Source organism: Rathayibacter festucae DSM 15932, from assembly GCF_004011135.1.
Taxonomy (GTDB): Bacteria; Actinomycetota; Actinomycetes; order Actinomycetales; family Microbacteriaceae; genus Rathayibacter; species Rathayibacter festucae.
In genome coordinates this window covers 3171354-3286696 of record NZ_CP028137.1, presented here as the reverse complement: position 1 = coordinate 3286696, position 115343 = coordinate 3171354, and the positions used below count along the sequence as shown (strand labels likewise).

The following is a 115343-nucleotide window of genomic DNA, read 5'->3' as shown; positions in this document are numbered from 1 at the left end:
TCGAGGACCCGGCCGTCACCTGGAGCGACCCCGACGCGGTCTGCATCGGCGAGGTCGCGGTCGGGCGGCTGGTCGCCGAGCAGCCGGAGACCGCGGCGGTGATCGCGCTGCCGGTGATCGCCGCGCTGCTCTCGCGGGCCCTGCAGCGCGAGTCGCAGGTGCGCTTCGGGCCGGCGCGCTCCCGGGCCGACCTCGTGGTCGAGCTGCTGCTGGCGGAGTCCTCGCGCATCGACGCCCTCGCGGTGGACGCCGCGCGGGCCGGGCTGCCGGTCGCCTCCGCGCACGCCGCCGCCTGGATCACCCCGCGCCACCGCGAGGACGCCGAGCGCCGGCTCCCCGCCGCGCTGGTCGCGGCGATCGAGCTGAACGCCTTCCAGCTGACCGACGGCCGCGACGAGGTCTGGCACCTGGCGGTGTTCCACGACGACCTGGTGGTGGTGGCCTCGGAGGAGTCGGGGGCGCCGGACCACCAGCGGCGGGTGCGGGACGTGGCCGAGCGGCTGATCGCGTACGGCGGCGCGGTCGCGGGGGAGGGCTGGACGTTCACGGTCGGGCTCGGCACGCCGCAGTCCGGAGCCTCGGGGCTCCGGCAGTCGGCGACGGAGGCGCGGATCACCGCCGGCTCGGCCGTCGCCGCCGGCCGCCTCGGCGCGGTGGAGGTCACCGACGTCACGGGTCTGCGCCGGGTGCTGCTCGACTTCTACGCGTCGCCGCTCAGCCGCGCGCTGCTCGACGACGTGCTCGCGCCGCTCGACGCCCTCGGCGCCGAGCGCTCCGCCATCTCGGTCCGCACGCTGCTGGCGTACCTCAGCAACCGCAACTCCCTGGCGCGGGCCGGCGAGGTGCTGCTGCTGCACCCGAACGCCGTGAACTACCGCGTGCGCCGCATCGAGCAGGCGCTGGCCCTGGACCTCGAGGACCCGGACACCCGCTTCGCCCTGGAGCTGGCCTGCCGCCTGCGCGTGATGGCGACGACGCGCTGACGCGCCGGTGAGGGAAAGGCCGCGGCTGCGCCGCGTCATGCTGGTCGAGCAGCCCCGCAGGGGCGTATCGAGACCCGCCTTCGCCGGCTCGGCGAGTCTGCAGACTCGACTTCTGACGCTGATGGATCTCGATACGCCCGCTCCGTGGGCTACTCGATCAGCATTGGCTTCGCCATACTGATAAGGTGATCTTTCGGAGGAGCGGCGGCCCCCCGTCATGCCTCCAGCGAATTCCCCCAGTGCGCCTCTCCGGGCGCGAACCGTGACGCGCCGGGGGTCCTTCTCTTCTCGCAGGATCATCTCGGCGAGCGCTGCTGCGTGCTGCGCCGCGTCGACTGGACGCGGAGCGGGGGCTGAGTGGGCGCCGGAGCCCGGTACGGGTCCGTTCGCGCGGCAGGTGCACTGCGACTGGACGCGGAACGGGGTGCGGCCGTGCGTCGGAGCCCGATCCGGGTCCACTCGTGCGGATCCGGGGTCCTGTCAACACCTCGAAGTCTGAAGGGTTGTTCAGATAGCGTCGTCGACGAGCGGATCCGGAGTCGGCCGTCGTCGCATCCCCCCGCGGCCCCACGAGAGGGCGCCCGCCCGCGGACGCCGACCCAGGGCCGTGGCGACGAGGGCACCGTTCGCCCGCCGCAGGAGAGCCCCCACTCCCTCGCGACCGGTCGGACGCACGTCGCCGGGCCCCGCCGCTCCCCGCCCCCGACTGCGCGCCGAAGGATCTCGATGACGACTCTGCTGGACCCCCGACCCCCCGAAGGCCGACGCATCGCCGGCGAACGGCCGTGACCGTGACCGGCCTCGACGACACCCGCACCCCGCCACTCGAGAACGCGCGCGAGCTGGTCCTGCACGCCTGCCGCGTCGGGGACGCCGAACTGCAGTCCCACATCGACGACCTCTGGGCGGCCAAGGCCGACCCCGAGAGGACGCGCGGACTGCTCACCCGCTACCGGCGCGAGGTCGAGGACGCCCGCACCCTCCTCGCCGCAGCCGCGGACCCGCAGTGGTGGCGGTCCGCGACCGCCGAGCGGATCGAGGAGAGCTGCCGGGCCGCGAGGATCTGGGCCGAGGGCGACCCGGTCTGCGCCGACCTCGAGCGGGCGTTCGCGGCGCAGCTCCGGAGCGTCCTCGGGATCGACCTGGCGCAGATCCCGCGCCAGGAGCGGAACCGCTGACCGGCGGAGCGACGTGCGCTCCCTCGCGTCGGGAGCCGCTCCCACTCGCCCGGCGACGACGCGCTCCTGCGTGCGAGCCCACGCCGAGTCGGCCTCCCTTCGTGCAGGTCGAGCAGCCCCGCGGGGGCGCCTCGGGATGGTGAAGCCGCTTCGCGTCTCAGTGGTGAGGGAAAGGGCGCGGCTGCGCCGCGTCATGGTGGTCGAGTAGCCCCGCAGGGGCGTATCGAGACCCGCCGTCGTCAGCGGGGCGGGTCTGCAGACGTGTCCTTCTGGCGCGAGTGGATCTCGAGACGCCCGCTGCGCGGGCCACTCGATCAGCAGGGACATCGCCCTCTGAACAGGATGGTCCGCGCTCCCTCAGAGGACCGGTGCGTGCACAACCAAGGCTGGAAGGCGCGATCGGTCGAGAATTCGCGGTTCTCGGGGCTTCCAGCCTCAGTTGTGCACGCCCGCACGCGGACACCCTCAGCGCAGGACGCCCGAGACCGCCTCCGCCAGCCGGATCGCCGCCCGCTCCAGCTCCCGGGAGCGCGCGGTGACGTCGTCGGTCATGCCGACCAGGCAGGCCGCCGCGACGACGGCGCCGCTCGCGTCGCGGATCGGGGCCGAGATCGAGACCATGCCGGCGTCGTCGTAGGCCTGCATCGAGAGGACGCCGTCGCGGCGGACGGTCTGCATCCGGCGGAGGAACCGGGCCAGCTCGCGCGGGGTGTGCCGGGCCGGGAACAGCTGCGTCAGCTCGACCGGCTCGAGGTCCATCAGCATCGTCGGGCCACCGTCCGAGCCGACGATCGGGTGGGCGCGGCCGAGCCAGGGGATCATCGCGAGTCCGTCGCCGGCCAGCTCGAGTTCTTCCACGAGCGTGAGACTGCGCATCCCCGCGAGCACGGTCACGAACGCGCACGCGCGCAGACTCCGCGCCGCCTCGGCGACCAGCGGCCCGCCGCGCGACACGATCAGCGGAGCGGCCGCCGCCCGGAACCAGCCGTGCACGACCCAGGCGATCCGGAGCTCCCCGTCACCGCCGCGCTCGACCACGCCCGCCGCGACGCACGCGTCGAGCAGCCGGCCGGTGCGGTCGCGGCGCAGTCCGGTCGCGCGCGCGGCACCGGCCGCGGTGTCCGGTCCGTCGGCCAGGTGCTGGAGGAGTGGCAGCACGGCGTGGAGGGCGGAACCCCCGGCGGGAGGGGCGGCTGAGATCGTCGGATCGTCGCCGTCCGCCGTGTCGCGTCCCGCGCCGGCCTCCCGCGACCCGTCCAGCCCCGCCTCGATGCTCCGCCGCGCGACCGCCAGAGCCCGCCGGATCCGCGGCCCGTTCTCGCGCAGCCGCACCGTCGGCAGTCGCACCGCCAGCACCGCGGCGCACTCGCCCGCGGGCGTCAGCAGCGGCGTCGCGATCTCGACCCGCAGCCCCTCGGTCGTCTCCGCGACCGTCTCGTCCCCCAGCCCCATCGGATCCGCGGCCCGCGCGATCGCACTCCCCGGGTCGTCGATCCGCTCGCCGACCGCGGCGGGGGAGTGCAGGGTCCACGACGAGAGCACGCTGCCGATCACCCGCATCGACCCGGGCGCTCCGGCCGCCAGCACGACGGTCTCGCCGGTCTGCTGCGCCGCGAGCGTCAGGGCGAAGCGGAGCGACCGCGCGACCGGCGCCGCGGCCCGCCCCGAGAGCCGCACGGCCACCGCGCCCAGGCGGTAGCTGCCGTAGTCCGCGCCGCGCTCGATCAGCCCGGTCCGCTCCAGCTCCGCGCACAGCCGCGAGACCGAGCTGAGCGGCGCGCCGAGCTCGGCGGCGAGAGCGCCGACACCGAGCGGCGCCGTCGGATCCGGCCGCTCGCCGAGCAGCCGCACCACCCGCAGACCCGTCGTCACGCGTCCGCTCACGAGCCGCCCCTTCTGCAGAACCGTCAATCTCGAGGCGCTGGAATTGTCGCCAGCACGCACTGTAACAGCGCCGGAACCCGCCGTTCCTACAGTCGTCTCACTCGCCCGGCGGCGATCACGACGGCCCGCCGAGCGCGACGACGGCGCGCCGTCACCCGCTCCACGAACGCTTCCCACAGCCCTAGGAGTCCCATGAACCCGACCGTCCCCCGCCCCGCGAGCCGCACGGCGCTCCGCTCCACGCCGCACCCCGCCCGCCGGGCCGCCGTCGTCACGGCGGTGCTCGCCTCCGCGGCCCTCCTCGCCGGCTGCTCGGCCGACGCCGCCGCCACGACCGACGCGGAGCCGAGCGCCCTCTTCGAGCAGAGCATCGCCGACCTGGTGCCCGAGGACATCGCGGCCGCCGGCGAGATCCGCATCGCGAGCGGCCCCGGCTATCCGCCGCTGCTCGACCTCGCGGAGGACGGTACGACGCTCTCGGGCTCGCAGCCCGAGGAGATGCGCCTGATCGGCGAGGTGCTCGGCCTCGACGTCGTCTTCGAGGACATCAAGTTCGACGCGCTCTTCCCCTCGCTGGCCTCGAACAAGATCGACGCCGCAGCGGCCGCCTTAGGCGTCACCGCCGAGCGGCTCGAGACCGTCGACTTCGTCAGCGACTTCCTCGGCGGCACCACGCTGCTGGTCGAGGGCGGCAACCCGCTCGACCTCACGATCGACACGCTCTGCGGCCAGTCCGTCGGCGTGCTCAAGGGCTCGACCGAGAACGACATCACGCTGCCGAAATGGGACGCCGTCTGCACCGAGGCGGGCGAGCCGGCGATCGAGATCTCGACCTTTCCGACCGCGGCCGACGCCGTGCTCGCCCTGAGCTCCGGCCGCGTCGACGCGACGGTCAGCGCCGTCCCGCCGGCCGTCTTCCAGGCCGAGCAGTCCGACGGCGCGCTCGAGGCGCTCGACGTCAACTTCGAGCCGAGCCCCTGGGGCATCGCCTTCCCGGACGGCTCCGAGCTGGCCCCCGCCTTCCAGGCCGCCCTCGAGCACCTGATGACGACGGGCGACTACGAGGAGAACCTCGAGCGCTTCGGCGTCGAGGTCGGAGCGGTCGAGCAGGCCGAGCTCTACACCGACCCGGCCCAGATCAGCGGATGACCGCCGTGGAGCAGCGCGCGACGACCACCGCGCCGCCCGAGACCGTGGTCCCCGTCCGGCACTGGGGCCGGCGGGCCGCGACCGTCGTGATCCTCGTGCTCGCGGCGCTGCTCGCCCACTCGGTCGCGACCAATCCCAACTTCGAGTGGGGCAGCGTCTTCGGCTACTTCCTCGACGGGCGGATCCTCCGCGGACTCGGCACCACGCTCCTGCTCACCGTGATCGCGATGGTCGTCGGCATCCTCATCGGCGTCCTGATGGCCGTCGGCCGGCAGTCGCAGACGCTCGTGGTCGCCACGGCCGCGGGCGCGTTCGTCGCCTTCTTCCGCGGCACGCCGCTCCTGGTGCAGCTGATCTTCTGGTTCAACCTCGCCGCGCTCTACCCCGAGCTCAGCCTGGGCGTCCCGTTCGGCCCCACCTTCGCCAGCGCCGACACCAACGTGCTGATCAGCCCGTTCCTCGCCGCGATCCTGGGCCTCGGGCTCAACGAGGGCGCCTACATGTCCGAGATCGTCCGCGCGGGCCTGCTCTCGGTCGACCCCGGCCAGGTCGACGCCGCCGAGGCGCTCGGGCTGCGCAAGGCCCAGGTCTTCCGCCGGATCGTCCTGCCGCAGGCGATGCGGGTGATCATCCCGCCGACCGGCAACCAGACGATCTCGATGCTGAAGACGACGTCTCTGGTGAGCGTGATCGCGATCCCGGACATCCTCTTCGCCGCCCAGACCATCTACTCCCGCAACTTCGAGGTGATCCCGCTGCTCATCACCGTCAGCCTCTGGTATCTGCTCGTCACCACGGTCCTCAGCGCGGGTCAGCGGATGATCGAGCGGCGCTTCTCCCGTGGCGACCGGATCGTCCAGGGCCCGACCCCGCTCGGGGCGTTGCTCGCGAGCGCGAGGCCGCGGCCCGCCGCCCGAGGGGAGGGAGCGCTGTGACCGCGCCCATGGTCCAGGCGACCGGCGTGCACAAGCAGTACGGCGGCAACCTCGTCATCCGCGGCATCGACCTGACCGTCGCGCCGGGCGAGGTGACCTGCCTGCTCGGCCCGTCCGGCTCGGGCAAGAGCACCTTCCTCCGCTGCATCAACCACCTCGAGAAGATCGACGCGGGCACGATCAGTGTCGCCGGCGAGCTGGTCGGCTACCGCCGCCACAACGGCCGTCTGCACGAGCTGCGCGACGCCGAGATCGCGACGCGGCGCAGTGAGATCGGCATGGTCTTCCAGCAGTTCAACCTCTTCCCGCACCTCACCGTGCTGGAGAACCTGATCGAGGCGCCCGTCCTGGTCCGCCGCGAGAAGGTGTCGGACGCCACGGCCCGCGCCCGCGTGCTGCTCGACCGGGTCGGCCTCGGCGCCAAGGCGGACGCGTACCCGCGCTCGCTCTCCGGCGGTCAGCAGCAGCGGGTCGCCATCGCTCGCGCCCTCGCGATGCGACCCCGCCTGATGCTCTTCGACGAGCCGACCTCCGCGCTCGACCCCGAGCTGGTCGGCGAGGTGCTCGACGTGATGCGCGACCTCGCCGCCGAGGGCATGACGATGATCGTCGTCACCCACGAGATCGGCTTCGCCCGCGAGGTCGCCGACACGGTGACCTTCATGGACGGCGGCGTCGTCGTCGAGTCGGGGCCGCCCGAGCGGATACTCGCCCACCCGCAGCACGAGCGCACCCGCGCGTTCCTGTCCAAGGTCCTCTGACCCTGTCACCCGGGCCGTCGATCCCGGCGGCCCTCACCGATCCACGGAAGCGAAGCATCAGCATGGAGAAGTTCGACGTCGCCGTCGTCGGAATGGGCGCTCTCGGCAGCGCCGCCGCCTACCACCTGGCCCGCCGCGGCGCCCGGGTCGTCGCGTTCGAGCAGTTCGAGCTCGGCCACGTCCGCGGCGCCTCGCACGACACCTCGCGCATCCTGCGCACCTCCTACGGCGCCCCCGAGTACGTCCGGCTCGCGCAGTCGGCGTACCTCGACTGGGCCGACCTCGAGGCGGAGTCGGGCGAGTCGCTCGTCACGATCACGGGCGGGCTGGTGTTCTTCCCGGCCGGCAGCCCCTACTCCGCCGAGGCGTTCCGGTCGAGCCTCACCGAGAGCGGAGTCCCGTTCGAGCTGCTCACGCCGGCCGAGGTCACTTCGCGCTGGCCGCAGTTCTCGCTGCCGGAGGGCACGCAGACGGTGTACACCGCCGACTCCGGCATCGTGCACGCCGCCCGCACGGTCGCCGTGCTGCAGCTGCGCGCCCGGCAGCACGGCGCCGTGATCCGCGACCGCACGCCGGTCGAGGCGCTGCTCCCCGGCGAGGACGGGGTCGTCCTGCGCACCGCGGGCGGCGACGTGCTCGCGGGCAAGGTGATCCTCGCCGCGGACGCCTGGACGAACGAGCTGCTCGCGCCGCTCGGCGCCGAGATCCCGCTCGTCACGATGCAGGAGCAGGTCAGCTACTTCGCGCCGGCCGAGCCGAGCGCCTTCGATCGCGAGCGCTTCCCGGTCTGGATCTGGGAGGACGAGCACTGCTTCTACGGCTTCCCGACCTACGGCGAGCCGACGATCAAGGCCGCGCGCGACGTCTCCGACAACCTGATGGCGCCGCGCGAGCGCACCTTCGTGCCGTCGCCCGAGCTGCTGGAGGAGCTGACGGGCTTCGTCGGCGCCGTGCTCCCCACCGCCGGCGAGGTGCTGCGGACCGTCACCTGCCAGTACGCGCTGACGCCCGACCGCCGCTTCGTCCTCGGGCCGCTCGACGAGCACCCCGACATCCTGGTCGGGCTCGGCGCCGGGCACGCCTTCAAGTTCACGCCGACCATCGGCCGCGTGCTCGCCGAGCTCGCCCTCGACGGCGCGACCAGCGAGGACGTGTCGGCCTTCGGAGTGACCCCGCCGGTCGCGGCGCCCCTTCTGGGCTGAGGGCGCGGGAGGAGGAGCGTCCCCCTCCCGCGCGCCGTCACGCGACCTCGCGCTCCTCCTCCACCGCCGGCTCGAGCTCGACGACCTCGTGCGACTGCCGCACGACGGGCGCCGCCGCGGTCACGGCGGGTGCGCCGAGCCGCGTGGGGGCGGCGGCCGGCCAGCCGATCGCCTCGGAGGCGCCCCGCAGGTTGCGGAGCCACCACGCCCAGTCCTCGGGGACGAGGCTGAACGGGTCCTCGTAGCCCAGGGCGCGGGCCGCGTAGACCGGCCAGTGCGCGTTGGCCAGCGCGGGGCGGCCGAGGTAGACCAGATCGAGCAGGTCCTCCTCGATCACCCGGTTGGCGATCTCGGGCTGTCCGAGGTTCCAGCTGGCGGCGACCGGGATGCCCACCTCCTCGCGGATCCGGGTGGCCGTGCCGACCATGCCGCCCAGCTTGCCGATCGGGATGTCGCCCTGCATGGCGTCGGTGTTGAAGCCGATGCTCACGTCGGCCAGGTCGAGTCCGTGCTCCTTCATCCAGCCGATCGCCGTGATCGACTCGTCGACGGTCGCGCCGCCCGGGTGCAGGTCGTCGACGCCGAGCCGCATCGTCAGGGGGATGCGCTCGGGGAGCACCGCGCGCACCGCGTCGAGGGCCTCGAGGTGGAACCGGGTGCGGTTCTCGAGGCTGCCGCCGTAGGCGTCCGTGCGCTGGTTGGCGAGCGGCGAGAAGAACTCGCTGCCGAGGTAGCCGTGCGCGAAGTGCATCTCGACCCACTCGTAGCCGGCCTCGACGGCGCGCGCGGCGGTGTCGGCGTAGTCCTGCATCAGCTGCGCGATCTCGTCGACGGTCAGCGCGCGCGGCACGTAGGGCATGTCGCCGCCGTAGGCGATCGCGGAGGGCGCGCGGGTCTGCCAGCCGGCCTCGTGCTCGGGCGGGAGCATGGAGCCGCCCTCCCACGGGGTGACGAGGCTGCCCTTACGGCCGGTGTGGCCGAGCTGGATCGCGGCGACGCCGCCCATCGACGTGATCATGTCGACCACGCGCTTGTGGCCCTCGATCTGGTCGTCGTCGTAGAGGCCGGCGCAGTGCACTGTGGTGCGTCCGTCGGGCGTGATCGCGATCTGCTCGGGGAAGACGAGGCCGAACCCGCCGGCCGCACGGGCACCGAGATACATCAGGTGGAAGTCGTCCAGCTTGCCGTCGGTCGAGCGGTACATCGTCATCGGCGACATCGCGATGCGGTTGCGGAGGGTCACGCCCTTGAGCGTGTACGGGGAGAAGAGGTCGGGCATCGTGATCCATTCCGGGGGGAGGGGGTGAAGTGGAGCGAGTGGCCTCAGTGCATCACCGGCGCAGACTCCGGCCGATTTCGCGGCCGTTGCCGGTCCGTAACGTTCTGCTCACGGGGCGGCAGGGGGAGTGAGAGGTCGCGCTGCGGCGCCCGCGCCCGCCATCCTGGAAGCACGTGCGCGGTCCGCCGCCGCGACCGAGGAGGGGGACCCGTGCAGATCCAGAGATCCGGCGAGGATGCGCGCCGCCGCCCGCTCTACGGCGGCTCGGGCGTGCTCGATCTGGAGTACTACTTCCGCGCCACGACCGCACTGCCGAGCTCGGTGATGCGCTTCCACCTCGAGCCGGGCACCTCCGAGGGCGAGCACGTGCACCTCGCGGGCGACGCCGGCAGCTGCTCGCCCGAGAGCTCCGACGAGCTCTACGTGGTCGTGCTCGGCGAGGTCGTGATGACCGTCGACGGCGAGAGCGCCGTGCTGCGCGCGGGCGACGCCCTCTACGCCCCGGCCGGCAGCCACCACGGAGTCGCCAACGAGTCGGACGCCCCCGCCGAGCTGATCCTCGTCTTCGGCCCACCGACCCCGCGCTGACCCACGCGAGGAGCAGACGCGCTGGAGTCGGTTCCTCCCTGCTGGTCGAGCAGCCGTGCCAGCGGCGTATCGAGACCCCGCCGCCCAGGCGCAGAGGCGCCCGACCTCTCCTCCCAGCCCCATCACCACCCGCCCCCACCCCCCTTCCGTGCTTCCGCACCCCGCCTCCCGCCGGCGCCTGCCATCCTGGCCGGGCACGCGCCCGACCCCGTGCATGGAGGCGCCGATGTCCGACGACGGCATGGCCGAGTCCGGCTACCGGCAGACCCTCACCCGCGGCATCGGCCGCTTCGGCAGCTTCGCCGCGGGAGTCAGCTACATCTCGATCCTGACCGGCACGTTCCAGCTCTTCTCCTTCGGCTACGCGAACGGCGGCCCCGCCTACTGGTGGTCCTGGCCGATGGTCTTCGCCGGCCAGCTCGCCGTGGCGCTCTGCTTCGCCGAACTCGCCGCGCGCTACCCGGTCGCCGGCTCCGTCTACAACTGGAGCAAGCGCCTGGCCGGCCCCACCGTGAGCTGGCTCGCCGGCTGGATCATGGCGCTCGCCTCCGTCGTCTCGCTCGCCGCCGTCGTGCTCGCCTACCAGAGCACGCTCCCGCAGATCTGGCGCGGCTTCCAGCTCGTCGGCGACGGCACCGGCACGAGCGCCGGCGTCAGCGCCGTGCTCTGGGGCGCGATCCTGGTGGCGTTCACGACCGGCGTCAACGCGATCGGCGTGCGGCTGATGGCCCGCATCAACAGCGTCGGCGTGCTGATCGAGCTGGTCGCCGCGGTGCTGCTCGTCGTCGTCCTCGCGGCCAACGCGGTCAACCCGCCGAGCGTCGTCCTCGAGACGGCCGGCCGCGGCGAGGGCGTCCCCGGCGGCTACCTCGGCGCGTTCCTCATCGCCGCGATCGCCTCCGCCTACGTGATGTACGGCTTCGACACCGCGGGCTCGCTCGGCGAGGAGACCGTCGATCCGCGGCGCACCGCCCCCGCCGCGATCGTCCGCGCGATCACCGCCTCGTTCGTTCTCGGCGGCCTGATCATCCTCTTCGGCCTCCTCGCCGCCCCCGATCTCGCCGACCCGGCGCTCGGCTCCCCGTCCGGCGGCCTGCAGCTGGTGGTCCTGCAGGTGCTCGGCGGCCCGCTCGGCTCGGTGTTCCTCGGCTGCATCGTCGTCGCGATCACCGTCTGCGCGCTCGCCGTGCACACCGCGGGCATCCGCCTGGTCTTCGCGATGGCCCGCGACAACGCCCTGCCCGGCAGCGCCCTGCTCGCCCGCGTCGACCCGCGCCGCCGCACCCCGGTCGCCCCGGCCGTGCTGATCGGCGTGCTGGCCGTCCTGATCCTCGTCGTCAACATCGGCACCCCCGAGATCTTCACCGCCGTGACGAGCGTCGCCGTCATCCTGATCTACCTCGCCTACCTGCTGGTCACCGTCCCCCTGCTGCTGCGCCGCCTCCGTGGCCGCTGGCCCACCGCCGACGCGCCCGCCGGCTGCTTCTCGCTCGGCCGCCTGGGCCTGCCGGTCAACGTCGTCGCCGTGCTCTGGGGAGCCGCGATGGCCGTGAACCTCGCCTGGCCCCGCACCGAGGTCTACGGCGACGGCCCCCTCCGCTGGATCGCCCTCATCGTCGTCGGCGCGGTCGTCACCGTCGGCCTGGCGTGGTTCCGCCTGCGCGGTCGCCACCACCTCGGCGTCCTGCCGGAGCACGCCCAGCCGCTCCCGGAGCCGCTCGACCGCTGACCCGCCGACGCCCGCGCTCCTGCCCGTCCTCCGGGTCGCCCGATCCGTCACCAACGGCTGCTTCCCCCGCCGCCGAAGGAGCCGTTCGCGCCGGATCGCCGCCACTCTCCGCCCGCGGGAGCCCCGCACCGACTGAGTCGCCCGAGAAGGTGCGTTCCCTGGCCCGAGAACGAGCCTTCTCGGGCGACTGAGTGCAACGGGTTGGGCGCTGCCGCCGGAGCCGCGCCGCTTATCCCGCTTCTCGCGCACTGAGTCGCCCGAGAAGGTCTGTTCTCGCGCCCAAGAACGAGCCTTCTCGGGCGACTGGCCGCCGAGGGCTCCTCGCTCACCGCATCGGGGCCGTCGATCGTGTGCGCGGGCTCCCGTGCGGCGGTGCGCCAGGATGGACGGCGGGCGATCGCCCGTCGAGGGGAGGGAGCGCCGTGCCGGACCGCCAGGCTCTCTCGACCGGCGCGCTGCTGACGCACGCGGTGCTCATCCAGGCCGTCGCCTTCCTGCTGCGGCCGGCCGCCGTCTACCAGGCGATCCAGCTCGACGTGCCGGCCTGGGCGCTCGGGGCGCTCGGCGCCTCCTTCGCGGTGGTGCCGCTGCTGATCGCGCTGCCCGTCGGCGGCCTCGTCGACCGGGTCGGCGCCCGCTTCGTGATGGCCTGCGGCTCTCTGCTGACGATCGCCGCCGCCGGCCTGCTGCTCCTCGCGGGCGGCGGCCTCGTCGGCCTGCTCTGCGGCACCGCCCTGCTCGGCGCCGGCCATCTCGGCTGCGTCGTCGGCCAGCAGGCGGTGGTCGCCGGGGGAGCGGCCGGCACCCGCCTCGACAGCCGCTTCGGCTACTACACCTTCGCCGCGTCGCTCGGCCAGGCGATCGGCCCCGCCTTCATCCCCGTCTTCGCCGGCAGCGCCGTCCGCCCCGACCCGGCCCCGCTGTTCCTCGTCGGAGGCGCGCTCGCCGTCCTCCTCCTCGCCGTCACCACCGCGATCGCCCGGCCCGCACCCCGCGCCACCGTCGAGGCCCCGTCCGAGGGCTCGACGCTCGGCCTGCTGCGGATCCCCGGCCTCGCCCGCGCCCTGCTCACCAGCGCGACCGTCGTCGCCGCCGTCGACCTGACCGTCGTCTACCTGCCCGCCCTCGGCGCCGAACGCGGCCTCCCCGCGGGCGTGGTCGGCGCCCTGCTGACCGTCCGCGCGCTCGCCTCGATGGCCTCCCGCCTCCTGCTCGGCGCCACGACCTTCCGCTTCGGCCGCACCCGCGTGATGGTCGCCGGCATCGTCGTCTCCGCCGTCTGCCTGGTCCTCACCGCCCTGCCCGCTCCGACCGCGCTGCTCTTCGTCGCCGTCGCCCTGCTGGGCCTCGGCCTCGGCATCGGTCAGCCGATCACCATGTCCTGGCTGATCGAGCGCACCCCCGCCGACCGCCACGGCCGCGCCCTCTCCCTCCGCCTCGCCGGCAACCGCATGGGCCTGATCGCCCTCCCGACCCTCCTCGGCACGATTGCCGCCGCGGCCGGCGCCGGCGGCGTCCTCATCGGCACCGGCGTCGCCGTCGGCTCCACCCTCGTCCTCCTCCGCGGCGTCCGCCTCGACTGACCGGGCCGTAAGGGCCGCCTCGTGACGGACATCAAGCTGAGTACTGGTTCGCACGTTCCCTCATGTTGAGGCGGTCACCGCTGACGAGGTTTTGCCAGAGCCTAGTCGGACGCGTGGCTCAGTTGATAATGCATCACGCTACCTAGATAGACATTGAGTATCATCTTGTTTCGATGGTGTCGATATTAGTGGATCTTCAGGGTGATTATTGTTATGTTCGCGGGTAGGGGGCTCGACGCCTGTTGGCCAGTTGGTGTCGGAGTCCCACGCGTACAAGACGTCAAGTTGATCTCGCGTGAAATTCGAATCTGTGAGGTCGGCCCCGGTGAGATCAGCTCCGGAGAAATTAGCATTATCTACGCGAGAGTTAGCAAGATTTGCCTCGTGCAAGTCCGCACCGATGAAGTTAGCGTTCAGGAAGTAGCCTCTTCGAAGGTCGGAATTTGTAAGTTTTGAGTGAGAAAAGTCGGCGTCGGTTGCGCGAACTGCCCGCAAGCTGGCTTGACGTAGAGTTGAATAAGACAAATCAGCGTCTTGCAGTGTGGCGCAGTCCATAGCCGCCCTTGAAAGATCCGAGTTCTTCAAATTTGCGAAGCTGAAATCTGCCTCGAGCACAGATAGGCCGGCCAAATTTACACCCTGTAGGTCGATAGAGCTAAATGGCCTAACTTGAGCCGAATCGGCGTTCGATCGGTCGCGGACGAAACGTAGGTTCTCGGCTCGTTCTGCTGCAGAGGCCTGCTCTGACGCGATTTCTCGGTCCCGGCTGGCACGATCGTCGTCAACTCCCGATTGAGCGAAAAATACTAAGCCAGCGATGATCACCGCGACCAAGACGTCTCGAATGATCCAAGGAGGCTCGCGAGTGCAGAATTTTTTAATATGGACCCACGACCAGCCAATGGCTGATTCAATCTTGGCACGACGCTTCCCTTTAGCCAATATGTACCCATTCTTGTATCGATGCGAGTGTTTCTTCAATCAGTACGGACTAGGAGTTTCTCACTCCAGGCGCACCTCCGCCGCGGACTTGTCGGCGCGCCAGCCGCGCCAGACGGGCTGGCGGAGGGTGCCGCCGGCGGTGCGCTCGCGGTAGCGGACCTCGCCGACCAGGACCGGCTCGACCCAGTGCACGCCGCGGGACTCGGCGGGCGGGACGGACACTGCGGGCTCGTCGGTGGCGTGCTCGGCGAGGCGGTCGACGAGGCCGCGGCGCTCTCGGTCGCTGAAGCCGCTGCCCACCCGGCCGGAGTAGACCAGGCCGTCGTCGCCGGGGAGTGCGGTCAGCAGCGAGCCGACCGAGCCCACCAGGCCGCCCTCGCCCTCGCGCCAGCCGACGATCACCACCTCCTGCACGCGGTGGTGGGTGAGCTTCACCCAGTCGCCGGAGCGGACGCCCGGCCGGTACGCCGCGTCCCGGCGCTTGGCGACCACGCCCTCCAGGCCGAGCGCGAGGCTCGTCGACATCGCCTCCTCCAGGTCGCCGTCGAAGACCGACGGCACGTGCACCCGCTCGTTCTCGGTCGCCAGCTGCTCCAGAGCCGCGCGGCGCTCGTCGTAGGGGCGGCCGACGGCCTCCGTTCCGTCGATCGCCAGCAGGTCGAAGAGCATCAGATGCACCGGAGTCGCGCGCGCCGCCGCCTCGATCTCGCGCGGCTTGGTCAGCCCGCCGCGGGTCTGCAGCCGGCCGAAGTCGGGCCGGCCGCGGTCGTCGAGCGCGACGATCTCGCCGTCGAGCACGCAGTCGACCGCCGCCGCCTCGGCGATCGGACCGAGCAGATCGGGGAACGCGGCCGTCAGGTCGTTGCCGTTCCGGCTGGTCAGGGTCACTGCTCCGCCCGCCACCCGCACCAGGGCGCGGTAGCCGTCCCACTTCATCTCGATCGCGGAATCCCCGGGGATGTCCGCCGCGCGGCCGGCGGTGGCGAGCATCGGCCGGAAGGCGGCGGCCGCCGTGATCGGCGCGGCCGCGGAGGACCCCGACACTCCGGAACCGGTCGATGCGGCGGCGGACGGCGCCGGCGCTCCGGACCCCGACGCCCCGCCGGACCCCCCGCCCTTCCGCACCCCGACACCGCGCCCGTGCGCCGTCCCCCCGTGTGACTGTCCCCCGTGCGCCGCGGCCCCGGGCGCCATCAGGTGCAGCAGCCAGTTCTTCTCGTCCCCCTTGCCGCCCTTCGCCCCGGTGTGCAGCAGCGCATACCGGCGCGGCTCGCCGCCGAGCCCGCCGTCCGGCCGGCCGGTCAGCACCGCGATCACCTCCTCGCCCTCGCGCCACTTCTCCAGCGCGTAGGTGCCCTCGTCCCAGATCCGCACCTCGCCACCGCCGTACTCGCCCGCGGGGATCGTGCCCTCGAAGGTCGCGTACTCGAGCGGGTGGTCCTCCGTCTGCACCGCCAGCCGGTTCGGGTCGCCGTCCAGCGGCGGCCCCTTCGGCACGGCCCAGCTGACCAGGACGCCGTCGTGCTCCAGCCGGAAGTCGTAGTGCAGGCGTCGCGCATGGTGCTCCTGCACGACGAAGGTGTCGCCCGACGTCGCGATCCCCGCCCCCGGCGACGGCACCGGCTCCGGCGTCTTCGAGGCGTCGCGCATGCTCCGGTAGGCGGCCAGCCGGTCGGCGGAGGCGTCGGTCGCCGCGAAGCCGGCCATCCGCTCCGGCGACGGCTCGAGCTCCGCGCCGCGCGCGGCCAGCACCGGGCGCAGCAGGTCGCCGTCGCTCCGCAGCCGCTCGACCACCTCGTCCGGGGCGAGGTGCCGCAGGTCCGCCGCCCCGATCTCCTCCCACGTGCGCGGCGCGGCGACCCGCGGCAGCAGCCGTCCCCGCAGCGAGTACGGCGCGATCGTCGTCTTCGCAGCGCTGTTCTGGCTCCAGTCGACGAGCACCTTGCCCTCGCGCAGGGTCTTCTTCATGTCGGAGACGACCAGATCGCGGTGGTCGGACTCCAGCACCTTCGCCAGCTCGTGAGCGACCGAGGAGATCTGATCGCTCGAGGCGGAGGCGTCCAGCGGGCAGTACAGGTGGATGCCCTTGCTGCCGCTGGTCACCGGGAACGGCTCGAGCCCCATCCCCTCCAGCAGGTCCCGCGCCAGGAACGCCACCTCGGCGCACTCCGCCAGCCCCGCCCCCTCACCGGGGTCGAGGTCGAGCACGAGCCGGTCCGGCGGGCGCCGCTCGCCGTCGGAGCCGACCCGCCACTGCGGCACGTGCAGCTCGAGCGCGGCCTGCTGGGCCAGCCAGGTCAGCCCGGCGACGTCGTCGACGAGCGGGTACTCGACGTCGCGCGAGGAGTGCGCGAGCTTCGTCCGGCTGAGCCAGTAGGGCGCGGAGGAGGGCAGGTTCTTCTCGAAGAAGACCTCGCCGGGCTCCTCCGCCGTGCCGACGCCGTCGACCCAGCGCTTGCGCGTCACCGGCCGCCGGGCGAGGTGCGGCAGCATCGCGGAGGCGACCGACGCGTAGTAGGAGAGGACGTCGGCCTTGGTGAACTCCGCCTCCGGATAGACCACCTTGTCGAGGTTGGTCAGCCGCAGGCGCCGCCCACCCACCGACACGAGCTGCTGCGAGGAGGGGGTCATGCCTCCATGGTGGCGTCGCCCGTCCGCCGCCGGGGAGGGAGTTGCGCCGACGGGGGAGGATCACGGCGAGGGCGGCGGTGTGGAGGAGCGTCTCGCGGCCCGCGCACGGCTGCACTGGATAGCCTGACGATCACCCCACTTCCTCGACAAGGAGCCCCCGTGCCCGAGACGATCACCGACATCCCGCTCACCACGATCGACGGATCCTCGTCGACGCTCGCCGACTACGCGCCGGTGAAGCTCATCGTCAACGTCGCATCCCGCTGCGGCCTCGCCCCGCAGTACGAGAAGCTCGAGGCGCTGCAGAAGCAGTACGGCGACCGCGGCTTCACGGTGCTCGGCTTCCCGAGCAACCAGTTCCTGCAGGAGCTCAGCGACTCCGACAAGATCAAGGAGTACTGCTCCACCACCTGGGGCGTCACCTTCCCGATGTTCGAGAAGGTCAAGGTCAACGGCCGCTCGGCGCACCCGCTCTACGCGGAGCTGACCAAGACCGAGGACGAGGCGGGCAAGGCCGGCAAGGTGAAGTGGAACTTCGAGAAGTTCCTGATCACCGCTGACGGCACCGTGCACCGCTTCCGCCCGACGGTCGAGCCCGACGACCCGCGGATCGTCCAGCTGATCGAGGCGTCGCTCCCCGCCTGATCGCGGCGGCTGCGCGGATCCGATCGAACGGCGGCGCGGGATCGACCCCGCGCCGCGGCGGTCCTATCGGGCGCGCAGTCCCTCGGCGATCCGCGCCTCCGCGGGCTCGACGCCCTCGGGGCAGACGATGTCGGACACCTCGAACGGCGTCGCGCGGGTGAAGGGGATCATCTCGATCCCGTCGACGTGGCGCAGAAGGACGAGCGCGCTGTCGCCGTCGCGGAGGGTGCGGCGGACCTGCCGCAGGAAGACGCCGGCCATCTCGAGCTCGACCGTGAAGATCCGGCCGCTCACATCGATCCGGCAGCCGAGCACCGGCTGCGAGTCGGTCGACGCGGAATCGGGAGCGTGGCGGACGGCGATCGGCTCGTCCTTGCGCAGGGAGCCTCCCGTCCCGGTCAGGGTGGGTGCAGCGACTGCTCGCGCGGTATCGGTCATCGTCGTCTCCGTCCGTGGTCGCGACCGACGGAGAACCGCCCGGTCACTGTCCTCAGACGCTACGTCGTGACCCTGTGATGGGGGGTGGGGTTGACGGATCCGGTCCCGGGGGAGAAGGCGGCGGGCTCAGGAGCCCTGGCGCGTCTCCTCGGGCTCCGGGAGGACGGACAGCTCGCCGTGCATGCTCGCGACGCTCAGCATCTGCTCGATCCACGCGCGGTTGAGCTTGGGCTGGTGCGTCTCGGCGAAGCGGAAGTGCAGCGGCACCGACGGGTGCAGCCAGACCGAGCTGCGGCCGTGGCCGGTGGAGGCGTCCTCGGTCCAGGAGAGCGAGAAGGCCTCGTTGCGCCGCAGCTTCGACAGCACGGCGACCTTGAGGTGGGCGAGGACCCGCTCCTCGAACTCGATCTCGAGATTCTGCGGTCCATAGGTCAGCGTGGCCACGGGCGCCCTTCGTCAGTGCGAGCCGCCCACGGCGGACAGCTCCTCGGGGACGGTAACCGGTGGAGCCCCTCCACGCGGAATCGGCGGACAGACACGCCGATGCCCCATTGACAGCCCGGGCGGCGCCCCCTAGTCGAGGGCCGCTTCACCCGCATGCTGGTCGAGTAGCCCCGAAGGGGCGTATCGAGACCCAGCGTCGTCAGCATGGCGGGTCTGCAGACTCGTCCTCTCGACCCGGGTGGATCTCGATACGCCCGCTGCGCGGGCTACTCGATCAGCAGGGGGTTCCCCCCTGACGAGGTGACCTTTCCCGCATCCCGTACGCACTCCGCTCGGACGTTCGGCTCGCGCTTTCGCTCTGGGCTCGCGATCTCGGCGCATTTCAGCGTGCCGGAGGTGTTTCCGCGTGCCGGAGCTCGCGTGTCGAAACGTTCGGCTCGTGCTTCCGCCCCGGGCTCGTGGTTCCGGCGCATTCCAGCGTGCCGGGGCCGATTCCGCGTGCCGGAGGTCCAGCACAGCCTGGACCCGCGCCGGGCCTCCGTCCGGCGCGACCGGGTAGCATCGCAGGGCCTGTTCCTGCGGACGAAAGCGACTAGGCCATGAAAACGCGAGTCATCTTCTACCTCATCGGCGGCGTCCTGCTCCTCGGCGCCGGCATCAGCTCGCTCGGCGACGGGGTCTCCGTGCCGGACATCATCACCGTCCTCTGCGGCGTGCTGATCCTCGCCCTCGCCGGCTGGCAGTACCGCCGCTCGCACGGCCCCGACGAGCGCACGCCCGGCGACGACGTCGAGCGCCCCCACCGCTAGCCCGCGCTCCACCGACCGGCGGGCACGACCCGCTCCCGCTCCGCCGCCGGCCCCGGGTCAGCGATCCGCCCACGCGTGAGCCCGGCCGCGCGCAGCCCGCAGCCCGCGCGTGACCACGGCCGCGCGCAGCCTGCAGCGCGCCCTACCCGCGCGCCAGCAGCAGCCGGTACGGCGCCGCCCGCTCCACGCGCCAGCCCTCGGGCGCCAGCACGCGCAGCTCCGGCGCCGTGTAGCTCCGCCGCACCGACAGCGACCCGTCGTAGTGCAGGAACGACCCCGCGGCGATCGGCCGGGTCGCCGCCGCGTACGCGGTGTAGGCCAGCCGCGAGCGCTCGATGTCGTTGTGCAGGGCGCGCGGAGCGAGTCGTTCGCTGTCCTCGAGCAGCGCACGCAGGGCCTCCGCCGGCAGGTGGTGCAGCAGGTGGTTCGACGTCACGATGTCGTACTGCGCGCCCTCGGCCACCAGCTCGGCGCTGCTCGCCCGCCGGAACTCGAGCCCGGCCGGCGCAGGCGTCGACGTCGCGAACGCGAACGCCCGCTCGTCCGGATCGATCGCGGTGATCGCGAGCCGCAGCCCGTCCGCGTGCGCCCAGTCGGCGAGCGAGCGCGCGATGTCGCCGCCGCCCGAGCCGATGTCGAGCAGCCGCAGGGGCTCCTCGCTCCGGAACAGCGGGCGCAGCCGGGTCCGGTAGAGCCGCCGCCAGCCTGAGACGAGCCGGTTCACCGTGCCGAACCGTGCGTAGGTCGCGTCGAGCAGCGCCCGGTCGCAGGACGGGTCGTCCATCAGCTCCTGCGCGTCGGTCTCCCGGTGCCGGAGGTCGGGGACGAGCGGCGCGTGGGCGCTCACGCCCCGCCGCGCTTGGTGAGCAGCGCCATCTCGACGGTCAGCCCCGGCCCGAACGCCATCGCACCGATCCGCTCGCCGTCGGCCGCCTCGCCGTGCAGCAGGCGTCGCAGGATGAAGAGGACGGTCGCGCTCGACATGTTCCCGACCGTCCGCAGCACCTCGCGCGAGGGCCGCATCTGCTCGTCCGAGAGGCCGATCGCCGACTGCACGCGGTCGAGGATGCTCCGGCCGCCCGGGTGCACGGCCCAGCGCTGGACGTCCGCGGCGCCGACCCCGCCGAGGCCGAGCATCGGCTCGAGCGCGGCGGTGATGTTCGTGCCGATGATCGATGGCACGTAGGTGCTCAGCCGCATGGTGAAGCCGTGGTCGCCGATCGTCCAGGCCATCTCGTCCTCGCCCTCGGGGGTGAGGGTCGTGTCGAGCTCGTCGATGTCGAGCACCGCGGTGCCCGGCTCCGGCGCGCGGGCGGTGACGACCGCGGCGGCGGCCCCGTCGGCGAAGACGGAGGTGGCGACGATCTGCTCCGCGTCGCTCGAGCTGGTCAGGTGGATGCTGCAGAGCTCCGCCGCGACGACCAGCACGACGGCTGACGGGTCCGCCTCGCAGAACGCGCGGGCGGCGCGGAGCCCGGGGAAGGCGCCGTAGCAGCCCATGAAGCCGAGGTGGAAGCGCTGCGTCGAGACCCGCAGCCCGAGCGCGCGGACCAGCTGGTAGTCGGGCCCGGGCGCGTAGAAGCCGGTGCAGGAGACGGTGACCACGTGCGTGACCTCGTCCGGCGCGAAGCCGGCCGCCTCGAGCGCGCGCCGGGCCGCCTGCGCGAACAGCTCCGGAGCGCGGGCCGTGTAGACGGCGTTGCGCGCGGCCGTGCCCGGGTCGAGCAGGAGGCCGGAGCGGGCGTCGTAGAAGGTGCTCTCGCCGTCGCGCTCCTCGCCGTCCAGCTCGTCGACGACCGTGTGCCGGGTGTCGATCCCCGAGGCGTTGAAGGCCGCGCCGATCAGCCGCGACCCGAGGCGGGTGACGGCGGGCTGCGCGGCGAAGAGGTTGCGGAGCGCCGGCTGGTGCAGGACCGTGGGCGGGACGGCCGTCTCGATGCTGCGGATGTGGACGCTCACCCGCGGGAACCTACCGCACGTTCCTGCGGGTGAGCGGCGCTCCGGAGGCTCCGCGCGGCGGTGCTCAGAGGATCGGCTTCCCGCCGGTGACGGCGATCGTCGAGCCGCTCATGTAGCTGGCGTCGTCCGAGGCGAGCAGCACGTAGGCGTGCGCGACCTCGGCGGGCTGGCCCGGGCGGCCGAGCGGGACCTGCTCGCCGAACGAGGCGACGGCCTCCGGCGGCATCGTCGCCGGGATCAGCGGGGTCCAGATCGGGCCCGGGGCGACCGCGTTCGCGCGGATCCCCTTCTCGCCGAGGGCCTGCGCGAGCGAGGCCGTCATGCTGAGCATCGCGGCCTTCGTCGCCGCGTAGGGCAGCAGCTGGTACGACGGCTGATCCGACTGCACCGAGCTCGTCGCGATGATCGAGGCGCCGCTCTTCAGGTGCGGCAGCGCGGACTTGACCAGGTGGAAGTAGGCGCTGATGTTCGTCGCGATGGTGCGGTCCCACTCCTCGTCGGGGATGTCGGTGACCTCCTCGCGGCTCATCTGGAACGCCGCGTTGCTGACGAGCACCTCGAGGTGGCCGAGCTTCTCGACGGTCTCGGCGACGACGGAGCGGCAGTGCGCCGGGTCCTGCAGGTCGCCGGGGAGGAGCAGCGCCTCGCGGCCGGCCTCGCGCACCCACTTCGCGGTGTCCTCGGCGTCCTCGTGCTCGTTCAGGTAGGAGATCGCGACGTCGGCGCCCTCGCGGGCGAACGCGATCGCGACGGCCTTGCCGATGCCGCTGTCGGCGCCGGTGACCAGCGCGACCTTGCCGCGCAGGCGGTCGGAGCCGCGGTAGCTGGTCTCGCCGTGGTCGGCCTTCGGCGTCAGCTCGGCCTCGGTACCGGGCGGGGTCTGCTCAGGGGATTCCGGAGTCATGATGCTCCCTCTCGTCGTGGGTCGGTCCCTCCATGCAAGCCGCTCGCGCGCCGCCGCGCCACGGGGTTGACGCCTTCTTCCGCTCTGATGAGCAGCCCCCCTGCATGCTGGTCGAGTAGCCCCGCAGGGGCGTATCGAGACCCACCGTCACCAGCACGCTGATTCTGCAGACCCCACCTGCTGACCACGGCGGATCCACTGGAGAGAGACGCCCGCAACATGCTGGTCGAGTAGCCCCGCAGGGGCGTATCGAGACCCACCGACCACCAGCGGTCGGGCCCTGCAGACCCACCTTCTGACCACGGTGGATCTCGATACGCCCGCTCCGCGGGCTACTCGATCAGCATGATTCGTCGCCGTCCGTCGATCGGCAGGAATGCTCCCCGCCCGTCGATCCGCGCCGTCAAGCCCGAGACACCGGGAGCCGCCGGGGAGTTGACTGAGCCGACGCTCCGCACCGGGGCGCACGAGGAGGCCGACATGAGCACGCCCACCGATCGGGGCCCCGGCTCCGACAGCAGCGACCCGACCCGCAGCGACCGCGACGCGACCGCCCGATTCGACACGACGAGCGCCGCCTCGACCACCCCCGGCACGGGAGCGACCGCCACGGGCGCGACCGCGACCACCGCCCCCGACGACCAGCCCGCCGCGCACCGCGCCCCCGTCGACCCCGACTCCGCGGAGGCTGCGAAGGCCCGCACCGCCGCCCGCAAGGACATCCACCAGCGCGAGAAGGACCGCTTCGGCGGCCTCAAGATCGGCTGCGCCTTCTTCGGCTGGCTCGCCGCGACCGGCCTCGCGGTCATCCTCACCGCCCTGGTCACCGCGATCGGCGCGGCCGTCGTCGGCACGCAGGACGTCACGGCCGACCTGGCCGCGGACCCCGCCGCCTTCGGCTGGGTCGGCGCGATCGCGCTGCTCGTGATCCTCCTCGTCGCCTACTACTCCGGCGGCTACGTCGCCGGCCGGATGGCCCGCTTCAGCGGCGCCAAGCAGGGCGTCGTGGTCTGGGCCTGGGCCGTCGTCGTCGCGATCGTCGTCGGCATCGTCTCCGCGCTCACCGGAGGCAGCCAGATCCTCTCCGCGGTCAGCGGCTTCCCGCAGATCCCGCTCGACGCGGGCGACGCCACCGTCACCGCGATCGTGACCGTCCTCGCCGCCCTGGTCGTCTCCCTGATCGGCGCCGTCCTCGGCGGCCTCGCCGGCATGCGCTTCCACCGCCGCGTCGACCGCGAGGGCCTCTCGGGCCTGGCCGTCTGACCCTCCCTCCCAGCGAGATGCCACTTGGGTACGCCTCACTCGGCGTGTCGCGTACCGAACCGGCATCTCGCGGACCGTGGCCGCACTCTCACCCCGGCCGTCATCGCGAGATGCCACTTATGATCCTCCGCCTCGGCGTGTCGCCCTCATAAGTGGCATCTCGCGGACAGCCGCCGCACGCGCGCCCCGGCCGTCTCCGCGAGATGCCACTTGTGAGCTCGTGCCTCGGCGTGTCGCCCTCATAAATGGCATCTCGCGGGAGGGGGCTCTCGCCTACGCTTTCCCGGGTGGAGACGACGCGCGCCGGCAGGCTGAGCAGTGAGCTGGCGGAGTGGGCGGCGCCCGCGGCGCTCGCCGGGCTCCGGGACGAGTACCTCGCCTTCCTCGCGGAGCACGGCGACGCGGCGCTCGAGCGGGACGGCGGTCCCGAGCACGTCACTGCGAGCTGCTTCGTGCTCTCGCCCGCACTCGACCGCGTGCTGCTCTGCTACCACCGCAAGGGCCGCTTCTGGGTGCAGCTCGGCGGGCACGTCGAGTCGGCCGACGCCTCCGTCCCCGCCGCCGCCGAGCGCGAGGCCCGGGAGGAGAGCGGTCTGCCGGCCCTCACCCTGCTCGGCGACGTCCCGCTCGACCTCGACCGGCACGGCCTCGGCGGCGGCTTCGGCCGCTGCAGCACCCACTGGGACATCGGCTACGGCGCGATCGCCGACCCCGCGCAGCCCTTCGCCGTCAGCGACGAGAGCGACGCCCTGGCCTGGTGGCCGGTCGACGCCCTGCCCGAGGACGTCCCGCCGGGCTTTCCGGCGCGTCTCGCCGGTGCGCTGGCAGCGGCTCGCCGGCTCTGACGCCCCAGCGACGCACCCTCGACCGCCCCCGATGCGGCACGATGAACGCATGCCCGACCCCGCGCGCCCCGTCGTCGTCCTCGCCGGAGCGAGCGGCTTCCTCGGCACCGACCTCGCCCGCCGCTTCGAGGCCGACGGCTGGACCGTCCGCCGGATCGGCCGCTCCGGCCCCGACGCCCGCTGGGGCGACACGGCCGCGATCACGCGGGCCCTCGACGGCGCCCGCCTTCTCGTCAACCTCGCGGGCAAGAGCGTCGACTGCCGCTACACCCCGGCCAACCGCGCCGAGATCCTGCGCTCGCGGATCGACACCACGCAGGAGCTGCACCGCGCCGTCGCGGCCGCCGCGACCCCGCCTCCGGTCTGGATGAACGCGAGCACCGCCACGATCTACCGCCACGAGGAGGAGCGCGCCAACACCGAGCGGGACGGCGTGCTCGGCGAGGGCTTCTCGGTCGACGTCGCGCGCGCCTGGGAGGAGGCCTTCTTCGCCGGCGAGACCCCCGGCGTCCGCCGCCTCGCCCTCCGCATGACGATCGTGCTCGGCGACGGCCCGGCCACCGGCATCCTGCTGAAGCTCGCCCGGCTCGGCCTCGGCGGCCCGCAGTTCGACGGCCGCTGGCCCGCCACCCGCGCCCGGCGCGCGGCCGGCGTGCACCACGAGTACCGCCCCACCCGCGGCCGCCAGCACTTCAGCTGGATCCACGTCGAGGACGTGTTCCGCTCGATCCGGTTCTTGGAAGAGCAGCCCCTCGACGGCCCCGTGAACCTCGCCGCGCCGAACCCCAGCGACAACACCGAGCTCTCCCGCCTGCTGCGCGCCGCGGTCGGCCGGCGGATCGGCCTGCCCGCACCGCGCTTCGTCCTCGAGCCGGCGACCTTCGCCCTGCGCACCGAGTCCGAGCTGCTGCTCAAGAGCCGCTGGGTCGTCCCCGGCCGCCTCGAGGAGGCCGGCTTCACCTTCGCCCACCCCCACCTCGGTGAGGCCCTCCGCGACATCGTCGCGACCGCGCGCTGACCCCGGGTCGGGATCGCCCGCCCCGCCGACACCGCCCCGCCGACACCGCCCCGCCGACACCGCCCCGCCGACACCGGCGCCCGCCCCGCCGCGCCCCTACCCGATCCCCCGGGTACGTGTCGCCCGCGCTCGGATGCTAACGTCACCATGCCTGCAACGGCGCGGATCACCGTGTCGCGGCACGAGGCGGCCCTGCGCTCCGTGAACGGTCACGGACAATCGCGGCGCCGCCGACTCCGCCGGGCACCGCCGACGAAGGAAGCAGCGCACCGTGGGATCCAGCGACAGCACGGCCCGGCGAACCGCGGCCGGCAGCGTCGAGGTCCGTGCCCGGCGCGTCGACGGGACGACCGTCGGATTCCGCGCCGTGCTGATCGCGACCGGCGACGGCCGCCTCGTCGTCGCGGACAGCACTCCCGTCCCGACGGGCTGGCGGTTCACCGGCGCCGCGGACGAGCTGCTCGAGGTCCGCCTCCCCGCCCGCCCCGAGCTGCGCGACGTGAGCGTCGTCTACACGACGACCCTCGACAACCTCGACCACGTCGTCGTCCCGGACACCGGCCGCTGGCACATGAACAGCAGCCACCCGATCTCCGCCTGGCGCTTCAGCGGCGACCTGCAGGTGCGCGCGAACTCGCTGAAGACGCCGGTCTAGGTCTTCGAGCGGCTCGGCGGCGGCGTCCACGGCGTGGGTGTGATCGCCGCGCCCACGGAGATGGACATCACCCTGCACGAGCCCGCCTCGAACCGAGCGCTGAACGTGCACTTCCGCCGGCTGCGGGTGGAGTTCACGCTGCTCCACCTCGCCGACACCGCGGAGGCCGGTGACGACGGCGAGGCCGTGCACCGGTTCTGGATCGCCGTCCTCCCCGCGTCGCAGCACGCCGACTGGCGCTCGGTGCTGCGGCGGTTCTCCGCCTGCGAGCGGCTGGCCCTGGACGTGCGCTACTCCACCCGCCCCGAGGCGCTCGAGCCCTACTGGTGCACCTGGGTCGACTGGAGCTCCGAGCACGTCACGCAGGAGCTCGTCCTGCGGAACGCCCGCCTCGCCGCGGAGCTGGGGATCCCGAACATCGTCATCGACGACGGCTGGTTCGGCCGCGGACTGGACTCGAGCTACGACGTGCCGATGGACATCGGCGACTGGACCCCCGATCCGGTCAAGTACCCGGACCTGCCGTGGCTGATCGAGTCGATCCACGCGCTCGGCAGCCGGGTGATCATCTGGTGCGCCCCGCACGCCGTTGGTCCCGCCTCCGCGGCGTTCGGGAGGGTCGGCGACCTCCTCGTCCAGGACGCTCTCGGCGCCCCGATCCTGAACCCGACGATGTTCTACTCGCTGTGCTTCCGCAGCGAGCGCGCCCGGCGGGTCATGGTCGACGTCGTGCGGGACCTCTTCCGGCGCCACCCCTTCGACGGCGTCAAGTACGACCTCTTCAACTGGCTGCCGTCCGAGGAGTGCGAGTCCCCCGAGCACGCGCACGACCTCGGCTCGACGATCGTCGGACTGCACCGCGTCCTCGCCGAGTGCGCGGCGATCACCGAGGCGCAGCCGCGGCCGGTCGTCGTCGAGATGAAGCAGGACTACGCCACCGCCGCCATCGCCGGGCTCGGCTCGGTCGTGCGCGGCGGCGACTCCCCGTACGCGTCGCGGACCAACCTCGTGCGGATGGACTACATCCAGGCCCGGGGGATGCCGGGGCTGAACGACTACCAGACCTTCCCCCGCTCGGCGTCGCCCGCCGAGGTGTGCGTCATCGCCCTGCGGATGGTCGCCGGGGGAGTCCCCGCCTGGGGACGCGACCTCACCGCGCTCGATCCGGGCCAGCGCGTCTGCCTCCTCCGCGTGCACCGCTGGTACCGCGCGCTCCTGCACCACGGCGCCGGCGCCCACCGCGAGAGCGACCGGGACGGCGTGCTCCTGCTGCGCACGGACGTCGGCGTCGTCCTGATCTGCACCGAGCCGGGCCGCGTCGTCACCGTGCCGGCCGACTGCTGCCAGATCGTGAACGCGACCCTCTCGACCGAGCTGGTCCTGCGCTCGGAGCAGAAGCGGACCGTCCTCGGCTCGCGCTCGATCCTCGCCGAGGTCTGCGTCCCGAGGCTGCGCTCCCTCCCGAGCGGCGTCCACCGTCTGGACCTCGGCACCGGGACCGTGCTCACGCTCGCCGTCGAGCTCCGGCCGCACCCCACCGACGCCGACGGAGGCACCCGATGACCGCCCGCACCGCGCGAGACCACCCCTCTGACCCTCCGAGAAGACCCCCGCATCCTCCGAGAAGAGCTGATCTCCCGTGCCGCAGAACCTGAGCGTCGTCGTCCCCGCCTACAACGTCGAGGCCTACCTCCTCGAGTGCCTCACCTCCCTGGCGGACCGGGACGACGTGGGCGAGGTCGTCGTGGTCGACGACGGCTCGACCGACGGCACCCTCGCGCTGGCCCGCGCCTTCGCGGCGTCGCAGCCGCGCGTCACGGTCCTGAGCGAGGAGCACCGCGGCCTGAGCGCCACCCGCAACACCGGGGTCGCCGCCGCGCAGGGCGAGTTCCTCGCCTTCTGCGACGCGGACGACCGGGTGCCGACCGGGGCCTACGACCACCTCCTCCGCGCCCTCGGCGCGAGCGGATCCGACTTCGCGTCCGGCGACGTGCGGCGCTTCGACTCCGCCCGGGTCTGGGCGCACCCGCGCTACCGCGACGTCTTCGCCGCGACCCGGCTCGGGACGCACCTCACCCGTGATCCCGCGCTGATCCTCGACCGGATGTCCTGGAACAAGGTGTTCCGCCGCTCGTTCTGGGACCGCTCGGGGCTGGCGTTCCAGCTGGCGGAGTACGAGGACGGCCCGGTCATGATCGAGGCGCACCTGCGCGCCGCGTCGGTCGACGTCGTCTCGGAGGTGGTCTACCACTGGCGCGTGCGCGAGTCCGGCCCGCACTCGATCACGCAGCGCCTGCACGAGCCGGCGAACGCGGCGGCCCGGATGACGATGGCGGTCGAGACCGCGCTCGTCCTGCAGCGCCTCGCGCCGGAGCTCCTGCCGGAGCTGGCGCTGGACATCGTGCACGGCGACATGCGGGTCGTCGCGAACGCCGTGCAGCGCGGCACCGGCGACGCGATCGGGGTCGCCGTCGCGCGGGCCTGCGACTTCCTCGACCTCCTGCCCCCGGGGCTGCTCGACGAGCTCTCGGAGGAGGACGCGCTGATGGTCGCGCGGTTCCGGCGGAGCGACCTCGCGGCGATCCGCAGCGACGCCCCCGGCCACGACCCGACCGGACGGACCCCGCCGCGATGACGGCCGCGCGCGAGAGCGTCCGGCGGATCCTGCGGGCGAACCCGGACTACCGCCGCGTCTTCCTCGCCCAGATCGTCAGCCAGGGCGGCGACTGGTTCACGATGATCCCGCTGATCGTCCTGCTCCAGCGCCTCACCGGCGACGGCGCCCTCGGCGCGCTGCTGCTCGCGGCCGAGACCGCGGTCATCGCCGTGCTCTCGCTCTGGGCCGGCGGGCTCGTCGACCGCACGTCGCGCCGCACGGTGCTGGTCGTCGCGCAGGCGGGGTCGGCGCTCGCCGTGCTGCCGCTGTTCCTGCTGCAGTCGGCCGGGACCGCGTGGCTCGCGGTGCTCACCTTCGCGCTGCTCGCGGCGGGCAAGGCGTTCTTCACCCCGGCCGTGAACGCGATCGTCCCGCAGATCGTGCCGCGGGAGAGCCTGCTCGTCGCGAGCACCGGGCTGAACTCGGTCTGGGGAGTGATGCTCGCGCTCGGCGCCTCCCTCGGCGGCATCGCCTCCGCGCTCGTCTCGCCGTACTTCTGCTTCGCGATCACCGCCGTCGCCTACGGGTTCTCCGCGCTGCTCCTGCTCGGCCTGCCCGCGGCTCGCGGCGCCGAGCGCGGGGCGGGGCAGGGGGCGGGGCGCGAGGCCGGGCGCCGCGGAGGAGCGGCCCGCTTCGCCCGCGACGTCCGCGAGGTCGCCGCCTTCTGCCGCTCCGACCGGCGGATCCCGGCCCTGCTGCTGGCGAAGCCCGGCAGCCACCTCGGCAACGGCGCCATCGCGCTCTTCCCGGCGCTGGCTCTGACGATGACGACGGACCCCGCCGTCGCCGCGAGCCTCCTCTTCGCCGCGCGCGGCGTCGGTGCCGTGATCGGGCCCCGCGTCGCGCGGTTCGCGGCGGAGCGCTCGCCCGACCTGCGCGGCGGGATCGTCGCGGCCGTGCTCCTCTTCGGCCTCGGCTACGCCCTGGTGTCGATCAGCACCTCGGTCGTCCTCGCGATCGCCCTCGTCCTGATCGCCCACATCGGGGGCAGCATGAACGCGAGTCTCAGCGGCTACGGCCTGCAGTCGATCACCGCGAACGACCTGCGCGGCCGCGTCTTCGCCGTCGACAACATGGTCGCCATGCTCGCAATCGCCCTCAGCCAGGCCCTGGTCTCGCTCGGGATCCTGCTCCTCGAGCCGCGCACCGTCATGGCCCTGTGCAGCGCCGTCGTCCTCGGCTGCGCGGCGCTCTGGTGGTCTGCGACCCGCCGCACGCCCCTGCGCACCGCCTGACCCCCCGCTGCCCCGCTCCGCTCTCCAAGAGTTGTCGTACCGGCGCCTCCGCTGCGACGACTCGTGAGGAGCCGTCCGCCGACGCCGCACCGACTCTCCAGAAGTCGTCGTACCCGTGCGGCGGGTACGACAACTCTTGAGGAGCGAGCGGGCGAGTGGGCGAGCGCGGGGCGTCAGCGCCCGGCGACGCGCAGCGCGATGTCGCGGCGGTACTGGCCGCCGTCGAGGGTGATCAGGTCGAGGGCGCGGTAGGCCCGCTCGCGCGCCTCGGCGAAGTCGGCGCCGCGGGCGACGACGTTCAGCACCCGGCCGCCGGTGGCGACGAAGCGGCCGTCGACCAGCTGGGTCGCGGCGTGCGCGATCGTCACGCCTGGGACCTCGGCCGCCGCCTCCAGGCCGCCGAGGACGCGCCCGGTCGCGGCGTTCTCGGGGTAGCCCTCGCTGGCGAGCACGACCGTCACGGCGACGTCCTCCGAGAAGGCCGGCCACGGCACGGACGCGAGCGCGCCGGTCGCCGCCGCGAACAGCAGCGCGGAGAGCGGGGAGACCAGGCGCGGCAGCACGACCTGGGTCTCCGGATCGCCGAAGCGCGCGTTGAACTCGATCACGCGGATGCCGGCGTCGGTGACGATGAGGCCGCAGTAGAGGAGTCCGACGAACGGGGTGCGCTCGCGCTCGAGCTGGCGGATGGTCGGGATGGCGACGGTGTCGATGACCTCGTCGACGAAGGCGCGCTCGCTCTCCCAGCGGTCCGCGAGCCAGGGGAGCGGGGAGTAGGCGCCCATGCCGCCGGTGTTCGGGCCCTCGTCGCCGTCGGCGAGGCGCTTGTAGTCCTGGGCGGGCGAGAGCGGCACGACGTCGTGGCCGTCGGAGAGGAGGAAGAGCGAGACCTCCTGGCCGGCCAGGAACTCCTCGATCAGCACGTCGCCGGACTGCAGCCAGAACTCGGCGTGTGCGACGGCGGCGGTGCGCGACTCGGTCACGAGCACGCCCTTGCCCGCGGCGAGGCCGTCGGCCTTGACGACGTAGGGGGCGCCGAACTCGTCGATGACGCGCGTCGCGTCGACGAGGGTCGAGACGCGGGTCGCCCGGCCGGTGGGGACGCGCGCCATGTCCATCACGCGCTTGGCGAAGGTCTTCGAGCCCTCGAGGGCGGCGGCCGCGCGGTCGGGGCCGAAGGTGGGGATGCGGCGGCGGCGCAGGGCGTCGGCGACTCCCGCGACGAGGGGCGCCTCCGGCCCGATGACGACGAGCTCGATGCCCTGCTCGACCGCGAAGTCGCTGACCAGGCGCGGGCTGTTGGTGTCGAAGTGGATGACCTCCACGTCCCGCGCGATGCCCGCGTTGCCGGGGGCGGCGATGATCTCGTGCGCCTCCTCCTCCGCGAGCAGGGCGGTGATGATGGCGTGCTCACGGGCACCCGAGCCGAGGACGAGGATCTTCACCCTGACAGGATAGGCCCGCCCCGGAGCGCCCCCGCCCGCCGCGCGCCCCGTCGCCGCGCGCCCCCTCCCTCCTCCGCGAGATGCCACTTGTGCACGCCTTCTGCGGCGTGTCGCGTGCACAAGTGGCATCTCGCGGAGCCGGCGGGCACCGGGCGGCACGGCAGACTGGACGCATGGCCAAGGGGAAGATCGACGAGGCGACCGGGCAGGACGCCGTGCGGGCGGCGCTCGCCGGCGGGGCCGACCGCAACACGACGGCGACCGCCGTGCGCTTCCTCCTGCAGATCATCGAGACGAACGTCCCGGGCCGCAGCGTCGAGGTCCGCGTGCCGCCGTTCGGCGCCGCCCAGTGCGTCGAGGGCCCGGGCCACACCCGCGGCACGCCGCCGAACGTGATCGAGATGGACGCCGCCACCTGGCTGCCCCTCGCGACCGGCTCCCTCCCCTGGAGCGAGGGCCTCGCGAGCGGCCGGATCCACGCCTCGGGCGTGCGCGCCGACCTCTCGCCGTTCCTGCCATTGCTGCACGTCCGCCGACCGTCGGCGAATTAACATCTCGTAAACGCACCGCCGCCGCCCCGATCGACGTTTGACGGGCAGGCCCGCGTCGGGTTGTCTGGGAAAGTTCCCCCACTGCGGCAGGAGTTCTCTCCGAATCGCCGCTCGATGCTTGGAGACCTCCCACAGATGCGAAGCACTACCCCCGGCCGTCGACGCGGCCTCCTCCGAACTCTGTCCGCAGCAGCAGTCGGTGCCGTCGCCGGCGCCGCCCTGCTCGGCGCAGCTCCCGCCATGGCCGCCGAAGCGCAGGTCATCGACATCTACACGATGAACGACTTCCACGGACGCCTCGAGGCCTCAGCCGCGGGCACGGTCGACGGCAGCACGCCGGGAGCCGCGTCGCTCGCTTCCGCGTACGCGACGCTCAAGGCCGAGAACCCGGACAACTCGATCCTCATCTCCGCCGGCGACAACATCGGCGCCTCCACCTTCACGTCCTACGTGCAGCAGGACACCCCGACCATCGACGCACTCGGACTGATGGGAGTCAGCGCCTCGGCGATCGGCAACCACGAGTTCGACCAGGGCCGCGCCGACCTCGACGACCGCGTCATCCCGCGGGCGGAGTTCGAGTACTTCTCGTCCAACCTGCTCGAGAAGGGCACCGACGACCACGCCTACGCCTCCTCGTACGTCCAGGACTTCGACGGCGTCACGGTCGGCTTCATCGGCGCGACGACCGCCAGCCTTCCCTCGCTGGTCTCGCCGGCCGGCATCGCCTCCCTCGACATCGCACCGGTCGTGGACTCCGTGAACGCGGAAGCGGCGCGACTCCAGGACGGCGTGGACGACAGTGCGGACTCGTCGGTCCCGGCTGAGGACAAGAACCTCGAGGCCGACGTCCTCGTCGCGGTCATCCATGAGGGCGCGGAGAGCGCCACGGTCGACCTCACCGACGCGAACACCGTGTTCGGCGCGATCGTCGACGGCATCGGCGGTGGCCTGGACGCCATCGTCTCCGCGCACACCCACCAGGCGTACGCCTCCGAGGTCACGGTCGACGGCAACACCCTCCCGGTGGTGCAGGCCGGCCAGTACGGCAACCGCCTCGGTCACATCGAGCTGACGATCGATCCCGAGACCAAGGAGGTGACCAACAGCGCGCAGAACCTCGTCGACACCCTCGTTCCCGCACAGGTCACCAACCCCACCACCGGAGTCGTCTCCACGGTCTTCCAGCCCGCCTACGCCGCCGACTCCACCCCCGAGGGAGTCGCCGTCGCCGCGCTCGTCGCGGACGCCGTCGCAGTGGCCGAGGTCCAGGGCGCGGTTCCGGTCGGCTCGATCACCGCCGACATCCGCCGTGGTGTCCAGTCCAACGGATCCGAGAACCGCGGCGCCGAGTCGACCATGGGCAACCTGGTCGCCGACGCCCAGCTCTGGGCCACGCAGGAGGACCTCGGCACGCAGATCGCGTTCATGAACCCGGGCGGCGTGCGCAACGACCTGCTCTTCGCCTCCAGCGGAGCCGGCGACGCGGACGGGCAGGTCTCCTACAAGGAGGCCGCTGCCGTCCAGCTCTTCGCCAACACCCTGGTCACCGAGACCCTCACCGGTGCACAGATCAAGACGGTCCTCGAGCAGCAGTGGCAGCCGGGCCAGTCCCGCCCGGAGCTGCACCTCGGCATCTCGAAGGACCTGACCTACACCTACAACCCGACCGCCGAGGTCGGCTCGCACGTGACCGGCGTCTTCTTCCAGGGCGAGCCGATCGCGGACGAGGAGACGTTCAAGATCGTGACGAACTCCTTCCTCGCCTCCGGTGGCGACAACTTCACCGAGCTGGCCAACGGCACCGGCAAGGCCGACTCCGGCCGCGTCGACCTGACCGCCTTCACCGACTACATCGCCGCCTTCTCGCCGGTGACGCCGGACGCCGCCTCGCGCTCGATCGGCATCGTCGACACCAGCGTCGAGGGTGCGGAGACGCTCTCCTACGAGCTGTCCTCGCTCGACGTGAACAACTCGACCGTCCGCGACGACGAGGTGCAGGTGCTGATCGACGGCGTCCAGGTGGCGACCGCTCCGATCGACCACACCGTCGTCGACACCACCGACGAGCAGGGCCGCGCGTCGGTCGGCTTCTCGGTCGCGGAGCTGTCGGCCGGCGACCACGAGCTCGAGTTCGCTCTGCCGGTCACGGGTGTCTCGGTCGTGTCGACGCTCACGGTGACCGAGGCCGCAGGCCCCGGCACCACGCCGACCCCCACCCCGACCCCGACCCCGGAGCCCACCGAGACCGTCATCCCGACGACGCCGGCGACGACGGCTCCCGCCGTCCCGGGCGGCTCGACCGGTCACCTCGCCGCGACCGGCGTCGACGCGACGCCGGCCTTCGCGGCCGGTGCCGCGGCGCTGCTGCTCGGACTCGGCATGACCGTGGCGCGCCTGCGCCGCCGCACCGCCGCGAAGTAGCACTCGCACAGGAGAGGCCCCGCGGTGCGCGCCGCGGGGCCTCTTCCGCGTTCACGGGGGTGCGCGACCTGCGGATGCCCCCGGAAACGCGAGAACGCCGCCTCCCTGGAGGGGGAGACGGCGTCGGAACGCGATGAGGTGCTGTCGCGGAGCGCGGGGCTCAGTGGCGGACGGGGACCTGACGGTATCCGTCGCGGCTGGCGACGAGCACCGTCGACACCGTGCCCCATGCGGCGACGGCACCGAGGACGACGAGGATTGCGATGCTCATGAGTGTTCTGCCTTTCGTTGCTCCGACGTGTCTGCCAGGTTTGGCGATCCATCCGCCGGGATGCTCTGTACAACGTCCACTCTCGGGCCTTCTGTTCCTTAGGACAATCGCACTGTTCTTGGCCTGACGTGTAGCGTTCCTACATGGACGTGCGACGGCTGGAACTGCTCCGGGAGCTCTCGATGCGGCGCTCGATCACCGCGGTGGCGGCGGCGACGCACCGCACTCCCTCGGCGGTGTCGCAGCAGCTCAAGGTGCTCGAGCGCGAGGCGGGTGTGCCGCTGATCGAGCGCTCGGGACGCGGCGTCGTCCTCACCGCGGCCGGCCGCGAGCTGGCCCGCAGTGCCACCGAGATCGCGACCGCTCTCGAGCGCGCCGATGCGGTGTGGCAGACCTTCAAGAACAACCCGATCGGCGAGGTGACGATCGCGACCTTCCCGACGGCGGGCCAGATGCTGCTGCCGGACGCCCTGGTCGCTCTGCGCAGCGTCGAGGGGCTCGTGGTGCACTGCGAGGACGCGGACCCCGGGACCGACGAGTTCCTCGATCTCACCGCCGACTTCGACATCGTCCTCGCGCACTCGCCCAACGGCCGCAGCGCCTGGGCCGGGCACGGGCTCGCGATGGCCGAGCTGATGGTCGAGCCGCTCGACATCGCCCTGCCGCTCGGCCACCGGCTCGCCGACCGTGCGACCGTCACCGCGGGCGACCTCGTCGGCGAGACCTGGATCGGCGTGCCCGACGGCTTCCCGTTCGAGCGGATCATGCAGGAGATCGAGACGACCTCGGGCGAGCCGGTCCGCGTCGAGCAGCGCTTCGCCTCGACCCGCGTCACGGAGGCGTTCGTCGCGGCCGGCCTCGGCATCGCCGTGGTCCCGCGCTACACCGCGGGCACGGCCGGCATCGTCGTGAAGCCCCTGCGCGGCGTGAACTCTGTGCGCCACATCGTCGCGCTGATGCGCCCCGACCGCGCGGAGCGGCTCTCCGTGCGGACCGTCGTCCGCGAGCTCCGCGCCCAGGCGGGCCGCCTCCTCCACTCCATGTGACCGCGCCCTCGGAGCCGCGACGCGGCACCCCCTCATGACTGACCGCGGAGCCGCGAGGCGGCGCCCCCTCATGGCCGGCGTCGGAGCCGCGAAGCGGCGCCCCCCTCATGCTGGTCGAGTAGCCGCGCAGCGGCGTATCGAGACCCGCCGGCTCTCAGGCGCGCTACCCGATCCGCCGCCGCCTCGCCACTCGGCCCGCGCCCGGCCGGGCACAGGGGACAATGGAGGCATGACCGATCCGCTCGACTCCTCGCCGCGCCCCGACGACGTCGAGATCACCCGCGAGGAGGTCGACGTCCGCCGCTCGCCGCGGGTCTGGCGCATCCTCGCGCTCGGCGCGGGCTTCGGCGCGATCGTCGCCTTCGTGCTCACCTTCGCGCTGCCCGAGACCGAGGGCTTCAGCCAGGCGCAGGTCTTCGGCTTCAGCCTGCTGCTGTTCGTGACGATCTTCGGCGGTCTCGCCGCGCTCGTCGTCGTGATCCTCGACCGGGTCGTCGGCCGCCGCGTCGTCCGCACCACCGCCGAGCGCACGGTCGCCCGCGAGGTGGACCGCGACGACGAGCCGGCGGACGACCTAGACGAGCCGGACGACGCCCCGGACGAGAACGAGGCGCCCGGCACGGAGCCGGACGCCTCGACGCGCTAGAGACGACGCTCTGCAAGCGAGTGGTCAGCGGCGCTTGCGGCTGCTGCGGCTCGTCGAGCGCGCGGCGTTCTGCGTGGCGCGCTTGGCCTTCTGCGACTTCTTCAGGCGACCCGCGATGAACGTCAGGAGCAGGGGCAGCAGGCGGTAGATCACGGGGACTCCTCGTCTCGGGCGCACGGAGCGGCGCCCCACGATCATGGACGATCCGTCGCCGCACGGCACCCCGTTGCGCGCACCCGGGCGCTGTGCCTGCCGGATGCGCGCTCTCCCAGCGTCAGCTCAGCTGCGTGCGCTCCACCCAGTCGAGGTACTCCGGCGTGACGGTGCCGGTGACGTACTCGCCGGTGAAGCAGCTGGTCTCGAGGTCGGTGACGTCCGAGCCCTCCAGGATCGCCGCCTTCATGTCGGCGACCTCCTGGTAGATCAGGTAGTCGGCGCCGATCGCCTCCGAGATCTCGGGGATCCGGCGGTTGTGCGCGACGAGCTCCTGCCGCGACGGCATGTTGATGCCGTAGACGTGCGGGTAGCGCACCGGCGGCGCCGCGGACGCGAAGGTGACGCTGTTCGCGCCGGCCGTGCGGGCCATGTCGACGATCTCCTTCGACGTCGTGCCGCGCACGATCGAGTCGTCGACGATCAGCACGTTCTTGCCCTTGAACTCGCTCGACATCGCGTTCAGCTTCTGCCGCACCGACTTCTTGCGCACCGCCTGCCCGGGCATGATGAACGTCCGGCCGACGTAGCGGTTCTTGTAGAAGCCCTCGCGGTACGGGATGCCCAGCTTCTGCGCGACCTGCATCGCGGCGGGGCGCGAGGAGTCCGGGATCGGCATGACCACGTCGATCGCCCCGCCCGGCGTGTACTCGGCGATGGTGTCGGCCAGCCGGTCGCCGAGACGCAGCCGGGCCTCGTAGACCGAGATCCCGGAGAGGATCGAGTCGGGTCGCGCGAGGTAGACGTACTCGAACGAGCACGGGATGAGCCGCGGGTTCTTCGCGCACTGACGGCTGGTCATCCGGCCGTCGGGGGTGATGAAGATCGCCTCACCCGGAGCGACGTCCCGCACGATCTCGAAGCCCTGCGCCTCGAGGACGAGCGACTCGGAGGCGACCACCCAGTCGTCAGGCCCGTTCACATTGAAGCGGCGGCCGACGATCAGGGGCCGGATGCCGAACGGGTCGCGGAACGCGAGCAGCCCGTGACCGGCGATCAGCGCGATGGTGGCGTAGGAGCCCTCGACCCGCTCGTGCACGCGGGCGACGGCGTCGAACACCTCGTCCGCGTCGAGGTCGCGGCCCGAGATCGAGGCCTGCAGCTCGTTCGCGAGCACGTTGACCAGCAGCTCGGTGTCGGACGTGGTGTTGAGGTGGCGGCGATCGACGGTGAAGAGCTCCTCGGTGAGCTCGCGCGTGTTCGTCAGGTTGCCGTTGTGGATGAGGATGATGCCGTAGGGCGCGTTCACGTAGAACGGCTGCGCCTCCTCCTCGCGCTCCGCGTTGCCCTTGGTGGCGTAGCGGACGTGCCCGAGGCCCATCGTGCCGAGCAGCGAGCGCATATCGCGGGTGCGGAACGCCTCGCGGACCTGCCCCGCCGCCTTCTTGATGTGCAGCGTGCTGCCGTCCGCGGTCGCGATGCCGGTCGAGTCCTGGCCGCGGTGCTGCAGGAGGGAGAGGCTGTCGTAGATGGACTGGTTGACCGGCCCGGAGGACACGATCCCAACGATTCCGCACATGCCGGAGGGGCTCCCAAGGGGATAGCAGGGGGGATTGACGGTCCATCCTGGCACGCGGACGACGCATCCCCTAACGGTTCGCTCCCGGCGGATCCGCCCGGGCGGGCGCGCTCGCGGGTCGCGAGGCGGGCGGATCGGTCGGCGTCAGCAGCCGATCGAGGAGATGACGTACCCGCCGCCCACGTAGGACGGTCCGTGGTAGCCCCAGGCGTTCAGGTCGGTCGCATTCGTGACTCCGGCGACGAGGGCGGGCTGCGAGCGGCCGGAGTTGTCGAGGTTGCCGCCCCAGGCGTAGACGGTCGCGTTCGAGGCGAGCGCCAGGTAGGTGCCGTCCGTGCTGAACACCTTCGTCAGGGTGACGCCCGCGGGGATCGTCCTCGCCTCCGTGCGGTAGGCGTTGCCGGCGGGCTGCGCGGCGAAGAACTGGGCGACCGTTCCCGCCGTGGTGGCGTACACGCCGCCGGTGTAGCCCTCGTACGTCCAGGCGTTGGTCGTCGCGACGTTCTCGGCGCGCAGGATCCAGCCCGCGCCGCCGGGCGATGAGGTGAACGCGGCGCCCTGCGTCCACAGCTCGCCGGAGCCGGTGAGGGCGTAGACGGTGGACTGCCCGGCCTGGAACTCGACGATGTCCGCCGGAGCGCCGCCCAGGGCGGTGAGGGCGTGGCTGCCGTTCCAGGCGCTGACACCGCCGTCGGCGCGGAGGATCCCGCCGCCGAAGACGAGGACGCCGTTGGCTCGGCGGTAGCTCCAGGTGCTGATCGCCGACGCACCGGCCGTGCCCGCGATGAGCGTGGCGGCGACCCGCTCGCCCGAGGTCGCGTTCGCCCACCAGTGCAGGCCGGTGCTGGTGAGGGCGTAGCTGTAGCCGTCGTTCGACTTGGCAGCGAGGACCGTGCCGGTGATGCCGGTCACCGCCGCGACCGTGAGCGGGCCGGTGCCGGTCCCCGTGCGGTACCACTGGCGGACGGAGTCCGCTCCGGCTCCCGCGGCGATGCCGCCGGCGGAGGTGTTGCCGGCCTGGACGCAGGTCCAGGTGTCGATGAACACCATGCCCGTCACCGCGGCCCCGGCGAACGTCAGGGTTCCGGGAGCCGTCACCGGGGCGCCGAGGTTCGCTCCCCAGTAGCGCACCCGGCCGTCGGCGGTCAGCACGGCGGCGTTCCGGCCGGCGCTGGCGGCGAGCTCGTCACCGGAGATCGCGCCGTGGACGCCGTCGACGACTCCGGGCACGACGGCGGTGGAGAACGTCGGCTGCTGGTTCGCGCCGCCGGGGGAGCGCGTGAGCTCCACCACCTGGCCGGGGCTCGCGGTCACCGTCCCCGGCGCGTAGGCGATCGCCGTGCCGTAGGTGGCCGTGATCGTGTAGGAGCCCGCGGAGCCCGACGCCGCGAACGCCGGGACGGAGACGACGCCCTCCGTGCCGACCGCCACCACGGCGGAGCTCCCGCCGGCGGAGAAGCCGAGCCCGGGCGGGAGTGCGACGGTCACCGAGGCGCCCCTGGCCGCGGGAGACGTCCCGTCGAGGGCGCGGAAGAGCACGGTGCCGGCGGGCACGACGTCGCAGCGGACCGCCTCGAAGCCGGTCACGTCGAGCAGATCGGGCGGACCGACGGGCTCGGGCGGTGTCGAGGCGGCGGCGTGCGGTGCCGCGGTGACCGCGGCGACGGTGGGGATCGTCCAGGCGGCGGCCGCCACGATCGAGCGCCGGCGGAGCGGCGGGCCGGACGGGGAGGCGGAGTCGGCCATCAGGGTTCCTCGGGGGCGCGGAGGACGGCGTGGAGCGCGCTGCCGTCCTGGATGAAGAGGGGACGCGCCGATCATGGCAACGCAACCATCGCCGTGTCTGCCGCAGTCCTCAGATCAACCCCTGAAGGGGGTGCGGTCCGACCGAACCCGATGCGGGGTCGTCGAGCCTCCCGACGGCAGCGTCTGCGTGGCGCGGCCCTTCGGTAGGGTCGTCGCGTGAGCAACGAGACGAGCAGCTACGCCCGCGCGGGAGTCGACACGGCGGCCGGGGACCTCGCGGTCGAGCTGATGAAGGCGGCGGTGTCCGCGACCCACGACCGCAACGTGCTCGGGGGAGTGGGCGGGTTCGCCGGCCTCTACGACGTCTCGTTCCTCAAGGACTTCCGGGCGCCGCTGCTCGCGACCTCGACCGACGGCGTCGGCACGAAGGTCGCCATCGCGCAGGCGATCGACAAGCACGACACCATCGGGCAGGACCTCGTCGGCATGGTCGTCGACGACATCGTCGTGGTCGGCGCCCGCCCGCTCTTCATGACCGACTACATCGCCTGCGGCAAGGTCGTCCCCGTGCGGATCGCGGACATCGTCGCGGGGATCGCCCGCGCCTGCTCGGCCACCGGGACCGCGCTCGTCGGCGGCGAGACCGCCGAGCACCCCGGGCTGCTCGGGCCGGACGACTACGACGTGGCCGGTGCCGCCGTCGGCGCGGTCGAGGCGGACGCGGTGCGCGGCGCGGACCGGGTGCGTGACGGCGACCTGGTGGTCGCGATGGCGTCCTCCGGGCTGCACTCCAACGGCTACTCGCTCGTGCGCCACATCCTGGCCGAGAAGGGGATCCGCTTCACCGACACCTCCGCCGAGCTCGGGGGAGTCGTGGGCGAGGTGCTGCTCGAGCCGACCCGCCTGTACACGGCGCCGCTGCTCCGGGTGCTCGAGGACGAGGCGCTCGGCGCGGGCGTGCACTCGATCAGCCATGTGACCGGCGGCGGGATCGCGGCGAACCTGGCGCGCGTGCTGCCGCGCGGCTCCTGGGTCGAGGTCGAGCGCTCCAGCTGGAGCCCTGCCGACGTGTTCCGGGCGCTGGCCGCGATGTCGGGGGCGACGCTGGAGAGCACCGAGGGCACCTGGAACCTCGGCATCGGGATGTTCGCCGTCGTCGACGCCGACGCGGCGCCCGCGGTGATCGCGGCGCTCGAGGTGTCGGGCGTGCCGTCCTGGGTCGCGGGCCGCGTGTCGCTGAGCGAGCGCTCGCTCGACGGCTTCGAGCAGGGCGCCAAGGGCGTGGACGGCGGCGCGGTGCGCCTGGTCGGCTCGTACGCGGGCTGACCGCGGGGCGGTCCGGCTCGACCTTCGGCTCGTGAATCGGGCCTCGGCACGTCGGAATCGGCTGATCGGGCGTGCCGGAGGTGGTTTCGCGTGCCGGAGGTTCTGGCGGTGAAGCTTCGGCACGTGGAACGGGCCTCGGCTCGTCAAAATCCGCTGATGTGGCCTGCCGGAGTTGGACCCGCGAGCCGGGGGTTCCGGCGGAGGAGCTTCGGCACGTGGAACGCGCCTGGGCACGCGGGAATCGGGTGATTCGGCGTGCCGGAGCTGGATCGGCGTGCCGGAGGTTCCGGCGGTGGAGCTTCGGCACGTGGAACGGGCCTCGGCTCGTGGAAGTCGGCTGGTGTGGCGTGCCGGAGCTGGATCGGCGTGCCGGGGGTTCCGACGGAGGAACTTGGGCACGTGGAACGTGCCTGGGCACGCGGGAATCGGCTGATTCGACGTGCCTGAGCTGAACCTGCGTGCCGGAGGTTCCGGCGGTGAACTCTCGGCACGTGGGATGGGCTTCGGCTCGTGAGAATCGGCTGGTTCGGCGTGCCGAGGGTGATTCCGCGTGCCGGAGGGGTGAGCCCGGGTCAGGCCGGGCGGTGGCGGCTCGCCGGCGACGGAGCCCCCGGGGCGGCGGGCTGCGCGGCAGGGCGCCGGCGCTCAGGGGCGTGCGCCCGCTCCCAGGAGTGCTCGCGGCGGGTCAGCAGCCAGGAGCCCCAGGCGCAGAGCAGGAAGGCGGCCGCCGTGGCGAGCAGTGCGGTGATCCAGGTCGCGGCGTCGCGGCTGACGAGGAGGTTCGCGGCGAGGATCAGCACGCCGAACGCGGCGCCGACGCTCGTCCCGGCGATGAAGGCGCCGCTCCGGCGGCTCATCGCGCGGACGGTGACCATGCCGGCGATCGCGCCGAGGCCTCCCACCGCGCCGAGGCCGGCGCCGGAGGCGACGCCCATCAGCATCCCGAAGCCGACCAGCGCGGAGGGGTCGAGCGCTCCGGCGGCGAGCGCGCTCGGCAGGTAGAGGGCCAGGGCGACCGCGGCTCCGACCGCGCCGCCGACGAGGACGGCGCCGATCAGCAGTGCGGCGGTCACGGACATGATCCGGGCGACCGGGCGCGCGGATCCTTCGGGTTCGAACATCGCGGCTCCATCGACGCGGACCCGCGGGTCGTTCCGCGGGTGGACTTCGGACACTACGCCTCCGACAGCCCTCGCGGGGTCGGCGCGGCGGAGTCCTCGCGGTGCGGCCAGGTCCGCCGGGCCGACGCTCGGGAGCGGTGGCCGATGCTGCGTCCTGCGGCGTCGCGGAGTGAGTGACGCCGGTCCGGCGGCGCGGACACAGCTGCGCGGACACAGCTGCGCGGACACAGCTGCGCGGACACAGCGGCCCGGACACAGCCCCGCAGGCTCAGCGCCGCAGGCTCAGCGCCGCAGGGTCTCGCTCGGCAGCTCGCCGAAGCGCTGGGTGTAGTGCTGGGCGAACCGGCCGCCGCTGATGAAGCCCCAGTGCGCGGCCACGTCGCCGACGACGAGGGTCTGCGGGCCGCCGGCGACGAGCTCGTCGTGGGCGAGGTCGAGGCGAACGCCGCGCAGGTACTGCCGCGGCGTCATCGAGTAGGCGCGCTGGAAGGCGAGCTGGACGCCGCGGACGGTCAGCCCGGCCGCGTCGGCGATGTCGGCGACGCCGAGCGGCAGGTCGGCGTTCGCGTGCACGAACTCGACCGCCCGCCGCAGCCGCCGGGCGCTGACCGAGTGCGGTGCGGAGGGCAGCGGGACGACCCGGTGTGCGAAGGCCTGCAGCACGGCCGCGGCGGCGACCTGCGACGCGGATTCGCGCTGCAGCGACGAGGGCGCCTTCACTCCGGTGAGCGTGTCGCGGAGCACCCGCACCGCCGCCCACCAGGGGGCGGGCGAGTGCGCGAGCGGGGCGAAGCGGATCGGGCCGGGCGCGGTGCCGTGCCGCTCGGCGGCGGCGCGCTCCAGGTAGGCGGAGTCGAAGTGGACCAGCGCGTCGCGGTACTCGCTCGTCTCGAAGCCGAACGGGCGGCCGGAGGGGAACATCGCCGGCCGGCCGGCGACCAGCCGGTTCTCGTCGCGGCCGAGGTCGAGGCTCGCGCGCCCGTCGTTGAGCCAGAGCACGACGTAGACGCCGGTGGGCTCGACCGTGCCGCGGACCGAGCCGAGGAAGGAGGCCGCGTGCAGGCTCACGGGGCCGGGGCCGGTCGACGCGTAGCGGTAGGCGAACGGGATGCGGGTGTGCTCGGCGCGGAAGCCCGACCCGTTGTAGCCGCGGGAGTAGAACGCGCGCGCCTCGTCGAGGTCGCGGCCGCGCGTCTCCGAGTGCCACACGGGCGACGGCGCGGACGCGGGCTTCATCTCGACATCCTGGCAGCGACGACCGACATCGAGCGCGCCCGGGCGGTCGGCGCGCTCACGAGCCGAGCCCCCGGTCCAGCCAGAACAGCCCGAGCGCGGCGACGTCGGAGGTGCCGACGATCGCTCCGGAGCGGACCATCGCCGCCACCTCGGCGTCCGGGAACCACTGCTGGCGCATGTCCTGCTCGGTCTCCTCGCGCTCGGGCTCGCCGTGCTCGAGGTCCTCGGCGAGGAAGACGTCGAACGACTGCGCGACGAAGCCGTCGGCCTCGCTGAGCCGGCCGAGCGGTCGGAGTCGTCCGGCGCGCAGGCCGGTCTCCTCGCGCAGCTCGGCACGCGCGAGCGCCTCGGCGTCGCCGCCGGGCGAGTCGTGCGGCCAGCCGCCGGACGGGAACTCCCAGGTGCGGCGGCCGATCGGATAGCGGTACTGCTCGACCAGCCAGAAGCCGTCGCGCTCGCGCGGGACGATCAGCGCGTAGTCGGCGCGCTCGACGACGGAGTAGACGCCCTCGACGCCGCCGGGCCAGCGCACCTCGTCCTCGCGGACGCGGATCCACGGGGTCTCGTACGCGACACGGGTGGAGAGCTGCTCGACGCGGCCGTGCTGCCCGGAGTGCTCCGGGAACGCGGAGTGCTCCGGGAACGCAGGCTGCTCCGGAAGCGCAGGCTGCTCCGGAAGCGGAGACCGCTCCGGGAACGCAGAAGCCGCGGGGTCGCTCGACTGGAGCGGCCCCGCGGCGGAGGAGGGATCAGGCACGCTTCTGGTGCTGCTCCTCGACGAGGTCGGTGTCGTCGCCCTCGTCCTCGTCGTCGATCCACTTCGAGTAGTCCGGCTCGTCCGGGTGGCTGAGCTCGCGCTCGAGCGCACTGTAATCGACCGTTGGGCTGAACGACTTCAGCTCCCGAGCGATCTTGGTGTTCTTTGCCTTCTGACGGCCGCGCCCCATGGGTGACCCCCTCACGATGACAGGCCAGACGGGCGGTGAGCCGGCTGGAGAAAAAGAAGCAGACAGGAAGTATGAAATCTAGCCGGTAGTTTAGCAGACGAGGCACCGGCCCCCCTGTGCGCGAGCAGCGGAGTGAGCGGCGCCTCCCGACCGCGTGGGGAGCACCGTGGACAGTGCGCTCGATCCGCGGCCCGTCGTCGTGGTCGGCGCCGGTCAGGCGGGGCTCTCGGTCGCCTACTACCTCCGCCGTCTGGGCCTGCGCCCGGGCGTCGACTTCGTCGTCCTGGACCGCGGGCCGCGCGCCGGCGGCGCCTGGCAGTTCCGCTGGGAGGCGCTCCGGCTCGGCTCCGCGCACCGCGTGCACGACCTGCCCGGGATGGACCGGCTCGGCCTGTCCTTCGCGACCGCGGACCGCCGCCGGCCCGCGCGCGACGTGGTCACGGAGTACTACGAGGCCTACGAGAGCGCCTACGAGCTCGCCGTCCGGCGGCCGGTGGCGGTGCGCGGCGTCAGCAGTGCGACGATCGGCGACAGGACGGCACCGCTCGTCGTGGAGACCGACGCCGGTAGCGAGCGCGCGCGGATCCTCGTCAACGCCACCGGGACGTGGGGCTCGCCGTTCCTGCCGTACTACCCGGGCCGTGAGCGGTTCGAGGGCGTCCAGATCGACACGACGGAGTATCTGCGCGCCGCCGACTTCGCCGGGCAGCAGGTGATCGTGGTCGGCGGCGGGACCTCCGCGATCGGCTTCCTCCTCGAGCTGGAGCGGGTCGCCCGCTCGCTGACCTGGGCGACGCGGCGACCGGTGGTCTACCGGGACGGCGAGCAGCTCGCGCTGGAGTCGGCGGTGGAAGCGGTGGCCGAGCAGGACCGCGCGGCGCGGGCCGGCCGCGCGCTGCCCAGCATCGTCGGTGGCACCGGGGTGCAGCGCACGCGCCGGGTCGTGGCGGGGATCGAGCGCGGCGTGCTGCACGAGCGCGGGATGTTCTCCTCGATCGAGCCGCACGGGGTGCGCTGGCCGGACGGCTCCTACACCCGCGCCGACGCGATCATCTGGGCCACCGGATTCCGCCCGGAGCTGCGGCACCTCGCGCCGCTCGGCCTGCGCGAGCGCGAGGGCGGGGTCGCGGTCGAGGACGGCGCGTCGCTCACGGACCCCCGGGTCTTCTTCGCGGGCTACGGGCCGACGGCGTCGACGATCGGCGCGAACCGCTCCGGCCGGCGGATCGCGCGCGCGGTCGTGGCGCGGCTGTCCTGACGGCGGGGCTGTCGACGCGGGTGGATCTCGATACGGCCGCTGCGCGGCCTCCTCGATCAGCATGGACCGCTGCGCGGGCTACTCGATCAGCAGGATTCGGGACGTCCCGGTGAGGCAGTGCCTCTGCATGCTGGTCGAGTAGCCCCGCAGGGGCGTATCGAGACCCATCGTCGTCAGGACGGTGGTCTGCAGGGTCTGTGTCCTGGCGGTGGTGGATCTCGATACGCCCGCTGCGCGGGCTACTCGATCAGCAAAGGGGGCGGCGCGGGCCGCTTGTTCGGCGAGGGCCGCTGGGGCGGCAGGAAGAGCGGAGCATCCGCCGCTCAGTGGGCGTCGCGCCAGTCGATGGGGACGACGGAGCCGCGGTAGCGGATCCCGTCGACGCGGATGGAGCCGGCGAGGGGCGGCGTGATCGGCGCGACGACGAGCGTCGAGCCGCCGGGGGCGAGGCCGAGGGCGGCCGAGAGCACCGCGATCGAGGCGGCGGCCGACCACGCCTGCGGGCGGCAGGCGGCGGGGTACGGCACGGGGGCCGCCACCTCGGCGGCGGCGTCGCCGGAGTGCAGCTCGGGCATCCGGTAGCCGAAGCCCTCGGCGGCGGCGAGCAGTCCGCGGGAGAGGGCGGTCGCCTCCGCGCCGAAGCCCTCGCGGGCGAGCCCGGTCACGGCGATCGCGGTGTCGTGGGCCCAGACCGAGCCCCCGTGGTACGAGAGCGGCCAGTAGCCGCCGGAGTCGGTCGACAGGGTGCGCAGCCCGTAGCCCGAGTCGAGCTCGGGGGAGCCGAGCAGCTGCGCCACGCGGGCCGCCTGCTCCGGCTGCAGGATCCCGGTGCCGAGCAGGTGCCCGATGTTGCTGGTGACGGTGTCGACCGGGCGCTTGGCCGCGTCCAGCGCGATCGCGGGGTGCCCGCCATCGGCGTCGTCGATCCAGAAGGCGCCGGTGAAGCGGTCCTTGAGTGCGGCGGCGTAGGCGCGCCACTCCGCTCCGTCGCGGCCGAAGTACTCGAGCAGCGCGGCGCCGCCGACCGCCGCCTCGTGGGCGTAGGCCTGCACCTCGCAGAGCGCGATCGGCCCGTCGGCGAGGCTGCCGTCGCGCCACTGGATCGAGTCGCCCGAGTCCTTCCAGCCCTGGTTCGCGAGGCCGTGGCCGGTGGTGTCGACGTACTCGAGGAATCCGTCGCCGTCGGAGTCGCCCTCGTCGCGGAGCCAGCGCAGCGCGGCCTCGAGCGCCGGCAGCAGCGCCTCGACCTCCTCGTCCGCGAGACCCCAGCGCCAGGCGTCGTGCAGCAGGCAGACCCAGAGCGCGGTCGCGTCGACGGTGCCGAAGTAGAGCGGCGGCAGCGAGACGCCCTCGCCCGGGATCTCGAGGGTCGTCGAGCGCAGCTCGTGCATGATCTTGCCCGGCTGCTCGGCCGTCTCGGCGACGTGCTCGGTGCCCTGCAGCCCCGCGAGGACCCGGAGGGTCGAGGCGGCCAGCTCGGTGCCGAGCGGGAGGAGCATCCGCGCCGCCCAGATCGAGTCGCGGCCGAAGAGGGTGAAGAACCAGGGCGCGCCGGCCGCGAGGAACGGCTCGTCCGGTCGCTCGAGGGTCACCATCCGCAGCGCGTCCAGATCGTCGAGGGCGGCGCGGCACCAGGAGGCGAGTCGGGAGTCGCCGGCCTCGACGACGGCGTCGGCCCACTCCGCGGGGCCGGGGGCGGCGCCGACGACGGCCGCGGAGTCGGTCATCACGATGCTCCAGGCGACCTCGACCGAGCCGCGGGCCGGGACGACGACGTCCCAGGAGAGCGTCCCGCCGGGGGAGACCGCGGCGCCCTCGGCCCGGACCTCGGCGCGGGCGCCCGCGTGCGTCCAGACCAGGGAGGAGCCGTCGACGGCGGGCGCCACGGCGGTCTCGTCGCGCAGCCCCGCCTTCACCACGTGCACGAGCGAGAAGTCCGGATCGAGCGCGAGCTCGACGGTGGTGGTGACGGCGTCGGGCAGCGCCGACTCGAGCCGGATCCGCTCCTCGAGCCCGCCGGCGGTGACCGTGCGGAGGCGCACGACGCGCAGCCGCGGGTCGGCGGCGTCGTCGTCGAGATGGCGCGCGAGCGCGGTGAAGCGGGCGGAGGAGGCGCCGTCGCGGCCGACCGCGATCGACTCGAGCGGCTCACCGCCGACGAGCAGGCGCAGGCCCGCCAGGACGCGGACGTCGCCGTGGTAGAGCCCGTGCGCGGGCAGCGCGCCGAGCTCACCGGCGTCGTCGCTCCAGAGCTGGGTGGGCGCCCGGAGCAGGACGACGGCGTCGTTCAGCAGGGGCTGCCGGGGCGGGCGGGGGTGGTCGTCGTGGTCGGTCGTCACGGTCGACTCCTCACTGGATCGTCGGTACTGGAGCGTACGGCCGGTTGACAGCGCCGTCGCCGCAGGTAACATTACCCAGGAATTTGATCGATCAAATAACTCGGTTTGCGGGGATTTGAACGATCAAGCCCGAGCACCGCACCACCGCACACCCGTCGAGGAGGACGCATGGCACTGCCGACCGTCGAGGACGTCGCCCGCGCAGCCGGTGTCTCGCGCCAGACCGTCTCGAACGTGCTGAACAGCCCGCAGATCGTGCGCGAGAGCACGCGGGAGCGGGTGGAGAAGGCGATCGGCGACCTCAACTACCGTCCGCACGCCTCCGCCCGGCGCCTGCGCACCCGCAAGTCGGGGACGATCGGCGTCCGGATGGACCGCGTGCTCGACGGCGTCTCCGGCAGCCTCCTCGACCGCTTCCTGCACGCCGTCACCGAGCAGGCCGACGCCCGCGGCATGCGGATCCTGCTCTACACGGCGGCGAGCCCCGAGGAGGAGATCGAGCGGATCGGCAAGCTCCGCGACGGCGCTGACGTCGACGCCTTCGTGCTCACCTCGACCTTCTACGGCGACCAGCGCACGGCCTGGCTGATCGAGCAGGGCGTCCCGTTCGTCACCTTCGGCCGCCCCTGGGGGCTCGACGACCAGGGTGACCCGCAGCACCTCTGGGTCGACGTCGACGGCGCCGCGGGCGTCGCGCAGGCCACCGCGCATCTCGCCGACGAGGGCTGCTCCCGGATCGCGTTCTTCGGCTGGCCGGACGGCTCGGCCACGGGCGACGACCGCCGCAGCGGCTGGGAGCGGGTGATGGCGGAGCGCTTCGCCGGCGTGCCGCTGCTCGTCGCTGAGGCCGAGGACGACGTGCAGCGCGCGCGCTCCGCGGCCATCGCCTTCCTCGAGGCGCACTCCGAGGTCGACGGGCTCGTCTGCGTCTCCGACTCCCTCGCCCTCGGCGCCTCGATGGCGGCCGTCGCGGTCGGCCGACCGAGCCTTGCGATCGTCGGCTTCGACAACACCCCGGTCGCCGGCGCCGTCGGCCTCTCCAGCGTCGAGCAGGACCTCGGCGCGGTCGCGGCCGGCGCCCTCGAGCTCCTCCTCGGCGAGCAGGGCGACGACGTCGTCCACCGCCCCCTCGCACCGGGGGAGGCGCATCGCCTCATCACGCCGCACCTCGTCGTGCGCACCCCGCTCCACCACTCCGAGAGCTGACGCCGCACACCGGGCGCCACCTTCCCCCACGACTCCCCACGACTCCCTCCCGAAACCCATGAAAGGTCAGAACATGACGCACAGCACCAGAACGGCACGCTGGGGTGCCGCGATCCTCGCCGGCGGCCTCGCCCTCTCCCTCGGCGCCTGCTCGAGCGGCGGCGGCGGCGGAGCGGACGACTCCGCCGGGCTCACCGTGATGATCGGCTCGTCCGGCGACGCCGAGACCACCGCTGTCACCGACGCCGTGAACTCCTGGGGCGAGGCGAACGACACCGCCGTCGACGTCGTCGCGGCCAGCGACCTCACCCAGCAGCTCGGCCAGGGCTTCTCGGGCGGCAACCCGCCCGACCTCTTCTACATGAGCTGGGACCAGTTCCAGACCTACGCGAGCAACCGCTACCTCGAGCCCTACGCGCAGGACGCGGACGACGCCGACGCCTTCTACCCGGCGCTGCGCGACGCCTTCACCTACGACGACCAGTTCTACTGCGAGCCCAAGGACTTCTCGACGCTCGGCCTCGTGATCAACACCGACCTCTGGGCGGCCGCGGGCCTGACCGACGCGGACGTCCCGACCGACTGGGCCTCGCTCCAGTCCGCGGCGCAGAAGCTGACCGCGAACGGCGTGACCGGGCTCTCCTTCGGCCCCGAGTACGCCCGCATCGGCACCTTCATGAACCAGGCCGGCGGTTCGCTGCTCTCCGAGGACGGCACCACGGTCACCGCGGACACCCCCGAGAACGTCGCGGGCCTCACCGAGGTGAAGACCCTGCTGAGCGACGGCGTGCTGAAGTTCCCGGCCGACCTCGACTCCGGCTGGTCCGGCGAGGCGTTCGGCAAGGGCGCGGCCGCGATGGTGATCGAGGGCCCGTGGATCAACGGCGCGCTCGAAGCCGACTACCCGGACGTGAACTACACGGTCGCCGAGCTGCCCGCGGGCCCCGGCGGCAAGTCGACCTTCACCTTCAGCAACTGCTGGGGCATCCCGGCCGGCAGCACCACCGCCGACCAGGCGGAGTCGCTCGTCGCGTCGCTCACCTCGGACGAGCAGCAGCTCGCCTTCTCGGACGCGTTCGGCGTGATCCCCTCGACCGAGTCGGGCGCCGCGGAGTACGCGAGCAAGTATCCCGAGAACGCCGCCTTCGTCACGGGCAACGACTACGCCGTCAGCCCGGTCGCCTTCGCCGGCGCCGCCACCGTGATCACCGACTTCAACTCGGCCCTCGAGGGCCTGGCGTCGGGCGACCCGGAGGCGATCCTCGCGGACCTGCAGACCAACCTGCAGGACGCGCTCGACACCGCGAACGCGAAGTAGCGCGGGACGACGCCGATGAGCACCGCCACCGCCACCCGGAGCCGCCGCTCCGGCATCCGCGGGAACGAGGCCCGCTACGGCTGGCTGTTCACCCTCCCCGCGATCCTCGTCGTCGGCGTCTTCCTGGTCGTCCCGATCGCCCTCGCGCTCTGGGTGAGCGTCAGCAACTGGAACGGTCTCGGCTCGCCGCTGGGCCCGACCGCGGAGTTCGTCGGCACCGACAACTACCGGGCGGTGCTGCTGGACTCCGGGCTGGCGCAGAAGGACTTCGGCACGGCGATCCGCAACAACGTCTACTACGTGCTGCTCGTCGTGCCGCTGCAGACCGCGCTCGCGCTGTTCCTGGCGGTGCAGGTCAACCGCCGGGTGCTGCGCGGGCGCGGCTTCTTCCGCACCGCGTTCTACTTCCCCTCGGTGACGTCGTCGATCGCGATCACGGTGATCTTCCTGTTCCTCTTCAGCGCCTCCGGGGTCGTCAACGCGGTGCTCGGCTGGTTCGGCGCTGACGGCCCGACCTGGATGGCGGACCCGACCGGGGTGCTGCACTCGCTGCTCGGGCTCGTCGGCGTCGACGGCGCGTGGTTCGCGGGCGGCGCTCCGCTGGGGCTGACCTGGTGGGACTGGCTGTCCGGTCCGTCGGTGGCGATGTGCGTGCTGATCACCATGGCGATCTTCACCACCTCGGGCACCTTCATGCTGCTGTTCCTCGCGGCGCTGCAGAACATCGGCGCCGAGATCGACGAGGCGGCGCTGATGGACGGCGCGGGACCGCTGCGGAAGTTCTTCTCGGTGACGCTGCCGATGCTGAAGCCGACGCTGTTCACCGTGCTCACCCTGGGGCTGATCGGCACCTGGCAGGTGTTCGACCAGATCTACCTGACCGGAGGCGGGGCTCCGGGCAAGACGCTGCTCACGCCGGCGTACCTCGCCTACGAGTCGTCGTTCACGGACCTCCGCTGGGGCCAGGGCGCAGCGATCGCCTTCATCCTGTTCTTCATCATCGTCGTCCTGACGCTGCTGCAGCGCGCGATCCTCCGCGAGAAGGGCGAGCCGAGCGCCCGCCGGACCCGCCGGGCCGCCCGCGCGGACGCCGCGACGACCCTCACGACGGGAGGAGTGCGATGAGCACCCTGGTCGACTCCGCGCCGCGCACCGAGGCCGAGCCGCCGCCCCAGGCGCCGCTGCCGCACCGCCGCGTGCAGCTCGGTGCCCGCGGCCGCGCCTCGCTGATCGGCGGCTACCTGCTGCTGATCGGCCTCGCGCTGGTCTACATCTACCCGTTCCTGATCTCGGTGGCGTCGTCGTTCAAGACCGACGCCGACGCGACCTCGAACCCGCTGTCGCTGCTGCCGGCGACCTGGTCGTTCGCCTCCTACGAGCGGCTGTTCACCGACGTGCCGCTGCCGCTCTGGACGCTGAACTCGGTGATCGTGACCGTCTTCGTCACGGTCGGGCGGGTGTTCTTCGACTCGCTCGCGGGCTACGCGCTCTCGCGGCTGCGCTTCCGCGGTCGGGGGCTGCTCTTCGCGCTGTTCATCGGCGTGATGAGCGTGCCGGCGGTGGTGCTGCTGATCCCGCGGTTCCTCATCCTCAAGCAGCTCGGGCTCTACGACAGCTACGCAGGAATGATCGTGCCGCTGATCGTCGATGCGGCGGGCATCTTCATCATGAAGCAGTTCTTCGATTCGATCCCCCTGTCGATCGAGGAGGCCGCGCGGATCGACGGGGCCGGCGTCTTCCGGACCTTCCGCTCGATCGTGGTGCCGATGGCACGGCCGGCGATCGTGACGCTGTTCATCCTGTCGTTCCAGGGCTCGTGGAACGAGTTCTCGCACTTCGTCGTCTCGCGGCAGTCGCCGGAGCTGAACACGCTGACGACCGGAGTCGCCTCGCTGGTCTCGGGGCAGCTGGGCACCGGCAACCAGTACCCGCTGCAGCTCGCGGCGGCCGTGCTGATGTCGATCCCGGTCGCGGTGCTCTTCTTCGTCTTCCAGCGGCGGATCATGAACACCACGGAGGGCGCGGAGAAGGGCTGACGCCGGGGGCGCGCACGGCGCGCTGTGCTTCCGGGTCTCGATACGCCGCGTGCCGCGGCTACTCGACCAGCATGGAAGGGCGCGCGATGCGCGCTGTGCTTCCGGGTCTCGATACGCCGCTCCGCGGCTACTCGACCAGCATGAACGTCGCCGCGCCCGTCAGGGCTGATGGGGCAGCGCGCGCAGCGCGGCCTTCTTGCTGATCGAGTAGTGCGCGCAGCGCGCGTATCGAGATCCACCATGACCGGGACTGCTGGTGGAAGTGGGTCTCGATACGCCGCTGCGCGGCTACTCGACCAGCATGCAAAAGCGCGCGAGATTCCGGGAACACAGAAGGGGCGCCCCGCCGCAGCGGGACGCCCCTTCCTCCGTGCTACTTCTTCAGGAACTCGAGGACGACGCGGTTCCACTCCTCGGCGTGGCTGACGTTGACGCCGTGCGGGGCGCCGGCGACGACGTGGAGCTCGGAGCCGGGGATGGCGGCGTGCGTGCGCGCACCGGAGCCCTCGAAGGGGACGGTGCCGTCGCCGTCGCCGTGGATGACGAGCGTTGGGACGGTGACCTTCGGCAGGTCCTCGCGGAAGTCGGTGCCGGCGAACGCGGCCATGCAGGCCAGCGCGGCGTGCTTGGACGACTGCTTCGCGAGCGCGAGGGCGTCCTGGCGCTGCGCCTCGGTGACCTTGAGCTCGCCGTTCACCGAGAAGAACTCGGTCGTGAACTGCTCGTAGAACGAGTCCTCGTCCTTGGTCAGGCCGGCGGTCATCTCGGCGGCGGCCGACTTCTCGAGCGGGCCGTCCGGGTTGTCGTCGGTCTTCATCAGGTACGGCGGCACGGCCGACGCGAAGACGACGCTGTGCAGGCGCTCGGTGCCGTACTTCGAGAAGTAGCGGGCGACCTCGCCGCCGCCCATCGAGAAGCCGACGAGGGTGACGTCCTGCAGGTCGAGCTCGGTGAGCAGCGTGTGCAGGTCCTCGGTGAGGGTGTCGTAGGTGTAGCCGGTGAGCGGCTTGTCGCTGCGGCCGAAGCCGCGGCGGTCGTAGGTGATGACGCGGAAGCCGGCCGCCGCGAACGCGGGGACCTGCTCGCTCCAGGACTCGCCCGACAGGGGCCAGCCGTGGATCAGGACGACGGGGCGACCCGAGCCGCCGGTGTCGTCGACGTGGAGGTCCGTGTCCTTGAAGAGGCCGTGGTGGGCGGTGATCTCTGCCATGAGTCGTGCTCCTTCCGGCGCCGAGGATCGGCGTCATAAGTGGTTCGAAGGAGTGTGGCGCTGCGGATGGGGAGCGAGCCGTGAGGGGAGGGGCCCTTGACAGCCCCTCCCCGTACTGGTTACGAGAGCGCGTCGACCGCGGCGAGGATCGCCTCGGTCTCGGTGCGCGTCGTGTAGTCGACGTGCACATCGGCGAAGCGGACGACGCCCTCGGCGTCGAGCACCAGGACGGTCGGGAACGGGATCGCCGGGGTGTCGTCGGCGTTCGAGTCCTTCACCGCGAAGCCGAGCGCCGTGTGCGCCTCGATCGCCGCGTCGCTGGGGGCGGTGACGATGCCGAGCTCGGTGGCGAGCGCGTTGCCCGGGTCGGTGACGACGGTGAAGCCGAGCTCGCCGCCCAGCGTGGCGGAGGCGTCGGGCGTCTCCGGGCTCACGGCGACGAAGGCGACGCCGCGGCTCGCCAGCTCGGGGGCGAGGGTCGCGTCGTAGTGGCGCAGCGTGATGTTGCAGTAGGGGCACCAGGCGCCGCGGTAGAAGACGAGCACGGCCGGGCCGTCGCCGAGGAGGGAGGAGAGCGCGACGCTCTCGCCGCCCTCGGTGACCACGGTCGCGCTCGGCAGCCGCTCCCCGGCCGCGACGGCTCCGGCGGGGACGCCGTTCTCGACGAGGTCGGCCTGCTCGCTCGCGAAGACCGTTGCGAGCTCGTCGCCGATCGTCTCGTTGAAGCCGGTGGTGAAGTCGGCGGTCTGCGCGCCGATCGTCGCGGTGGTCTGCTCGGTGGGCATCGTCGTCTCCGTCCGGGCGGCCGTGGATCGGACGCTCCGGCGCGATCGTAGGGACGCGGACTCGGAGCGGACCTGGGCGACGTCACGGTTCGTCATGAAGAGCCTCCGGGCGCAGACGAAGACGCCGCCCCGGATCGCGAGATCGCGACCGGGACGGCGTCCGTGCTCCCGCGTGGGAGCGGGGAGGCGCTGCTGCGGACTACTGGAATCCGCCGCCGCGGTCCTCCGGGTCCTCGACGGGGTCGGAGTCGGGGGCGTCGAGCGCGTAGGTCACGTGAACCGACTCGCCGACCTCCTTCGCCGAGACGGACGTGTAGACGAGGTGCGTCTCCTGGCCGTCGACGGCGGCGTAGACGTCGACCGACTTCTCGTAGCCCCCCTCGGTGCTGACACGGGTCTCGGTCTGGCCGTCGAACGGCCCGCCCTGGAAGAAGGCGAGGTAGCTCTCGCCCTCGGAGAGTTCGCGGATGTCGTTGCTCATGGGACAGGTCTACCACTCGGCGTCGGGCGTCCGCCGGGCGGCCCGTGTCCGCGGCTCCCGCCGGGCGGCGAGAACGTAGGATGACGGGGATGACGATCGGACGCCGCCTCTTCCTGTCGGGAGCCGCCTCGGGCGCCGGTCTCCTGGTCCTCGCGGGCTGCACTCCGCCGCGGCCGACCCCCACGCGCTCCGTCACCGAGGCCCCGGTGCCCACGCCCAGCACCACCGCCGTGCCGACGCCGGCCGCGTTCGTCCGCTCCGGCTGGGCCGAGGACCCGTACGCGCTCGGCGCCGTCTCCTACCTCGCGGTCGGGGCGACCCCCGAGCACCGGGACGACCTGGCCGGGAACGTGCTCGACCGCCTGTTCTTCGCCGGCGAGGCCACCGACTCCCAGGAGCCGGGCACCCTGCAGGGCGCCTGGAACTCCGGAGTCCGCGCGGCCGGCGAGATCGCCGCGATCGCCGAGGAGGGCGAGCGGATCGCGATCATCGGCGCCGGTCTCGCAGGGGCCGTCGCCGCCCGCCGCCTGCTCGACGCCGGCTACGACGTCGCGCTCGTCGAGGCGCGCGACCGCGTCGGCGGCCGCATCGCCACCAGCACCCCCGACGGCTGGCCGATCGCCGTCGACAGCGGCGCCTGGGCACTCGTCGGCGCCGGCCCCGCCCTGCGGGAGAGCGTCCTCGACGCCGGGATCACCACCTCCGCCGTCGACCTCGCGACGGTCCTCTCCAGCACCGAGGACGGCGACCGGCCCGACGTCGGCGACACCGCCGCGAAGGCGCTCACCCGCGCGCTCGAGTGGGCGGCGGAGCAGCCCACCGACCTCCCGCTCGCCGACGCCTTCGCCGAATCCGGCGCTCCCGACCCGGCGACCGTCGAGCCCGGCAGCGGGGACGGCGACGCCGCTCGCCTCGCCGCGTTCCTCGCGGGCGGCCCGGTGCTGCGCACGGGCGCCGCACCCGCCGAGCTCTCCGCCTGGTACGGGCTGGGCGACGCCTCGGCCGCCAGCACCGCGGAGGACGTCGCCGACTCCTCCGACGAGGCCGCCGCGGTCCTCACCGACGGCCTGGCGCCCCTCGTCGAGACGCTGCTGACCGACGTCGAGATCTCGCTGCGCGCGGCCGTCAGCGGCATCGGCTACAGCGACACCGGCGCGAGCATCCGGCTCGCGACGGGGGAGTCGTTCACCGCCGACCGCGTCCTCGTCACGGTGCCGATCGGGGTGCTGCAGAGCGACGCGATCGCGTTCGATCCGCCGCTGCCGTTCGCGCACCGCACCGCGATCGCGGCGATCGGCTCCGGGGTCGTCGAGACGCTCTGGCTCCGCTTCGACGAGCCGTTCTGGGACACCGATCCGGCCCTGCCCGCGCGCTGGTCGCTGGTCGGCTCGGCGGCCGGGATCACGGAGTGGCTGAACCTCGAGCCGACCACCGGCGAGGCGGTGCTCGTCGGGCTCGTCGGCGCCGATCAGGCCCTGTCGCTGCAGTCGCTCAGCGACGACGAGCTGCTCGTGGTCGCGCAGTCGGCGCTCACGCCGTTCGCCGTCGCTGCCGGCTGAGCCGCTCCCGCAGCCGGGCGAGCGGGCCCCGCCACTCCGTCGCGCGCGCCGCACCGAGCGGCCGGACCCGGCTGAGCGCGAGCATGAAGGCCGCGATGCCGGAGATCAGGCCGAGCACGATCACGTCGTAGACGACGAACATCACCGGGCCGTCGACCTGCGCGGGATCGAGGAAGAAGTAGGGGTACCAGCCGATCAGCGCGCCGCGCACCAGCGTGATCACGCCCCAGACGATCGGGAAGCCGAGCACGGTGAGGGTGCCGCGCCAGGCGACGGGGCGGCGGCCGGGGGCGAGGAGCCAGTCGAGCAGCGCGAGCGTCGGGATGACGAAGTGCAGCAGCGCGCTCGACCACGGCACGTCGACGCGGACGCCGCGGTTGTTCGCCTCCACCGCGATCAGCCCGAAGACGATGCCGGAGACGACCATGTAGGTCAGGACCAGCGCGCGGAGGGTGCTGAGCCAGCGCGGCTCGCGCTCGCGGGCGAGGGCGACGATCCCGGAGAGGCCGAGGACGACGACGCCGGCCATGTTCGACTGCGTGGTGAAGTACGCGAAGAAGTTGTCGATCTGGAACAGCCGGAAGCCGAGGGTGTAGAGGAAGTCGCCGACGAGCCCGACGGCCCCCAGCCCCGCGAGCGCGAGACGGAGGATCGCGAACGCCTTCCGCACACCCGCTCCGATCCGTCGCCTCGACCAGCCCGGAGGGCCGGACGTCCGGACGATTCTACGGTCGCGGCGCTCCGAGCTCCCCGGGCGGGGGCCGTGCGGGGGGCGTCCGGGACCGCCGGAGCGAGGTGCGCACGGGATACCGTGCACTATGCCGTTCACGCCGAGCCACGCCGTCGTCGCTCTGGCGTTCACGAACAGCCGCATCCCCGCCGCGGCGGTCGCGATCGGCGCGATGGCCCCGGACATCGGCCTCTACCTGCCCCTGCGCTGGGCGCGGGACGCGACGCACTCGATGCTCGGCATCGTGACGGTCGACCTCGCGGTCGGCGCCGTCGGCCTCGTGCTCTGGCTGGTGCTGCTCCAGCCCGCCTGGCGCGATCTCGCACCGTGGATCGTCCGGGTGCGCCTGCGGCCGCCGCCGGCACCGCCGAGCACCGCGCGGGCGAGGACGACGGCGATCGTCCTGGCGATGGTCGGGATCGTGATCGGCGCGGCGTCGCACGTGCTCTGGGACGCCTTCACCCACGACGGCGGTCCGTTCGTCGCGGCCCTGCCGTTCCTCCGCGAGGAGCTCGGGCCGTTCGCGGGCTACAAGTGGGCGCAGTACGCGAGCGGGGTGCTCGGGCTGGTGGGCCTCGGGATCGGCGCCCTCGTCTGGTACGTCGCCCGCCGGCCGCATCACGTCGCCGTCGACCACCGCGGCCCGGCGCGGGTCGCGGCGTGGACGGCCGTCCTCGCCGCCGCGGTCGTCCCGGCCGGCGTGGTGCTCTCGGGCTCGGGGCTCGACCCGTTCGAGGAGGCGTACCGCTCCTACGTCGTCGACGCGGCCGTCCTCGTGGTGGTCTGGACGACCGCCGCCCTGCTCGCGGTGGCCGTGCTCTGGCACCTCGCGCTCGGCGTCGCACCACGACAGGGGGCTGACGCGGATCCGTCGTGAGGAGGATGCGCGGGTGCATAGCCCGCCGATAGCGTCGATGACGGCCCGTTGGGGCGGGCCGCCTTCGGGGGAAGGCACAAGGGGAAATCGAGGGCCCGCGGCGAGTCGCCGCGGGCCCTCTACCTGTCTGCGCATGCGGCTTTGTACGATCGCGCCGCTTCAACGGCACATGCTGGTCGAGTAGCCCCGCCAGGGGCGTATCGAGACCCACCGTTGCCGGCGGGGTGGTTCTGCGGACTCATGTCCTGGCGCTGGTGGATCTCGATACGCCCGCTGCGCGGGCTACTCGATCAGCATGGAGGGCGCGTGCTGTGCGGGCTGCACGATGAGCATGAGGGGGCGCCGAAGGCTCCGTCTCGCGGCCGCGCCCGGCACATGCTGGTCGAGTAGCCCCGCCAGGGGCGTATCGAGACCCACCGTCCTCAGGAGGGTGGGTCTGCAGACTTGTCTTCTGGCGCTGGTGGATCTCGATACGCCCGCTGCGCGGGCCACTCGATCAGCATGAGGCGGGAGCGGCGGCCGACGGACCGGCCGCGAGCCGTTGCTCGCGTCCACCCCGGCGTCGCCGGCGGGCGCCGGGCTAGCGGCGCTTGCCGCCGCCCTTGCCGGCGGGCTTCTTCGGGCGGGTGGCCGCGGCGGTGCGCGAGCCGCTGCGCGGAGCGCCCTCGCCGGCCGCGCCCTTGGGCAGGACGGAGGCGGGCGGGATGGGTCGGCGGGTGACGGGGCGCACGGGCTCACCGCGGCGGGACTGGCCGGGGATCGGGCGCGAGCGGCGGCCGTAGATCAGCTCGGAGGAGTCGAGCAGCCACGGCACGAGCGCGACGGTGACGCCGTGCACGAGCAGCAGCTTCTGGCGGATCCGGCGCGACTTGTGGTTGTGGAGGAAGCCCTCCCACCAGTGCCCGACGATGTACTGCGGCATGTAGACGGTGATGATCTCGGAGCCGTGCTCGAGGCGGTGCGCCTTGATGTACTTGATCAGCGGGTACGAGATGTCGCGGTACGGCGAGGCGATGCAGCGCAGCGGGACCTCGATGTCCATCCGCGCCCAGTCGGCCTTGAGCTGCGCGGTCTGCGCGTCGTCGATCGACGAGTGCACCGCCTCCAGCGACTCGTGCCGCGCGGCGATGGCGTAGTCGAGCGCCTTGAGCGTCGGCTTGTTCATCCGGCCGACGAGGACGACGGCGTGGTCGCCGTTGGCGCCGAAGGTCGTGGTCGGGTCGACCTCGATCTCCTTCTCCACGTCGCGGTAGTAGCGGTAGACGCCCGCCATCAGCACGCCGAGGATCGGCATCACCAGGTAGACGAGCCAGGCGCCGTGGGTGAACTTCGTGATCGTGACGACCACGAGCACGGCGAAGGTGAGCGTGGCGCCGAAGAGGTTGATCGCGAGGCTCGTCTTGACGGTGCGCGAGCCCTCGCCGTTCTTGATCATCCGGATCCAGTGCTTCACCATGCCGGACTGCCCGAGGGTGAAGGAGACGAAGACGCCGATGATGTAGAGCTGCACGAGGCTGGTCAGCGAGGCCTGGTAGACGAGCAGGATGATCGCCGCGACGAGCGCCAGGATGATGACGCCGTTGGAGTAGATGAGGCGGTCGCCGCGGGTGTTCAGCGACTTGGGCGCGTAGCCGTCGCGGGCGAGGACCGAGCCCAGAAGCGGGAAGCCGTTGAACGCCGTGTTGGCCGCGAGCAGCAGGACGGCGGCGGTCGCGGCCTGGATCACGAAGAAGAGGATCGTGTTGTTGCCGAAGGTGGCGGCGGCGACCTGCGCGATCACGGAGCGCTGCGGCGTCGTCGCGCAGTCGGTGAAGCCGACGAGGTGGCACGCGTTCTCGGCGTAGTGCACGTTCGCGAGCAGGGCGAGAGCGGTCAGCCCGACGAAGAGGACGATCGCGATCGTGCCCATCGCGACGAGGGTGCGCTGCGCGTTCTTGACCTTGGGGACGCGGAAGGCGGGCACGCCGTTCGAGATCGCCTCGACGCCGGTGAGCGCGGCGCAGCCGCTGGCGAAGGAGCGCAGCAGCAGCAGGACGATCGCGGCCTGGGTGAGCTGCTCGCCCTGCACCGTGTAGCCGGCCGACTCCGCGATCGGGGCGTCGCCGAAGGCCGCGCGGCCGAGGCCGACGACGACCATCACGAAGACGCTCGCGACGAAGAGGTAGGTGGGGACGGCGAAGGCCTTGCTCGACTCCGAGACGCCGCGGAGGTTCACGGCGGCCAGGAGGATCACGAAGAGGATCGCGAGCTCGACCCGGAGCGGGGCCAGCGCCGGGATCGCGGAGATGATGTTGTCGACGCCGGAGGCGACCGAGACCGCGACGGTGAGCACGTAGTCGACCAGGAGGGCCGCGGCGACCGTCAGCCCGGCCGTCTCGCCGAGGTTGGTGCGGGCGACCTCGTAGTCGCCGCCGCCCGAGGGGTAGGCCTTGATCAGCTGGCGGTAGCTGAGGACGACGACGACCAGCAGCACCACGACGCAGCCGGCGACCCAGGGCGCGAAGGTGAGGAAGGAGAGGCCGCCGAGCAGCAGGATCATCAGCAGCTCCTGCGGCGCGTAGGCCACGGAGGAGAGCGGGTCGCTCGCGAAGATCGGGAGGGCGAGCCGCTTCTGCAAGAGCTGGCCCTCGAGCTTGTCGCTGGAGAGCGGTTCGCCGATGAAGAAGTGCTTCGCGGTGCGGAGCTCGTTGGCGTCGGCGTCGTCCGCACCGGTGGGGGACGCCTTCGCGCCCGAAGGGGGGCCCTCGTGTGTCACGAGCGACGACACTACTCCGTGGCCGGGGGCAGTCAAGCCGCCGGGACGCCCGCCGCGAGAGCGCTGAACCCGCGCTGTGACCGGGCATTTCCGCAGCTGTCGGGCAAGCGGTTCCAACGAGGTCCCCATCTGTGGGACAGGGGGTCAAATCACCCTCGAACTGGGGTCACCCTCGACGCTGTGAAATCGCCCGAAGTCTGTTGAAGTCGAAGACAGGTCACTCCGATGGGGGGAGCCGACGGGTTCCGCCCGTCGACGCTCGGAGGGGCCTGCACCGTTCCGCCGCCTCCCGGCCTCTGACCCGAGCCCCGCTGCAGCGGCGCGGGCGCTCGCTCGGAGTGCCTGCGTCGACCCGCCCGCACCACGACAGGTCGGCCGAGACGCCGACAGAATCGACGGAACCCGTGTCCACTTCCCGCACCGCCGCGCCGCCGGCCCGCTCGCGCCTCTGGCGCGCAGCCGGCCTGGCCACCGCGCTCGCCGTGACCGCCGGCATCGCCCTCGCCGGCTCCGCCCCCGCCCAGGCCGCCACGACCGGCCAGTACCTCGTGTCGGTCGACTCGAGCTCGATCTCGGAGCAGGTCGTCCGCGCGCTCGGCGTCGCCGACGACGTGCAGTTCGAGGGCGGCGTCGCGGGCTTCACCGCCCCGCTCACCGAGCGCCAGAAGGCGGTCCTCGAGGCCGACTCGCGCGTCCTCGGCATCACCCCCGCCGACCAGGTCGTCGACGGCCAGGCGCAGACCGTCCCCTCGCACGTGCTCACCGCGGAGGCCGACAAGGCCCCGGTGCGCGCGGGCGACGGAGTGACGAACTACAGCGGTCCGGCCGTCGCGGTCATCGACTCCGGCGTCAGCTCGCACCCCGACTACAACCTGAAGGAGCAGATCAACTGCTTCGGCTCGGGCACCGCCGCCGACGCCAACGGCCACGGCACCGGCGTCTCCGGCTACATGGCCGCGCTGGACAACGGCTCCGGCTCGGTCGGCGTCGCGCCCGGCGCTCCGATCTACTCGGTCCGCGCGCTCGACGCGAACAACCGCGGCAACACCGGCACCCTGATGTGCGCCCTCGACTGGGTGTCCGCGAACGCGGCGAAGTACAACATCAAGGTCGTCAACATGTCGCTCGCCACCTACGGCACCGACGACGGCAACTGCGGCCGCTCGAACGGCGACGTGATCCACCAGGCGATCTGCGACCTCGAGGCCAAGGGCATCGTCTCCGTCGGCTCCGCGGGCAACACCTCCGAGGACCTCGCGGGCTGGATCCCGGCCGCCTACGACGAGGTGCTCGCCGTGACCAACATGGCCAACTACGACGGCAAGCCCGGCGGACTCGGCACGGCGCCCTGCGGCGTCCAGACCAAGGACGACGCGGTCTCGACCAACAGCAACTTCGCCGTCACGGCCGCCGACCAGAAGCACACCATCGCCGCCCCCGGCATGTGCCCGTACACCACCAAGAAGGGCGGGTCGTACGCCTACATCCAGTCGGGCACCAGCATGGCGGCCGCCGGCACCAGCGGCGTCGTCCTCGACTGCATGAGCTCCGGTGGATCCTGCGCGGGCAAGAGCCCGGCGCAGGTCCGCGCCCAGGTCATCGCGCAGGCGAAGGCGGCGACCGAGCGCGGCCGCACCTTCCAGGGCGACCCGACCCGCCCCGTCGCCGGCCGCTACTTCGGCTACGCGGTGAGCACGATCCCCGTCGGCACCGTTCCGACGCCGGACCCGACGCCGACCGCGACGCCGACCCCCACGGCCACGCCCACCGCGACCCCGACGGCCACCCCGACGGCGACGCCCACGTCGACCCCGAAGCCGACGGCCACGCCCACGTCGACTCCGAAGCCGACCGCCACGCCGACGCCGACCGCGACGCCGACCACCCCGCCGGCGGCCGACACGCAGAAGCCGACGGTGAGCATCACCTCGCCCGCGACCAACACCACGGTCGTCGGCTCGATCCGCCTCGTGGCCTCGGCCAGCGACAACGTCGGAGTGACGGCCGTCGCGTTCTACGCGTCCGGCACGAAGCTCGGCAACGGCGTGAAGCAGTCGGACGGGACATGGGCCCTGACCGCGAGCTCGTCGGCCTACCCGAACGGCGCCTACCAGGTGACGGCCAAGGCCCAGGACAAAGCCGGCAACGTGACGACCAGCTCGGCGATCACGCTCCGCGTCGCGAACTGAGTTCCGCGCACTGAATGAGGGGGTCCCGCCTGACGGCGGGGCCCCTTCGTCGTTCCTGGGGGCGGCCCTGCTGATCGAACGGCCCGCAGGGCGGCGCCCCCGTGCTGATCGAGTAGCGCGCGGAGCGCGCGTATCGAGATCCACCACCGTCAGAAGGCGAGTCTGCGGACCCGCCCCGCTGACGGTGGTGGGTCTCGATACGCCCCTCCGGGGCTACTCGACCAGCATGACGCGTCGCCGCAGCCGCACCCACTCGCCCGAGAAGGCTCGTTCTCCACCCCGAGAACGCGCCTTCTCGGGCGAGTCGATTCGCGCCGCAGCGTCAGGGGCGGGTGGCTGCGCCGATCAGGCGGGTGAGGGCGTCGCGGACGGCGGTGAGCTCGTCGAGGGGGAGATCGAGGCGCTCGACGATCTGCGGGGGGACCTGGAGCGCGCGCTCGCGGAGGGCGGCTCCGGACGGGGTGAGCGCGACGTCGAGGCGGCGCTCGTCCTCGGTGCTGCGGGCGCGCGTGACGCAGCCGGCCGACTCGAGGCGCTTCACCAGCGGGCTGAGGGTGGCCGGCTCGAGGTGCAGGGCGGCGCCGAGGTCGGCGAGCGAGCGCGGGGCGCGCTCCCAGAGCGCGAGCATCACCAGGTACTGCGGGTGGGTGAGCCCGAGCGGCTCCAGCACGGGCCGGTAGAGGCCGATGACGGTGCGGGCGGCCACGGCGAGCGAGAAGCAGACCTGGTTCTGCAGGGCGAGCGGATCGGTGTCCACGGGATCGGTCTCCACGGATTCGTCCTCCCTTTCCCCTCGCGCACTGATCATTAGTACACTAAGCATATGGCCAAGCCGACCCGCTCCCTCTACCAGCGCTTCAACGCGCGGCTCTTCCCCTGGCTCGGGCCGCCGCCGCTCGGGCCCTACGACCAGCCCGAGCCCGAGGCTCCCGCCGGCCGCGCCTGCCCGCTCTGCGGTCGCCTGATGTCGGAGCACGTGATCGACCGCAGCGGCCCGCGCACGCAGCTGTACTGCCCCGGCACGGATCCCGCTGCGGACCCCGGCACCGCCGCCTGACGGCCCGATCGGCCCCTCCGGCGTCGCATGTCCCCTTTCGGGGGCCACGGGGTCGCGCCGCCGGAGGCGGATGATGAGCGCATGTCCCGTCTGCGCTCCGACTCCGCCCGTGCCGTCCAGTTCTCCCGCTTCGGCGGCGTGGACGTGCTCGAGATCGCCGACATCGCGCGGCCCCAGCCCGGGCTGGGGGAGGTGCTGGTCGAGGTCCTCGCGGCCGGCGTGAACCACATGGAGGCGTTCATCCGGCGCGGGATGTTCGACTCCGACCACTCCGCGGCCTTCCCGATGCGCCAGGGCACCGACTTCTCCGGCATCGTCGTCGGCCTCGGCGAGGGCGTGAGCGACCTCAAGCTCCGCAGCGACGTCGTCGGCCACGCGCTGGTCGGCTCGCACGCCACCCACATCGTCGTCCCGCGGGAGAACCTGGTCGCCAAGCCCGCCTCGGTGAGCTGGGAGGTCGGCGGCGCGCTGTTCCTCGCCGGCGTCACCGCCTGGCGCGCGATCGAGGCCACCCACATCGGACCGGACGACACCGTGGTCGTCTCGGCGGCGGCGGGCGGCGTGGGCAGCATGGAGATCCAGCTCGCCAAGCTGCGCGGCGCGACCGTCCTCGGCACCTGCGGCGAGCGCAACTTCGACTACCTCCGCCAGATCGGCGTGAAGCCGATCGTCTACGGCGACGGCATCGCCGACCGCATCCGCGCCGCGGCGCCGAACGGCGTGACCGTCTTCCTCGACAACTTCGGCGGCGACAACGCGGCGCTGGCCGAGGAGCTCGGGATCGAGCCGGCCCGCTTCCACTCCAGCGACGACCGCAAGGAGATCGAGCTGCGCGCCGTCTGGCCCGACGCCGAGACCGCGCGGCGCGACACCGAGATCCTCGGCGAGCTGGTCGCGCTGGTCCGCGACCAGAAGCTGCGGGTGCTGGTCTCCGGCTTCTACCCCTACGGCTTCGTGCAGGACGCGTTCGACGACCTCGAGAAGCGGCACTCGCGCGGCAAGATCGTGCTCGGCATGAACCCGGTCGACGCGGGGCGCGTGACCAAGGCCCGCGACATCCACGAGGCCGGTGCCTAGCGTCGGCCCTCGGGCCTAGGCTCGGCTCTCGGGAGGGAGCCGCGTGGAGGAACCGGTCGTCGCCATCATCTGGATCGTCTCGTTCGTGGTCGTCACCGTGCTGGTGACGGGGCTCTCGGGCAAGGCGGGCTGGTCGGCACCCGTGGCGCTGGTCGCCGTCGGCGCGCTGGCCTCCTTCGTCCCCGGGATCCCCGAGGTGGTGGTCGAGCCGGACGTCGTCCTCTACGGGATCCTGCCGCCGCTGCTCTACGCGGCGGCGATCCGCACCTCGGTGCTCGACGTCCGCGCCCGCGGCGACAGCATCCTGCTGCTCTCGGTCGGGCTCGTGGTCTTCACGGTGCTGGTGGTCGGCGCGGTCGCCTGGGCGGTGGTGCCCGCGATCTCGATCGCCGCGGCCCTGGCCTTCGGCGCGATCGTGGCGCCGACCGACGCCGTGGCGGTGACCGCGATCGCGGGGCGGCTGCGGCTGCCGCGGCGGATGCTGACGGTGCTGGAGGGCGAGAGCCTGCTCAACGACGCGACCGCGCTGGTCGCGCTGAACGCGTCGCTGCTCGCGATCGTCAGCACCGTGACGCCCGGCGGGATCGCGCTCGACTTCGTGCTGGCCGTCGTGGTCGGGGCGGGGGTCGGCATCCTGATCGCGGTCGTCCTCGGCTTCGTGCGCAAGCAGGTGTCCTCCTCGGTGCTCGACACGAGCCTCTCGCTGGTGACGCCCTACGTCGCGTTCATCCCGGCGCAGCTGCTGCACGGCTCGGGGGTGCTCGCGGTCGTGGTCGCGGGGCTGTTCCTCGGCTTCCGGGCGCCGGTCATCCAGTCGGCGCAGGCGCGGATCGCGGAGTCGCTGAACTGGCGCACCATCCAGTTCCTGCTCGAGAACGCCGTCTTCCTCTTCATCGGGCTGAGCCTGTCCTCGGTGGTCGCGGCGACCGCCGACTCCGACATCGGCGTCTGGCAGGGCATCGGCATCAGCGCAGCGCTGCTCGGGGCGCTGATCGGCAGCCGGGTGCTCTGGATGTGCCTGACCACCGTCCTCTTCCGGCACGGACCGCGGCGGCTGCAGCAGCGCGGCTGGACCTGGCCGACGGCGCTCGGGGTGTCCGTGGCCGGGATCCGCGGCGTCGTCACCCTCGCGGCGGCCTTCCTGCTGCCGGAGGAGACGCCGCAGCGGGCGTTCCTGCAGTTCTTGGCGTTCGTGGTGGTCGCGGGGACGCTGGTCGAGGGGCTCGCGCTGCCGCGGGTGGTGCGGCTGCTCAAGCTGCCGGCGCCGAACGAGCAGCAGGAGCACGTCGAGAAGCAGATGCTGCTGGCGGAGGCGCAGTCGGCCGGTCTGGCGCGGCTCGACCAGGAGCCGCAGGACGGCGTCGAGGAGCGGGTGCTCGACCGGCTGCGGCGGAACGCGGTGTTCCTCGCGGACGCGCTGGAGAACCCGCCGGAAGGGGAGGGCGCGGAGCCGCTGACCCACTCCTACAACCGGCTGCGCCGCGTGATGATCGCGGCCGAGCGCGAGGCGGTGCTGAAGGCGCGCGCCGAGGGGCGCTACCAGGAGCCGGCGGTGCGCAGCGCGCTGGCGTTCCTCGACGTGGAGGAGGAGGCGCTGGCGGTGGGGCGGCAGTAGGCGACCTGCCTCGGCCGCCTGGAGTGAGCGGTGAAAATCCTATAGGATCGACGGGTCCGGCCGGAGGGCCGGCGCACTCGATGATGAGGAGCCGACGAGCATGACCCGTCTCTGGAACGAACCCGCCGACTTCGCCGACGACATGGTCGACGGCTTCGTCCGCGCCAACGGCCGCTGGGTCCGCAAGGTCGTCGGCGGCGTCTCCCGCTCGACCCGCTCCGAGGAGCCCGAGGTCGCGGTGGTCATCGGCGGCGGCTCGGGTCACTACCCGGCCTTCGCCGGACTGGTCGGTCCCGGCCTCGCGCACGGCGCCGCGATGGGCAACCTCTTCGCCTCGCCCTCGGCGCACCAGGTCGAGTCGGTGATCCGCGCGAGCGAGCAGGGCCGCGGCGTGCTGCTCAGCTACGGCAACTACGCCGGCGACGTGCTGCACTTCACCGCCGCGCAGGACGCGGTGCGGGCCGACGGGATCGACTGCCGCACCGTCACCGTGACCGACGACATCTTCAGCGCGAAGCCCGAGGAGGCGCACAAGCGCCGCGGGATCGCGGGCGACCTCACCGTCTTCAAGGTAGCGGGGGCCGCCGCCGCCGCGGGCTACGCGATCGACGACGTGGAGCGGGTGGCCGTGCTCGGCAACGCGCGCACCCGCTCGCTCGGCGTCGCCTTCACCGGCTGCACGCTGCCCGGAGCCGACGAGCCGCTGTTCTCGGTGCCCGAGGGCCGGATGGCGGTCGGCCTGGGCATCCACGGCGAGCCCGGGATCGACGAGGTCGACATCCCCAGCGCCGCGGAGCTGGCCGAGCTGTTCGTCACGCACCTGCTCGCCGACGCCGAGATCCCCGAGGGCGTGAGCGTCGACGGCGCCCGGGTGGTCCCGGTGCTGAACGGGCTCGGCTCGGTGAAGAGCGAGGAGCTGTTCGTCGTCTTCAGCACGATCGCCGATCTGCTCGAGGCGCGCGGGATCACCCTCGTCGACCCGCAGGTGGGCGAGTTCTGCACCAGCTTCGACATGGCCGGCGTCTCGCTGACGCTGTTCTGGGTCGACGAGGAGCTCGAGACGCTGTGGACGGCGCCGAGCGACACCCCGGCCTTCCGCACCGGGGCGGTCGACGGCGGCGCGCTCGTGGCCGTCACCGCGACGCAGGCCGAGGAGGTCGCCGCCGAGGTCGGCGAGGCTTCGGAGGAGTCGCGGGCCGCGGCCGCGCGGCTGTCCGACGCGATCGCGGCGATCCGCGACGTGATCGACGCGAACGCCGACGAGCTCGGCCGCCTGGACTCGATCGCGGGCGACGGCGACCACGGCATCGGCATGCAGCGCGGGGCACGGGCGGCCGCGCAGGAGGCCGCCGACGTGCTCGGGCGCGGTGCGGGCGCGCAGACGCTGCTCACCCGCGCCGGCGACGCCTGGTCGGACCGCGCGGGCGGGACCTCCGGCGCGCTGTGGGGGGTCATCCTCCGCAGTGTCGGCGAGGCGCTCGGCGACGACCGCGCCGTGAGCGCGCGCGAGGTGAGCGCGGGAGTGACCGCCGCCTCCGACGCCGTGCGCGGCTACGGGAAGGCGAGCGTCGGCGACAAGACGATGGTGGACGCGCTGGTGCCGTTCGCCGAGACGCTGGCGGAGCGGGCCGGGGCGGGCGACGCGCTCGCGGACGCGTGGGGCGCTGCCGCGGGTGCCGCCCGCTCGGCCGCCGACGCCACCTCCGACCTGATGCCCGGACTCGGCCGCGCCCGCTCGCACGGCGAGAAGTCGCTCGGCACGCCCGACCCCGGCGCGATCTCGTTCGCGCTGATCGTCGAGGCGATCGCACCGCAGCTCGGTGCCGACTCCGGCACCGCATCCGCCACGAACGCACCGTCCACCCACGAAGGAGAGAGCGCATGAGCACCACCTGGAGGATCGTCGTCGGATCCGACGACGCCGGCTACGACTACAAGGAGATCCTGAAGCGCGATCTCGAGGCCGACGACCGGGTCGTCTCGGTCGTCGACGTCGGCGTCGACGCGGAGTCGCACACACCCTACCCGAGCGTCGCGATCGCGGCGGCCGAGCTGGTCGCGCGCGGCGAGGCCGACCGGGCGCTGCTGATCTGCGGCACCGGCCTGGGCGTCGCGATCGCGGCGAACAAGGTCGAGGGGATTCGCGCCGTGACGGCGCACGACTCCTTCTCGGTGGAGCGCGGCGTGCTCTCGAACGACGCGCAGGTGCTCTGCATGGGGCAGCGCGTCGTCGGCATCGAGGTCGCCCGGCGGAACGTGCGGGAGTGGCTCGGCTACGTCTTCGACGAGTCGAGCGCCTCGGCCGCGAAGGTGGAGGAGATCGTCGCGTACGAGCGCTCGGGAGCGACTGCGTAAGCTGAGCCGACCGCTGTGCCGAGCGCCCTCCACCGGGCGTTCCGCGGCGCACCCCTTCCGCACCGACCCGCGAGGCTGTGATGACCGACGCCGTGTTCCGCCTGACCGGCGCGGAGTCGATCGAGCGGCGGGGGCTGCGCGACCACGTCTACGAGCGCGTGCTCGACGTGCTGCTCGGCCCGGACATCGAGCCGGGCATGCGCCTGTCCATCGACGCGGTGGCGCGCGAGCTCGGCGTCTCGCCGACGCCGGTGCGCGAGGCGCTCGTGCAGCTGGAGCGGACCGGCCTCGTCACCCGGGTGGCCAACAAGGGCTGCCGGGTGGCGCCGCCGCTCGCCGACGACCAGCTCGACGCGCTCTTCGACGCGCGGCTGGTGCTCGAGAGCGGCGCGGCGGCGCTCGCGTCGGCGCACGAGGCGGCGCTGGTGCCGCGGCTGCAGGAGGCGCTCGCCGCGCACGAGGCGATGACCGCCGTCGTGCGCGCGGCCTCCACCGAGGGCGAGCTGCCGGTGGCGCTGCTGCGCGAGTACTTCGCGGTGGACTGGAACTTCCACCACCTGATCTTCGAGGGCACGCACAACCCGTTCCTGATCGACATGTCCGAGGCGATCTCCACGCGCGTGCACCGGATGCGCCAGACCGTGCAGACCGGCGTCAGCGACGCGGACGACGCCGTGCTGGAGCACCGGGCGATCGTCGACGCGTTCGCGGCCGGCCCGGAGGCGGCGGCTGCCGCGATGCGCGTGCACATCGAGCGGGTGCGCGAGCGCTCGCGCCGCGACTCCGTCCGCTGACGCTGCGGCCGGTGCCCGGGCTGAACTCCGGCTCGCAGAATCGGCCTCGGCTCGTGGAATCGGGTGGTTCCCGCGTGCCGGAGGTCGTTCCGCGTGCCGGAGGTGGCCGGACGGTGCGCTGTCAGGGCGAGAGGTGTGCGCGGATGCCGCGACCCATGCTGGTCGAGTAGCCGCGGAGCGGCGTATCGAGACCCGGCGTCTGCAGGGGGTGGATCTCGATACGCCCGCCATGCGGGCTACTCGATCAGCATGGACCGCGCACTGCGCGGGCTGTTCGATCGGCATGGGCCGCGCGATGCGCGGGCTGTTCGATCAGCAGGGGGGTCCGGCCGTCGGCCGGGCTGTCCGATATGCAGGCGATGAGCCCCTTCATGCTGGTCGAGTAGCCGCGGAGCGGCGTATCGAGACCCGAGGTCCTGCAGAACGGTGGATCTCGATACGCCCGCTGCGCGGGCTACTCGATCAGCATGGACCGCGCGCGACGTGGGCTGTTCGAACGGCTTGGTCCGTGCGAGGCGCGGGCTGTTCGATCAGCAGGGGGACCGGCCGTCGGCCGGGCTGTCCGATCTGCAGGCGATGAGCCCCTTCATGCTGGTCGAGTAGCCGCGGAGCGGCGTATCGAGACCGACCCTCCTGCAGAACGGTGGATCTCGCTACGGCCCGCTGTGCGGGCTGCTCGGTCAGCCGGAGGGCGGGACGGTGAAGGGCCCGGCCGCGGGTGCGGTCGGGCCCTTCACGGTGGCGGCGGGTCAGTGGCCCGCCTGGACGCTCGTGGTCTCGAGCAGCTCGTCCGCCTTGGAGCCGCGGAAGAACTTGGTGCAGAACATCATGGCGGCGGCGAGGAAGGCGAAGACGCCGAGGGAGACGACTCCCCACACGCCGCTCTCGGTGGGCACGGCCTCGTTGAAGCCGTTGCGCATCAGCGGGGCGACGAAGCCGCCCAGGTTGCCGAGCGAGTTGATCAGGCCGATGCCGGCCGCGGCCGCCGCTCCGGTGAGGAACGCGGTCGGGTAGGCCCAGGTGATCGGTCCGACGGAGAGGAAGCTCGCCACCGCGAGGGTGATGAACAGCAGGCCGAGGATCGGCTGGCCGGCCGACCCCGCCCAGGCCGAGCCGAAGATCGACAGGCCGGTGAAGATGTAGAACATCGCGCCCCAGGAGCGGCGGCGGCGGATCGTGTTGGCGTGCTGGCCCACGTAGTAGCAGGCGAACAGGCCCACCAGCCAGGGGATGGCCGAGACGAGGCCGACCTGGAAGCCGACGTCCTGCCCGATCAGGTTCGCGACCTGCTGCGGGAGGTAGAACGTCGTGCCGTAGACCGCGATCTGCAGGCAGAAGTAGATGATCGTGAAGTACCAGACCTTCCAGCTGGCCATCGCCTTCCAGATGCCGGTCGGGCCGTCGGCCTGGCGCACGGTGTCCTCGCGCTCCATCGCCGCCGTCAACGAGTCCTTCTCGCCCTGCGTCAGCCACTTCGCCTTCTGCGGATGGTTCGTCAGGAACTTCAGCGCGGCGATGCCGGCGAGCACCGCGAGCACGCCCTCGGTGAAGAACATCACCTGCCAGCCCTCCCACGGGGTGATCTGGTTGCCGACGCTGATCAGGCCGCCGCTGAGCGGGGCGCCGAGCATCTGCGAGAAGGGCTGCGCCAGGTAGAAGATCGCGAACATCTGCACGCGGACCTTGTTGGGGAACCACTCCGACAGGAACATGATCACGCCGGGGAAGAGGCCGGCCTCGGTCACGCCGAGCAGGAAGCGCAGGACGATGAACATCGTGTCGCCGGTGGTGAAGGCGAACGCCGCGGCGACGATGCCCCAGGTGACCGCGATGCGGGCCAGCCAGAACCGGGCGCCGAAGCGCTTGAGCAGCAGGTTGCTCGGGATCTCGAAGATCGCGTAGCCGATGAAGAAGATGCCGGCGCCGAGCGCGAACGCTCCGTCCGAGATGCCGCGGTCGACCGAGAGCGCCTCCTCGGCGAAGCCGACGTTGGTGCGGTCGAGGAACGCGACGAAGTAGAGGATGACGAGCATCGGCATCAGATGCCGGGACGCCTTCGAGATGGCGGATTTCAGCGCGGGATCACGGGTGGATCCGAGGGCTGGGGACGAGGTGGTCAAGGCGCTCTCCTTTGAGTCGGCCGAATGCGGTGAGGGGTGGGAGGGATCAGGAGCCGAGCGCGGGCAGGATCTGCGCCATGCCGACGGCGACGAGGATCACGCCGACGCCGAGGAAGATCCAGCGGCCGAGCGACCAGGTTCCGGTGAGCTTGTTCATGGGGTGTCCGTTCCAGTGCTGAAGGGGATCAGTGCCGAGGGGGGATCAGTGCACGGGGATCAGTGCATGTAGAGGCCGCCGTCGACGTTCAGGGTCTGACCCGTCACGAAGCCGGCGTCCTCGCTGATGAGGTACGCGATCGCCGCGGCGATGTCGCGGGGCGTGCCGATGCGCGGCAGCACGCCGTCGGCGGCCATGGCCTTCTTGCGCTCCTCGGTGAGGGTGCCGCCCATGATGTCGGTGTCGATCGGGCCGGGGGAGATCGCGTTGACGGTGATCCCCTGGCCGCCGAGCTCGCGGGCGACGCTGCGGGTGAAGCCGATCACGCCGGCCTTGGCCGCGGAGTAGGCGGTCTTGCTGAAGGTGCCGCCGCCGCGCTGCGCGGAGACGGAGGAGAGGCTGACGACGCGGCCGACGCCGCGGGTGACCATCGACTCCACCGCGCGGCGGGTGCTGAAGTGCACGCCGTTGAGGTTGACGTCGAGGACCCGCTGCCACTCCTCCGGGGTGACCTCGAGGTAGGAGACGGGGGAGGCGATCCCGGCCAGGTTCACCAGCGCCACGACCGGCGGGAGGGCGGCCTCGAGCGCGTCGAAGGCGGCGCGGACCTGCGCGTCGTCGGCGACGTTCGCGCCGGCTCCCGCGGCCTGGACGCCGTGCTGCTCGGCGATCTCGGCGGCCACCTCCTGCGCGGCCTCGGCATGGAGGTCGATGACGCCGACGTTCCAGCCGAGCTCGGCGAGGTGGTGGGCGGAGTAGCGGCCGATGCCGCGCGGGGACGCGGCGCCGGTGAGGACGACGGTCCGGGACTCGGGGAATGCGGTCATGAGGGTGCTCCTTCTCGGTCGGCGCGTCAGGCGATCGGCGCGGGGCCGAGCTCGTCCATCAGCTTCTTGATGGCGACGTAGGCGCGGTTGCGGTACGCGATCAGCTCGGCGGTGCGCTCGGCGGGCACGTCGAGGTAGCCGGCGCCGGACTTGGTGCCGAACTTCCCGGCGTCGACCAGCGCGGCCAGCGACTCCGGGGTGGCGAAGCGCTCGGGCCAGCGGGTCTGCAGCGAGGCGTAGCAGAAGGCGTAGACGTCGAGGCCGGCCATGTCGGCGATCGCGAACGGGCCGAAGACGGGGAGGCGGAAGCCGAAGGTGGTGCGGACGATCGTGTCGATGTCCTCGGGGGTGGCGATGCCCTCCTCGACGATCTGCGTCGCCTCGTGGAAGAGCGCGTACTGCAGGCGGTTGAGCACGAAGCCGGTGGAGTCCTTGACCCGCGCGGTCTCCTTGCCGGTCGCCGCGACGATCTCCTCGGCCAGCGCGATCGCGCTCTCGGCGGTGCCCTCGTGCGGGATCAGCTCGACGCCGGGGATGAACGGCGCCGGGTTGGAGAAGTGCACGCCGAGGAAGCGCTCGGGGTTCGTCACGGCCTCGGCCAGCGAGCCGATCAGGATGGTGGAGGTGTTCGAGCCGATCACGGCGTCGGGGCGCGCGGCGGCGCTGATCCGGCGGAGGGTCTCGTGCTTGATCTCGATCTTCTCGGGCACGGCCTCCTCGATGAAGTCGGCGGTCGCGACGGCCTCCTCGATCGAGGCGGCGGGGGAGAGGTTCTGCCGGATGCGCTCGACCGCGTCCTCGGGGAAGAGGCCGTCGGCGACGAACTGCGCGGTCTCGGTGAGCAGTCGCTCGTAGTTGCTGCGGGCGATCTCCTCCGAGATGTCGGCGATGACGACGGTGGCGCCGGAGAGCGCGAGGACCTGGGCCATGCCTCCGCCCATGTAGCCGGAGCCGACGACGGCGATGGTGCGCGCGGTCGGGGTGGTGGTGCCGGTGGTGTCGCTCATGTCTGTCGTTCCTTACTGCGAGGCCCGGGCCGCGCGGGGCAGCAGCGAGCGGATGTAGGTCTGGTTGGTCGAGCACATGCCGAGGCTGTCGCCGCCGTAGTGCTCGGCGAGGAGGATGCCGCGGAACCCGCCCTCGACCGCGTCGCGCAGGACCTGGCGGTAGTTGATGAGACCGGCCTCCATGGTCGAGGGGACCGAGGTGGCCCAGGAGCCGTCGGCCGACTCGTCGCGGGTGTAGTTCTTCACGTGCATGTAGTTGGCGTAGGGGAGCGTCTTCGCGAACAGCTCGCGCCAGTCCTCGACGGGGCGGTGCAGGCGGATCAGGTTCGCGACGTCGGGGTTGAGGCCGACGTTGTCCAGGCCCACCTCCTCGACGAAGCGGACGGCGCTGTCGGCGGTGCCTAGGTAGGTGTCCTCGTAGAGCTCGAGTGCGAGCGGGAGGCCCACGTCGGCGGCGTGCTTCCCGAGCTCGCGGATGCGACTGACGGCGGCGTTCCAGACGTCGGGGTCATCGGGGTCCTTCGGGCCCTCGGCGGTCCAGAACCAGAGCGCGCGCTTCTGCGCGGCGCTGAACGGCTGGTGCAGACCGGTCGAGAAGACCTGCATGCCCCACTCGGCGGCCGCGTCGATGGTGCGGTGCGCGTAGGCGAGGTTCTTCTCCTCGTGCCCGGGCATGATCACGCTCTGGCGCTGCAGGTGCACCGAGGGGATGCCGATGCCGTGCGACTTCGCGATGCTGAGGAACTCGTCGCGGCGCGACGGCTCGAGGTCCGCGGGGCGGACGTGGCTGTCGGCCAGCTCGGCGAGGGTGAAGCCGACCTGCTCGACCTGGGCGAACATGTCGTCCCAGACCTCGGGGGCCGCGTCGTGCAGGGCGACGCCGTCGCGGCCGACGGGCGGGATGCCGTGCAGGCAGGTGGCGATCGGCCAGGTCTCGGCGGTCCAGCTGTCGGGGTTCCAGTCGACGCCGTCCCAGGACTGCGCCCCCTGGAGGTTCGGGGCCCCCTGGACGGTCCGCGCGGGTGTGCTCTCGCTCATCAGTGCTCCATTGCGCTCGATGCGACCGGCGTTGGTCGCACAGAAGATCCTATAGGAAATATAGTCCTGGAGCGGCGGAGCGCAAGGGGCGGGCGGGGGCGCGGCCGGCGGACCGCCACCCCGGCTACCTCCGGCACGCGGAAACTGCTCCGGCACGCTGAAACTGTCCGATTCCGCGAGCCTCAGCCGGATCCGCGAGTCGAACTTCCGCCCCGGCCACGTCCGGCACGCGAAACTCAGTCCGGCGCGTCGAAACCGACCGATTCCGCGAGCCTGAGCCGAAACCGCGAGCCGAACATCAGCGCCGAGCACCTCCGGCACGCGGAAGCCGCTCCGGCACGCTGAAACCGTCCTATTCCGCGGGCCCAGGCCGAAACCACGAGTCGAGCATCCGCCCTGGGCGCCTCCGGCACGCGGAAGCCGCTCCGGCACGCTGAAACCGTCCTATTCCGCGGGCCCAGGCCGAAACCACGAGTCGAGCATCCGCCCTGGGCGCCTCCGGCACGCGGAAGCCGCTCCGGCACGCTGAAACCGTCCTATTCCGCGGGCCCAGGCCGAAACCACGAGTCGAGCATCCGCCCTGGGCGCCTCCGGCACGCGGAAGACAGTCCGGCACGCTGAAACCGTTCGATTCCGCGGGCCGAGGCCGAAACCACGAGTCGAGCATCCGCCCCGACCACCTCCGGCGCGCGGAAGGCAGTCCGGCACGCTGAAACCGTTCGATTCCGCGAGCCCAGGCCGGAACCACGAGTCGAGGATTCGCCCCGGCTGCCTCCGGCACGCAAAAATCCGTCCGGCACGTCGAAACCGTTCAGTTCCGCGAGCCGAGGCCGACTTCGCGAGCAGAACCTGCGGTCCTGGGCAGTCCGCCCATCCTCGGCGCGTGAGAACCTCCCCCGCACGCCGAAATCGCCCGATTCCGCCAGTTGGGGAAGACTTCGCGAGCCCGACCCTGAATCACGAGCCGAACATCCGTCCCGGCCACCTCCGGCACGCGAGAACAGCTCTGGCACGTCGAAACCGTGCGATCTCGCGAGCCCGGGCCTGAACCGCGAGCCGGATTTGCACCCGGGCCACCTCCGGCGCGCGGAATCTGCTCCGGCACGTGGAAACCGTCCGATTCCGCGTGGCCGGGCCGGAACTGGGAGCCGAACATCGGCCACCCGCCTCCTCCGGCACGCGAGAACCGCTTGGGCACGCCGGAACCGCCCGGTTCCGCGAGCCCGAGCCGGATCCGCGAGCCGAAGTTTCACCTCGGCCACCTCCGGCACGCGAGAACCAGTACGGCACGTCAGAACCGGCGGATTCCCCGAGCCCGAGTCGATCGAGCGAGCCGAACCTCCGGTCCCGGTCGGTCGGCGCGTCTCCGGCACGTGGAAACCGCTTCGGCACGTCGGAATCGTCCGATTCCGCGAGCCTGAACCGATGACGCGAGCCGAACCTCCGGTCCCGGTCGGTCGGCGCGTCTCCGGCACGTGGAAACCACTCCGGCACGTCGGAACCGGCCGATCCCGACGGACCGGGCCGGGACCACGAGTCCTTCGTCGTCCAGCGCGGCGGCGGGCGGACAGCCGAACGGCGGGGACCCCCGAGGGATCCCCGCCGTCAGCGGTGGTGCGGTGGTGCGGTGGGCGTCAGCTCAGCGTGGAGCGGACGGCCGCGCGCGCCTGGTCGAGCGCGCTGCGCAGGGCGTCCGTGCTCGCCGCGCTCACGGAGCCGTGCGCGGCGGCCGTGCGCAGCTCGGCGCGCAGCTCGTCGCGGAACTCGGTGAGCAGCACCTCGGCGTCGCGCAGGGCGAGCCGGGAGGCGGTGCGCGCGTGAACCGGGGCGGTGCCGGCCGGGGGCTCCATGGGCGGGGCGTCCTGCGGGCGCTCGCCCGCGGTCGACTCCGACGACTCCTGCGTCGACTCCGCCGGGGCGGGCGTCTCGGCCGAGTGCTCCGGCCCGCCGCGCGACGGGCGCGAGTCGCGGGCGGCGCTCGCCAGATCCGCGCGCAGGCTCTTCATCGCCTCCGCGACGCCGAGGCGCACCTCGTCGGCCAGGCGGCGGACGGAGTCGGTCAGCTCCTCCTCGATGTCGCCGAGGTCGGTCGCACGGTTCGCCAGCTCGTCGCGGCCGGCGTCGGTGATGGAGTAGACGGTCTTGCGGCCGTCGGCCTCCTTGGTGACCAGACCCTCCTCCTCGAGCTTCGCCAGGCGCGGGTAGACCGTGCCGGCGCTCGGGGCGTAGGTGCCGCCGAAGCGCTCGCTGAGCGCCTGGATCAGCTCGTAGCCGTGCTTGGGCGACTCCGCGAGGAGGTTGAGCAGGTAGAGGCGCAGGCGACCGTGCGCGAAGACGGGGCTCACAGCGCGCTCGCGTCGGTGAGGCGCTGCGCGGCGGGAGCGGCGGGGGAGCGGCGGACGACGGTGACGGCGCCGGTCACCGAGTTGGCGGTGACGTCGACCCACTTCGAGTCGAGCGAGCCGGTGGTCGCGGTGTAGCCGCGGCCGAAGGTGCCCTTGACCACCTCGCCGTCGAGCTGAAGCGTGCCGGTCGCGGTGTTGATCCGGTAGCGGGCGCCGAGGCCCTCGTCGATCCGGATGGTGAGGTCGCCGCTGACGGTGTTGCACTGGATCTCGTCCGGTGCGTCCTCGGCGTCGACGAAGACGCTGCCCGAGACGCCGTCGACGGAGAAGCGCGTGAGCGCGCCGGCGGTGGTGACGTCGCCGGAGACGGTGTGCGCGGTGACCCGGCCGGTGTGGTTGCGGACCGAGAGCTCGCCGTGGACGGTGTTCGCCTCGATGTCGCCGCGCAGGCCGTCGATGACGATGTCGCCGCCGACCGTGGAGACGCGGGCGTCCGAGTGCAGACCCGAGACGAGGCCGTCGGCCGAGACGGTGTCGAACTTCAGCGCGACGCCGCGGGGGACGAGCAGGCTGATGTCGGCGCGGTCGCCCTTGCGGCCGAGGCCCTTGGCGACGTCGACGACGGTGTCCCAGCGGAGCTGGATGTGGTCGACCTCGAGGCGGTCGCCGTCCATCGAGACCTTGAGCGGGCGGCCGGAGACGCTGTGCACCTCGACGCGGGCGGTGGGCTCGTCGTGCCCGATGACGTCGATCTGACCGCCGACCAGGGCGATCTTGATCGCGCGGACGACGTCGAGGTCGATGACCTTCGTCTCGCCCGCCTGCACGAGCCATTTCTCGAGCGACATGGTGCTCCTCCTCCTGCGCCCTCGTGGGGCGATCCTGCTGCTGGTGATGCCGGGACGACTCGCGATATAGCGCGAGTCGATGGAAGTCACGATATATCGCGTCTCGAGGCGCGGGCAAGGGTGCTCGGCGATCACTCAGGAGACGCGGTCCGTCTGCTAGACCGGGAGCATGGATCCGCTCGCGGCACTGCAGGAGATCGCCGCCCTGCTCGAGCAGGAGCGGGCGTCGAAGTACCGCGCGAAGGCGTTCCGGAAGGCGCTCGCCGTGCTCGAGAGCATGGCCGAGGGGGAGCGGGCCGACCTCGCGCTGGTCCGGGCGGCGCCGGGGATCGGCGACACGACCTTCACCGTCATCCGCCAGGCGCTCGAGGGGCGGGTGCCGGACTACCTCGCCGAACTGCGCGGCACCGCGTCCCTGCCGGAGAGCGCGCTGCGGAGCCTCCTCCGCGGCGACCTGCACAGCCACAGCGAGTGGTCGGACGGAGCGACGCCGATCGCGGCGATGGCCGACGCGGCCCGCGCGCTCGGGCACGAGTACCTCGCGCTGACCGATCACTCGCCGCGGCTGCGGGTCGCGCACGGGCTGAGCGCCGAGCGGCTCGCCGAGCAGCTGGAGCACCTGGCCGGTCTGGACACCGGGTCGCTGCGGCTCCTGAGCGGGATCGAGGTCGACGTGCTGGAGGACGGCGCGCTCGACCAGTCGGAGGAGATGCTCGCGCGGCTCGACGTGGTCGTCGCGAGCGCGCACTCGAAGCTGCGGATGCCGAGCCGGGAGATGACGGCGCGCTTGGTCGCGGCGGCCGCGCATCCGCGGACCCGGGTCCTCGGGCACGTCACCGGGCGGCTCGTCACGGGGGAGCGCGGCACCCGGCCGCCGTCGACCTTCGACGCCGGCGCCGTCTTCCGGGCCTGCGCCGAGCACGGAACCGCGGTCGAGATCAACTCCCGCCCCGAGCGGGAGGACCCGCCGGACGAGCTGATCGCCCTGGCCCTCGAGGCCGGCTGCCTCTTCTCGATTGACAGCGACGCGCACGCCCCCGGCCAGCTCGGCCTCCTCGACTACGGCGCCGAGCGCGCCGAGCGCCTCGGCGTCCCGCCCGCCCGCATCGTCACCACGTGGCCCCTCCCGCGACTCCTGGAGTGGCTCGCGCCCTGATCCCCCGCCGCGAGATGCCACTTGTGCACACTTCTCACGGCGTGTCGCGTGCACAAGGGGCATCTCGCGGAAAGCGAAGTCGCGGGTGGTACCCCCTTGACAGGAGGAGCTAGCGCGGGGGGAGTTTCGGCGCAAGTAGTGATTTCCCAGCGTCGGGAGCGGCATGCTCGTGGGGGCCGTCTCCGAGGCGCGCCCTCCTCCGCTCCGACCAGACCAGGTGATCCCGTGGCCACGCAGACCGTTCTCGACGCCGTGCGCGCAGCGCCCACCCTCCTCGAGGCGATCCGGGCGGCCGACGCCCTGACGATCGCCGCCGTGAGCGACGGGGGTGGACGCGCGGTCCGCCTGCTGACCCGCGCGGCCCTCGACCCCGCCGACCAGCTCACCGCCATCGCCGCGGTGCACTCGCTCGCGCAGGTCTTCGACGAGGAGGCCGACCTCGCGCTGCTGCGGCTGCTCGCCGACGAGCGCGCCTTCATCCGCGAGCACGCCGCCTGGGCGTTCGGCGGACGCCTGCCCCGGCCGGCCGCGGTCGGCCCGCTGCTGCGCATGGTCCGCGACGGCGGCTTCGCCGGCATGCTCGCGCAGCGCACCCTGCTGCTCTGGGCGTCCTCCACCCCCGACCTCGTCGCGCTCGCGCTCGAGGGCGCGCTGATCGGCGAGCGCGACCGCGACGTCCGCGCGCGCTACGTCGAGACGATCGGCCTGGTCCCCGGCGCGATCGCCGAGCGGACCCTCCTGCACACCGCCGCCGACGAGGGCGAGGTGTTCGAGGCGCGCGCCGCGGCCGCCGACGCGCTCGGCGAGCGGCCCTCCGACGACGCCGCGCTGATGCTCGCTCGCCTCGGCGAGATGCCGGAGCCGCTCGGTCCCGTCGCGCGCGTCGCCCTCGCCGACCGCGCCATCGCTCCCGTCGCCGACGCCGGCCCCACCGTCGCGCAGCTCTTCGTGCACGCCGACATCGACGGGACGCTCACCCGCGTCGGCGCGGGCGACAACGGCGGCATCGCCACCCTCCTCGTCCGCCTCGGCGACGCGCTGACGGAGGAGGACTGCATCGAGCGCGTCCTCACCCTCTCCCGCGGCACCTGGGCCGAGGCCGAGCGCGCGCTCGCCGAGCTGCCGGCCGCGGGCCACGGCTTCGCGCCCGTGCCGTTCGTGGGGGCCGCCGTGCCGATGCCGCTCGCCTGGCCGCGGCGCATCGCCGCCGAGCGCGGGATCCGCCGCTACCTCCGCGCGGCCGGCCGCGTCGACGTCGTGCACCTGCGGATGGCCGACGTCGGCTCGCTCGCCGCGGCGGCCGTCGCGCGCGAGCTGGAGATCCCCGTCGTCTTCACCGTCGCACCCGACCCGCACGCCCTGATCGCCGGACTCGACGAGGCGGGCACGCTCTCGCGCGCCGACTTCGGCGACCGCGACGCCGTCGAGCACTTCTGGTTCCGCGTGCGCCTGGTGCAGCGGCTCGCCGCCGACGCCGCCCACACCGTGCTCTTCCCGCGTGCCGAGCTCGCCGAGACGATGCGCGACATGCTCGGCATCGACATCACCGCGCACCCCGAGCGGCACACGATCGTCCCCGAGGGGATCGACGTGCGCCTGGTCGAGCGCGGCGAGGAGGCGGCGCGCGATGCCGCCGCCGGCGAGCCGGTCGCTCTCGACGCCAGCGACGACCTCTCCGCCCTCGACGCGCTCCTCGCCGAGCTGCCGGCCGAGCGCCGCGGGCTGCCGCTGCTGCTCAGCGTCGGGCGGCTGCACCGGGTGAAGGGGATGGCGACGCTGGCCGAGGCCTGGGCCGGCTCGCCGCTGCGCGACCGCGCGAACCTCCTCCTCGTCGGCGGCGACCTCGACGCGCCGACCCCCGACGAGACGGAGCAGCTCGACCGGATCCGCGCCGTCGCCACCCGACCCGGCTCAGCGGGCGGTCTGCTGCTCGCCGGGCACCGCCCCAACGGGACCGTCGCGCGCTGGCTGGGCGCCGTGCGTCACGGCCGCCCCGGGCTCGCCGCCGCCGGCGGCGCCTACGTCTGCGCGAGCGTCAAGGAGGAGTTCGGCATCGCCCTGCTCGAGGCGCTCGCCGCGGGGCTGCCGGTGGTCGCTCCGGCCACGGGCGGCCCGGCGACCTACGTGGAGGAGGGCGTGACCGGCTTCCTCGTCGACACCTCCGATCAGGAGGCGCTCGCCGTCGCCGCCTGCCTCGCGCTCGACCTCGCCGCCGGTCCGCTCGCCGAGTACTCCGCCGAGCGCGGCCGCGCCATGGTGCGCGAGCGCTACACGATCGAGGCGATGGCGCACGCGCTCTCCGCCGTCTACGCGCGGGCGACCGCGGAGCAGGAGCGCCCGCTCGGCTCGGACCTCGTGCTGGGCGCCTCGTGACCCTGCTGATCGTCAGCCCCGACTACGCCTCGCACCTGCTGCCGCTGGCGACCCTCGGCACCGCCTGGCGCGCGGCCGGGGAGCGCGTCGTGGTCGCGACCGGCGACGCGACGCGCTCCATCGTCGACGGCTTCGGCTTCGAGCACGTCCCGCTCCGGCTCGGCCGCGGCTCCAACCCGGGCACGATCCGGGCGGAGGAGCAGGCGCCCGACGAGGGCGACTCGCTCCGCGGCTTCTTCGACGCGACCCGTCGCGGGATGGTGCCGACGCTCGAGTACCAGGCCGGCGAGCGGCTGACCGACCTGCTCTGGGACCCGGCGGGCGTCGCCGCGCGGCTGCGCGAGATCCTGGACGAGGTCCGGCCCGACGCGATCGTCGTCGACCACCTCGCCTTCACCGCGCGGGTCGCGCTGCGGGCGCTCGGCGTGCCCTACGGCGACGTGGTGCTCGGGCACCCGAGCGCGCTGACGGTGCCGGGCGAGGTCTACGGCTTCCCGCCGGTCTGGCCCGACGCCTTCGAGCCGCCGGCCGAGGACCTGGCGCGGCTGCGGGCGCTCTGCGAGCGGGTCCGCGACTCCTTCACGGCGGAGTGGAACGCCGCGCTCACCGCGCTCGACCCGGCCGCGCCGCTCAGCCTCGACGCCTTCGCCGAGAGCGGCGACGTGCTGCTGCTGAACTACCCCGGAGAGCTGCACGACGCGGCGCGGACGGCGCAGCTCCCGCCGCACGCCTTCCTCGGCTCGGCCGTCCGCGGCGAGCCGCGCGACGCCGAGGTGGAGGAGTGGCTGGCCGCCTCGGACGACCCGGTCGTCTACGTGAGCTTCGGCAGCTTCCTCTCGGTGCGCGACGACGTGCTCGCGCGGGTCGTCGCGGCGCTGGCCGGCGTCTCCGTCGACGGGCGGCCGGTGCGCGTCGCGCTGGCCTCGGGCGCGACCGATCCGTCGGCCCTGGGCGACGTGCCCGCCGGCTGGCTGGTCCGCGGCTTCCTGCCGCAGGTGACGCTGCTCGGCCGGGCCGCGCTGGCGGTCACGCACGGCGGCAACAACAGCGTGACGGAGTCGATGTCGGCCGGGGTGCCGCTGGTCGTGCTGCCGTTCTCGACGGACCAGTTCGCGGGGGCCGCGGCGCTGGAGGACGCGGGGGTCGCGGAGGTGCTCGATCCGAACGCGGCCGGGGTGCCCGAGCTGGCGGACGCGGCCCGGCGGATGCTCGCGCTGGACGGCGCGGCGCGGGAGCGGCTGGACGAGCTGTCCGCGGCGCTCACCGGGACGACCGGCCCCGAGCGCGCCTACGCGGCTCTGGCGCACGCCGCGTCGTGAGCACCGATCAGCCTGGCGCCGACGGACCCGCCGCTGACGGGCCTGCCGCTGACGGGCCTGCCGCTGACGGGCGCTCCGCTGACGGGCGCTCCGATGACGGGCCCCTCGCCGACGGACCCACCGACGACGGGCGCTGGCTGGTCGTCGACGGACGCCGCTGGCGCCGGACCGACCCCAGCCTCCCCAAGGACGTCGTCGCGGCGCTGAAGTCGCACCTCGGCCGCGGCCGCTCCGGCGTGCGCACGGCGAAGAAGGCCGGCGACGACGCCGCGGTCGCCGCCGCCCGCACGCGGACCGGCCTGGCCAAGCACGGCCTCGGCGAGCGCGGCCCGAAGTGGTGGGACGAGCCCGAGCCCGCCCGCCTCGACCGTGCGCTGGCGGCCCTCCGCGACCTCGACGCCCTGTAGCCCCTCCGCACTTCCCGCGAGATGCCACTTGGGTACGCCTTCGTCGGCGTGTCGCGTACCCAAGTGGCATCTCGCGGAGGGGAGCAGGGAGGGGTCAGAGCAGGGACTCCGCGAGGGAGAGGGCGCCGCGGACGCCGGCCTCGTCGCCGAGGGCCGGGGGGACCAGGCGGAGGTGGGCGGCGCCGGTGCCGTTCGCACCGGGGGCGCCCATCAGGCGCTCCACCTCGGCCTCGGTGGCGGCGAGCAGGCCGGGCGTCTTGGCGACGCCGCCGCCGACGATGGCGAGCCGGACGCCCGCGACGTAGGCAAGCGTCGTCACGAGCTGGGCGAGGTAGTAGGAGCTGAAGCGCAGGTTCGCGGCCGCGTCCTCCGCACCGAGGCTCGAGCCGTCCACACCCCAGCGCGCCGAGATCGCCGGGCCGGCGACGAGCCCCTCGAGGCAGTCGCCGTGGAACGGGCAGGTGCCCTCGAAGCGGTCCTCCGGGTGCCGGCGGGGCAGCACGTGCGCCACCTCGGGCCAGCCGCTGCCGGCGAGGAGATGGCCGCCCGCGACGAGGCCGCCGCCGACCCCGGTGCCGACGGTGAGGTAGACGAAGTCGGGCTCGCCCTGCCCGGCGCCCCAGCGCGCCTCGCCGAGGGCCGAGCCGTTGACGTCGGTCACCAGCGCGGTCCGCGCGCCGGGAGCCGCCGCCTCGAGCGGGGACAGCACGTCGGTGCCCTCCCAGCCGAGCTTGGGCGTGGAGGTGAGTCGGCCGTAGCCGGGGGAGGCGGGGTCGATGTCGAGCGGGCCGAACGAGGCGACGCCGATCGCGGCGACCGTCCCCTCGACGCCGTGATCGCGGGCGAACGCGGCCAGGTCGCCGAGGGTCTCGGCGGGGCCGCGGGTGGGCAGGGTCGTGGTGGCGAGGATCCGCTCGGGGTCCTCGCGCGCGGCGACCGCGGCGACGACCTTGGTGCCGCCGGTCTCGATCCCGAGGAGGAGGGCGCGGGGCGCGGTGCCGGAGGTCACCGGGTCGCCAGGACGGGCACGGGCGGACGGCGGCGTCGAGGAGTCACGGTGAGGCTTTCCGTTGAGCGCGGCGGGCCGCGGCGGACACGATGCTCGAATGCTAACGGCCGCACCCGGAGGGCGCTCAGCGCGAACCTCGGGCTCCGGGCCGCGGCGACTTCGACCAGCAGGGGGCGGGCGTCTCTTCCACGGAGATCCGACGTCCGTGGGAGTGGTCGAAGGACTCCCGCCCTCCCCGTGCGTCGCGGCCGGCGCCACGGACGGACGGTCCATCCCTTCGGAGGCGTCCTCGCCGCAGTGCCGCGATCCTGCGCGCGAGACCGCGATAGTGAGCGATTCCGTGCGTCTCCTGGCGGAAATCGCAGGATCCGCGCGTGCGAGACTGGCTGCGAGCGTGCTCCACCCGCCTCGCGGGGACGGAGCCACTGGACCCGGTCCGCTCATCCGCATCCTTTCGCAGGAGGACTCGAATGACCGATACCGCCGTGCTCGCCACCGCCCCGACCCGCATCCCCGTCGCGAAGGCGATCCTGATGTGCCGCCCCGAGCACTTCACCGTCGTCTACCGCATCAACCCGTGGATGGACCCGCAGGTCCCGACCGACACCGCGCTCGCCGTGCGCCAGTGGCAGACGCTGTACGACACCTACGTCGAGCTCGGCTTCGACGTGCAGCTGATCGAGCCCGAGGCCGGCCTGCCCGACATGGTCTACGCCGCGAACGGTGGCTTCGTGATCGACGGCATCGCCTACGGCGCCTCCTTCACCTACCCCGAGCGCCAGCCCGAGGGCCCCGCCTACATGGACTGGTTCCGCGGCGCCGGCTTCGACGTGCGCATGCCCGAGGAGGTCAACGAGGGCGAGGGCGACTTCCTCCTCGTCGGCGAGCGGATCCTCGCCGGCACCGGCTTCCGCTCCGCCTCCGACTCGCACGCCGAGGTCGCCCGGATCTTCGGCCGCGAGGTCGTCACCCTCGAGCTGGTGAACCCGTCGTTCTACCACCTCGACACCGCGATCGCCGTGCTCGACGACACCAACATCGCCTACCTGCCGAGCGCGTTCAGCGAGGAGGGCAACCGCGTCCTCCGCGAGCTCTACCCCGACGCGATCCTCGTCTCGGAGGAGGACGCGTCCGTGCTCGGGCTCAACTCCTTCTCCGACGGCCTCAACGTCGTCATCGCCTCGCGGGCGGCCGGCTTCGAGCGCCAGCTGCGCGAGCGCGGCTACAACCCGATCGGCGTCGACCTGTCCGAGCTGCTGCTCGGCGGCGGCGGCGTGAAGTGCTGCACCCTCGAGCTGCGGCGCTGACCCTCCCCTTCTCCCTCACCCACTCTCCAAAAGTTGTCGTACTCACCGCTCGAGTACGACAACTTCTGAGGAGTCGATCGTCCTCAGGAGGCACGACATGAGCATCACCGAGACCGACCGTTCCGCCGAGCTGATCGCCGCGGAGGAGGCGCACGCCGCGCACAACTACCACCCGCTGCCCGTCGTCGCCGCGACCGGCGAGGGCGCCTGGATCACCGACGTCGAGGGCCGCCGCTACCTCGACTGCCTGGCGGCGTACTCCGCCGTCAACTTCGGCCACTCGCACCCGGTGCTGCTGGACGCCGCGCGCGCGCAGCTCTCCCGGGTCACCCTCACCAGCCGCGCCTTCCACAACGACAAGCTCGGCCCGTTCGTGACGGCGCTCGCCGCGCTCGCCGGCAAGGACATGGTCCTCCCGATGAACACGGGTGCGGAGGCGGTCGAGTCCGGCATCAAGGTCGCCCGCGCCTGGGGCTACCGGGTGAAGGGCGTCGCTCCGGGACGCGCGAACATCATCGTCGCGGCCGGCAACTTCCACGGCCGCACCACGACGATCATCTCCTTCAGCGACGACGCGGAGGCGCGCGACGGCTTCGCGCCGTTCACGCCCGGCTTCCGGACGGTGCCGTTCGGCGACGCGGCGGCCCTCGAGGCCGCGATCGACGAGGACACCGTCGCCGTGCTGATCGAGCCGATCCAGGGCGAGGCGGGCATCGTCGTCCCGCCGGCCGACTATCTCCCCGCCGTGCGCGAGATCACCGCGCGGCACAACGTCCTCTTCATCGCCGACGAGATCCAGTCCGGCCTCGGCCGCACCGGCGCGACCTTCGCCTGCGACCTCGTCGACGTGGTCCCGGACGTCTATCTGCTGGGCAAGGCGCTCGGCGGCGGCATCGTGCCGGTGTCGGCGGTCGTCGCGAACGCCGACGTGCTCGGCGTGCTCCAGCCCGGCCAGCACGGCTCGACCTTCGGCGGCAACCCGCTCGCCGCCGCCGTCGGCCTCGCGGTCGTCGAGCTGCTCGCCACCGGCGAGTACCAGGCGCTGGCCCGCGAGCGCGGCGCCCAGCTGCACGCCCGCCTCACCGCGCTGATCGGCCGCGGTGTCGTCGCCGTCCGCGGCGCCGGACTCTGGGCCGGCATCGACATCGACCCCGCCCTCGCCTCCGGCCGCGCCGTCTGCGAGGCCCTGATGGCCCGCGGCGTCCTCGCCAAGGACACCCACGGCTCGACGATCCGCCTCGCCCCGCCCCTCGTCGTCACCGCCGCCGAGATCGACTCCGCCGTCGACGAGCTGGAGGCCGTGCTCGACTCCCTGCGCTGACCCCTCCCGCGAGATGCCACTTGTGCACGCCTTCCACGGCGTGTCGCGTGCACAAGTGGCATCTCGCGGAGGGCGCTGAGCCCCCTCGACCGGCGACGGCGAGGGGGCTCCGTCGTGCCAGGGCCCAGTGCGGATCCGGCGCAGTGCGGGCAACTTCCGGCGGATGCTGTCATGCTGGACGCGGCCGCCGCGGTCTCTGCAGCGATCCGAGCACTCCGGATCCACCTCCTCACCGCGACCCGCGCCCCCACCCTCACCGCTCCCGGTGCCGCACGATGCGGCGCGGAGCACGACCCGGGTGGCCGCGGACGAGGCCGTGCAGAGCACCGGAACCACCCGGCGCCTGCGACCACACAGACCACCTGCGCCGAGGCGCTCCGCACGAAGCGGGGGCCGCGCGCACCAGCACGACGCCACGTCCCCCACCGGAAAGCACCCATGCGAAACGCCAGAACCGCCAAGCCCGCGCGCCACCACCTCGAGCTCCCCGCCCCCAAGCCGCTGGAGAAGGGCGGCATGCGCATCACCCCGCTCGGCGGCCTGGGCGAGATCGGTCGCAACATGACCGTCTTCGAGCACAAGGGCAAGCTGCTCATCGTCGACTGCGGCGTGCTCTTCCCCGAGGAGAACCAGCCCGGCATCGACGTGATCCTCCCCGACTTCGCCGCGATCCGCTCGCGCCTGAAGGACATCGAGGCGATCGTCCTCACCCACGGCCACGAGGACCACATCGGCGGCGTGCCGTATCTCCTCAAGGAGCGCGGGGACATCCCGATCATCGCGTCGACCTTCACCCTCGCGCTGATCACCGCGAAGCTCACCGAGCACCGCATCACCCCGCGCACCCGCCCGGTGAAGGAGGGCGACCGGATCGACGCCGGCGTCTTCGACCTCGAGTTCCTCGCGGTCAACCACTCCATCCCCGACGGCCTCGCGGTCGCCATCCGCACCGAGGCCGGTCTCGTGCTGCACACGGGCGACTTCAAGATGGACCAGTTCCCGCTCGACGGGCGCACCACCGACCTCCCCGGCTTCGCGCGCCTCGGCGACGAGGGCGTCGACCTCTTCCTGGTCGACTCCACCAACGCCGACGTCCCCGGCTTCGCGATCTCAGAGGGCGACCTCGCCCCCGCGATCGACCAGGTCTTCCGCACCGCCCCGCGCCGCATCGTCGTCTCGAGCTTCGCCAGCCACGTGCATCGCATCCAGCAGGTGCTCGACGCCGCGCAGAAGCACGGCCGGAAGGTCGCCTTCGTCGGCCGCTCGATGGTCCGCAACATGGGCATCGCCGCCGAGCTCGGCTACCTCAAGATCCCGGCCGGCCTCGTCGTCGACATGAAGGTGCTCGAGAAGCTGCCCGCGACCCAGATCGTGATGATCTGCACCGGTTCGCAGGGCGAGCCGATGGCGGCGCTCTCGCGCATGGCCAACAAGGACCACATCATCGACATCGGCCCCGGCGACACCGTGCTGCTCGCCAGCTCGCTGATCCCCGGCAATGAGAACGCGATCTACCGGATCATCAACGCCTTCACCCGCTGGGGCGCGACGGTCGTGCACAAGGGCAACGCCAAGGTGCACGTCTCGGGCCACGCCAGCGCCGGCGAGCTCGCCTACTGCTACAACATCCTCCGCCCGACCGCGGTCCTGCCGGTGCACGGCGAGTGGCGCCACCTCACGGCGAACGCCGCGATCGCGACGCGCACCGGCATCGACGAGAAGAACGTCTTCGTCGTCGAGGACGGCGTCTCGATCGACCTCGTCAAGGGGCGCTCGCGGATGAGCGGCCGCATCCCGGCCGACCTCGTCTTCGTCGACGGCACCACGATCGGCGTCGCGACCGAGGACGCGATGATCGACCGCCGCGTCCTCGCCGAGGAGGGCACCATCACGGTGCTCGCCATCGTCGACCTGGACCGCGGCACGCTCGGCGAGCCGGTCGAGTTCTTCACCCGCGGTTTCGTCGAGGAGCCGAGCTGGAAGGAGAACGCCAGCAAGGCGATCGACGACGCGGTGCTGCAGGCCGCCGGCCAGCCCACCGACCGCGACGCGATCGAGAAGCTGATCACGCGCACCCTCGGCCGCTGGCTGACCCGCCGTCACCGCCGCAACCCGGTCATCACGACGATCGTCGTCGAGGAGTAGTCCTCCCACCCCGCGCACAACCAAGGCTGGATGGCCGCGATCGCCTCGTTCTCGGGCTGATCCGGCCATCCAGCCTTATCTGTGCACGCGTCGCGGCGGTGACCCGCTTCCGTCGGGCCGTCCGCCCGCGAACTGCCCGTTAGGGAACCGTATGGATCCGGGCGTTCTCGGCTCCGGAGCCGCCTCCGCCGAGTAGACACGTCCAGTGACCTCCTCTCTCGTCCGCGGCGACGCCGACGCCCTCGAACCCTCGCCCCTCTCCTCTGCGCCCTCCTCCGCGCGCCGCGGCGGAGTGAAGGCGTGGCTGCTCGAGGGGCTGCGGAGCGACTCCGGCGCGCACCCCGGGCCGCACTCCACCACCGAGAAGACGCACTCCTGGTGGCGCGTGATGTGCCTGACCGGCGTCGACTACTTCTCCACCCTCGGCTACCAGCCCGCGATCGCGGCGCTCGCGGCCGGCCTGGTCTCGCCGCTGGCGACCATCGTCCTGGTGCTGCTGACCCTGTTCGGCGCGCTGCCGGTCTACCGCCGCGTCGCCCGCGAGAGCTTCCGCGGCGAGGGCTCGATCGCGATGCTGGAGCGGCTGCTGCCGTGGTGGGGCGGCAAGCTCTTCGTGCTGGTGCTGCTCGGCTTCGCGGCGACGGACTTCATGATCACCATCACCCTGTCGGCGGCCGACGCCACCGCGCACGCGGTCGAGAACCCGTTCGCGCCGGCCTGGTTCCACGGCGCGGAGGTGCCGCTGACGCTGGGGCTGGTCGCGCTGCTCGGGATCGTCTTCCTCCGCGGCTTCAAGGAGGCGATCTCGATCGCGGTCGTGCTGGTCGCGGTGTTCCTCGCGCTGAACGCGGTCGTCATCGTCGTCGCGATCGCGCACGTCGCCGAGAACCCGGTCGTGATCGGGAACTGGTGGTCGGCGCTGACGACGCAGCACGGGAATCCGCTGATCATGGTCGGCATCGCGCTGATCGTGTTCCCGAAGCTGGCGCTCGGGCTGTCCGGCTTCGAGACCGGCGTGGCGGTGATGCCGCAGATCCGCGGCGACGCGAGCGACACCGACGCGGCCCCGCTCGGACGGATCCGCGGGGCGAAGCGGCTGCTGATCACCGCCGCCGTGACGATGTCGGCGTTCCTGATCACCTCGAGCTTCGTGACGACGCTGCTGATCCCGCAGGCCGAGTTCCAGCCGGGCGGGCAGGCCAACGGTCGCGCGCTCGCCTACCTCGCGCACGAGTACCTCGGCGACGCCTTCGGCACCGCCTACGACGTCAGCACGATCTGCATCCTCTGGTTCGCGGGCGCCTCGGCGATGGCCGGGCTGCTCAACATCGTGCCGCGCTACCTCCCGCGCTACGGGATGGCGCCACAGTGGGCCGCGGCGGTGCGCCCGCTGGTGCTGGTCTTCACGGCCGTCGCGTTCCTGATCACGATCCTCTTCCGGGCCGACGTCGACGCCCAGGGCGGCGCGTACGCGACCGGGGTGCTGGTGCTGATCACGTCCGCCTCCGTCGCCGTGTTCCTCTCGGCCAAGCGCAAGAAGCAGCGCAAGCGGGCTGTCGGCTTCGCGGTGATCGCGCTCGTCTTCGTCTACACGACGGTCGTGAACGTGGTCGAGCGGCCGGACGGCGTGCGGATCGCGAGCCTGTTCATCCTCGGGATCCTCGTGGTGTCGCTGATCTCGCGGGTGCAGCGCTCGTTCCAGCTGCGGGCGACCTCGGTGACCTTCGACGCGCAGGCGCTCGACTTCCTCAGCACCGACGCCGACGACTACGGCGTGATCCGCGTCCTCGCGAACGAGCCCGACGACGGCTCCGAGCGCGAGTACCGCGACAAGCTGGCCGAGGAGCAGCGCGACAGCAACCTGCCGATGCGCGGCCCGGTCCTCTTCCTCGAGGTGCACACCACCGACTCGTCCGACTTCGAGGAGGACCTCGTGGTGCAGGGGCGCGTCTGCCACGGCTTCCGCGTGCTCACGGTGACCAGCGGCAACATCCCGAACACGATCGCCACCGTGCTGCTCGAGATCCGCGCCCTGACCGGCGTCGTCCCGGACGTCTACTTCGAGTGGACCGAGGGCGGCCCGCTCTCCAACATGTTCCGCTTCCTGATCACCGGCACCGGCGAGGTCGCCCCCGTCACCCGCGAGGTCCTCCGCCGCGCCGAGCCCCGCCGCGAGCGCCGCCCGGGCGTCCACGTCGGCTGACCCGCTCCCCGCCCCTCCCCGCCGCGAGATGCCACTTGTGCGCGCGACACGCCGTGAGAAGCGTGCACAAGTGGCATCTCGCGGGAGGGGACGGGGCCTGAGCACACCCGACGTTCGGCGACGGGGAGTCGACGGGGAGCGTGGATCGGTCGGTAGCCTCCCGCGATGATCGTCCTCCGTTCACCCGGCGTCGCGACGGACGAAGCGCGACCGACGGCCTCCGTCTACGTCGACGGGTTCAACCTCTACCGGAGAGTCCTCCAGTCGGAGCCGACGCTCAAGTGGCTCGACCTCGCACGCCTGTGCGATCTCCTTCTGCCGACCTTCGACGTGGTCCGGGTCCGGTACTTCACGGCAATGATCCGGGCGACGCTCGGGACCGACCCGCAGGCGCCGGTCCGACAGCAGACGTATGTGCGCGCGCTGCGGACTTCTCCGCGGATCACCGTCCACGAGGGGACGTTCCGGATCGATCGTCGGATCATGCCGGTCCATCCTGCGCGGCTCGACGACGGCGGCCGGCTCGTGACGGTCGGAGTGCGCAAGACAGAGGAGAAGGGGTCCGACGTCAACCTGGCCGCCCACATGCTCGTCGACGCGTTCCGGGGCGAGGCGGAAACGTTCTTCCTGCTCTCGAACGACTCGGACTTCACCGAGGCCTTCCGAATGGTGCGCGACGAGGCAGGCGGGGAGATCGGCTTGATCTCGCCCACGGAGAGGCCCTCGGCCTCGCTGCTCTCGGTGGCTCCCGCGCACATCCGCAAGATCCGCCGTGGTGCGCTCGAGCGGAGCCGGTTCCCGGAGGTGCTTCACGACGACCGCGGCGTCCTCCACCGCCCTGCCGCGTGGGGCGGAAAGAGCTGAGGCCCCTTCCGGAGAAGGGGCCTCGCGCCCGGTAGCCGAAGCGTCCGGGGGTGTCCCCTCAGCGTACGCGCCTCCCCCGCTCCCCGCCGCGAGATGCCACTTGTGCACGCGACACGCCGCGGAAAGCGTGCACAAGTGGCATCTCGCGGGAGGAGGGGGTCAGTCGCGGACCGTGGAGAGGGGCTCGGTGATGCTCTCGAGGCTGCGGCGCTCGGCGTCGACGCCGAAGATCAGGGCGACGACTCCGCCGACGATCATCACCGCCGCGCCGACGAAGTAGCCGACGGTGAGCGGGCCGCGGTCGCTGCCGTCGCCGATCAGCACGCCGTAGAGGGTCGGCGCGACGGCGCCGGCGATCTGGCCCAGGGTGAAGAAGTACGAGATCGCCTGGCTGCGCAGCTCCAGCGGGAAGATCTCGCTGACCGTGAGGTAGGCGCTCGAGGCGCCGGCGGAGGCGAAGAAGAACGAGACGCACCAGAGGACCGTCTGGGTCGTCGCGGTCAGCACGTCCATGCTGAACAGCAGCGCCGACAGCGCGAGCACCGCGCCGGAGACGCCGTAGGTCAGGAAGATCATCTTCCGCCGGCCCCAGACGTCGAAGAGGTGGCCGAGCACCAGCGGACCGACGAGGTTGCCGATCGCGAACGGGAAGAAGAAGTACGACACGGCGTTCTGCTCCACGCCGTAGAAGTTCTCCAGCACCAGCGCGTAGGTGAAGAAGATCGCGTTGTAGAGGAACGACTGGGTGATCATCATGGTCGCGCCGACCAGGGTCCGCTTCGGGTACTGCTTGATCAGCACCCGCGCGATGGTGCGGAACGGGATGCTCTCGGTCGCCTTCACGGTGATCGCCTGCGAGTCGTCGACCGGCTCGAGCTTCCCGCCCTCCGACTCGACGCGGCGCTCGATCTCGTCGACGGTGCGCTCCGCCTCCTCCTCGCGGCCGTGGGTCATCAGCCAGCGCGGGCTCTCGGGGATGTGCCGGCGGAGGTAGATGATCGCGAGCCCGAGGATCGGCCCGAGGAAGAATCCGAGGCGCCAGCCGACGTTCTCGGCGAAGAGCTGGTCGTTGAGGAAGAAGAGGTTCGCCGCGGAGCCGAGCGCCGCGCCGCCCCAGTAGGTGCCGTTGATCGCGATGTCGACCCGGCCGCGGTACTTCGAGGGGATCAGCTCGTCGATGGCGGAGTTGATCGCCGCGTACTCGCCGCCGATGCCCATCCCCGCGAAGAAGCGGAAGACGGCGAGGAAGAGGTAGTTCGGCGCGAGGCCGGCCAGGCCGCTCGCGACCAGGTAGATCACCAGCGTCAGGATGAAGAGCTTGCGCCTCCCGAGCCGGTCGCTCAGTCGCCCGAAGATCAGCGCGCCGACGATCTGGCCGACCAGGTAGACCGTGCCGAGCACGCCGACCTGCGCGGCCGAGAGGTCGAACTCCTTCGCGAAGCCGGCGCTCGCGACGATCTGGATCTCGAGGCCGTCCAGCACCCAGGAGAAGCCGAGGCCGACGACGATCGACCAGTGGAAGCGCGTCCACGGCAGCCGGTCGATGCGGGCGGGGACGAGGCTCCGGACGGGGCCGCGCTCTTCGGTGTCGGTGGACATGGCTCGCGCCTTCCTGTCGCCCCGGCTGCGCTGCTGATGCGCGCGGTCCCGGACGCGGCGAGACGACGATAGACCCGAGCATCGCCGGGCTATGCACCCCTTGCCACGGCGCCGCTGCCGGGTGTATCCGGCGACGTGCGCGCCTGCCCCCTTCCGCGAGATGCCACTTGTGCACGCCTTTCACGGCGTGTCGCGTGCATAAGTGGCATCTCGCGGAGGGGGACGGGCGGGGTGGGCGCGCGGGGGCGGGGTGGGCGCGCGGGGGCGGGGTGGGCGCGCGGGGGCGGCGTGGGTAGCGTGGGGGGATGATCGATGCGACACCCGCCGGAACGCCCGCCTACGTCCTGAGCGAGGGGCCCGTCTGGGACGGGGAGACCGGCCGGCTGACCTGGGTGGACATCGAGGCGGGCGCGGTGCTGTCGGCGCCGCTCGCTGCGGACGGGCTCGGGGCGATCACCCGCACGGACGTCGGCGAGCAGGTCGGCTGCGCGCTGCCGCTCGGCGACGGCCGGGTGCTCGTCGCACTCACCCGCCGCCTCGCGATCCTGGAGGTCGATGGCTCGCTGACCCGCGGCTCCGAGCTGCTGCCCGAGGGGCACCGCTTCAACGACGGCTCCATCGACCCGCAGGGCCGGCTGGTCGTCGGCTCGCTGACGCTGGGCGAGTCGGTCGGCGACGACGTGCTGCTGCGCCTCGAGCACGACGGAGCGGTCACCGTCCTCGACCACGACCTGCGGCTCTCGAACGGACTCGGCTGGTCGCCCGATGGCTCGGTGATGTACTCGGTCGACACCGAGTCGGGCGTCGTCTACCGGCGGCCGTACCTCGACGGCGTGAACGGCCCGCGCGAGACCTTCCTCGAGCCGGAGGAGGGCGTCTTCCTCGACGGCATGACCGTCGACTCCGAGGGCCGGCTGTGGTGCTCGGTCTGGGGCGGGAGCGGCGTGCGCGTCTACGACTCCGAGGGCCGCCGACTCGAGGGCGAGGGCATCGCGATCGACGCGCCGCACTCCTCCAGCATCGCCTTCGCGGGCGAGGCGCTCGACGTCGCCGTCGTGTCGTCGGCCTCGCGCGACCTGTCGGCGGACGAGCGGGCGCGGTACCCGCTCGCGGGCGGGCTGTGGCTCGCGCGGCCGGGTGCGACCGGGCTGCCGGCGCCGCGCTGGGTCGAGGCGCCGCTGCCGTGACGAGGGCGGGGGTCGCTTCGGGGCGGGGCTCGTTCCAGGTCGGGGCGGCGACGGATCGGGGCCGGACTTCCGGACCCGTGGTCAGTCGGCGTCGACCGGCGCGGCCGGCTCCGACGCGGGCTGCGGCGTCAGCGTGACCCGCGAGATCCGGTAGCGGTCGGTCTCGGCGACCCGGAGCACGTGGTCGCCGACGACGAGCGTGTCTCCCACGACGGCGACCCGGCCGATGCGGTCGAGCACGTAGCCGCCGACGGTCTCGTAGGGGCCCTCGGGCAGCTCGATGCCGAGCAGCTCCTCCAGGTCCTCGAGGATCATGCCGCCGTCGAGGTCCTGCAGCTGCTCGGCGGCCTTCGCGTCGACGTCCTGGCGCGCGCCGTCGTACTCGTCGTAGATCTCGCCGACGAGCTCCTCGAGCAGGTCCTCGAGGGTGATGATGCCGTCGGTTCCACCGTACTCGTCGATGACGACCGCGATCTGGTGGCCGTCCTGCCGCATGGTGCGCAGGGCCGCGAGCACCTTCGTCGTGCCGGGGACCGCCAGGATCGGGCGGGTGATGTCGGCGACGCTGCTCGCGGTGCCGTCGCGGCCCGCCTCCGGGAAGGCGGCCATCAGGTCGCGGACGTGCACGAAGCCCAGGACGTCGTCGCGGTTCTCGCCGACGACCGGGTAGCGCGAGTGCGGCCGGCCGAGCACCTCCGCGTAGCCCTCGGCGACAGGGAGGTCGCCGCGGAGGAAGTCGACGTCCGGCCGCGGGCGCATCACCTCGGCGACCCGCCGGTCGTCCGCGCGGAAGACGTCGGCGAGCAGCTGGCGGCTGTCCTCGGCGATCTCGGTGTTGCTCGAGATCATGTCGCGCACCTCGTCCGCCGAGACGCTCTCGCCCTTCTCGCGCGGGTCGGCGCCGAGGAGGCGGACCACCGCGTCGGTGGAGACCGACAGCAGCCAGATGATCGGGCGCATGAGACGCGCGAGCGTGTTGAGCGGCGGGGCGAGCACCTTGGTGAAGGCGACCGACTTCTGCATGGCGAGGCGCTTGGGGACGAGCTCGCCGAGCACGAGCGAGAGGTAGGCGATGACGAGGGTCATCAGGATCAGCGCGACCGTGGAGGCCGCGCCGTTCGAGAGCCCGAGCGACTCGAGCGGCGGCACGAGGTCCGGCGCGATCGTCGAGGCGCCGTACGCCGAGGAGAAGAAGCCGGCGAGCGTCACGCCGATCTGCACCGCCGAGAGGAAGGTGTTCGGGTTCCGCACCAGCTCCGCGATGCGCCGGCCGCGCTCGCTGCCCGCCTCGATCGCGCGCACCTGGCTCTCGCGGAGGCTGACGATCGCCATCTCGGTGCCCGCGAACACCCCGCCGATGAGCACGAACAGCACGACGAGGCCGATGTTGAGGAGGGTGTCCAGATCCACGGTGCTCAGAGTACGGACGCCCGCTCGGAGAACGCCTCGCGCCTTCTCAGGCGGGGGGCCGTATCCGCACCCGCCTTCACTCCTCGAAAGTTGCGGTAGTCGCGTCTGACGACCGCAACTTCTGGAGGGTGGGCGGGCGCGTGTCGGGCAGGGTGCGTCCGCTGTCCAGAAGTTGTCGTCTCCGTAGGCCGACTACAACAACTTTTGGAGGCCGGGCGACTGTCCGTCCTCCGGCCCGCTCGACCCCGCAAAAGTTGCGGTAGTCGCGCCCGACTACCGCAACTTCTGGAGGGTGGGGAGGGGGGCTCGTGGGCGGGGCGGGTCCACTCCTCAGAAGTTGCGGGAGTCGGTGGCGAGTACCGCAACTTCTGGAGGGTGGGCGGGCGCGCGTCCCTCGCCGAGCGTCCGCAGTCCGGAAGTCGTCGTCTCCGTAGGTCGACCACGACGACGTGTGGAGGCCGGGCGGCTGCCCGTCGTCTGGCGCGCCTCACTCCGCGGAAGTTGCGGTAGTCGCGCTCGACTACCGCAACTTCTGGAGGGTGGGAGGGGCGCTCGCGGGCGGGACGGATTCATTCCTCGGAAGTTGCGGTAGTCGGCGGCGAGTACCGCAACTTTTGGAGGGTGGGTGGGAAGGCGGGCGGGCGGCCGGGCGGTCAGGCGCCGGCCGGGCGGACGCCGATCGTCAGGATCAGGTTCGCGTAGATGCGGCGGTCGCCGCTGGCGATGGTGAGGGCGACGTCGTCGGTGCGGGCCTCGGCGTAGAAGGCGTGGCGCTCGACGGAGGTGAAGGGGACGCCGTCGAGGGTGGCGCGGAAGGCGTCCTGCGCGGGCACGTCGAGGCCGGGCGCGGGGGTCATCACGGTCGCCTCCTCGACGACGATCGCGGTCAGCAGCGCCTCGAGGATCTCGTCGACGGTGAGCGTGTCCGGGCGCAGGTTGAGGTGCACGAGCGCGGAGTTCCTCCCGAGCGTGGTGCCGACGGGGTAGTTGCCGTCGGCGATCAGGATCCGGGAGCCGTGGCCGGCGCGGGCGAGCGCGTGCAGGATCTCGGGGTGCAGGAGGGTCGTGGTCAGCATGGTGCTCCTCGGTGAAGGGGGTGGATGTCAGTGGTGGACGTGAGAGACGGAGGCGCCGGCGATCAGCCGGCCGGGAAGGGTGCGCGTCTCGAACGGCTCGGGGCTGCCGTCGAGCCGGCGCTCGATCAGCGCGGCGGCCTCGGCGGCGATGGCGTCGGTCGGCTGCTCGACGATGGTCAGCCGCGGTCGGACGACCCGCGCGAGCTCGACGGTGTCGAAGCCGACGATCGAGAGATCGGCGGGCAGGCGCAGGCCGGAGTCGCCGAGCGCGGTCAGCGCGCCGACGGTCAGCTCGCGGTTGCTCGCGAAGACGGCGGTCGGCCGGTCGCGGCGCGCCAGGATCCGCTCCATCGAGGCGATGCCGCTCTCGACGCTCAGCGGGCCGAGCTCGACCTCGGCCGGCCCGAGGCCGCGGGAGGCGAGCTCGTCGAGGACGCCCGCGGTGCGCTCCCGGGTGGTCGACACGTCCGGATCGCCGCCGAGCACCGCGATCGCGCGGTGGCCGTGGTCGGCGAGGTGCCGGGCGGCGGAGGCGCCGGCCGCGCGGTTGTCGAGCACCACGCGGTCGGTCTCGAGCTCGTCGTCGACCCAGTCCACGGTCACGACGGGGGTGCCCTGCTCGGAGGCGCTGCGGAGCGCGTCGACGTCGCCCCGGGTCGGGACGGCGACGATCCCGTCGACCATCTTCTCGAGCAGCAGCCCGACGGCGGCGCCCGGCTCGGGCAGGCTGACGCCGATCAGCACGCCGATGCCGTCGCCGCGCAGGGCCCGCTCGAGCCCGGCGATGATCGACAGATGGAACTCGTTGTCGAGGGCCGGCAGCAGCACGCCCACCGTGCGGGATCGCCGGGAGCGCAGGCCGCGTGCGAAGCCGTTGACGCGGAAGTCGAGCCGCTCGGCCGCCGCCTCGATCGCGGCGGCGTTCTCGGGGCGTACGGGCAGGCCGTTGTAGTGCTTCGAGATCGTCGAGAGCGACAGCCCGGTCAGCCGCTGCAGGTCCTTGTACGTCGCCATCTCAGAGCGCGGGGGAGCCGTAGCCGTCCCAGCCGGGGATCGTGCCGTCGGCGTCCCAGAGGTCGAGCCAGTCGGTGCTGCCGGGCCAGAGGAAGACCTGGCCCTTGATCAGCCGGTTGTTGCGCTCGGCGCCGCGCAGCGACTCCTGCTCGGCGGCGGTGAGGGCGAGGGAGGCGGCGGCCAGGTTGGCCTCGATCTGCTCGGGCTTCACCGCGAACGGGATCGGGATCTGGCCGCGGTTGACGGCCCAGGCGAGGCAGACGACGACCGGGTGCGCGCCGCGCTCGCGGGCGATCGCCTGCACGGCCGGGTGCTTGATGTCGACGAGGTCGCCGTCGACGCGGTCGCGCTCGGGGCGGGACGGCGAGCCCAGCGGCGAGTAGCCGATCGGCTGGATGCCGTGATCGAGGCAGTAGCGGAACAGCTCCGGCTGCTGGAAGCAGGGGTGCAGCTCCATCTCGTTGAGCGCTGGGGCGATGCGCACGTCGGCGAGGATCCGCTCGAGCTTGGCGATCGTGACGTTCGAGGTGCCGAGGTGCCGGACCAGACCGCGGTCGACGAGCGACTCGAGCGCCGCCCAGGTGCGCAGGAACGCGGCGTGCTCGTAGGGGCGCGCCTCCGGGTCGCGGGCGTCGGTCTCGGCATGGGGCGGGTGGTGGTTGGGGAACGGCCAGTGCACGAAGACGGCGTCGAGCACGTCGAGGCCGAGGTCCTCGAGCGAGCGCTCGACCGACGCGACGGCGGCGTCGGGCTCGTGCGCGTCGTTCCAGATCTTCGACATCACGAAGAGCTCCTCGCGCGGCACGCCGGAGTCGGCGATCGCTCGCCCGACGCGCGGCTCGTTGCCGTACACCGTGGCGCAGTCGAGCAGGCGGAAGCCGGCCCGGAGCGAGTGCTCGACGGCGAGGCCGACCGTCTCGGCGTCGTAGCGGTCGGAGCCGAAGGTGCCGGCGCCGATCGAGGGGATGCGGCGGCCGCTCGCGAGGGTGCGGTGCGCCGGCGGAGCGGCGGTGCGGGGGTCGGCGGCGGTGACGGCGGCGTCCATGCCACTCCTCGGGGTCGTGAGGCGAAACGATTCGCAGTCAGCCTAGGTGCATCCCCACTCGTCAGACCAGGGCCGGGAGGCGAAACGACGCGAATCGTTTCGCCTCCCGGCGTCCACGGTCTCGACCGCTACTTGCCGGTCACCGCGTCCTTCACGGCGCCGACGGCCTTCTCGACGATGTTCGGCTTCGGCGAGGTGCCGTAGAAGCGCTCGTCCGGCTGGGTGGGCGGCGGCATCGGCACGCCGTCGTCCGGGCTGGCCGTGCGGTAGCTGAACTCGCCCTTGCCGTCGGGCGTGGGGCCGGAGGCCCAGCTGCCCTCGGCGGCCGCGGCGCCGTCCGAGAAGTTGATGTACTCGTACGACACCGAGCGCTCCTCCTTCGAGAGCGGGAAGTTCGAGGGCACCGGCAGGTCCTCCGCGCCCTCCGCGCGCAGCTCGGCGGCGGCGGCGATCCACTGGTTCTGGTGCATCGTGTCGCGGGCCAGGAGGAACGAGAGCAGATCCCGCACGCCGTGGTCGTCGGTCATGTGGTACAGCCGCGCGACCTGCAGGCGGCCCTGCATCTCGGCGTTCGCGTTGGCGGTGAAGTCGGCCAGCAGGTTGCCGCTCGCCGTGATGTACGAGCCCTGCCAGGGGTTGCCGTTGCTGTCGACGGGGCGGACGCCCGCGCCCGCGACGATCGCGGCCTGGATGTCGGTGCCGCCGATGACCGCGCCGAGGACCGGGTCCTTCTTGATGGCGTCCTCGGACTGCTCGACGGGAGCCTTCTCGAGCAGCTGGGCGATCATGATCGCGATCATCTCGACGTGGCCGAACTCCTCCGCGCCGATGCCGTAGAGCAGGTCGCGGTACTTGCCGGGCTCGTGGGCGTTCCAGGCCTGGAAGCCGTACTGCATGGCGACGGTGATCTCGCCGTACTGGCCGCCGAGCACCTCCTGGAACCGGCGGGCGAAGACGGCATCGGGCTTGGAGGGAGTTGACTTGAACTGGAGCTCTTGACGGTGGAAGAACATGCGGTCGTACCTTTCCGGGAGCAGTCGGTGCGGACCTCGTCGCCCGCCCTTCGACGGTAGGCAGGGCCCTTCGGCGCTCAGAAGGGGCTTGACCTCTCCTGCCGCTGCTCCCGGATCGGACCTGTCGGCGCTCCCGGATCCGACCAGCCGCGCTCCCGGATCAGACCAGGCGGCGCGACCCCTCCGTGACCACGCGGAACCAGCGGGCGCCGTAGCCGTCGACGCCGACCGTGACCGTGCCGTCGTCGCCGATCGGCTGCGACTCGCCGCCGAGGGAGTCGATCAGGCGCGAGCCCGGCTCCGAGCCGGGCAGCGTGATCGTCACGGTGCGCGGGCTCGAGGCGAAGCTGTGCACGGCGACGGTCGTGCCGGTCGACGCGGACATCCGGTGCGCGAAGACGCAGGACTGGTCGGCCGGAAGGTGGGTGTACTCGCCCCAGCCGATCTCGGGGGAGCGGCGGTAGAGCCAGGCGAGGCCCTTGATGTGCGCGAGCAGCGAGCCGGGGTCGCGGAGCTGGGCGGCGGCGTTGACGTGCTCCGGGCCGAAGCCGCCGCCGGGCGGGGCGGCGATCAGATCGTCGGCGTCGGCGCGCGAGAAGCCGCCGTTCGCCGCGGAGGTCCACTGCATCGGCGTGCGGACGCCGCTGCGGCCGGGGATGTCGGCGTTCTCGCCCATCCCGATCTCCTCGCCGTAGTAGAGGACGGGCGCGCCGGGCAGCGAGAACAGCAGGCTGTAGACCATCCGGATGCGGCGCGGGTCGCCGTCGAGCATCGGCGGAAGGCGGCGGACGATGCCGCGGCCGTGGATCCGCTGCGACTCCTCCGGGGCGAACGCGGCGAAGACCTCGTCGCGCTCGTCGTCGGTGAGCTGCGAGAGGGTCAGCTCGTCGTGGTTGCGGACGAAGTTCGCCCACTGGCTGCCGACCGAGATCGGCGGGCGGCTCGCGATCGCCTCGACGAGCGGCGTCGCGTCCTCCCGTGCGAGCGCCAGGTAGAGGCGCTGATTGCCGATGAAGTCGAACTGCATCGACAGCTCGTCTGCGTCCTCGCCGCCGAAGAAGGCGAGCTGCTCGTCGCGGGTGGTGTTGACCTCGCCGAGGAGCATCGCCTCGCCCGAGCGGCGGCTGATGAAGCGGCGCAGCAGGCGCAGCCACTCGTGCTCGTCGCGGGCGCCCGGCTCGATCAGGTAGGGCACCGCGTCGACGCGGAAGCCGTCGATTCCGAGCTGCAGCCAGAAGCCGACCAGCTTCGCGATCTCGTCGCGCACCGCCGGGTTGTCGGTGTTGAGGTCCGGCTGGTGCCGGTAGAAGTTGTGCAGGTAGTACTGCCCGGCCTCCTCGTCGAGGAACCAGACGCCGTCCTCGACGTCCGGGAAGACGTTGGCCGGCTGGTCGGCCGGCGGCTCGTCGCGCCAGACGTAGTAGTCACGGTAGGGGCTGTCGGGGGAGGAGCGCGCCGCCTGGAACCACGGGTGCTGGTCGCTGGTGTGGTTGACGACGAGGTCGACGATGACGCGCATCCCGCGGTCGTGCGCGGTGCGGATCACCTCGACGACGTCGCCGTGGTGGCCGTAGCGCTCGTCGACGCCGTAGAAGTCGCTGATGTCGTAGCCGTTGTCCTTGCCGGGCGAGGAGTAGAACGGCGCGAGCCAGAGGCAGCCGACGCCGAGCTCGGCGAGGTAGTCGATCCGGTGCGCGAGACCTTCGAGGTCGCCGACGCCGTCGTCGTCCCAGTCCATGAAGGTCTTCACGTCGAGGTTGTAGTAGACGGCGGCGCGCCACCACAGGTCGCTGGTGTCGGTGACCCTCATGCGAGCGCCTCCGCTTCCAGGCGGGCGGGTGCGGGGACGATGCCGCAGGGGAGGGCGGCGGGGGCGAGGGGGGTCATGGCGCTCCGGGGTCGGGTCGGGGAGGGTCGCCCTCGACGCTAGGTGCGCGCCGGTTCTGCGTCTCCTCGTTGATTTCTCAGGGAGCGGGTGGTGGTGGGGTGCTCGGGCCGGGCCTGTCCCCGCTGTCGGCGATGTCCGCGGTGAGCAGCGCCACCTGCTCCACGGCCTCCGCGTGCGTCATCGGGCGGCCCGGGACGCCGGGCCGCGTCTGCCACGGCAGCGGTCCGTCGGCGCGGCGGTACTCGACCCCGAAGGCGTCGAGCCGGGCCAGGTGGTGCGCCAGTCGGGCCTCGAAGTCCGCCGTGTCGCGGTGGCCGCCCGACCAGAGCGCCTCGGCCAGCGCGCAGAGCCGGGGGAAGGCGAGGTAGTCGAGGGTGCGCGGGGAGTCGGCGTGCTCGGTCCAGAGGTTCGCCTGGCCGCCGAGGACGTGCTGCGCCTGCTCGGGGGTCAGCTCGGGCGGGACCGGGTCGAAGGCGAGGACGTCGGCGACCGTCGTGACGGTGGACACCGGGATCGGCTCCGACGCCGCCTCGGACTGCCGGTGATCGAGGTAGGTGGTGTCCTCGGGGCAGGCGATCACGTCGTGGCCGGCCCGGGCCGCCGCCGCCGCCCCCACCCGTCCCCGCCAGGACAGCACCGTGGCGCCGGGCGCGAGGCCGCCCTCGAGGATCTCGTCCCAGCCGAGCAGGCGGCGCCCGCGCCGGGCGAGGTGCGCGCCGATGCGCCCGACGAACCAGCTCTGCAGCGCGTTCTCGTCCGGGATCCCCAGCTCGCGCATCCGCTCCTGCGTGCGGGCGTCGGCCGCCCACTGGTCCTTCGGGCACTCGTCGCCGCCGATGTGGACGTACGGGGAGGGGAACAGCTCGATCACCTCGTCGAGGACGTGCTCGAGGAACTCGATCGTGCTCTCCTCGACGTTGAAGACGTTCGTGCTGACTCCCCACTCCGTCCAGGTCTCGAGCGGCGTGCCCCGCACCCCCAGCTCCGGGTAGGCGGCGAGGGCGGCCTGCGCGTGGCCGGGCAGCTCGATCTCGGGGACGACGGTGACGCCCCGGGCCGCGGCGTAGGCGACGATCTCGCGGATGTCGTCCCGGCGGTAGTAACCGCCGTGCGGCCGGTCGTCCTGCCCCGCGGTCGGGCCTGCGCCCACCTGGGACCGCCGCCGCCAGGCACCCGCCTCGGTGAGCCGCGGGTAGCGCGGGATCTCCAGGCGCCAGCCCTGATCGTCGGTGAGGTGCAGGTGCAGCACGGTCAGGCGGTGCAGGGCCAGCAGGTCGATGACGCGGAGCACCTCGCGGACGGGGAGGAAGTGCCGGGCGACGTCGAGCAGCATCCCGCGCCAGGCGAAGCGCGGCTCGTCCTCGATCATCACGGCCGGCACCGCCCAGCGGACCCCGGGCAGGGGAGCGGACCGGTGGATCGCCGGCGGCAGCAGCTGGAGCAGCGTCTGCACGCCGTGCAGTGCGCCCGCCGTGCCCGCCGCGCTGAGGACGATCGAGCGGGCGTCGACGCGGAGGCGGTAGCCCTCGGGCGGGAGCGCCGGATCGAGCGCGAGCCGGATGCCGGCCGTCGCCTGGTCGCCGCGCTCGAGAGCGGATCCGGTCGCCCGGCCGACGGTGGCGCGGAGCAGCTGCGCGGCGCCGGCGAGGGCCTCCGGGCAGGCGATCCGGGTGCTCGCGGAGAGCACAAACTCGCCGGTCTCCGGGCGCAGCGAGCGGGGTCGGGGGAGGAGGGACGGCACGGCGGGCTCCGTTCTGCGAGGGGGATGCGACTCTTCGCGCCTGTCAGTGAAGCCTCGTTGACAGGGGTTCGCAAGGGTTCTTTACTAACTCCGTCGCAACTGGCGCAGGATCCCGGATCGCGCCGCGGCACCCATACGGAGGAGAGAGCTGTGGTCTGGAAGAACGTGGTCGGGAAGTACGCATCGGTGCGGCGCCGGGCGGTCGCCCTCGGCGCTCTCGGGGTGGCGGGCGTGCTCCTGCTCACCTCCTGCACGACCAGCGACGGCGGGCCGGACGGGTCGCGCGAGGAGGGCCGGACGCTCACCGTCTGGAGCATGGACGGCGACTACTCGCCCGAGACCCTCGCCGCCGTCGAGGAGCGCTTCACGAAGGCCACCGGCGCGGAGGTCGACGTGCAGGTGCAGACCTGGGAGGGGATCGCCACCAAGGTCTCGACGGCGCTCGCGACCGACTCCCCGCCCGACGTCCTCGACATCGGCAACACCCAGGTCGCGGGCTACGCCGCGAACGGCGGGCTCCTCGACCTGACGGAGCACCGGGACGAGCTCGCGCAGGGGCAGGCCTGGCTCGACGGCCTCGTCGACCCGGCGACGTTCGACGGGCACCTCTTCGCCGTCCCCGGCTTCGCGGGCGCGCGGGCCGTCGTCTACAGCAAGAAGCTCTGGGCCGAGGCGGGCGTGATGACGCTCCCCACCAGCTACCAGGAGCTCACCGCCGCGCTCGACAAGGTGAAGGCCGCGCACTCCGGCACCCCCGACTTCTCGGCCTTCTACCTCCCGGGGCAGTACTGGTACGCCGGGCTGCAGTTCGTCTGGGACGCGGGCGGCCGGATCGCGATGCAGGACGGCGACACCTGGTGGTCCGCGCTCAGCTCGAGGGCCTCGCGATCCGGTCTCGAGGCGTTCAAGGAGTTCCAGAACGCCTACTCCAGCGCCTCGTCGGCGACGCTGAACACCCTCGACCCCGACCAGAACCAGATCTTCGCCGACGGGAAGACCTCCGCGATCCTGACCACCGGCGTCGCCGGCGTCCTGAAGGCGAACCCGGAGCTGTCGGAGGACGAGCTCGGGACCTTCCCGATGCCGGGCGTCGACGGCGGCACGCAGCCGGTGGTGCTCGGCGGCTCGAACTGGGCGGTCGCCGCCAAGTCGCGGAACGCTGACCTCGCCCGGCAGTGGATCGCCGTCGCCACGAGCCCCGAGGTGCAGCGCGACTTCGTCCACGGCGTGGACGGCTGGATCCCGAACAGCCGGGAGGGGATCGAGGCGGCGCAGTCCGACCTGAGCGAGATCGAGCGCGCGTTCTTCACCGCCGCGCTGACCTCGGAGTCGGTTCCGGCCAACCCCAACTGGGCCGCGATCGAGAGCAACCGGGAGATCGAGTCGCTGTTCTCCTCGATCGCCTCGGGCGCGAAGAGCGTGCAGGAGGCGTCGGAGGAGTTCGACGCCGCCGCCGACGACACGCTCAACGGCCACTAGGCCGGTCGGGCGATCGCGCGATGTCCACCGCCCCGGCCGCCGCCACCGCCCCGCCCCGCCCGGGGACGGCGGCCCGCCGCGCCCGGCGCCGCTCCTCGCTCGCCCCGCTGCTGCTGCTCTCCCCGGCCGGGCTGGTGCTCGCGGGCGTGACGATCGCCCCGATCGTGTTCCTGGTCCTCACCTCCTTCACCGACTACGACCAGCGCAGCCTGTTCACCGGTGCCTACGACGTGGTCGGGCTCGCGCAATACGCCGACATCCTCGGCGACCCGGAGTTCTGGCTCGCGCTGGTGCGCACCCTCGTCTTCACGAGCGCTCTCGTCGCGGGCAGCGTGCTGATCGGCGCGGGGATGTCGCACCTGCTGACCCGGCTGCCGGCGGCCCTGCGCCTGCTCACGACCGTGGTGCTGATCCTCGCCTGGGCGATGCCGAACGTCGCCTCCTCGCTGATCTGGCGGTGGCTGTTCCAGCCGCAGTACGGCGTCGTCAACTGGCTGCTCACCCGGACGGGGCTGGTCGGCGATCTGATTAGCACGAACTGGGCCGCCGACCCGCGGCTCGCCTGGGTCTGCATCTGGCTCCTCGTCGTCTGGCAGGCGGTGCCCTTCCTCGCCCTCACCCTGCACGCCGCCGAGACGCAGGTGCCGATCGAGCGCAAGGAGGCCGCGCGGCTGGACGGCGCCTCCGAGCTCGCGGTCTACCGGGTCGTCGTGCTCCCCGCACTCCGGCCGACCCTGCTGCTCGTGACGATGCTCTCGGTGATCTGGGATTTCAACGTCTTCAACCAGATCTGGCTCGTCTCGGCCGGCGGGCCCGACGGCGCCACGTCCACGCTCGGCGTCTTCACCTTCACGACAGCGTTCTCGGGCGGCGCCCGAATCGGCACCGGTTCCGCCATCGCCGTGGCGTCGACGCTGATCCTGCTCGCCCTGAGCGCGGTCTACATCCGGACCCTCGTCCGCTCCGGAGAGGAGCTCTGACCGTGACCGCGACCTCGACCTCGACCGCGACCTCGACCTCGACCCGGCGCCGGCTGCGGCGCTACCCCTGGATCAGCTCGGCGATCGCGGTGCTGTTCTGCCTGCTCTGGCTCTTCCCCGTCTACTGGATGGTCAACACGGCCTTCAAGCCGCAGTCCGAGATGCTCAGCTCCACCCCGCACTTCCTCCCCGAGTCGCCGACCCTGGACAACTTCGTCCGGGCGCTCACCCAGGGCGACTTCCTGCGCCACCTGCAGAACTCGGTCGTGGTGGTGGGCGCCGCGGTCGCCTTCGCGATGGTGCTCGGGCTGTTCGCGGCGGCGGCGCTGGCGCGGTTCCGCTTCCGGGGCCGGCGGGCGATCCTGGTCCTGCTCCTCGTCGTGCAGATGCTCCCGGCGACGGCGCTGCTCCTGCCGCAGTTCCTGCTCCTGAACGCGGTCGATCTGATCGGGACCTCCGCGGGGCTGGCCCTCGCCTACGTGGCGGGCGTGCTGCCGTTCTCGATCTGGGTGATGCGCGGGTTCTTCCTCGCGCTCCCCGTCGAGCTCGACGAGGCGGCGCGCCTGGACGGCGCCTCGACCTGGCAGCTGCTCACCCGCGTCCTCTTCCCGCTGGTGATGCCCGGGATCGTCTCGAGCAGCGTCTTCGCCTTCATCGCCGGCTGGAACGACTACATCGTCGCCTACACGTTCCAGAAGGATCAGGCCCGCTACACGCTCCCGGTCTGGCTCGCGTCCTTCAGCACCGCGTCGGGCGGGCAGGTGGGGACGGACTACGGCGGGCAGATGGCCGGGGCCGTGCTCTTCTCGCTCCCGGTGGTCGTGTTCTTCCTGATCATCCAGCGTAATCTCGTGTCCGGGATGTCGGCCGGCGCCGTCAAGGGCTGAGCCGGTCACGGGCTGAGATGAAGGACCATGGGCCAGCTGCGCGTCACCGAGAAGGCACTGCCGTCGCACAACCGCCGGCACAACCGCTCGCTCGTCCTCCAGCGCCTCTTCCACGACGGTGAGATGAGCAGGGCGGACCTCGCCCGGATCAGCGGACTCACCGCCGTCACGATCTCCGATCTGGTCGGCGAGCTGCACTCGGAGGGGCTGCTGCTCGACCTCGGTCCCCGCGTCGACGCCCGGGTGGGCAAGCCCGCGCTGGTGATCGCCTTCGATCACGGGGCGCGGAGCATCGTCGGCCTCGACCTCTCGGCGGAGGCCGAGTGCACCGGAGCCCTGGTCAGCCTGCGCGGCGAGATCCGGGAGCACCGCCGGCTCGCCCGCGACGGCGCGTCCGGGGCGGACGCGGTCGAGCTCGCCCTCGGCCTCGCGGCCGAGCTGATCGCCTCGTCCCAGGCGCCGGTCCTCGGGATCGGGATCGGATCACCGGGGGTCGTCGACCACGGCGGCGTCGTGCGCGAGGCCCCCAATCTCGGCTGGCGGGGCCTCGATCTGCGGCGCGTCTTCGCCGAGCGGTTCGGTCTGCCCGTGCACGTCGCGAACGACGCCAACACGGCCGCCTTGGCCGTGCACACCTTCCACCGCGGCGGGGGAGCGAACCTGCTGCTCGTGCTGCTCGGCGACGGCGTCGGGGCCGGACTGATCATCGGCGGCTCCCTCGTCGAGGGCGATCAGTTCACCGGCGGCGAGATCGGCCACGTCGTCATCGACGAGGACGGCGAGCAGTGCTCGTGCGGGCGGCGGGGCTGCCTCGAGTCCGCGGTGTCCGTCGCGCACCTCGGTCCGCGGCTCGCGGCGGCCTCGGCTCCGGAGCAGGAGCGGCTGCTGCGCCGTGCCGGCCGCTCGCTCGGGATCGCGCTGGCGCCGATCGTCGCCGTGCTCGGGATCGACGCGGTCGTCCTCGCCGGTCCGGAGCGCTTCGTCGAGGGGGTCCTGCTCGAGGAGGCGCGCGCGACCATCGCCCGCCGCACCCTGCCCGCCGTCACCCGCGAGCTGCGGATGGAGTCCCGCACGGACCCGGGCGAGCTCGTCCTGCAGGGCGCCGCCGCGCTCGTGCTGAGCCACGAGCTCGGCATCTCCTAGCGGCCGCCCCGCGAGTCCTCGAACGTCGTCGCACCGGGCGCCGGGGATGACGACGTCCTCCGACTCCTCAGAAGTTGTCGTACTCGAGCGCCGAGTACGACAACTCTTGGAGAGTGGCGGAGGGTCGCCGGTGCGGCGCGCGGGTCACTCGCGGGCGCGGCGGGTCTGCTTCGCGTTCGCGCGCTGGAGGGCGTCGACGAGCTCGGCCTTCGTCATGCGCGAGCGGCCGGAGACGTCGAGGCGCTTCGCGAGGTCGAGCAGGTGCGCCTTGCTGGCGTTCGCATCGACTCCGCCGGCCGTGTCGCCGTCGCCGTCCGGGCCGCGCTGGGCGGCGCGGTCGTCGGAGGGGCCGCTCTCGGCCTTGCGCTCCCAGTGGTCGCCGACCTTCTCGTACTCGTGCTTCAGCGCGGCGAAGGCGGTGCGGTGCGCGCGCTCACCCTCGCCGTAGCTGTCGACCGCCGAGTCGTGCGCGGCCGACCACAGCTTCTGCGCGTGCTCGTCCGATCGCTCGATCGTCGACGGGATCTCCTCCTTGGCGGGCATGCTGCCTCCCTCTCGTCCCTCCGACGCTACCCCCGCCGTCCCCCTCCGCGAGATGCCACTTGTGCACGCCTTTCACGGCGTGTCGCGTGCACAAGTGGCATCTCGCGGGAGGAAGCAAGAGGGTCAGCCGAGGAGGCGGTCCTGGACGAAGGCGCTGGCGAAGCAGCCGGTGGGGTCCCAGGCGGAGCGGAGGGTGCGCCACTCGTCGAGGTGGGGGTAGAGCGGGGCGATGTCGGCGGCGGTCGCCAGGAAGTGCTTGCCCCAGTGCGGGCGTGCGCCGAGCGGGAGCAGCGCGCCCTCGACGGCGGGCAGCACGGCGTCGACGCCGGCGCGGTCCTTCTTGAAGGTGAAGTGGATGCCGACGCTGTCGCGACCGGACGCGGGGGAGAGCCACTGGTCGTCGCCGGCCATGGTGCGCAGCTCGGTGATCAGCAGGACCTCGTCGATCCGCTCGCCGATCGCGCGCAGGGCGACGAGCGCCTCGCGGATGTTCTCGCGCGGCACCATGTACTCGCTCTGGATCTCGTCGCCGGCGCTGGGCTCGCGGTCGAGGCGGAAGTGCGGCAGGCGCTCCGACCAGGGTCCGACGGAGCCGCCGAACGGGTTGAGGTTCGAGTCGACGCCCTCGGAGACGGCGAACAGCGAGGCGGAGGCGGCGACCGCGCCGAGGTGCGTGGCGTCGACGTCGGCGACCGAGCCCTGCGCGACCTTGGTCTTCAGCCAGAGCTGCTCGACGGTGGGGCTCGACCAGTGCGTCATCAGGCTCACGCTGTAGGCGGAGGAGGTGATCGCGTCGAAGTCGTCGAGCACGCGGTCCCAGGGCAGGTCGACGAAGGCGTCCTGGCGGACGTCGAAGGTCGGCTGGATGTCGAGGGTCACCCGGGTGACGACGCCGAAGGCGCCGAGGCCGACGACGACGCCCTCGAAGCCGGGCTCGCCGCGGCGGATCGTGCGCAGCGAGCCGTCGGCCGTGACCAGCTCGAGCGCCGAGACGGCGGAGGAGAGGTTGGCGTTGCGGTCGCCCGAGCCGTGGGTGCCGGTCGAGATGGCGCCGGCCACCGAGATGTGCGGGAGCGAGCCCATGTTGTGCAGGGCGTAGCCGTTGCTGTGCAGGTGCGAGGCGACGATGCCGTAGCGGGTGGCGCCGCCGACGGTGACGGTGCTCGCGTCGGCGTCGATCACCGGATCGGGGGCGATGCGGCCGAGGTGCAGCAGCGCCCCCGGGGTGTCAGGGAGGGCGTTGAAGGAGTGGCGGGTGCCGAGCGCGCGGACCCGCTCGTTCCCGCGGACGAGGTTCTGCACCTCGTCGATCGACTCCGGCTCGAGGATGTCGGCGGCGCGGTACTCGTAGGTGCCCGCCCAGTTGCTCCGTTGCGTCATGTCCCCATTCTGCCGGGCTCGCCGCCGGTTTGTTGCCATGTGCAACGAATCCACGGCGAGCCCTCGGTGACGAGCGTGCGGCGAGCCTGCGGCGGCCCTCAGTACTCGATGCGTCCGTGGCGGTCGTGGAACTCGCCGGTCGGGCCGTCCGGGCCGAGCAGGGCGAGCGCGACGGTCGCGTCGGTGCCCTCGGTGACGGTCTGGTGCCCGCCGTGGCCGTTGAAGTCGGTCGCGGTGTAGCCGGGGTTGCTCGCGTTGATCCGGAACTCGGGCAGGTTCTTCGCGTACTGCACGGTCAGGGTGATCACCGCGGCCTTCGACGCGGCGTAGGGGATCGCGGGCACGCCGAACTCGTCGCGGCCGGGCGTGACGAGGGCGCGCGGCCAGCCGACTCCGGAGGACACGTTGACGACGACGGGCGCGGCCGAGCGGCGCAGCAGCGGCAGCGCGGCCTGGGTCACGCGGACGATGCCGACGACGTTCGTCTCGAGGACGCTCGCCATCGCCTCCGCCGAGAGATCGTCGACACCGAAGGAGGTGCCGAGGATCCCGGCGTTGTTGACCAGGACGTCGAGGGCGGGGAGCGAGGCGAGGGCGGCGTCGACGCTCGCCTGGTCGGTCACGTCGAGCTGGACGACCTGGGCGCCGAGCGCCCGGACGGCGTCGCCCTTCGCGGGGTCGCGCATGCCGGCGTACACGGTGTGGCCGGCCTCGATCAGGCGGCGGGCGGTCTCGAGGCCGAGGCTCTTGTTGGCCCCGGTGATCAGTGTCGTTGTCATGGCTCCATGCTCCGCCCCGGCGCCTCCTCCGCCCAGGCCCCGGTCGACGGGAGGACCAGCAGTACCAGGACCGCGCGCCCGCCCGCGGGGGATCATGGTGGGCATGAGCGAATTCGCGGACGTCCTCCGCTCCTGGCGCGAGCGCGTGACGCCCGCCGGGGTGGGCCTGCCCGCCGGACCGAGCCGCCGGACCGCGGGCCTGCGCCGCGAGGAGCTCGCCGCGCTGGCCGGCGTGAGCGTCGACTACATCGTGCGGCTCGAGCAGGGGCGGGCCGTGCACCCCTCGGCGCAGCTGCTCGGCGCGCTGGCCTGCGCGCTGCGGGTGACGGAGGCGGAGCGCGACCACCTCTACCGGGTCGCGGGGGTCGCGCCGCCCACCGCGACGCAGGTGCCGCAGCACATCACCCCGGGCGTGCAGCGGATCGTCGACCGCTGCGGCGACGTGCCGCTGGCCGTCTTCAGTGCGGCGCACGACATCCTGCTCTGGAACCCGCTCTGGGCGGCGCTGAACGGCGACCCCTCGCGGCACACGGGCCTCGACCGCAATCTGGTCTGGCGCTACTTCACGCAGGGGCACGAGGGCACCGAGTTCGATGACCAGCACGCCGAGGACTTCGCCAACGATCTGGCGGCGGATCTGCGCGCAGCGGTGGGCCGCTACCCGGACGACGCGGCGCTCGCGCACCTGGTGGCGCGGCTGCGGGCGACCTCTCCCGACTTCGAGCGGCGCTGGGCCGTGGCCCGGGTCGCCGAGCACCGCTCCAGCCGGAAGACCGTCACCTCGACGCCGGTCGGGCCGATCACGATCGACTGCGATGTGCTCGCGGTGCCGGGCGGCGATCTGCGGATCGTGATCTACACGGCGACGCCCGGCTCGACCGATCAGACGCGGCTCGATCTGCTCCGGGTCACGGGGCTGCAGGAGCTCGTGGCGCGCTGACCGGGTCGGCCGACCGGTCGGCGGGCGTGCTCGCGCCGAGCCGGTGCCGGCGCTCGATCGCCTGGCCCGCGTAGCCCGCGGCGACGATCAGCGCAGCCCCGACCGCCCCGAGCGGGCCGATCGCCTCGCCCGCCACGACGACCCCGACGAGCAGCGCCCAGACCGGCTCCGTCCCCATCAGGATGCTGGCGCGCGCCGCCGAGGTGCGCCGGACCGCCCAGAGCTGGACCACGAAGGCGAAGACCGAGCAGAGCAGACCGAGGAAGAGGACGCCGGCCCAGCCGCCGGCGTCGAGGGCCAGGGCGGCGGCGGGCAGGTCCGGTCCGGCGAGGAGCGAGAAGACGGCGGCGCAGACGACCAGCTGCACGAGGACCACGCCGAGCGAGCCCTCCGTGCGCCCGCGGACGAGCCGCGCGCTGGCCGTGACGTGCACGGCGCGCACCACGGCCGCCGCGAGAACGAGGGCGTCGCCCCAGGTCGGCGTGCGCAGGCCGCCGTCCGAGACGAGCAGGGCGACTCCGACCACGGCCGCGACGGCGGTGACGAAGAAGGAGCGCGGCAGCCAGGAGCGCGAGGCGAGGCCCTCGAGCGCGGGGGTGAGCACCAGGGCGAGGCTGATCAGCAGGCCTGCGTTGGTCGCCGAGGTGAGGTGGACGCCCCAGGTCTCGAGCCCGATGATCGCGGCCTGCGAGGCGCCGAGGAGGGCGGCGACGGCGAGTCCGCGACCGCGGGGGAGGCGCTCGCGACGGGCGAGGCAGAGCAGGGCGAGCGCGGCGGCGGCGGTGAGGAAGCGCAGCGCGACGGTCGACGGGACGCCGATGTCGGCGGCGACGTCCTTCGCGGCGACGAAGCTCGCGCCCCAGACGGCGGCGACGGCGAGCAGCAGCAGGTCGACGGCGAGGTCGGGGCGGGAGCGGAGGGGCACGGGGACAGCGTCGCAGTGCGGAAGCGGAAGAGCGATCGGCTGTTCCTTCACCGTCGATGAAGCCCTCGCTTCCCGGTTAGGCTCGCGCCCATGGATCCCGCTCGCCTCCGCCTGCTGCGCGAGCTCGGCGACCGCGGAAGCGTGGCCGCCGTCGCCGCCGCGCTCGGGGTGAGCCCCTCCGCGGTCTCGCAGCAGCTCGCCGCGCTGCAGGCCGGCGTCCCGGTGCCGCTGACGGTGAAGGAGGGGCGGCGGCTCGTGCTCACCGAGGCCGGCGAGGCGCTCGCGGTCGCGGGGACGCGGGTGGAGGAGGCGCTCGCCGAGGCGGAGGACACGATCGGCTCGTTCCTCCGGCACGACGATCGCGCGGTGCGGGTGTCGGCGTTCCACAGCGCGGGGCTCGCCTTCTTCGGTCCGCTGCTCGCGGCGCTCGCCGACGGCCCGCGGGTGGCGCTCGCCGACGCGGACGTCGCGCAGAGCCGCTTCGCCGGGCTCACCGCCGACCACGACCTCGTCGTCGCGCACCGGCTGCCGCAGGATCCGGAGTGGCCGCGGGCTCGGCTGGTCGTCACCCCGCTCCTCGTCGAGCCGCTCGACATCGCGCTGCCGGCCGCGCATCCGCTCGCCGCGCAATCGAGCATCCGGCCCGAGGAGCTCGCCGACGAGCAGTGGGTCTCGACGCACGAGGGCTTCCCGCTGACGGGTGTGCTCGAGCACCTCGGCGCGCTGATCGGCCGCGCCCCGCGGGTCGCGCACCGGATCAACGAGTTCTCCGTCGCCGCGCAGGTCGTCCGCTCCGGCGCCGCGATCGCGATCCTCCCGCGGATCACCGCGGCGCCGCTCGCCGTCGACGGCATGGTCCTCCGCCCCCTCGAGGGCGCCGGCCTCGTCCGCCACGTCGACGTCCTGGCCCGCCCGGACGCGCTGGCCCGCACCGCGGTCCGCACCGTGCTGGCGGCGCTGCGCCGCGTCGCGGCGGACGCGGCGGGCTGAGGGCTCCACGTCTGCTGCCGGCGGATCTCGATACGCCCGCTCCGCGGGCTACTCGATCAGCATGAAGGAGCCGCCCACTGTGCAGGATGCTCGATCGGCATGGCCGGGCTGCCGCCTCATGCTGGTCGAGTAGCCCCGCAGGGGCGTATCGAGACCCGCCGTGGCCAGCAGGGCTGGTCGGCGGACGCTGGTCTCAGCGAGGGTGATAAGCCCTGCGCGGGCTACTCGATCAGCAGAGAGGCGCTCGAACGGTGGGGAGCGCTCGGGCGCTGCAGAACATCAGCTGAGAAGGGGTGGCCTCCGCTGTCAGGGGAGGGACCCTGCTCTCAGCTGATGTTGTGCGCACCCCTGCTGGTCGAGTAGCCCCGCAGGGGCGTATCGAGACCCGGCGTCGTCAGCGGGGTGGTCTGCAGGCTGCTCGTCTGGAGCTGGGGATCTCGATACGCCCGCTCCGCGGGCTACTCGATCAGCATGAGAGAGAGGGCGGCTCTCCTCTCGAGGACCCTCCGCGGAAGGTGGAGGATCCGCCGGCGAACGGCGTCGAAGACTCCGCGATGCGTGGAGGGGGCGGCCGGGATTCGAGGCTGGAAACCTGACTGCAACACGGTTTGCCCGTGCATCGGGGAGTCGGGGTCGTCTCGGCGCGGAAATCCTCCGTGCGACGACGCGGCGGAGTGCCCGGCTGCGGTCGACTGGTTCAGCGCCGCCCCCTCGGCGCGTGCCTTCCCCCGGGTCCGCCCCATCGGGTCCGCCCCACCCCCAGCCCTCGACGCCCCTTGGAGCCCGCATGCCCCGCACCGCCCCGTCCCGGTCCCGCCTCCGCTCCGTGCTCGGCGTCCTCGCCGTCGCCGTCGTGGCCGGCACCACGCTCGCCGCCTGCTCGGGCACCACCGACGCCGCCGAGTCCGGCGACGCCGGCTCGTTCGGCGAGGCCACGATGCAGCTCTCCTGGGTCCCCCACGTCGAGTTCGCGGGCGAGTACCTCGCCGACGCGAACGGCTACTTCGCCGACGCGGGCTTCGACTCCGTCA

The 115343-nt window shown here is 72.7% G+C and carries 97 protein-coding genes (2 of these 97 cut by a window edge); 54 read left to right on the top strand and 43 right to left on the bottom strand.

Annotation, left to right across the window (positions count from 1 at the left end):
• Both C1I64_RS15000 and C1I64_RS14995 read left to right on the top strand, forming a co-directional pair.
• Positions 1-983, top strand: the 3' portion of a protein-coding gene (locus C1I64_RS15000) for a PucR family transcriptional regulator (RefSeq protein ID WP_208110650.1). The gene continues 502 nt to the left of window position 1, outside the view; the window shows 983 of its 1485 coding nt (coding positions 503-1485); the start codon falls outside the window, past its left edge; it ends in the stop codon at positions 981-983.
• A gap of 785 nt (positions 984-1768) precedes the next feature.
• Positions 1769-2161, top strand: coding sequence for a hypothetical protein (locus tag C1I64_RS14995; protein WP_127887759.1), 393 nt, complete (start codon positions 1769-1771; stop codon positions 2159-2161).
• Positions 2162-2626: 465 nt separating this feature from the next.
• On the opposite strand, the gene C1I64_RS14990 is transcribed toward C1I64_RS14995, so the two are convergent.
• Positions 2627-4045: an IclR family transcriptional regulator domain-containing protein gene (locus C1I64_RS14990; RefSeq protein ID WP_127887758.1), complete on the bottom strand. Its 1419-nt coding sequence runs from the start codon at positions 4043-4045 to the stop codon at positions 2627-2629.
• 192 nt (positions 4046-4237) lie between these two features.
• Between C1I64_RS14990 and C1I64_RS14985 the strand changes: the two genes are divergently transcribed.
• The 4 genes from C1I64_RS14985 to solA all read left to right on the top strand — a co-directional run bounded on the left by C1I64_RS14985 (position 4238) and on the right by solA (position 8092).
• Positions 4238-5194 carry an ABC transporter substrate-binding protein gene (locus tag C1I64_RS14985; RefSeq protein WP_127887757.1) on the top strand — a complete coding sequence of 319 codons (957 nt, stop codon included), beginning with the start codon at positions 4238-4240 and terminating at the stop codon, positions 5192-5194.
• Positions 5191-6129 carry an amino acid ABC transporter permease gene (locus C1I64_RS14980; RefSeq protein WP_127887756.1) on the top strand — a complete coding sequence of 313 codons (939 nt, stop codon included), beginning with the start codon at positions 5191-5193 and terminating at the stop codon, positions 6127-6129. The genes C1I64_RS14985 and C1I64_RS14980 overlap by 4 nt, the downstream gene beginning before the upstream one ends.
• Positions 6126-6890, top strand: a complete 765-nt coding sequence (locus C1I64_RS14975; RefSeq protein ID WP_279630176.1) for an amino acid ABC transporter ATP-binding protein — start codon at positions 6126-6128, stop codon at positions 6888-6890. Before C1I64_RS14980 ends, C1I64_RS14975 begins: the two co-directional genes overlap by 4 nt.
• Positions 6891-6952: 62 nt before the next feature.
• Positions 6953-8092 (top strand): N-methyl-L-tryptophan oxidase, encoded by a 1140-nt coding sequence (gene solA, locus C1I64_RS14970; RefSeq protein WP_127887755.1) that lies wholly within the window; start codon positions 6953-6955, stop codon positions 8090-8092.
• 37 nt (positions 8093-8129) lie between these two features.
• Here the strand turns inward: solA and C1I64_RS14965 are convergent, their stop codons facing one another.
• Positions 8130-9371, bottom strand: coding sequence for an NADH:flavin oxidoreductase/NADH oxidase (locus C1I64_RS14965; protein WP_127887754.1), 1242 nt, complete (start codon positions 9369-9371; stop codon positions 8130-8132).
• Between the two features lie 210 nt (positions 9372-9581).
• On the opposite strand from C1I64_RS14965, the gene C1I64_RS14960 reads away from it, so the two are divergent.
• The 3 genes from C1I64_RS14960 (at position 9582) to C1I64_RS14950 (ending at position 13271) form a co-directional block, all read left to right on the top strand.
• Positions 9582-9959: a cupin domain-containing protein gene (locus C1I64_RS14960; protein ID WP_127887753.1), complete on the top strand. Its 378-nt coding sequence runs from the start codon at positions 9582-9584 to the stop codon at positions 9957-9959.
• Positions 9960-10185: 226 nt separating this feature from the next.
• Positions 10186-11688 (top strand): APC family permease, encoded by a 1503-nt coding sequence (locus tag C1I64_RS14955; RefSeq protein WP_244209497.1) that lies wholly within the window; start codon positions 10186-10188, stop codon positions 11686-11688.
• 422 nt (positions 11689-12110) lie between these two features.
• On the top strand, positions 12111-13271 hold the full coding sequence (locus C1I64_RS14950; protein ID WP_127887751.1) for an MFS transporter: 1161 nt from the start codon (positions 12111-12113) through the stop codon (positions 13269-13271).
• A 138-nt stretch (positions 13272-13409) separates the two neighbouring features.
• Here C1I64_RS14950 and C1I64_RS20895 read toward each other — a convergent pair whose 3' ends face one another.
• On the bottom strand, positions 13410-14096 hold the full coding sequence (locus C1I64_RS20895; protein ID WP_425272937.1) for a pentapeptide repeat-containing protein: 687 nt from the start codon (positions 14094-14096) through the stop codon (positions 13410-13412).
• A gap of 177 nt (positions 14097-14273) precedes the next feature.
• Complete coding sequence (locus C1I64_RS14940) at positions 14274-16844, bottom strand: ATP-dependent DNA ligase (RefSeq protein WP_127887749.1); 2571 nt, start codon at positions 16842-16844, stop codon at positions 14274-14276.
• Positions 16845-17003: 159 nt separating this feature from the next.
• On the opposite strand from C1I64_RS14940, the gene C1I64_RS14935 reads away from it, so the two are divergent.
• Positions 17004-17489: a glutathione peroxidase gene (locus C1I64_RS14935; protein WP_123448041.1), complete on the top strand. Its 486-nt coding sequence runs from the start codon at positions 17004-17006 to the stop codon at positions 17487-17489.
• Positions 17490-17552: 63 nt separating this feature from the next.
• Here the strand turns inward: C1I64_RS14935 and C1I64_RS14930 are convergent, their stop codons facing one another.
• A complete protein-coding gene (locus C1I64_RS14930) occupies positions 17553-17927 on the bottom strand; it encodes a hypothetical protein (RefSeq protein ID WP_123448042.1) in 375 nt (124 codons plus the stop codon).
• A 126-nt stretch (positions 17928-18053) separates the two neighbouring features.
• Complete coding sequence (locus C1I64_RS14925; RefSeq protein WP_123448043.1) at positions 18054-18371, bottom strand: DUF7882 family protein; 318 nt, start codon at positions 18369-18371, stop codon at positions 18054-18056.
• Between the two features lie 599 nt (positions 18372-18970).
• On the opposite strand from C1I64_RS14925, the gene C1I64_RS14920 reads away from it, so the two are divergent.
• Positions 18971-19180: a hypothetical protein gene (locus C1I64_RS14920; RefSeq protein ID WP_123706287.1), complete on the top strand. Its 210-nt coding sequence runs from the start codon at positions 18971-18973 to the stop codon at positions 19178-19180.
• A gap of 142 nt (positions 19181-19322) precedes the next feature.
• Here the strand turns inward: C1I64_RS14920 and C1I64_RS14915 are convergent, their stop codons facing one another.
• The 3 genes from C1I64_RS14915 to C1I64_RS14905 all read right to left on the bottom strand — a co-directional run bounded on the left by C1I64_RS14915 (position 19323) and on the right by C1I64_RS14905 (position 22043).
• Positions 19323-20027 carry a methyltransferase domain-containing protein gene (locus C1I64_RS14915; RefSeq protein WP_243732965.1) on the bottom strand — a complete coding sequence of 235 codons (705 nt, stop codon included), beginning with the start codon at positions 20025-20027 and terminating at the stop codon, positions 19323-19325.
• Positions 20024-21139, bottom strand: coding sequence for a type III polyketide synthase (locus C1I64_RS14910; RefSeq protein ID WP_127887747.1), 1116 nt, complete (start codon positions 21137-21139; stop codon positions 20024-20026). The genes C1I64_RS14915 and C1I64_RS14910 overlap by 4 nt, the downstream gene beginning before the upstream one ends.
• Before the next feature lie 64 nt (positions 21140-21203).
• Positions 21204-22043: an SDR family oxidoreductase gene (locus C1I64_RS14905; RefSeq protein WP_127887746.1), complete on the bottom strand. Its 840-nt coding sequence runs from the start codon at positions 22041-22043 to the stop codon at positions 21204-21206.
• 480 nt (positions 22044-22523) lie between these two features.
• Between C1I64_RS14905 and C1I64_RS14900 the strand changes: the two genes are divergently transcribed.
• The 7 genes from C1I64_RS14900 (at position 22524) to C1I64_RS14870 (ending at position 29715) form a co-directional block, all read left to right on the top strand.
• Positions 22524-23306, top strand: coding sequence for a hypothetical protein (locus C1I64_RS14900; protein WP_127887745.1), 783 nt, complete (start codon positions 22524-22526; stop codon positions 23304-23306).
• A 287-nt stretch (positions 23307-23593) separates the two neighbouring features.
• A complete protein-coding gene (locus C1I64_RS14895) occupies positions 23594-24151 on the top strand; it encodes an NUDIX hydrolase (protein ID WP_244209496.1) in 558 nt (185 codons plus the stop codon).
• Positions 24152-24200: 49 nt separating this feature from the next.
• Positions 24201-25169: an epimerase gene (locus C1I64_RS14890; RefSeq protein WP_127887743.1), complete on the top strand. Its 969-nt coding sequence runs from the start codon at positions 24201-24203 to the stop codon at positions 25167-25169.
• A 271-nt stretch (positions 25170-25440) separates the two neighbouring features.
• Positions 25441-25824 (top strand): hypothetical protein, encoded by a 384-nt coding sequence (locus C1I64_RS14885; protein WP_127887742.1) that lies wholly within the window; start codon positions 25441-25443, stop codon positions 25822-25824.
• Positions 25825-25863: 39 nt separating this feature from the next.
• A complete protein-coding gene (locus tag C1I64_RS14880; RefSeq protein ID WP_208645140.1) occupies positions 25864-27387 on the top strand; it encodes an alpha-galactosidase in 1524 nt (507 codons plus the stop codon).
• Between the two features lie 76 nt (positions 27388-27463).
• Positions 27464-28459 (top strand): glycosyltransferase family 2 protein, encoded by a 996-nt coding sequence (locus C1I64_RS14875; RefSeq protein ID WP_127887740.1) that lies wholly within the window; start codon positions 27464-27466, stop codon positions 28457-28459.
• Positions 28456-29715: an MFS transporter gene (locus tag C1I64_RS14870; protein ID WP_127887739.1), complete on the top strand. Its 1260-nt coding sequence runs from the start codon at positions 28456-28458 to the stop codon at positions 29713-29715. The genes C1I64_RS14875 and C1I64_RS14870 overlap by 4 nt, the downstream gene beginning before the upstream one ends.
• 173 nt (positions 29716-29888) lie before the next feature.
• On the opposite strand, the gene purD is transcribed toward C1I64_RS14870, so the two are convergent.
• Entirely contained in the window at positions 29889-31160 is a 1272-nt protein-coding gene (purD, locus tag C1I64_RS14865; protein WP_127887738.1) for a phosphoribosylamine--glycine ligase, read from the bottom strand.
• 173 nt (positions 31161-31333) lie between these two features.
• Between purD and C1I64_RS14860 the strand changes: the two genes are divergently transcribed.
• The 4 genes from C1I64_RS14860 (at position 31334) to C1I64_RS14845 (ending at position 36098) form a co-directional block, all read left to right on the top strand.
• Complete coding sequence (locus C1I64_RS14860) at positions 31334-31711, top strand: sterol carrier family protein (RefSeq protein WP_123448056.1); 378 nt, start codon at positions 31334-31336, stop codon at positions 31709-31711.
• A gap of 240 nt (positions 31712-31951) precedes the next feature.
• On the top strand, positions 31952-34135 hold the full coding sequence (locus tag C1I64_RS14855) for a bifunctional metallophosphatase/5'-nucleotidase (RefSeq protein ID WP_244209495.1): 2184 nt from the start codon (positions 31952-31954) through the stop codon (positions 34133-34135).
• A 414-nt stretch (positions 34136-34549) separates the two neighbouring features.
• Positions 34550-35452: a LysR family transcriptional regulator gene (locus C1I64_RS14850; protein ID WP_127887736.1), complete on the top strand. Its 903-nt coding sequence runs from the start codon at positions 34550-34552 to the stop codon at positions 35450-35452.
• A 229-nt stretch (positions 35453-35681) separates the two neighbouring features.
• Positions 35682-36098, top strand: a complete 417-nt coding sequence (locus tag C1I64_RS14845; protein ID WP_127887735.1) for a hypothetical protein — start codon at positions 35682-35684, stop codon at positions 36096-36098.
• A gap of 24 nt (positions 36099-36122) precedes the next feature.
• Here the strand turns inward: C1I64_RS14845 and C1I64_RS20780 are convergent, their stop codons facing one another.
• The 3 genes from C1I64_RS20780 to C1I64_RS14835 form a co-directional block, all read right to left on the bottom strand.
• Positions 36123-36251, bottom strand: coding sequence for a hypothetical protein (locus C1I64_RS20780; protein WP_260303555.1), 129 nt, complete (start codon positions 36249-36251; stop codon positions 36123-36125).
• Positions 36252-36372: 121 nt separating this feature from the next.
• Positions 36373-37830: an amidophosphoribosyltransferase gene (gene purF / locus C1I64_RS14840; RefSeq protein WP_123448060.1), complete on the bottom strand. Its 1458-nt coding sequence runs from the start codon at positions 37828-37830 to the stop codon at positions 36373-36375.
• Between the two features lie 144 nt (positions 37831-37974).
• Positions 37975-39576, bottom strand: a complete 1602-nt coding sequence (locus tag C1I64_RS14835; protein ID WP_127887734.1) for a hypothetical protein — start codon at positions 39574-39576, stop codon at positions 37975-37977.
• Between the two features lie 216 nt (positions 39577-39792).
• Between C1I64_RS14835 and purM the strand changes: the two genes are divergently transcribed.
• Positions 39793-40902, top strand: a complete 1110-nt coding sequence (gene purM, locus C1I64_RS14830) for a phosphoribosylformylglycinamidine cyclo-ligase (RefSeq protein ID WP_127887733.1) — start codon at positions 39793-39795, stop codon at positions 40900-40902.
• 572 nt (positions 40903-41474) lie between these two features.
• Here purM and C1I64_RS14825 read toward each other — a convergent pair.
• The 4 genes from C1I64_RS14825 to C1I64_RS14810 form a co-directional block, all read right to left on the bottom strand.
• Positions 41475-42023, bottom strand: coding sequence for a hypothetical protein (locus C1I64_RS14825; protein ID WP_127887732.1), 549 nt, complete (start codon positions 42021-42023; stop codon positions 41475-41477).
• 282 nt (positions 42024-42305) lie between these two features.
• Positions 42306-43259: a helix-turn-helix transcriptional regulator gene (locus C1I64_RS14820; RefSeq protein WP_127887731.1), complete on the bottom strand. Its 954-nt coding sequence runs from the start codon at positions 43257-43259 to the stop codon at positions 42306-42308.
• A 55-nt stretch (positions 43260-43314) separates the two neighbouring features.
• Entirely contained in the window at positions 43315-44016 is a 702-nt protein-coding gene (locus C1I64_RS14815; RefSeq protein ID WP_244209494.1) for an NUDIX domain-containing protein, read from the bottom strand.
• Positions 44009-44206 (bottom strand): DUF3073 domain-containing protein, encoded by a 198-nt coding sequence (locus tag C1I64_RS14810; protein ID WP_123448069.1) that lies wholly within the window; start codon positions 44204-44206, stop codon positions 44009-44011. Before C1I64_RS14810 ends, C1I64_RS14815 begins: the two co-directional genes overlap by 8 nt.
• 166 nt (positions 44207-44372) lie before the next feature.
• On the opposite strand from C1I64_RS14810, the gene C1I64_RS14805 reads away from it, so the two are divergent.
• On the top strand, positions 44373-45464 hold the full coding sequence (locus C1I64_RS14805) for an NAD(P)-binding domain-containing protein (RefSeq protein ID WP_244209493.1): 1092 nt from the start codon (positions 44373-44375) through the stop codon (positions 45462-45464).
• 323 nt (positions 45465-45787) lie between these two features.
• Here the strand turns inward: C1I64_RS14805 and C1I64_RS14800 are convergent, their stop codons facing one another.
• The gene (locus C1I64_RS14800; RefSeq protein WP_244209492.1) at positions 45788-47803 is read right to left on the bottom strand and encodes an amylo-alpha-1,6-glucosidase; all 2016 of its coding nucleotides are present in this window, start codon (positions 47801-47803) and stop codon (positions 45788-45790) included.
• 168 nt (positions 47804-47971) lie between these two features.
• Here C1I64_RS14800 and C1I64_RS14795 point away from each other — a divergent pair, with 168 nt between their 5' ends.
• From C1I64_RS14795 to C1I64_RS14780, 4 genes are all read left to right on the top strand, one after another.
• Entirely contained in the window at positions 47972-49009 is a 1038-nt protein-coding gene (locus C1I64_RS14795; protein ID WP_127887728.1) for a LacI family DNA-binding transcriptional regulator, read from the top strand.
• Between the two features lie 73 nt (positions 49010-49082).
• Positions 49083-50327: a sugar ABC transporter substrate-binding protein gene (locus tag C1I64_RS14790; protein WP_127887727.1), complete on the top strand. Its 1245-nt coding sequence runs from the start codon at positions 49083-49085 to the stop codon at positions 50325-50327.
• Between the two features lie 15 nt (positions 50328-50342).
• On the top strand, positions 50343-51452 hold the full coding sequence (locus C1I64_RS14785; RefSeq protein WP_127887726.1) for a carbohydrate ABC transporter permease: 1110 nt from the start codon (positions 50343-50345) through the stop codon (positions 51450-51452).
• The gene (locus C1I64_RS14780) at positions 51449-52363 is read left to right on the top strand and encodes a carbohydrate ABC transporter permease (RefSeq protein ID WP_123448075.1); all 915 of its coding nucleotides are present in this window, start codon (positions 51449-51451) and stop codon (positions 52361-52363) included. The genes C1I64_RS14785 and C1I64_RS14780 overlap by 4 nt, the downstream gene beginning before the upstream one ends.
• A 373-nt stretch (positions 52364-52736) precedes the next feature.
• On the opposite strand, the gene C1I64_RS14775 is transcribed toward C1I64_RS14780, so the two are convergent.
• The 3 genes from C1I64_RS14775 to C1I64_RS14765 all read right to left on the bottom strand — a co-directional run bounded on the left by C1I64_RS14775 (position 52737) and on the right by C1I64_RS14765 (position 54839).
• Positions 52737-53573 carry an alpha/beta fold hydrolase gene (locus tag C1I64_RS14775; RefSeq protein ID WP_123448076.1) on the bottom strand — a complete coding sequence of 279 codons (837 nt, stop codon included), beginning with the start codon at positions 53571-53573 and terminating at the stop codon, positions 52737-52739.
• A gap of 119 nt (positions 53574-53692) precedes the next feature.
• A complete protein-coding gene (locus C1I64_RS14770) occupies positions 53693-54358 on the bottom strand; it encodes a peroxiredoxin-like family protein (RefSeq protein WP_127887725.1) in 666 nt (221 codons plus the stop codon).
• Between the two features lie 199 nt (positions 54359-54557).
• A complete protein-coding gene (locus tag C1I64_RS14765; protein WP_123448078.1) occupies positions 54558-54839 on the bottom strand; it encodes an oligoribonuclease in 282 nt (93 codons plus the stop codon).
• Positions 54840-54928: 89 nt separating this feature from the next.
• Between C1I64_RS14765 and C1I64_RS14760 the strand changes: the two genes are divergently transcribed.
• Complete coding sequence (locus C1I64_RS14760; RefSeq protein ID WP_127887724.1) at positions 54929-56398, top strand: NAD(P)/FAD-dependent oxidoreductase; 1470 nt, start codon at positions 54929-54931, stop codon at positions 56396-56398.
• On the opposite strand, the gene C1I64_RS14755 is transcribed toward C1I64_RS14760, so the two are convergent.
• A complete protein-coding gene (locus C1I64_RS14755; RefSeq protein WP_123706324.1) occupies positions 56370-57068 on the bottom strand; it encodes a Pr6Pr family membrane protein in 699 nt (232 codons plus the stop codon). The two genes, C1I64_RS14760 and C1I64_RS14755, sit on opposite strands and share 29 nt — an antisense overlap.
• A 148-nt stretch (positions 57069-57216) precedes the next feature.
• On the opposite strand from C1I64_RS14755, the gene C1I64_RS14750 reads away from it, so the two are divergent.
• A complete protein-coding gene (locus C1I64_RS14750) occupies positions 57217-58005 on the top strand; it encodes a DUF4184 family protein (protein ID WP_127887723.1) in 789 nt (262 codons plus the stop codon).
• Between the two features lie 580 nt (positions 58006-58585).
• Here the strand turns inward: C1I64_RS14750 and C1I64_RS14745 are convergent.
• Positions 58586-60664 (bottom strand): APC family permease, encoded by a 2079-nt coding sequence (locus C1I64_RS14745; protein WP_243588079.1) that lies wholly within the window; start codon positions 60662-60664, stop codon positions 58586-58588.
• A 500-nt stretch (positions 60665-61164) separates the two neighbouring features.
• Between C1I64_RS14745 and C1I64_RS20180 the strand changes: the two genes are divergently transcribed.
• Positions 61165-62949 (top strand): Ig-like domain-containing protein, encoded by a 1785-nt coding sequence (locus tag C1I64_RS20180; RefSeq protein ID WP_164874557.1) that lies wholly within the window; start codon positions 61165-61167, stop codon positions 62947-62949.
• A gap of 322 nt (positions 62950-63271) precedes the next feature.
• Here the strand turns inward: C1I64_RS20180 and C1I64_RS14735 are convergent, their stop codons facing one another.
• A complete protein-coding gene (locus C1I64_RS14735) occupies positions 63272-63721 on the bottom strand; it encodes a MarR family winged helix-turn-helix transcriptional regulator (protein WP_372487892.1) in 450 nt (149 codons plus the stop codon).
• A gap of 51 nt (positions 63722-63772) precedes the next feature.
• Between C1I64_RS14735 and C1I64_RS14730 the strand changes: the two genes are divergently transcribed.
• The 6 genes from C1I64_RS14730 (at position 63773) to C1I64_RS14705 (ending at position 69847) form a co-directional block, all read left to right on the top strand.
• On the top strand, positions 63773-64006 hold the full coding sequence (locus C1I64_RS14730) for a hypothetical protein (protein WP_123448084.1): 234 nt from the start codon (positions 63773-63775) through the stop codon (positions 64004-64006).
• Between the two features lie 81 nt (positions 64007-64087).
• A complete protein-coding gene (locus C1I64_RS14725; protein WP_127887721.1) occupies positions 64088-65083 on the top strand; it encodes an NADP-dependent oxidoreductase in 996 nt (331 codons plus the stop codon).
• Positions 65084-65126: 43 nt separating this feature from the next.
• Entirely contained in the window at positions 65127-66698 is a 1572-nt protein-coding gene (locus C1I64_RS14720; RefSeq protein ID WP_127887720.1) for a cation:proton antiporter, read from the top strand.
• Between the two features lie 100 nt (positions 66699-66798).
• On the top strand, positions 66799-68583 hold the full coding sequence (locus C1I64_RS14715; RefSeq protein WP_127887719.1) for a dihydroxyacetone kinase family protein: 1785 nt from the start codon (positions 66799-66801) through the stop codon (positions 68581-68583).
• A complete protein-coding gene (locus C1I64_RS14710) occupies positions 68580-69053 on the top strand; it encodes a ribose-5-phosphate isomerase (RefSeq protein WP_123741040.1) in 474 nt (157 codons plus the stop codon). The genes C1I64_RS14715 and C1I64_RS14710 overlap by 4 nt, the downstream gene beginning before the upstream one ends.
• Positions 69054-69133: 80 nt before the next feature.
• The gene (locus C1I64_RS14705) at positions 69134-69847 is read left to right on the top strand and encodes a GntR family transcriptional regulator (RefSeq protein ID WP_127887718.1); all 714 of its coding nucleotides are present in this window, start codon (positions 69134-69136) and stop codon (positions 69845-69847) included.
• 749 nt (positions 69848-70596) lie between these two features.
• On the opposite strand, the gene C1I64_RS14700 is transcribed toward C1I64_RS14705, so the two are convergent.
• The 6 genes from C1I64_RS14700 to C1I64_RS14675 form a co-directional block, all read right to left on the bottom strand.
• Positions 70597-71967 (bottom strand): MFS transporter, encoded by a 1371-nt coding sequence (locus C1I64_RS14700; protein ID WP_244209491.1) that lies wholly within the window; start codon positions 71965-71967, stop codon positions 70597-70599.
• A 216-nt stretch (positions 71968-72183) separates the two neighbouring features.
• Entirely contained in the window at positions 72184-72951 is a 768-nt protein-coding gene (locus C1I64_RS14695; RefSeq protein WP_127887717.1) for an SDR family NAD(P)-dependent oxidoreductase, read from the bottom strand.
• A gap of 26 nt (positions 72952-72977) precedes the next feature.
• Positions 72978-73958 carry a 3-hydroxyacyl-CoA dehydrogenase family protein gene (locus tag C1I64_RS14690; RefSeq protein ID WP_127887716.1) on the bottom strand — a complete coding sequence of 327 codons (981 nt, stop codon included), beginning with the start codon at positions 73956-73958 and terminating at the stop codon, positions 72978-72980.
• Between the two features lie 12 nt (positions 73959-73970).
• Positions 73971-74996 carry a sugar phosphate isomerase/epimerase family protein gene (locus C1I64_RS14685; protein WP_127887715.1) on the bottom strand — a complete coding sequence of 342 codons (1026 nt, stop codon included), beginning with the start codon at positions 74994-74996 and terminating at the stop codon, positions 73971-73973.
• A 1634-nt stretch (positions 74997-76630) separates the two neighbouring features.
• A complete protein-coding gene (locus C1I64_RS14680) occupies positions 76631-77341 on the bottom strand; it encodes a PadR family transcriptional regulator (RefSeq protein WP_127887714.1) in 711 nt (236 codons plus the stop codon).
• Positions 77338-78189, bottom strand: a complete 852-nt coding sequence (locus tag C1I64_RS14675; protein WP_127887713.1) for a DUF4097 family beta strand repeat-containing protein — start codon at positions 78187-78189, stop codon at positions 77338-77340. Before C1I64_RS14675 ends, C1I64_RS14680 begins: the two co-directional genes overlap by 4 nt.
• A gap of 169 nt (positions 78190-78358) precedes the next feature.
• Here C1I64_RS14675 and C1I64_RS14670 point away from each other — a divergent pair, with 169 nt between their 5' ends.
• The 4 genes from C1I64_RS14670 to C1I64_RS14655 all read left to right on the top strand — a co-directional run bounded on the left by C1I64_RS14670 (position 78359) and on the right by C1I64_RS14655 (position 83444).
• Positions 78359-79345, top strand: a complete 987-nt coding sequence (locus tag C1I64_RS14670) for a PHP domain-containing protein (protein ID WP_127887712.1) — start codon at positions 78359-78361, stop codon at positions 79343-79345.
• 225 nt (positions 79346-79570) lie between these two features.
• A complete protein-coding gene (locus C1I64_RS14665; protein ID WP_127887711.1) occupies positions 79571-81718 on the top strand; it encodes a glycosyltransferase in 2148 nt (715 codons plus the stop codon).
• On the top strand, positions 81715-83037 hold the full coding sequence (locus tag C1I64_RS14660; protein WP_127887710.1) for a glycosyltransferase: 1323 nt from the start codon (positions 81715-81717) through the stop codon (positions 83035-83037). The genes C1I64_RS14665 and C1I64_RS14660 overlap by 4 nt, the downstream gene beginning before the upstream one ends.
• Positions 83038-83174: 137 nt before the next feature.
• Positions 83175-83444 carry a biopolymer transporter Tol gene (locus C1I64_RS14655; RefSeq protein ID WP_127888594.1) on the top strand — a complete coding sequence of 90 codons (270 nt, stop codon included), beginning with the start codon at positions 83175-83177 and terminating at the stop codon, positions 83442-83444.
• Between the two features lie 94 nt (positions 83445-83538).
• Here C1I64_RS14655 and C1I64_RS14650 read toward each other — a convergent pair whose 3' ends face one another.
• Positions 83539-84453 carry an ROK family protein gene (locus C1I64_RS14650; RefSeq protein ID WP_164874556.1) on the bottom strand — a complete coding sequence of 305 codons (915 nt, stop codon included), beginning with the start codon at positions 84451-84453 and terminating at the stop codon, positions 83539-83541.
• A 470-nt stretch (positions 84454-84923) separates the two neighbouring features.
• On the opposite strand from C1I64_RS14650, the gene ddaH reads away from it, so the two are divergent.
• The 5 genes from ddaH to C1I64_RS14625 all read left to right on the top strand — a co-directional run bounded on the left by ddaH (position 84924) and on the right by C1I64_RS14625 (position 92293).
• The gene (gene ddaH / locus C1I64_RS14645) at positions 84924-85760 is read left to right on the top strand and encodes a dimethylargininase (RefSeq protein ID WP_127887708.1); all 837 of its coding nucleotides are present in this window, start codon (positions 84924-84926) and stop codon (positions 85758-85760) included.
• 97 nt (positions 85761-85857) lie between these two features.
• On the top strand, positions 85858-87081 hold the full coding sequence (rocD, locus tag C1I64_RS14640) for an ornithine--oxo-acid transaminase (RefSeq protein ID WP_123732521.1): 1224 nt from the start codon (positions 85858-85860) through the stop codon (positions 87079-87081).
• Positions 87082-87597: 516 nt separating this feature from the next.
• Positions 87598-89226 (top strand): ribonuclease J, encoded by a 1629-nt coding sequence (locus C1I64_RS14635; RefSeq protein ID WP_207901707.1) that lies wholly within the window; start codon positions 87598-87600, stop codon positions 89224-89226.
• Positions 89227-89614: 388 nt separating this feature from the next.
• Positions 89615-91429, top strand: coding sequence for an APC family permease (locus tag C1I64_RS14630; RefSeq protein WP_243588078.1), 1815 nt, complete (start codon positions 89615-89617; stop codon positions 91427-91429).
• A gap of 165 nt (positions 91430-91594) precedes the next feature.
• Positions 91595-92293: an NYN domain-containing protein gene (locus tag C1I64_RS14625; protein WP_127887707.1), complete on the top strand. Its 699-nt coding sequence runs from the start codon at positions 91595-91597 to the stop codon at positions 92291-92293.
• Positions 92294-92452: 159 nt separating this feature from the next.
• Here C1I64_RS14625 and C1I64_RS14620 read toward each other — a convergent pair whose 3' ends face one another.
• On the bottom strand, positions 92453-93892 hold the full coding sequence (locus tag C1I64_RS14620; protein WP_127887706.1) for an MFS transporter: 1440 nt from the start codon (positions 93890-93892) through the stop codon (positions 92453-92455).
• Between the two features lie 305 nt (positions 93893-94197).
• Here C1I64_RS14620 and C1I64_RS14615 point away from each other — a divergent pair, with 305 nt between their 5' ends.
• Positions 94198-95079 (top strand): SMP-30/gluconolactonase/LRE family protein, encoded by an 882-nt coding sequence (locus C1I64_RS14615; protein WP_127887705.1) that lies wholly within the window; start codon positions 94198-94200, stop codon positions 95077-95079.
• 81 nt (positions 95080-95160) lie between these two features.
• Here C1I64_RS14615 and C1I64_RS14610 read toward each other — a convergent pair whose 3' ends face one another.
• The 7 genes from C1I64_RS14610 to C1I64_RS14580 form a co-directional block, all read right to left on the bottom strand.
• The gene (locus C1I64_RS14610; RefSeq protein WP_127887704.1) at positions 95161-96489 is read right to left on the bottom strand and encodes a hemolysin family protein; all 1329 of its coding nucleotides are present in this window, start codon (positions 96487-96489) and stop codon (positions 95161-95163) included.
• Positions 96490-97142: 653 nt separating this feature from the next.
• Complete coding sequence (locus tag C1I64_RS14605; RefSeq protein ID WP_127887703.1) at positions 97143-97565, bottom strand: RbsD/FucU family protein; 423 nt, start codon at positions 97563-97565, stop codon at positions 97143-97145.
• Between the two features lie 27 nt (positions 97566-97592).
• Entirely contained in the window at positions 97593-98579 is a 987-nt protein-coding gene (locus tag C1I64_RS14600) for a LacI family DNA-binding transcriptional regulator (protein ID WP_127887702.1), read from the bottom strand.
• 1 nt (position 98580) lies between these two features.
• Complete coding sequence (locus tag C1I64_RS14595; protein WP_127887701.1) at positions 98581-99624, bottom strand: aldo/keto reductase family protein; 1044 nt, start codon at positions 99622-99624, stop codon at positions 98581-98583.
• 128 nt (positions 99625-99752) lie between these two features.
• Entirely contained in the window at positions 99753-100637 is an 885-nt protein-coding gene (locus C1I64_RS14590; protein WP_127887700.1) for a manganese catalase, read from the bottom strand.
• 160 nt (positions 100638-100797) lie between these two features.
• Complete coding sequence (locus C1I64_RS14585; RefSeq protein WP_127887699.1) at positions 100798-102447, bottom strand: alpha-amylase family protein; 1650 nt, start codon at positions 102445-102447, stop codon at positions 100798-100800.
• 154 nt (positions 102448-102601) lie between these two features.
• Positions 102602-104266, bottom strand: coding sequence for a beta-N-acetylhexosaminidase (locus tag C1I64_RS14580; protein WP_127887698.1), 1665 nt, complete (start codon positions 104264-104266; stop codon positions 102602-102604).
• Between the two features lie 150 nt (positions 104267-104416).
• Here C1I64_RS14580 and C1I64_RS14575 point away from each other — a divergent pair, with 150 nt between their 5' ends.
• Genes C1I64_RS14575 through C1I64_RS14560 form a run of 4 tightly spaced genes read left to right on the top strand, consistent with a single transcriptional unit; the run spans position 104417 to position 108755 of the window.
• The gene (locus tag C1I64_RS14575; RefSeq protein ID WP_208645138.1) at positions 104417-105745 is read left to right on the top strand and encodes an extracellular solute-binding protein; all 1329 of its coding nucleotides are present in this window, start codon (positions 104417-104419) and stop codon (positions 105743-105745) included.
• Positions 105746-105765: 20 nt separating this feature from the next.
• Positions 105766-106725 (top strand): carbohydrate ABC transporter permease, encoded by a 960-nt coding sequence (locus C1I64_RS14570; RefSeq protein WP_127887696.1) that lies wholly within the window; start codon positions 105766-105768, stop codon positions 106723-106725.
• 2 nt (positions 106726-106727) lie between these two features.
• A complete protein-coding gene (locus C1I64_RS14565; RefSeq protein ID WP_208645137.1) occupies positions 106728-107612 on the top strand; it encodes a carbohydrate ABC transporter permease in 885 nt (294 codons plus the stop codon).
• Between the two features lie 27 nt (positions 107613-107639).
• Entirely contained in the window at positions 107640-108755 is a 1116-nt protein-coding gene (locus tag C1I64_RS14560; protein WP_123736429.1) for an ROK family transcriptional regulator, read from the top strand.
• A gap of 144 nt (positions 108756-108899) precedes the next feature.
• Here the strand turns inward: C1I64_RS14560 and C1I64_RS14555 are convergent, their stop codons facing one another.
• From C1I64_RS14555 to C1I64_RS14545, 3 genes are all read right to left on the bottom strand, one after another.
• Positions 108900-109298 (bottom strand): ChaB family protein, encoded by a 399-nt coding sequence (locus C1I64_RS14555; protein ID WP_127887695.1) that lies wholly within the window; start codon positions 109296-109298, stop codon positions 108900-108902.
• A gap of 123 nt (positions 109299-109421) precedes the next feature.
• Positions 109422-110678: a D-arabinono-1,4-lactone oxidase gene (locus C1I64_RS14550; protein WP_127887694.1), complete on the bottom strand. Its 1257-nt coding sequence runs from the start codon at positions 110676-110678 to the stop codon at positions 109422-109424.
• Between the two features lie 98 nt (positions 110679-110776).
• Positions 110777-111457 (bottom strand): SDR family NAD(P)-dependent oxidoreductase, encoded by a 681-nt coding sequence (locus tag C1I64_RS14545; protein WP_127887693.1) that lies wholly within the window; start codon positions 111455-111457, stop codon positions 110777-110779.
• A gap of 103 nt (positions 111458-111560) precedes the next feature.
• Here C1I64_RS14545 and C1I64_RS14540 point away from each other — a divergent pair, with 103 nt between their 5' ends.
• Positions 111561-112397, top strand: coding sequence for a helix-turn-helix transcriptional regulator (locus C1I64_RS14540; RefSeq protein ID WP_127887692.1), 837 nt, complete (start codon positions 111561-111563; stop codon positions 112395-112397).
• Here the strand turns inward: C1I64_RS14540 and C1I64_RS14535 are convergent.
• Positions 112366-113322, bottom strand: a complete 957-nt coding sequence (locus C1I64_RS14535) for a DMT family transporter (RefSeq protein ID WP_127887691.1) — start codon at positions 113320-113322, stop codon at positions 112366-112368. The two genes, C1I64_RS14540 and C1I64_RS14535, sit on opposite strands and share 32 nt — an antisense overlap.
• Before the next feature lie 90 nt (positions 113323-113412).
• On the opposite strand from C1I64_RS14535, the gene C1I64_RS14530 reads away from it, so the two are divergent.
• On the top strand, positions 113413-114312 hold the full coding sequence (locus C1I64_RS14530; RefSeq protein ID WP_127887690.1) for a LysR family transcriptional regulator: 900 nt from the start codon (positions 113413-113415) through the stop codon (positions 114310-114312).
• Positions 114313-115099: 787 nt separating this feature from the next.
• A protein-coding gene (locus tag C1I64_RS14525) for an ABC transporter substrate-binding protein (RefSeq protein ID WP_127887689.1) crosses the window boundary here: on the top strand, positions 115100-115343 show its 5' end (the start). It continues 821 nt past the right edge of the window; 244 of the gene's 1065 nt are visible here — the first part of the coding sequence; the start codon lies at positions 115100-115102; the stop codon falls past the right edge of the window.

Excerpts from the sequence above, each read along its gene's own strand:
- C1I64_RS14985 (WP_127887757.1), top strand. The coding sequence starts at position 4,238 with ATGAACCCGACCGTCCCCCGCCCCGCGAGCCGCACGGCGCTCCGCTCC.
- C1I64_RS14980 (WP_127887756.1), top strand. The coding sequence starts at position 5,191 with ATGACCGCCGTGGAGCAGCGCGCGACGACCACCGCGCCGCCCGAGACC.
- solA (WP_127887755.1), top strand. The coding sequence starts at position 6,953 with ATGGAGAAGTTCGACGTCGCCGTCGTCGGAATGGGCGCTCTCGGCAGC.
- C1I64_RS14965 (WP_127887754.1), bottom strand. The coding sequence starts at position 9,371 with ATGCCCGACCTCTTCTCCCCGTACACGCTCAAGGGCGTGACCCTCCGC.
- C1I64_RS14955 (WP_244209497.1), top strand. The coding sequence starts at position 10,186 with ATGTCCGACGACGGCATGGCCGAGTCCGGCTACCGGCAGACCCTCACC.
- C1I64_RS14940 (WP_127887749.1), bottom strand. The coding sequence starts at position 16,844 with ATGACCCCCTCCTCGCAGCAGCTCGTGTCGGTGGGTGGGCGGCGCCTG.
- C1I64_RS14930 (WP_123448042.1), bottom strand. The coding sequence starts at position 17,927 with ATGACCGATACCGCGCGAGCAGTCGCTGCACCCACCCTGACCGGGACG.
- C1I64_RS14920 (WP_123706287.1), top strand. The coding sequence starts at position 18,971 with ATGAAAACGCGAGTCATCTTCTACCTCATCGGCGGCGTCCTGCTCCTC.
- C1I64_RS14905 (WP_127887746.1), bottom strand. The coding sequence starts at position 22,043 with ATGACTCCGGAATCCCCTGAGCAGACCCCGCCCGGTACCGAGGCCGAG.
- C1I64_RS14900 (WP_127887745.1), top strand. The coding sequence starts at position 22,524 with ATGAGCACGCCCACCGATCGGGGCCCCGGCTCCGACAGCAGCGACCCG.
- C1I64_RS14890 (WP_127887743.1), top strand. The coding sequence starts at position 24,201 with ATGCCCGACCCCGCGCGCCCCGTCGTCGTCCTCGCCGGAGCGAGCGGC.
- C1I64_RS14870 (WP_127887739.1), top strand. The coding sequence starts at position 28,456 with ATGACGGCCGCGCGCGAGAGCGTCCGGCGGATCCTGCGGGCGAACCCG.
- C1I64_RS14860 (WP_123448056.1), top strand. The coding sequence starts at position 31,334 with ATGGCCAAGGGGAAGATCGACGAGGCGACCGGGCAGGACGCCGTGCGG.
- C1I64_RS14855 (WP_244209495.1), top strand. The coding sequence starts at position 31,952 with ATGGCCGCCGAAGCGCAGGTCATCGACATCTACACGATGAACGACTTC.
- C1I64_RS14850 (WP_127887736.1), top strand. The coding sequence starts at position 34,550 with ATGGACGTGCGACGGCTGGAACTGCTCCGGGAGCTCTCGATGCGGCGC.
- C1I64_RS14845 (WP_127887735.1), top strand. The coding sequence starts at position 35,682 with ATGACCGATCCGCTCGACTCCTCGCCGCGCCCCGACGACGTCGAGATC.
- purF (WP_123448060.1), bottom strand. The coding sequence starts at position 37,830 with ATGTGCGGAATCGTTGGGATCGTGTCCTCCGGGCCGGTCAACCAGTCC.
- C1I64_RS14835 (WP_127887734.1), bottom strand. The coding sequence starts at position 39,576 with ATGGCCGACTCCGCCTCCCCGTCCGGCCCGCCGCTCCGCCGGCGCTCG.
- C1I64_RS14825 (WP_127887732.1), bottom strand. The coding sequence starts at position 42,023 with ATGTTCGAACCCGAAGGATCCGCGCGCCCGGTCGCCCGGATCATGTCC.
- C1I64_RS14820 (WP_127887731.1), bottom strand. The coding sequence starts at position 43,259 with ATGAAGCCCGCGTCCGCGCCGTCGCCCGTGTGGCACTCGGAGACGCGC.
- C1I64_RS14810 (WP_123448069.1), bottom strand. The coding sequence starts at position 44,206 with ATGGGGCGCGGCCGTCAGAAGGCAAAGAACACCAAGATCGCTCGGGAG.
- C1I64_RS14795 (WP_127887728.1), top strand. The coding sequence starts at position 47,972 with ATGGCACTGCCGACCGTCGAGGACGTCGCCCGCGCAGCCGGTGTCTCG.
- C1I64_RS14790 (WP_127887727.1), top strand. The coding sequence starts at position 49,083 with ATGACGCACAGCACCAGAACGGCACGCTGGGGTGCCGCGATCCTCGCC.
- C1I64_RS14785 (WP_127887726.1), top strand. The coding sequence starts at position 50,343 with ATGAGCACCGCCACCGCCACCCGGAGCCGCCGCTCCGGCATCCGCGGG.
- C1I64_RS14780 (WP_123448075.1), top strand. The coding sequence starts at position 51,449 with ATGAGCACCCTGGTCGACTCCGCGCCGCGCACCGAGGCCGAGCCGCCG.
- C1I64_RS14775 (WP_123448076.1), bottom strand. The coding sequence starts at position 53,573 with ATGGCAGAGATCACCGCCCACCACGGCCTCTTCAAGGACACGGACCTC.
- C1I64_RS14770 (WP_127887725.1), bottom strand. The coding sequence starts at position 54,358 with ATGCCCACCGAGCAGACCACCGCGACGATCGGCGCGCAGACCGCCGAC.
- C1I64_RS14765 (WP_123448078.1), bottom strand. The coding sequence starts at position 54,839 with ATGAGCAACGACATCCGCGAACTCTCCGAGGGCGAGAGCTACCTCGCC.
- C1I64_RS14760 (WP_127887724.1), top strand. The coding sequence starts at position 54,929 with ATGACGATCGGACGCCGCCTCTTCCTGTCGGGAGCCGCCTCGGGCGCC.
- C1I64_RS14750 (WP_127887723.1), top strand. The coding sequence starts at position 57,217 with ATGCCGTTCACGCCGAGCCACGCCGTCGTCGCTCTGGCGTTCACGAAC.
- C1I64_RS14730 (WP_123448084.1), top strand. The coding sequence starts at position 63,773 with ATGGCCAAGCCGACCCGCTCCCTCTACCAGCGCTTCAACGCGCGGCTC.
- C1I64_RS14725 (WP_127887721.1), top strand. The coding sequence starts at position 64,088 with ATGTCCCGTCTGCGCTCCGACTCCGCCCGTGCCGTCCAGTTCTCCCGC.
- C1I64_RS14715 (WP_127887719.1), top strand. The coding sequence starts at position 66,799 with ATGACCCGTCTCTGGAACGAACCCGCCGACTTCGCCGACGACATGGTC.
- C1I64_RS14710 (WP_123741040.1), top strand. The coding sequence starts at position 68,580 with ATGAGCACCACCTGGAGGATCGTCGTCGGATCCGACGACGCCGGCTAC.
- C1I64_RS14705 (WP_127887718.1), top strand. The coding sequence starts at position 69,134 with ATGACCGACGCCGTGTTCCGCCTGACCGGCGCGGAGTCGATCGAGCGG.
- C1I64_RS14695 (WP_127887717.1), bottom strand. The coding sequence starts at position 72,951 with ATGACCGCATTCCCCGAGTCCCGGACCGTCGTCCTCACCGGCGCCGCG.
- C1I64_RS14690 (WP_127887716.1), bottom strand. The coding sequence starts at position 73,958 with ATGAGCGACACCACCGGCACCACCACCCCGACCGCGCGCACCATCGCC.
- C1I64_RS14685 (WP_127887715.1), bottom strand. The coding sequence starts at position 74,996 with ATGAGCGAGAGCACACCCGCGCGGACCGTCCAGGGGGCCCCGAACCTC.
- C1I64_RS14675 (WP_127887713.1), bottom strand. The coding sequence starts at position 78,189 with ATGTCGCTCGAGAAATGGCTCGTGCAGGCGGGCGAGACGAAGGTCATC.
- C1I64_RS14670 (WP_127887712.1), top strand. The coding sequence starts at position 78,359 with ATGGATCCGCTCGCGGCACTGCAGGAGATCGCCGCCCTGCTCGAGCAG.
- ddaH (WP_127887708.1), top strand. The coding sequence starts at position 84,924 with ATGACCGATACCGCCGTGCTCGCCACCGCCCCGACCCGCATCCCCGTC.
- rocD (WP_123732521.1), top strand. The coding sequence starts at position 85,858 with ATGAGCATCACCGAGACCGACCGTTCCGCCGAGCTGATCGCCGCGGAG.
- C1I64_RS14635 (WP_207901707.1), top strand. The coding sequence starts at position 87,598 with ATGCGCATCACCCCGCTCGGCGGCCTGGGCGAGATCGGTCGCAACATG.
- C1I64_RS14630 (WP_243588078.1), top strand. The coding sequence starts at position 89,615 with ATGTGCCTGACCGGCGTCGACTACTTCTCCACCCTCGGCTACCAGCCC.
- C1I64_RS14625 (WP_127887707.1), top strand. The coding sequence starts at position 91,595 with ATGATCGTCCTCCGTTCACCCGGCGTCGCGACGGACGAAGCGCGACCG.
- C1I64_RS14620 (WP_127887706.1), bottom strand. The coding sequence starts at position 93,892 with ATGTCCACCGACACCGAAGAGCGCGGCCCCGTCCGGAGCCTCGTCCCC.
- C1I64_RS14615 (WP_127887705.1), top strand. The coding sequence starts at position 94,198 with ATGATCGATGCGACACCCGCCGGAACGCCCGCCTACGTCCTGAGCGAG.
- C1I64_RS14605 (WP_127887703.1), bottom strand. The coding sequence starts at position 97,565 with ATGCTGACCACGACCCTCCTGCACCCCGAGATCCTGCACGCGCTCGCC.
- C1I64_RS14600 (WP_127887702.1), bottom strand. The coding sequence starts at position 98,579 with ATGGCGACGTACAAGGACCTGCAGCGGCTGACCGGGCTGTCGCTCTCG.
- C1I64_RS14595 (WP_127887701.1), bottom strand. The coding sequence starts at position 99,624 with ATGGACGCCGCCGTCACCGCCGCCGACCCCCGCACCGCCGCTCCGCCG.
- C1I64_RS14590 (WP_127887700.1), bottom strand. The coding sequence starts at position 100,637 with ATGTTCTTCCACCGTCAAGAGCTCCAGTTCAAGTCAACTCCCTCCAAG.
- C1I64_RS14585 (WP_127887699.1), bottom strand. The coding sequence starts at position 102,447 with ATGAGGGTCACCGACACCAGCGACCTGTGGTGGCGCGCCGCCGTCTAC.
- C1I64_RS14570 (WP_127887696.1), top strand. The coding sequence starts at position 105,766 with ATGTCCACCGCCCCGGCCGCCGCCACCGCCCCGCCCCGCCCGGGGACG.
- C1I64_RS14560 (WP_123736429.1), top strand. The coding sequence starts at position 107,640 with ATGGGCCAGCTGCGCGTCACCGAGAAGGCACTGCCGTCGCACAACCGC.
- C1I64_RS14555 (WP_127887695.1), bottom strand. The coding sequence starts at position 109,298 with ATGCCCGCCAAGGAGGAGATCCCGTCGACGATCGAGCGATCGGACGAG.
- C1I64_RS14550 (WP_127887694.1), bottom strand. The coding sequence starts at position 110,678 with ATGACGCAACGGAGCAACTGGGCGGGCACCTACGAGTACCGCGCCGCC.
- C1I64_RS14545 (WP_127887693.1), bottom strand. The coding sequence starts at position 111,457 with ATGACAACGACACTGATCACCGGGGCCAACAAGAGCCTCGGCCTCGAG.
- C1I64_RS14540 (WP_127887692.1), top strand. The coding sequence starts at position 111,561 with ATGAGCGAATTCGCGGACGTCCTCCGCTCCTGGCGCGAGCGCGTGACG.
- C1I64_RS14530 (WP_127887690.1), top strand. The coding sequence starts at position 113,413 with ATGGATCCCGCTCGCCTCCGCCTGCTGCGCGAGCTCGGCGACCGCGGA.